Below are 115,343 nucleotides of genomic sequence, written 5' to 3' on the forward strand. Positions count from 1 at the left end.
TCTGATTTAAACGAAGCCTTTCAGAAAGACGGTAAGTTGGTGCAACTTTGGTACTACCGTACACAACATGTGAAAAGTGACAGCCGCACAACCAAAGATGAATGCACTCCGCTGGTCATTGTCGACGGTCAATTGGTTGGTTGGGGCGAAGCGGCGCTGCAAAGTCTATAGCGGCGGTTGCAATTCGTTAAATTTTTGTTAGCTTGAACCCTTGTCTGTCTATTTATTGAGCATGTGCATGATTCAAGCTAACACCACCTCGCCATTAACCGCTGCCTATTTAACGCCCGAGGAATTTCGAGTCGCGGCATCGCTGTTATTTGGTGCTTACCAAGATGATCCGATTTTTTTGCAAGCACTGGCCAGTGAAGACCGGCTTACTTACGAAAAACGGCTAAGGTTGGCGATTCGCGAAGAATTGGCGGAGTTGTGGGTGCAAAAGCAGCCATTGATTGGCCTGTTTCAGGACAACAAACTCATTGCCATTGCTGGCTTGGCTCAAGGCGATTTTCGTTTAGGCGACCAACGGTTTTGGAATTGGCGGTTAAAAATGATGTTGGTGGCGGGCTGGCAAAGTACACAGGCGCTGATTAACAAAGAGCAGCGCCTGTTTGAAAGCTTGCCACCAGGTGACTGCGTGATGCTGCAATTTATTGCTGTAGCAAAGCAACACCAAGGCGCTGGCGTAGGCAAGCATTTGCTGCGTGTTATTGAGCAGTGGCGCGTTGAACAAAGTCAGTCTTTACAACTGACCGTATACACAACAACCGACACTCAGCGTAAGTTGTTCAACGACAGCGGTTATCGATTTCATAAAAAGGTGCAAATTGGAAACGTTGAGGGTGAGTTGCTGGTGTGTGATAAGTTGGGAGAGTGAGGCGGTAATGAAAAACAGCTATGAGAGTTTTTGGCAGTTTTATCCTGATTATTTACAAGAGCATAAAGACAAACGCTGCCGTGCCTTGCATTATGTTGGCTCAACGTTAGTCTTGCTTGAACTATTGGCATGGATGGTCACGGGCCATATTAGCTATTTGATCGCAATGCCCCTTACCGGTTATGGATTTGCTTGGGTTGGCCATTTCGTATTTGAACGCAATAGGCCAGCGACTTTCCGTTATCCCTTTTACAGTTTAATGGGGGATTGGGTGATGTTTTTCCAAGCCGTTACCAATCGATTACGAGTACCTAAATAACCCTTGACTTTAGAGTGAAAGCTCTAGTTTTTGTAATCCGCGGATTACAAATCCCCTATATCGGCTAAATTTCTCGAAGAATACCTATATTTTTAAGTTATTGAAATTTATATATATTTTTTATCTTTATGTTTTTTTTGGTGATTGCCGGTTAATTCTTTGTTGATTTTACGTTTGAGGCTTGTTTTTTGTTTTATTCTGAAGGGGTCCCAAGGATAAATGGAGTGAAGGGGCAGGTAGGAGTAGAGCCACGGAGTTACCAAGGAGTCGGCCTTTTGGCTGAATAGGTAAAGAAGGTCATCGGAGATTAGGATTATCTCAGCAGGATGCATTAGGACAAGTTGTCAGGGATGGCGTGTCAATTGAATGACAGGATCTACTCAAATAAGGAAGCACCGCCTTAATGGACTAAAACAGCAAGTTAAATGGACAAAACAAGGTGTTGAGTAGTAAAGATGCAGGATGCAACTAACTCACGGACGATGCACGGAGCTAGACACATTAGTAGGAAGCTAACTAGCATTAGCGTACTATAAAAGTGAAGAGGCGACCTTAAGGTCGCCTCTTTTTATTAAGAACAGATTATTGATGCTGGCTAGATTGAACTAACGACAAGAGCTGCCACAGCCTGAACCGCAGCCACCAAATTTTCGTCCGGCCTGTGGCGCCGATTGCCATTCTGGCTCTGGAAAAATCGGCCAACTGATTTTAGTAATTCGCGTGCCATGCATGTTAATGGTGCCAACATAATTGTTAATGCCATCGGTGGAAAATTCAAACTGATAATCCGCTTTCCAACCGATACCTGTGGTGCCGCCAAGGGCGGGTCTTGCGTTCTCTTGAGCCACAGACACCATTTGCACGTTCTGACGAGCACACTCTCGAATCGCAAACTGTTTCGCTATCTCCGCCATTTGTCTCAGTTGCCAAAATAATGCCGCAACTGCGATCAGCGCCAGAATAATCAATAAATCAGCCATCATTTTTAGGCTCCTTTAAACAAATTTCCAATCGCGTTTGATAATTGTTCGCTGCGATTAGGGTTTCTCAACTCTGCTAACATAAGCGCCCGAATACTTGGAATGGCTACTAAGTCGGCAAACAGTTGCGAGAAAATAGACTGTGATTGATTCGCAATAGCTTCTAAGTAGGCGCGTCTAAAGTCATCATTGTGCATTAAAGGCCAATGTCTTGCTGCGATAATAATCAAACTATTGATATCGACATTTGGAGAAATAAGCACCTGTGTCGCTAACGCTGACGCGCAGTCAGCATTGCCGGCAAGTGCCCGAAGTACGCCGTGTAACTTATGTTGAGCTGACGCTTCGTCAAGATCGCTAGGTGCTATTGCTTGCAGTGCAGTAGCAAGCTGAGAGTCGAGTTGTTGGTGTTCTAAACAGCCCAGTAGCGGATCAAGCACAGCGTCAGGTAATTTCGGTAACGCGTTAAGCAGCAGTTGCTTGTTGCCATGCTGTTCCAGTCGTGCACAAAAGTCCGCCAGGCCTTGCATGCCCAGTTGTTGCCAATTGTCCTGTGGCATTTGTTCCGATAAGTACTGAACCACCATTTCGTACTGAGGCGACGCCCCTTGCCCAAGGCTTACTTTTACTTTGGCGTTGAATACAGCTAATTTTTGTTGGCTCGGTGTGAATATCAAGGGGTTATTGGCAAGCTTTTGCTGTTGCTCTTTGGAAAGCGCTTTGGTTGGATCTTCGCCTAAACCTTCCATAACTTGCTGCATAAACTGAGTTCGTGCAGCAGGTTGCAGCAATCCTTGCTCGTCTAACGGCAGTTTTAAAAACCACACAAAATGCGGCTCATTAGGTTTCCAGAAAACTAATGCCATCATGGCGTGCCCTTGAATAGGGTATGGATAAGGGCTGTTTAATGCTTCTATTTGCTGAAAAGCTAAGTAATCAATGGCCTGTATTCTGCGGCCCATATCGAACACTTGAAATTGTGTGGCCGCGGTTTCTAAAAAGTCCGATAGAGTATTGATTGCTTGCATGATAGACCAAAACATTAAGTGGATTTGTGAGGCGACATTATAGGGAGTTGTTGGCTAGGATGATATGATGACCACCTAAATTTTAGTCAAACAAGGGTGCCCATGACAAAAACAGCGCAATTGCAGCAGCTATTAGCCCAATTACAAGCTGAAATGCAGCAGTGTGGCATGTGGCAGTCACAACCACCAAGCCCCCAGGCGCTTGCCAGTGAACAACCGTTTTGTGTTGATACGCTTCGTTTTGAGCAATGGTTACAATTTATCTTTTTACCAAAGATGACATTGTTACTGAACTCTGGACGCCCTCTACCATCGTCTAGCGGTATCGCTGCAATGGCTCAGGTCGCGTGGCGACAACGTCTGGATGTGGGCAAACTGTTGGCCATAATCAATCAATTTGATGAGCAAATCACGCTTAAGTAATCCCATGCAACTGACCATTTTATTTGAAGACGACAGTTTAGTCGCTGTTCACAAACCAGCAGGACTGTTGGTGCATCGAACTTACCTTGCCCGCAAAGAACGTTATTTTGCCATGCAATTGGTACGAGATATGGTGGGTTGTCATGTATTCCCTGTTCACCGTTTGGATCGTCCCACTTCAGGCGTTCTGCTGTTTGCTAAATCGGCGTCAGTGGCTCATCAGATTAACCTGCAATTTCAGGCTCACACGGTAAAGAAAGACTATCTGTGCCTTTGTCGAGGCTGGATAGAGCAGGGCGATCGTTTAGACTATCCTTTGAAAGAAGAGCTGGACGCCATTGCCGATAAATTTGCTGATAAAGATAAAGCCGCACAAGATGCCATCACTTTATATCACCCGCTTGCCCATGTAGAGCTGGACATTGCCTGTGGGCGTTATCAAACCAGTCGCATTAGCTTACTCCAAATGCAGCCATTAACAGGTCGTAAGCACCAGTTACGACGTCATTTAAAGCATTTATTCCATCCAATTATTGGTGACACCAGTCATGGCGATGGCCGCTACAATCGTCTTTTTCGCGATAGTTTAGATTGTCATCGGATGATGCTAATTGCTAAACGGCTAGAGCTGATTCACCCTGTTACCGAGCAGAGAGTGGTAATTGAAACCGAGTTAGAGCAAGAATGGTTAACTCTGTTTGAACATTTTGGTTGGCCGAGCGAGCAGAAAGATTACGATTTGGACTTGGATTGGGATTCGATACTGGCCAGTTGAGATTGTGCCTGTTGTTCTTCTTCGAGAAATTTTATGTGCTTAAAGTAGGTTTGACGACGGAATCGAACTAATCTCTGATGATGTTTGGTGATCCGTTTGCGGCGGTTTGGACGCATTCCTATCGCTCTCCAATGAGTAAGTTATGCTAATAGCCAAGTGGGTTGGTTTAGTTTATCTTGGGCACTAGCTTGTCAAAATGGAGTATAACATGAATCGGGTTACCTTAGTCTACGGCACAGTTTACGGATCGGCAGAAAGTGTCGCAGAATCTCTTGAAGCGTATTTTATCGAGCAAGGGTTAACCACATCACTCATAGAAGAAGCAACGATAGATGATATTACTCAGCTATCCCCGCAGGAAGATCTACTGATAGTGATTACCTCTACCACAGGTCAGGGCGATCTGCCGGAGACTATATACCCGTTGCACCAACAATTATCGGAACAATTCCCACTGTTAAACGGCTTACCATTCAAAGTCGTGGCTTTAGGCGACTCGAGCTATACTGATAGTTATTGTGGGGCAGGGCAAAAAATGCAAACTTTGCTGGAGGAGTTACAAGGTAAACCGCTATCGTCGATGTTGGCGATAGATTCTCTGGAAACCATGGAGCCTGAGCAAGATGCACTTGCATGGGCACAATCGTTTATTGAGCAGCGACATGACGCTAGCGTAGCTTAGTGATTCTAAAAACAAAGCCCGCGGCGATATCATGCTGCGGGCTTTTAGTTTGTGTCAATTAACGTCCGGCTTATTCAGCGGATCGCAACAACTCGTTAATTCCCACTTTAGAACGGGTTTTCGCATCAACCTTTTTAACGATGATGGCAGCATATAGGCTGTACTTACCGCATTTTGATGGCAGATTTCCAGAAACAACCACAGAGCCTGCAGGAACACGACCATAATGAACTTCGCCGGTTTCGCGATCGTAAATGCGGGTGGATTGGCCGATGTAAACACCCATTGATATGACCGAGCCTTCCTCAACAATGACGCCTTCCACGACTTCGGAGCGGGCGCCGATAAAGCAGTTATCTTCGATGATTGTCGGGTTGGCTTGTAACGGTTCCAACACACCGCCAATACCAACGCCACCGCTTAGGTGCACGTTCTTTCCAATCTGTGCACAGGAACCAACGGTTGCCCATGTGTCAACCATTGTACCTGAGTCAACATAAGCGCCTAGGTTTACGTAAGATGGCATCAACACCACGTTGTTGGCAATGAAGCTGCCTTTGCGTACAGCGGCAGGAGGGACAACCCGCATGCCTTCTTTCTCAAATCGAGCTTGGTCATAGTCGGCAAACTTCATGGGTACTTTATCGAAGTAGCGAGTTTCTGAGCCTTCAATGACCTGATTGTCGTTCAATCTAAACGACAACAAAACCGCTTTTTTTAACCATTGATTAACTTGCCACTCACCATTAACTTTAGCGGCCACACGCATCTTACCGCTGTCTAGAAGCTCTAATGCTTGTTGAACGTCTTGTTTCAACTCTGCACTGGCATTGTTTGGGGTGATCTCGGCACGAGCTTCAAAAGCGGCTTCAATTCGTTGTTGCAAGTCTTGCATTAAGTTCTCCACTACGGGGTTACGGCTGAGCCAGTAGCTCAACCAAGGTTTGCTGTAATTCGGTTTGCTGCTGCTCTGTTAGCGGCTGACCTTGGCTATTTTTCAGCATAAAGAAATCCTCAGCACGCTCACCAATGGTGGTGATTTTAGCGGACTGTAGAGATATCTGACAGCGATAGAAAGCTTCTCCAACTTTAGCCAGTAATCCTGGTTTGTCTAACGCTATCAACTCTACCATGGTTGTACCATGACGATTACCCTCAAGAAAACTGACCTGGGTCACAACTTTAAAAGGTTTCATCTGTCGCGACAGGCGTCTTGCGTTCGGTAATTTGGGATTTTCCTTGGCGAGCGCTTTTTCTAATGCTTTACGAATGCTTTGGATGCGCGACAAATTGGTAACCTGTTCACCGTTAGGTTCCAAAATAATGAAGCTATCTATGGCATAGTTATCTTTTGTTCCCATGATTTTGGCGTCGTGCACGTTAACGTTTTTGGCATCGAGCACCGCCATAACCGTTGCAAACAATCTCGGTCGGTCTTTACAAAAGATAAAAAGCTCAGTGCCGCCACGGGTCGCGTGTTTAGAAAGGAGCACTAAGGGGGTGTCGTTTTTGTGTCGAAGGATCGCTTCAGCGTGCCAGCTTAATTGACTGGGTTGATAGCCAACAAAATAATCGGCATGGAAACGTGCCCACAATTGGTCGATCTCTTTTTCTGTAAATCCACTGCGGATAACGTCTTTCTTTGCTTTTGCTTGATGTTCTCGGACTCGAGCGCGAACGTCCATGGTTTTTTCTTTGCCGCGGGCCAAAACGCGTTGTGTGGAAAAGTATAGTTCTCGCAACAGCGAGTCTTTCCAGTTATTCCAAAGCTTGTTGTTGGTGGCGCAAATATCGGCAACGGTTAGGCAATATAAATAGCTTAAATGGGCTGCGTCTCGAACCTGAGTTGCAAATTCATTAACAACGTCCGGATCGTTAATATCTCGCCGTTGAGCAACGACGGACATAAGCAAGTGATTTTCGACTAACCAACTGACGGTGCGACCATCGTGCTCATTAAGGCCATGACGGCGACAAAACTCCAACGCATCAACCGCTCCAAGTTCGCTGTGATCGCCACCGCGGCCTTTGCCAATATCATGGAAAATGGCCGCTAATACGAGCAATCCTCTTTTAGGAAGTTGGTTGATTAGTACTGAGCCGAGAGGGAATTCAGCCTGACTTTCTGGGTGGCCAAATCGCTCGATATTAGCCAACAGTCTGTGGGTGTGCTCGTCGACGGTATAGGCATGAAATAGGTCGAACTGCATCTGTCCTTCGATGGCTTGCCATTGAGGTAAATAGGCGCTGAGCATATTGTGCTTATGCATTAAGGTGAGCGCCGCGATGCCTCGAGGATGTTTTAGCAGCTGCATCAGTACCTTGCGACATTCGCTGTGTTCAACTAAAGGGACCTTTTGTTGACGGCGATAGCGTCGCAGTAAACGCAGAGTCGGAGCGTAAATACCATTGATATTGGAGTCTTGCGCCACCAATAAAAACAGACGCAATAAGTTTTCTGGTTGCTCGAATAGCTCCGGCGTAAGCAATTCTATAAACCGTCCTCTGCGCTGAAAATGCTCATTAATTTTAACGACTTGCAGGGGCTTAATACGGCCAATACTGGCTCGTTTAAACAGCTGCAATAGCATTTCGTTAAGCTCAATAATTCGTCTGACCGTACGGTAATAACGCTTCATCATTTGCTCAACGGCCAGCTGGGTTTTATTTGTATAGCCCATCAGCTCTGCGACCAGTGGCTGCAGGTCAAACAGCAGACGGTTCTCAGCTCTTTTGGCGCTTAAATGCAAAGCAAACCGAACTCGCCACAAAAAGTGCAAACATTCGGTGAGCTCGGCGAGCTCTTCTGGCTCTAAAAAACCGTATTCTTCTAATTCATTCAAGCTTGAGGCATCAAAGTGGCGCATAGCGACCCAAGCCACCGTTTGGATGTCTCTCAATCCGCCAGGGCAGGTTTTGATGTTTGGTTCCAAATCAAACGCGGACGCTTTTTGATGGCGGTGAATTTGCTCATCTCGTTTCGCAACAAAATAATCTTCCGAGGGCCAAAAGTCCGGTTGACGAATGGTATCGTACAGTTGCTGATACAGCTCCTCTGAGCCGCATAAACGGCGAGACTCGAGCAAGTTGGTAGCAATGGTAATGTCACCTCGTCCTTGCTCTATAGTTTCAGATAAGCTTCGCACGCTGTGACCAACGTCCAGCTTACAATCCCAAAGAAAAGCGAGCAGTTGCCCAAGCTTGTCTTGGTCGACAGTACTGATGTGCTCGGTCGTTAGAATTAATAGATCAATGTCGGAATACGGATGCAATTCGCCACGCCCGTAACCGCCTACCGCCACTAAGCAATGACCACTGTCGCACAGCTGAAATTGTCTCCATAAGCGTTTTAATAGGTCATCGATTTGTTGGCTTCGGTCATACACCAACTGAACGATGGATTGGCCATTAATGAAAGCCTCCTTGCTGTTAACGAGCGCTTGTTGCAATTGCTCTTTTACGCTAACAAGCTCGAGTTGTTTGTGTTCCGTCACTGTGGCCATTAACGCTTATCCGTTGTTCATGAATCGAGGAATGGTGTCGTCTTGACGCAAAGTTAATACTTCGCAACCGTCTTTGGTCACCACTATGGTGTGTTCCCATTGCGCCGAATTCTTACCGTCGATGGTTTCCGCTGTCCAACCATCATCTTCATCAACAACGACCTGAAAGCGGCCAAGGTTAATCATGGGCTCAATGGTAAAGCACATGCCTTCTTGTAGCTTGGTTCTATCGCCGTTTTTGTAGTGTACGATTTGTGGCTCTTCATGAAATTCGCGACCGATGCCATGTCCGCAAAAATCTTTGACAATGGAGTAACGGCCAGATTTTTTGATGTATTTTTGAATGGTACTGCCTAACTCTCCCAAGGCAACGCCCGGTTTCACTTTGCGCATGGCCGCGTACAAAGACTCTTGGGTGACTCGGCACAGTCGTTTGTTTTCTGGAGATACATCGCCTACCAGAAACATTTTCGAGGTGTCTCCGTGAAATCCGTCTGTTGGACGAATCAATTGCCCTTGCTCATCCCGTTTAAGTTCGGCTGTGGTAATGACTGTAATGTCGATGTTAATGATATCGCCGTCTTTTAAAACGTGCTCGTCCGACGGAATACCGTGGCAAATAACTTGATTCACGGAGGTGCAGATGGACTTAGGAAAACCGTGGTAGTTCAGCGGAGCAGGGTAGCACTGTTGCTGTTCGACAATGTAGTCATGACAGAGACGGTCCAACTCACCGGTTGTGACTCCCGCCTTAACGTGCGGCTCTATCATTTCGAGTACGTCGGCGGCTAAGCGACCGGCGATTCGCATTTGTTCGATTTCTTGTTCGGTTTTTATAACGATGCTCATTAATCTCGTTTCTCAATTTAGGCAAAAATGTCCGACATTATTTGTACCACAATCTAGAATATGGTATAAAGCGCGCCGGCAACATTAGTCTGTAGTTTCTTAAATAGGATACTCAGGGTAATTGTTGGCGGCCATTATAATGGCATTTAACTTAAACATAAATCACACACGTTTCGTCACATTGCCTGGGGTGCCTGAAAAGGTCAGGAACAATGGGAAGCGTGGAGGTCTAACCCCACACACAGAGGAAATTTAACATGGCAAATGTTTCAATGCGCGACATGCTAAAAGCTGGCGTACACTTCGGTCACCAAACTCGCTACTGGAATCCAAAAATGAAACCTTGGATTTTCGGCGCGCGCAACAAGGTTCACATCATTAACCTTGAGCACACTGTACCGATGTTTAACGACGCACTTCAGCTAGTAAGCAACGTAGCCAGCAAGAAAGGTAAAGTACTTTTTGTTGGAACTAAGCGTGCAGCCAGCGACGCAATTAAAGATGCAGCGATCTCTTGTGACCAGTTCTACGTTAACCACCGCTGGTTAGGCGGTATGTTGACTAACTGGAAAACTGTTCGTCAATCTATCAAGCGTCTTAAAGAACTAGAAGCTCAAGCTCAAGACGGTACTTTTGAAAAGCTAACCAAGAAAGAGGCGCTAATGCGCACTCGTGAAATGGATAAGCTTGAAAAGTCTTTGGGCGGTATCAAGAACATGGCTGGTCTGCCTGACGTAATTTTCGTCGTTGGTGCTGACCACGAGCACATCGCTATCAAAGAAGCTAATAACCTGGGTATCCCAGTTATTGCTATCGTTGATACTAACTCTAGCCCAGACGGTGTTGATTACATCGTTCCTGGTAACGACGATGCGATTCGTGCAATTCAACTTTACACTAAAGCGGTAGCGCAAGCTGCTTCTGAAGGTCGCAACCAAGACCTAGTTGTACAAGCTGAACAAGACGGTTTCGTTGAAGCTGCAGAATAATAAGGTGTAATGGATCTCCATTGCCCTTATTAACCAATACCGAAATTGGTTAACAGGGGCCCATCGTGGCCCCTGTTTTATATATTTTTAAAGTTGAAGTGACAGAGGATTTAACAATGGCAATTACTGCTGCCCTAGTTAAAGAATTGCGTGAGCGCACTGGCGCCGGCATGATGGATTGTAAAAAAGCGCTAGTTGAAACCAATGGTGACATTGAACTGGCGATTGAAAACATGCGTAAGTCTGGCCAAGCTAAAGCGGCTAAAAAGGCTGGTCGTATCGCTGCAGAAGGTGTAATCCTTGCTAAAGTGAGCGACGGTGTTGCAGCGCTTGTAGAAGTTAACTGCGAAACTGACTTCGTTGCTCGCGACGAAAGTTTCCTAGCGTTTGCTAACAAGGTTGCTGAAGCAGCTCTTGCTGGCAAGATCACCGAAGTAGAAGCGTTAAACGCTGCTCTTATCGACGGTCTAAGCGTTGAAGAAACTCGCGCAAACCTAGTAGCTAAAATCGGCGAAAACATGAGCGTTCGTCGTTCTGTAATCGTTGAAGGTGAAAACCTAGGTACCTACATCCACGGCGGTCGCATTGGTGTTGTTGCTAACCTGACTGGCGGTGACGCTGAGTTGGCAAAAGACATCGCTATGCACGTTGCAGCTTCTCAACCACAATTCGTTAAGCCAGAAGACGTTCCTGCTGACGTAGTTGAAAAAGAGAAAGCGATTCAAATCGACATTGCAATGCAATCTGGTAAGCCAGCTGAAATTGCAGAGAAGATGGTTGTTGGTCGTATGGCTAAATTCACCGGTGAAATCAGCTTGACTGGTCAACCGTTCGTGAAAGACCCATCAATGAAAGTTGGCAAACTGCTTAGCCAAGCTAACGCAGACGTAGTTAACTTTGTTCGTCTAGAAGTAGGCGAAGGTATCGAGAAGAAAGAAGAAGATTTCGCTGCAGAAGTTGCTGCACAAATCGAAGCATCAAAGAAAGGTTAAATTGACCTTATCGTGATACCATTAAAAACCGCGGCAATTGCCGCGGTTTTGCTACCAACAGGATGATAATATGAGCACTAATCCAAAACCTACATTACGACGCATACTACTTAAGTTATCAGGGGAAGCCTTGATGGGTGAAGAAGGCTTTGGCATCGACCCAAAAGTTCTTGATCGCATGGCGCAAGAGATTAAAGAACTGGTTGAGCAAGGCGTGCAGGTTGGCCTGGTTATCGGAGGCGGTAACATCTTTCGTGGTGAAGGCTTAGCAAAGGCCGGTATGAATCGTGTGGTAGGCGATCACATGGGCATGCTAGCAACGGTTATTAATGGGTTAGCGATGCGGGATGCTTTACATCGAGCTTATGTAAATGCTCGCTTAATGTCAGCGTTCCCTCTTAACGGTGTGTGCGACAATTATAATTGGGCCGAAGCCATCAGTTTGCTGAAGTCAGGACGCGTAGTGATATTTTCAGCCGGTACCGGTAATCCATTTTTCACCACAGATTCAGCGGCCTGTTTGCGCGGTGTTGAAATTGAAGCGGATGCGGTATTAAAAGGCACCAAGGTCGACGGCGTTTATTCCGATGACCCAATGAAGAACCCTGATGCCGTTAAGCACGATCAATTGAGTTATCAAGACGTGCTGGAAAATGAGTTAAAAGTAATGGATTTAGCTGCATTTACCTTGGCGCGAGATCATAAACTGCCTATTATGGTCTTCAATATGAACAAACCCGGTGCTTTGCGACGTGTCATTATGGGCGAGTCGGAAGGTACTTTGATTAGTAATGCCGAATAAATTTCGGTGTAAGTAAGGATATTTAGCGTGATTAACGATATTAAACAAGACGCCAGCGCTCGTATGGACAAGTCGGTTGATGCGACTAAGAGTCAGTTTGCTAAAGTTCGGACAGGTAGAGCACACCCAAGTTTGCTTGATACCATTTCTGTAAACTACTACGGCGCTGAAACGCCTCTGAAGCAGCTGGCCAACATTGGTACTGAAGATTCCCGTACGCTTACCGTAACCGTTTTTGATAGCAGTGTTATCCAAGCAGTAGAAAAAGCCATCATGAGCTCAGACTTGGGTTTAAACCCAATGTCAGCCGGAGCCGTTATTCGCATTCCTCTGCCAGCGTTAACCGAAGAGCGCCGTAAAGATCTGATTAAAGTTGTGCGTGCAGAAGCGGAAAGCGGTCGAGTTGCGATTCGCAACATTCGTCGCGATGCTAACGGCGACATCGATGATTTGGAAAAAGAAAAAGAAATCGGTGAAGACGATGCTCGTAAGGGTAAAGACGAGGTGCAAAAGCTAACGGACGCTCATATTAAGAAGATCGACGAGATCTTAGCGGACAAAGAAAAAGAGCTGATGGAAATTTAGCCGTAAACAGCACCGACACTAGAGTTAAAGCGTCGTGTAGGGTATTCTACACGGCGTTTATTTTTAATAAGGATGGCTGTTAATGTCTGCGATACCGGCCCAGATTGCCCAGTTACCACAAGCCGCGATTCCAAAGCACGTAGCGATTATCATGGATGGTAATGGCCGATGGGCAGAGAATCGTGGAAAGAAGCGGGTATTTGGCCATCAAGCGGGTGTAAAATCGGTGCGTCGCAGTGTTAGTGCCGCTCGAGAATTGGGCGTTAAAAGTCTAACCTTATTCGCTTTTTCCAGTGAAAACTGGGGGCGACCTAGTACCGAAGTCAACTTGCTGATGGAGTTGTTCTTTAAGGTACTGACCAAAGAAGTAAAAGAATTAAGTAAAAATGGTATTCGCCTAAATGTGATTGGCGATACCAGCCGTTTCTCAGAACGACTGCAACTGCAAATAGCGAAAGCCGAACAACAAACTGAGCATAATGATGCCATGGTGCTGAATATTGCTGCTAATTACGGCGGTCGTTGGGACATTACTCAAGCCGCACAGCAATTGGCGTTAGAAGTCGCAGAAGGCCAACTTAATCCCAATCACATCAATGAAGAATTACTAGCATCGCGTCTATCTATGCAGCACCAGCAGCCAGTGGATTTGATGATCCGAACCGGTGGCGACTGCAGAATTAGCAATTTTATTCTTTGGCAAGCGGCCTATGCAGAGTTGGTATTTACCGACGTATTGTGGCCTGACTTTGAAAAGAGTAGCTTTTATGACGCAATAGAATGCTTCGCCAATCGACAGCGTCGATTCGGGTTAACCGGCGAACAAGTTGAAAACGGCCATTAGTGCTGGTTTCGTAAATTAGAGGTTTATTTTGTTAAAACAACGAGTAGCAACAGCTTTGGTGTTATTACCATTGGTTTTACTGGCCATTTTTTATGTGCCAACGGACTATATTATTTGGGGATTTTTTGCCGTCTTTATTTTAGCCGGTAGAGAATGGGGAAACATCATATCGCCCAATTGCAATGCAACTCGTTGGACCTTCGCTATTACCATAGGCCTTTTGATGTTTGCGGTGATGATGCTGGTTCCAGTAGAACAATACTGGTATTTAGACAGCCTTAACCCGATTTTATTGGCCATTCTTTTCGTAGGTGTGGCGTGGTGGTTAGTGGCGACCTTAATGGTCTTTATGTACCCGCAAGCCGCCAATTTTTGGCGTAAAAGCCCAATGTGGTTGTCGATGTTTGGCCAGCTCACCTTGTTACCAGCGTTTGTTTCTTTGTGTGTTCTTAAGTCTATGGTCTCGCAGCAAAACGACTATTACGGCGCGCTATTGCTATTGGCGGTATTCTTGATCGTATGGGGAGCCGATACGGGAGCCTATTTCGCAGGGAAACGCTTTGGCAAGACCAAGCTGATGCCAAACGTCAGTCCAGGTAAAACCATTGAAGGCTTTGTTGGAGGGTTGGCTTTGGTTGTGGTTTTGGCGAGCGTTTATCACTATTTAGTGCCAAGCAGTGAATGGATACCTATGATCATTATCGCGCTAATTACTGCGATTGCATCCGCGTTTGGAGACCTGACTGAAAGCATGTTTAAGCGTAACGCCAACATTAAAGACTCGGGTAGCATTCTTCCTGGGCATGGTGGTGTTTTGGACAGAATTGACAGCCTAACCGCTGCGTTACCCGTGTTTACATTACTCTTCTTAGTGTTGTGGAATTAGTTATGCAACAACTGGCCATTCTCGGTGCCACCGGCTCTATAGGCGGCAGTACCTTAGACGTTGTCCGTCGAAATCAAGGGCACTATCAAGTTGTGTTGCTGGTGGCTAATCGAAACAGTGAGAAAATGGCGAAACTTGTTGCTGAGTTTCGTCCTAAATACGTGGCGATGGTGGATTCACAAGCCAACCAACAACTGAAACAACTCATCGATGTAAGCCAGACTAAGGTTTTAGACACGTCTGAAGACGTTGAACAATTACTGGCAAGTGAACAGGTTTCAATGGTGATGGCCGCCATCGTCGGTGCTGCAGGACTCAAGTCGACGCTAGCGGCGGTGCATGCAGGAAAAACCGTGCTGTTAGCAAACAAAGAGTCGCTGGTTATGTCGGGCCAGTTGTTCATTGAAGCAGCCAATCGCAGCAATGCTCAGATTTTACCCGTCGATAGCGAACACAATGCCATTTACCAATGCATGCCGATGGCCGTTCAGGAAAATGTAGGCCGTGCGAAGTTATCAAGCCATGGCGTTGAGCGCATTTTATTAACCGGCAGTGGTGGTCCATTTTTGGATACGCCAATTGACCAATTGAGTCAAAAAACACCAGCGCAAGCGTGCAAGCACCCGAATTGGTCGATGGGCCGAAAGATTTCTGTAGACTCGGCCACCATGATGAACAAAGGGCTAGAGTACATCGAAGCCAAATGGCTCTTTAATGCATCAGAATCACAATTACAGGTCGTTATTCATCCTCAAAGCGTGATTCACTCCATGGTGCAATATAAAGACGGCTCCACCTTGGCGCAAATGGGTAACCCAGATATGCGCACCCCCATTGCTCATTGCATGGCATATCCGCAACGAATTGATGCTGGAGTTGAACCTTTAGACTTTTTCTCAGTCGGACAATTAAGCTTCTTAGAACCAGATTATCAACGTTATCCTGGATTAAAATTAGCCATAGACTGTTGCCATCGAGGCCAAGCAGCGACAACCGCACTGAACGCCGCTAACGAACAAGCGGTGAGTGCATTTTTAGAAGAACAAATAACCTTTACTGAGATTGCCGCCATTAACCGCGAGTGTGTCGAACGATTAGGCGACACACCATTAACGAGCATTGAGGCAGTTTTGGATTGGGATAGGCAAGCTCGAGCGCTGGCCAATCAATTGATTAAGCACAGAGGGTTTTAATGCTGGGTATTTTGTGGAACCTAGGGGCGTTTATCGTCGCACTGGGGATCTTAATTGCCATTCATGAATATGGCCACTTTTGGGTGGCTCGAAAATGTGGTGTTAAGGTGGAGCGATTTTCCATAGGATTCGGCAAAACCTTGTTTCGCAAAGTGGGCAACGACGGGTGTGAATACGTCATTGCAGCCATTCCTCTTGGTGGTTACGTTAAAATGCTCGATGAACGTGTCGAAGACGTTCCAGAATCATTAAAAAGCCAAGCCTTTAATCGAAAGTCCGTCTGGAAGCGCAGCGCAATTATTGCCGCTGGGCCGCTGGCCAACTTTGGTTTTGCGGTGTTGGCTTATTACGCCATGTTGGTGATCGGCGTACCGTCGATAAAGCCTGTCATTGTTAACGTAGAAGCGGATAGTCCCGCTCAAGTGATTCAAGTCGATGAGCCTAAGCAAATAACCGCGATCAGTGGTCGAAGCGTTAGAAACTGGGAAGAAGCTCAAATGGCCATCATTGGCCACATCGGCGACAGTTCAATAGAAGTGACGGTTGAACCAGTATCCGGAGGAGCGAGTGCTACTTATCAACTTGACAGCAGCACATGGAAATTTGACCCAGAAACGGAATCGCCCATCACAAGCTTAGGGTTGGTGCCATTTACACCTGAAATTTCAAACACCATTGCCTTTGTTGCTGAGGGCAGTGCTGCGGCTAAGGCTGGATTGCAAGTGGGTGATGAGCTCATTTTGCTGGGCGGTGAGCCGGTGAACAGCTGGCAGGGTTTTGTTGATGTTATTAAACGTTCTCCTGGGGTACCTTTGCCCTTAGAAATTAATCGTGAAGGCGAACGTCTGCAGGTGAGTTTAACCCCCGATTCAGAGACGGATCGCCAGGGTAATGTAAGTGGCCGAATTGGAATTGCGCCGGTAACGGCTCAGTGGCCAGAAGCCATGCAAATTGAATTAAGCTTTGGCCCCTTTGAAGCCATCGGCGCCGCCGCTGATAAAACTTGGCATATGATGGGCTTGACCCTTGGTATGCTGGGTAAGTTATTTACCGGAGATATTGCCCTAAACAACCTAAGCGGCCCAATTTCTATTGCTCAAGGTGCTGGCAGTAGTGCCGGTTATGGGTTAGTGTATTTTCTCGGATTTTTAGCATTAATTAGTGTTAACCTTGGTATCATCAACCTGTTGCCTTTACCGGTATTGGATGGTGGTCACTTATTGTACAACTTAGTTGAGATTGTGACCGGCAAACCGGTCCCTGAGAACGTTCAGGAAATAGGATTTAGAATCGGAGCGGCAACCCTACTGGTAGTAATGGGTTTTGCCATTTTCAACGACATAGCCCGACTCTAATCAGGTAAAAACAAAAAACATAATTAGAAGAGTTTTATGAGACTGAACAAAATTATGGCGGCCATGCTAATGCTCGGTGTTGGCGTATGCAATTCCGCTCAGGCTAAGAATTTCGAGCCGTTTGAAGTCAAAGACATTCAAATCGATGGTTTACAACGAGTAGCACTCGGTGCGGCGTTGCTGAACTTGCCCATTAAAGTTGGAGATAGGGTAGACCAAGCCAGAATCCAAGCGGCGATGAAGTCATTATATGCATCGGCGAACTTTGAGAATATTGAAATTGCTGAAAGCGATGGTGTCTTGCAAATATACGTTCGCGAGCGTCCAACCATTGCAGAGGTCACCTTCGAAGGCAATAAGGACATCAAAGATGAGCAGTTGCAAGAAAGTTTGAATGACTCTGGCGTAACCGTTGGTGAAGCGCTTGATAGAACCATGCTCAGTGGTATCGAGAAAGGTCTGCAAGATTTCTACTATGGTGTGGGTAAGTACGGTGCTCGTGTTGAAGCGCAAATTATTAACTTACCGCGGAACCGGGTTGAGCTGAAGTTCAACTTCACTGAAGGTGCGGCGGCTGAAATTCAGCAAATTAACATCGTTGGTAACCAAGCATTTTCCGACGCAGATCTTATTGCTCAAATTGAACTTACCGATTACGTCGCCTGGTGGGACTTTTTTGGCGAACGTCGCTACCAAAAGCAAAAATTGGAAGCCGACCTTGAAGCCATTACCGCCTATTACCAAGACCGCGGCTACGTTCGCTTTAATATTACCTCGACCCAAGTGGCAATGACGCCTGACCGAAAAGGCCTGTACGTCACCATCAACGTAGATGAGGGTGAGCAATATACGGTTAAGGAAACCAACCTAACCGGTGATTTGCTAGGGCGAGAAGAGATCATGAAGCTGCTGGTGCCGATTAAAGACGGCAGCCAGTACAACGCAGCGGAAGTCACCTATACCGAAGACATGTTCGCCAAGTATCTAGGGCGCTTTGGTTATGCTTACCCACAAGTGACGACGTATCCAGAAATCAACGATGATACCAAAGAAGTTACCCTCAACATTAACGTAGCGCCTGGTAAGCGGGTTTATGTGCGCAGCATTAACTTTACCGGCAACCAAGTGACCAAAGACGAAGTACTGCGTCGCGAATTACGCCAAATGGAAGGGGCTTGGTTGAATAACCGTCAAGTTGAGCACTCAAAAGATCGTTTGAACCGACTGGGTTTCTTCGAAACGGTTGAAGCGGATACGGTTCAAGTGCCCGGTACCGACGACTTGGTTGACGTTAATGTAGTGGTTAAAGAGCAACCTTCAGGCTCCTTTAACGGCGGTGTTGGCTATGGTACGGAAAGTGGTTTAAGTCTTCAGTTTGGCGTTCAACAAAGTAACTTTATGGGCACCGGTAACCAAGTTGGTGTAAACCTTAATACCAACAAATACTCGAAAAACGTAAACCTAAGTTACTCAGACCCGTACTTCACTAAAGACGGTATTAGTGCCGGTGGTAGCATTTACTGGCAGGAATACGATGCCGGTCAAGCAAACTTAGAAAAGTATAAAAACCGTTCTTATGGTGTTGGTTTCGATGTTGGCTTCCCAATTAACGAATACAACCGCCTGAACTTCGGTGTGGCTTATCGCCACAACACCATTTCTGAAATTTCGGCCTACGAGCAAGCCGTCCGCTTCTATAACATTTACCGTGACCCTAACAATCCAGATGCCGACTTGAGTTTCGATAACTTCGAAATCAACGCATCTTGGTATCGCAGTAACTTGAACCGAGGTACATTCCCAAGTGCTGGTTCGAGTCAGCAGCTTTACGGTAAAATGACCGTGCCAGGTTCGGATTTGAAATACTTCAAAACCAATTTTGAAACCCGCCATTACTTCCCAATCGATCGGGAACACAAATGGGTATTCATGGCCAAAGGTCGTCTAGGTTACGCCAACGGTTACGGTACCGTAGGTGAGAATGATCAAATTCTACCCTTCTGGGAAAACTTCTACGCCGGTGGTAGCCAAGCGCTGCGTGGCTTTAGAAGTAATACGGTAGGCCCTCGCTCATTCTATGTATACGGCAGTGGTGAGCCTTGTGCTCCGGATCCAAGCGGCAGTGGCTGTACGCTGCCTGGGCCACAAGATAAAGTGAGTGTAAACAATGGTAACTCCATTGGTGGTAATGCACTTGCTACGGCTACCGCCGAGTTGATTGTGCCGACGCCGTTTCTTGATGAAAGTTATCGCAACAGTGTCCGTACCAGTGTCTTTGTTGACGTGGGTAACGTATGGGATACGGAATTTGATTACGATTCCTATCGATTCCTACCCGCGGATCAGTTTGCGATGATTGATGATTTCTCTGACCCATCGCGAATTCGTGCATCCTACGGTATTAGTGTGCAATGGATTTCACCAATGGGTCCTATGGTGTTCAGTTTAGCAAGACCTTTGGTGACTCAAAACAACGACCGTACCGAAGTGTTCTCGTTTAATATTGGTCAAACATTCTAAATCGGATACACTTCTAAATTGGATGTATCCACATAATAAAAGTGATAGGAGCTAGTTTTGAAAAAAGCGTTAAATAGTGCGTTGTTAGTAATGAGCATGGTTTTGGTACCATTCACAGCCAACGCAGCTGCAGAAAAAATTGTCGTAGTCGATATGCAGCGAGTATTCCAGCAATTGCCTCAGCGTGAAGAAGTGGCTAAGAAAATTGAAGCTGAGTTTGGCGATCGCATGGCCGAAGTTCGCGGCATGCAAGAAAGCTTACGCAGCGATATGGAAAAGCAACAAAAAGATGCGGCTTTAATGAGCGCGCAACAAAAAACCGAACTAGCGCGTAAAATTGAAAGTGCTCAAGCGGATCTTCAATTGAAAGGTAAAGCCCTTGAAGAAGATCTTCGTGCGCGTCAAAACGAAGAGCAAAACAAGCTGCTAGGTGAAGTTGAAGCCGCACTAAAAGTCTTGGCTGATAAAGAGAAATACGACCTAATCATTCAACGCGGTGCGGTAGTATTTGCCAGTGAAAAAACAGACATCTCTGACAAGTTGGTTGAAGCGTTAAGCAAAGGTAACTAATTGAAAAGTTATACTCTTTTAGAGTTGTGCCAATACCTAGGTGGTGAGCTTCAAGGGGATGGCGAAATCGCCATCCACAGCGTAGCCACCTTGGAAAACGCACAATCCGGTCAAATTACCTTTTTGGCCAATAAAAAGTACCAATCACAACTGCAGTCTTCTAAGGCTGCAGCTGTGTTATTGAGCCCCCAAGATGCCAGCTTATATCAGGGTAACGCAATTGTGCTTCAAGACCCTTATGTCGGCTTCGCTCGCGTCGCTCAGCTGCTAGATACAACACCAGCAGCCGCGGTTGATATTCACCCCACGGCGGTAGTTGACGAGAGCGCATCTGTGGCGGAAGGCGTGGCTATTGGAGCCAATGCGGTTATTGGTGCCAATGTTCGATTAGAGCCCGGAGTACAAATTGGCCCAGGTTGTGTCATTGGGCAAGATTGTATTATTGGCGAAAACAGTCGCTTATGGCCAAATGTGACTCTGTATCACAACGTTCATATTGGTAAAGATTGTATAATTCACTCTGCGACGGTTCTTGGTGCCGATGGTTTTGGCTATGCTAATGAACGTGGGCATTGGATTAAGATTCCACAAACCGGTGGTGTTCGAATTGGTAATCAAGTAGAGATTGGTGCCAGTACCACGGTTGACCGTGGTGCCATAGATCATACGGTCATTAAAGACGGTGTTATCATTGATAATCAGGTGCAAATTGCCCACAACGACGTCATTGGCGAGCACACAGCCATTGCTGGCTGTACCACAGTAGCGGGCAGTACCACCATTGGTAAACACTGCATAATTGGTGGCATGGTTGCTATCAGTGGTCACATGGAAATCGCCGATCAGGTTCACTTAACCGGTCGAACCATGGTGATGAGCTCCATTAAAGAGTCTGGTGTTTATTCGTCAGGTACGCCTCATATGAGCAACCGAGACTGGCGAAAAAATGCTGCCCGGTTCCGTCAGCTGGATGGCTTATTTAGTCGCGTTAAGCAACTAGAAAAAGCTGGAAAATCTGAACAAAATAAATAGGACGAACTCTGTGTCTGAGCAAAATAAAGAAATGGATATTAACCAGGTGTTGGAGTACTTACCGCATCGTTATCCGTTTATGCTAATTGACCGTGTACTGGATTATACAGTGGGCGAAACCCTTACCGCTCTGAAAAACGTGACCTACAACGAACCGTTTTTTCAGGGTCACTTCCCTGTAAAACCGATTATGCCAGGTGTTCTCATTTTAGAAGCGATGGCCCAAGCCACTGGTATTTTGGCGTTTAAGACCATTGATCGCCCACCAACGGAAGTGCTGTATTACTTTGCCGGCATCGACAAAGTGCGTTTTAAGCGTCCAGTCGTGCCTGGGGATCAGTTGATTTTTGAAGTTCGCATGATCAAAGAACGCCGAGGCATTGGCGTATTCTATGGCGAAGCGAAAGTCGATGGACAAGTTGTTTGTTCGGCCGAATTAATGTGTGCAAGACGCGAGATTTAACTGTGATAAGTGAACAAGCTTTTATTCACCCTGAAGCCGTTATTGGCAAAGACGTTAGTATTGGACCGTTTTGCTACGTAGGTAAAGGCGTGACATTAGGTGATGGCTGTATTTTAGAATCTAATGTCGTGGTAAAAGGCCCTTCAACCATTGGTGCTAACAATCATTTTTACCAGTTCAGCTCCATCGGTGAAGATTGCCAAGACAAGAAGTACGCAGGTGAGACAACGCAACTGATTATGGGCGACAATAATATTGTTCGCGAAGGCGTTACCATTCACCGAGGTACCATTCAAGACGAAGGCATTACTCAAATTGGTAGCAATTGTTTGCTGATGGCAAACGTGCACGTTGCTCACGATTGTCGGGTCGGTGATAACGTTATTATGGCGAACAGCGCCTCGATTGCAGGACATTGCCATGTGGGCGATTGGGCCATTCTTGGTGGCATGACCGGTGTCCATCAGTTCGTCCACATTGGCGCGCACGCGTTCACCGCAGGTTGTTCATTGGTTCTGCAAGATGTACCGCCGTACGTTATGGCAGCGGGGCACGCAGCGGTTCCAAGAGGCATTAACTCAGAAGGCTTAAAGCGCAGAGGCTTTAGTAAAGAAGCCATCAGTGCCATTAAACGCAGTTATCGCACCGTATTTCGCTCTAAGTTGGTAAAGGAAGAAGCCTTGGCCAAAATGGCAGAAGACGCTGCGACTTTTCCCGAGGTTAAGAGCTTCAGTGATTTTGTAGAAAATTCAAGTCGAGGACTTATTCGCTAGTATGACCTCCAACTCGCCTTTGACTTTCGCATTGGTAGCGGGAGAAACGTCAGGAGACATTCTTGGCGAAGGTCTGATTAAATCCATCAAGGCGCGCCATCCTACGGCGCGCTTTGTTGGTATTGGCGGACCAAGAATGCAAGCCCAAGGGCTAGACTCTTGGTTTGCGATGGAAGAGCTATCAGTTATGGGCTTGGTAGAGGTGCTCGCAAGACTGCCTAGGCTGTTGTCTATTAAACGCCAGTTAGTCTCGAAAGTGATCAACGCAAAAGTTGATGCCTTTATCGGTATTGATGCACCGGATTTTAATTTACGAGTGGAAGCATCGCTTAAACAAGCCGGCGTAACCACGGTGCAGTATGTGAGCCCGTCGGTTTGGGCGTGGCGCCCCAAACGCATTTTCAAAATTGCCAAAGCCACCCACTTGGTTTTGTCGTTATTGCCCTTCGAAAAATCCTTCTATGACAAACATCAGGTACCCTGTACTTTTGTCGGACACACCTTAGCTGACGATATCGCAGTTGAGCATGATAAAAGTCAAGCTTGCCAATCCCTTGGATTGGATCCTAACAAACCCGTGCTCGCCATTATGCCGGGCAGTCGGGGCAGTGAATTAAAACTGTTGGCAGAGCCATTTTTGATTACCGCTCAGCGATTATTACAACGCCATCCGGATGTACAGCTAGTAACGCCTGTGGTTAATGACGCCAGACGCGAGCAATTGCTAACAATAAAAGCTGACGTTGCACCAGATCTGCCCCTGACCTTAGTGGATGGGCAATCAAGAACCGTGATGGCGGCGAGTGATGTTATTTTGCTTGCTTCAGGTACCGCAGCACTTGAAGCCATGTTGTTTAAAAAGCCTATGGTAGTGGGCTATAAGGTAAATCCGATAACCTATCGAATTGCTAAGCCGTTAATGCAAACCGATCGCTATTCGCTGCCCAATCTTTTATCCTCAAATCGCGATATTGTGCGCGAATTGATACAAGATGACTGCACCCCTGAGAACCTTTTTAATGCGGTTTCAGAGCTGCTTAGTGGCGATAACCAAGAGATTATTGAACACTTTACCGAGTTGCATTTAAGCATGCGCCTAAATGCTTCGGAAAAAGCGGCAGAGGCCGTATTAAATTTGATTGAACAAGGAACGTCATGAGTTCTCAATTGATAGCGGGCGTTGACGAAGTTGGCAGAGGGCCACTCGTTGGTGCGGTGGTCACGGCCGCGGTAATTTTGGATCCCAATCAACCCATTGAAGGATTGAATGATTCCAAGAAACTTTCAGAGAAAAAACGCATCGTCTTGGCGCAACAAATAAAAGAAAAAGCCCTGTGTTGGAGCCTCGGCAGAGCCGAGGTTGCAGAGATTGATGAACTCAATATATTGAACGCGACCATGTTGGCGATGCAGCGAGCGGTAGCAAATTTGCCCCAACGTCCTGAGCGTGTGTTAATTGACGGTAATCGTTGCCCACAACTGCCTATGCCGGCGCAAGCGGTCATTGGTGGAGACGGCAAAGAAGCCTGCATCAGCGCCGCCTCGATATTGGCTAAAGTTGCACGGGATCAAGAAATGCTTGAACTGCACCAACAATATCCACAATATGGGTTTGATAAGCATAAAGGATACCCCACCAAAGCGCATTTGGAAGCGTTGGCTCAACACGGAGTGTTAACCTGCCATCGCCAAAGCTTTGGACCGGTAAAGCGCGTACTAGGAATGGCATAAATCATGACCGAACCAAGGTTTGTTCACCTGAGGGTGCATTCAGATTTTTCCATGGTAGATGGGCTGGCGAAAGTTAAGCCTTTGGTGGCGGCTGTTAAAGAGCTTGGTATGCCCGCACTCGCCCTAACGGACCAAACTAACTTGTGTGGTTTGGTTAAGTTTTACGAGGGCTGTCATGCCGCCGGTATAAAACCCATTCTTGGTGCCGACTTTTATTTGCTGAGCGATGAAATTGGCGACGAGGTGTGCCGCCTAACCGTGCTGGCGATGAACAACACCGGATACCAGAATCTGACATTATTGATCAGTGAAGCCTATCAAAGAGGTCATGTTGAGGGGCGTCCGTGCATAGATAAACAATGGTTGGCTAAATACAATTCTGGCTTAATACTGCTATCTGGCGCGAAAGATGGCGATTTAGGACAAGCCTTGCTTAAGGGCAATCAAAGTTTGGCTGATGAGGTAGTAAGCTTTTATCAGCAACATTTCGCCGACCGCTACTATGTAGAATTGGTTCGCACAGGTCGCGCTCAAGAAGAGCAGTACCTGCACGAAGCGGTGGCGTTTGCCAGTCGCCATCAATTGCCAGTCGTGGCCACCAATGAAGTGGTGTTCTTAAACTCACAACAGTTTGATGCTCACGAAATACGAGTGGCGATTCATGATGGGTATACTCTAGCGGATCCTCGACGACCGAAGCGCTATTCGGAACAGCAGTACTTGCGTACTGAAGACGAAATGTGTGCCTTGTTTGACGACATTCCAGAAGCTTTGCAAAACAGCGTTGAAATTGCCAAGCGCTGCAATGCAACCGTTAGGCTGCACGAATACTTTCTACCTAATTTTCCCACCGGTGACCTCTCCACTGAAGACTTCCTCGTCAAAGTGTCGCAAGAGGGCTTGGAAGAACGCTTATCGTTCCTGTTCCCAGATCCAGAGCAGCGTCTTGAAAAGCGCCCAGAGTATGACAAACGCCTCGAAGTAGAACTGGAAGTGATTAACCAAATGGGTTTTCCAGGCTACTTCTTAATCGTTATGGAGTTCATTCAGTGGGCGAAAGATAACGATATTCCGGTAGGACCTGGGCGGGGCTCGGGTGCCGGTTCGTTAGTTGCCTACGCGCTGAAAATTACCGATTTGGACCCGTTGGAGTTCGATTTACTGTTCGAGCGATTCTTAAACCCTGAACGGGTATCTATGCCGGACTTTGATGTCGATTTTTGCATGGATCGCCGTGACGAAGTGATTGATCATACCGCAGAGTTGTATGGTCGGGATGCGGTGTCTCAAATCATTACCTTTGGCACCATGGCGGCAAAAGCCGTGATTCGCGACGTTGGCCGTGTCCTTGGTCATCCCTATGGATTTGTGGACCGCATCTCGAAGCTGGTGCCGCCGGATCCTGGCATGACATTGGCTAAGGCGTTTGAAGCTGAACCCGCGTTACCTGAACTTTATGATGGCGACGAGGAGGTGCGCGACCTTATCGATATGTGTCGTACCCTTGAAGGGGTGACGCGTAATGCCGGTAAGCACGCTGGTGGGGTTGTAATTGCACCGACTAAAATTACCGACTTTGCCCCCTTATATTGTGACGATAGCGGTGCCAATCCGGTTACTCAGTTTGATAAGAATGACGTAGAAACCGCAGGGCTGGTAAAGTTTGACTTCTTAGGCTTGAGAACGCTAACCATCATTCAATGGGCATTAAACATGCTCAACCCTGTGCTCGAAAAGCAAGGCAAAGCGCCCGTTGCCATTGAGTCGATTCCGCTGGAAGACAAAGCCTCTTTCGATTTATTAAAGCGCTACGAAACCACAGCGGTGTTTCAGCTCGAATCTCGAGGCATGAAGGACTTAATTAAACGTCTGCAGCCGGATTGTTTTGAAGACATCATCGCTTTGGTGGCCTTGTTTCGACCGGGCCCATTGCAATCAGGCATGGTGGATAACTTCATTGATCGCAAACACGGCCGTGAGGAAGTATCGTACCCTGATGCCCAATATCAGCACGACAGTCTTAAGCCCATTCTTGAACCGACCTACGGAATTATTCTATACCAAGAGCAGGTGATGCAGATTGCTCAGGAACTTTCTGGCTACACCCTCGGCGGCGCCGATATGCTGCGACGAGCCATGGGTAAGAAAAAACCGGAAGAAATGGAGAAGCAGCGGGGAACCTTCAAACAAGGCGCTATCGACAATGGGGTTGATGGCGAGTTGTCGATGAAAATTTTTGACTTGGTGGAGAAATTCGCCGGGTATGGCTTTAACAAATCGCACTCGGCAGCCTATGCACTGGTTTCTTATCAAACGCTGTGGCTTAAGACCCACTACCCGTCCTATTTTATGGCGGCGGTGATGTCGGCGGACATGGATAATACCGATAAGATTGTGACTCTGGTGGATGAGTGTGAACGGATGAAATTAAAACTCATCCCACCGGATGTGAACAAAGGCATGTACCACTTCACGGTCGACGATGAACAAAACATTGTGTACGGCATTGGTGCAATTAAAGGTGTGGGCGAGGGGCCGGTAGAAAACATCATCGAAGCCAGAGGTAATGAGCCCTTTAGAGATCTTTTCGATTTTTGTGCTCGAGTTGATTTGAAGAAGATTAACAAGCGCGTCATCGAAAAACTGGTGCTTGGTGGTGCCTTAGATCAAATGGGGGCGCATCGAGCTTCTTTGATGGCCACGTTACCCGATGCCATTGCTGCTGCAAGTCAACATGCTAAAGCACAAGAAAGCGGTCAAAACGACCTGTTTGGTTTGCTCAATGATGATCCACAAGACCAGCGACAGCAATTTGTAGCTTGCCCTAAATGGCCAGATAAAGTTTGGTTAGAAGGGGAGCGCGAAGCGCTTGGCCTATATTTAACGGGACACCCGATTAATCAATACCTGTCGGAATTAAAGCATTATACTTCTGGTCGATTAAAGGACATTTATCCGACAGAGCGGGGTAAAACCGTAAAGGCTGCCGGGTTGGTGGTGGCGACTCGGGTGATGCTCACCAAACGCGGCAGCAAAATGGGATTATTAACCATTGATGATAAGTCGGGTCGATTAGAGGTGATGTTATTCACCGAAGCGTATGAAAAGTTCCAAGAATTGCTAGAAAAAGATAAAGTATTAGTCATTGAGGGAGAGGTCAGCTTTGATGATTTCTCCGGTGGTAATAGAATGACCGCCAGAAACGTGGTTGATATCAGTCAGGCACGCTGTGAATTTGCGAAGTCGGTAGAAATAGATTTTGAACAAGCAACACTATCGGAATCCACTTTAGAAGCATTTGCACAATCGCTACAGCAACACAATGATGGTCCGATACCCGTTGTTATTAATTACAATAGTGAACAGGCCAGCGGGCAGTTGCGATTAGCGGACAAATGGACAATTAATCCAACCGATGATTGCTTATTAGCATTAGAGAAGTTAGTCGGTTCGGAACAAGTAAGAATTAGGTATTAAGGGCTATAAGCCCCAATAGAATAGGCATAATAATGAGCTTAGATTTTTTAGAATTTGAACAACCCATTGCTGATCTGGCCGAGAAAATAAACGAACTAAAACAAGTCTCTGCAGCAAACCCAGATGTAAAATTGGACAGTGAAATTGATCGTTTAGAACAAAAACGTCAAGAACTGACTAAGAAGATATTTGCCGATCTCAAGTCTTGGCAAGTATCTCAGTTAGCTCGTCACCCACAGCGCCCTTACACCGGTGACTACCTGCGACTTATCTTCGATGAGTTTGATGAAATGTGCGGCGACAGAGCCTATGCCAATGATGAAGCTATTGTTGGCGGCACAGCTCGTTTAGATGGTCGACCTGTTATGGTTATCGGCCATCAAAAAGGCCGCGACACTAAAGAAAAAATTCGTCGCAATTTTGGTATGCCTCGTCCGGAAGGGTATCGCAAAGCATTACGGTTAATGAAAATGGCCGAGCGTTTTAACATGCCCATTATTACCTTCATTGACACGCCGGGAGCTTATCCGGGTGTGGGTGCTGAAGAGCGTGGTCAAAGTGAAGCGATTGCTACTAACCTGAAAGAGATGGCGGGTCTTAAAGTGCCTGTTATTTGCTCCGTAGTTGGTGAAGGGGGCTCCGGTGGTGCCTTAGCAATTGGTGTTGGTGATACGGTTAATATGCTTCAATACTCCACGTATTCGGTGATTTCACCGGAAGGCTGCGCATCCATTTTATGGAAAAGTGCTGACAAAGCACCTCAGGCCGCGGAAGCGATGGGAATTACCGCAGACCGTATTTTAGAACTTGGATTGATCGATAACATCATCGATGAACCGTTTGGTGGTGCTCATCGAGACATGGAAGAGATGGCACAAAGCATGAAAAAGACCCTAATTAAACAACTTAACGAGCTGGATAATTTAGACGCTGACAGTTTACTTGACCGTCGTTACAAGCGTCTTATGGGGTATGGTTATTGCTAAATGGGCCCATTAACCTATGAGCAATTTGAAGCGGCGCTGCAACGGGAGTTGCAGCGCCGCTTTGGTGAGCGCTACCCCAGCGTTTCGATAGTGTTGGGCTATTCTGGTGGGCTGGATTCGGAAGTGCTTGCTCATTTGTTGGGGCGGTTTCAGCACGCGCACCCGAGCGTCAACAGTCAGCTGTTGCACGTTCACCATGGCTTAAGTCACTACGCCGACAACTGGGTTGAGCATTGCCAAGCTTCTGCCAAGCGAAATCAACTTAATCTCACCGTTGAACGTATACAGTTACCTGATAAAAGTCGCACCAGCATAGAGGCTCAGGCAAGAGAACAACGTTATAAACAATTGTTTGCCCATGCAAGCGCTCCGAGTTTGGTATTAACCGCACATCACCAAGATGATCAGCTTGAAAGTGTTTTGCTCGGTCTTAAGCGAGGTGGTGTTAATGGTCTTGCAGGCATTGCTCGCGCTTATAAGCACAGCGAAGGGCAATTTGTTTATAGACCGCTGCTGCCTTTTAGCAAAGAGCAATTGCACTTTTATGCCAAAAAGCACGGCTTGCAAAACATTGAGGACGACAGCAATAGCGATTGCCGTTTTGACCGCAATTTTTTGCGCCATCGCATCATACCCAGTTTAACCGAACGTTGGCCTCACATTGGCGCTACAGCCAGTCGCAGTGCTGAACTTATTGGCGAGCAGCGTCAATTAATTGAGGACATGTGTCAGGGACTTTGGCCGACCTTTTGCGGGCCCTATGACACCTTGTTGATTGAGCCTTGGGCAAAGCAATCGCAGCCGCTACAACGTCAGTTATTGCGCTATTGGCTAGGTGAGCGAGGCGCTGTTATGCCATCGCAGCAACAATTGCTGCAAATTCAGTCGCAACTGCTCAATGCCTCCATTGACGCTAATGTGTGCGTAGAGTTTAACCAATGGCAAGTGCGACGCTTTGCCCACAAAGCCTATGCTCTGCCTGTTCAAACTCAACCCACTCTAGCTGCGCAATCGCTAACGCTGGATAACGAAGTGAGCTATTGGGGTAAGCGATTGCGATTAACCGAGGCGAACCAAGGATTGCGTCTTATGCCAACCACAGAAGTGGTGCAACTGCGCTTTGGTGCCTCTGGTTCAACCGTGTGTCATCCTCATAATCGTCATCACAGTCGAACCTTGAAAAAACTGTGGCAAGAGCATCAAGTACCACCGTGGATGCGATCTAAGGTGCCGTTGATATACTACGGTGAGCGCTTGGTTGCTGCGGTGGGATACTGGATTGAAAAAAGCCTTGTTCAAAGTGACGATGAAAAGGGGTGGAAAATCATTCAATTGGATTGATTACTAGGCTGGGTTATTATTCGAAGTAGAGCACAAGCTGGATAAGGTGCATCGAAACGATGGAACACGGATTTCTGATTCAACTGATATTGATGCTGGTGGTGGCCATTATTGCCATTGCTGTCTTTAAACGTGCCGGCTTGCCACCTATTCTTGCCTACCTTGTTACCGGTGTGATTGCCGGCCCTATGGGATTTCACTGGTTTACACAACAACAAATGCACTCGGTCGCGGAGCTTGGCATTGTGTTGCTGATGTTTAGCTTAGGATTGGAGTTTTCCTGGCCGAGGCTTTGGGCGATGCGACGAATGGTGTTTGGTGTGGGCACCATGCAAGTTACCGTCACTGCCGGTATCAGTGGCCTTTTGTGCTTAGGCCTTGGCTTTGGCGGAGCGGAATCGGTGGTAATAGGCGGCGCTATTGCTTTGTCGTCGACGGCCATCGTATTGCAAATGCTAAATGATCAGGGATGGCTTAATAAGCGTCACGGCGAACTTTCAGTATCGGTGCTGTTGTTCCAAGACATTGCCGTTGTCCCTTTGTTGATTTTGCTGCCTTTGTTAAGCCCTCAAGCCGGTGAGTTTGAGCTGGTTCCAGCCAGTTTGGCGGTACTGCAAGGCAGCGCTGCGATGCTGGCCATCATGGTCGTCGGTAAATTTCTGCTGCCACTGGTATTTGATGAAGTGGCTCGTGCTAAAACCAATGAGCTGTTTGTGCTGTCCACCCTAGTGGTGGCGATTTTGACCGGTGTATTAACCCAATGGTTAGGTTTATCCATGGCACTGGGGGCCTTTGTTGCCGGTATGTTGTTAGGAGAGTCTCAGTATAAAGCCCAGCTGGAGGCGGATATTAGGCCCTTTAGGGACTTATTGATGGGATTGTTTTTTATTTCCATTGGTATGTTATTGGACTTACAACAGGTCTGGTTAAACCTAGGTTACATCTTACTGGCGTTAGCGTGCATTTTGATTTTAAAAATTGGCGTTGTGCTGTGCTTACTGAAATTGGCCGGCGAGAGTTGGCGAGACAGCTTAAGTGCAGCGTTTTGTTTGGCGCAAGTCGGCGAATTTAGTTTTGTGGTGTTAGCCTTGGCAGTGCAAGGGGACTTGCTGACCACCAACATCTCTACAGCGCTGGTAACCATTGCGGTAATATCGATGGCTTTAACCCCGTGGCTGGTAAAGCGAAGTGTATGGCTGGCCACCAAAATATTGGGTCAGGCCAGCAAGCGAGAACAAATTAGCGATGACTTTGACCACGTGGCGCTGATGAATAAACACGTTGTTATTTGTGGTTATGGGCGGGTAGGACAGGTTATCGCTCGATTTCTTAAAACCGAAGCGGTGGATTACGTCGCTTTGGATCTGGACCCCATTCGCGTCAGAGAAGCGACCGCCGGGGGGGACAACATTATCTATGGGGACGCGTGCAAACGAGCATTGCTTAAAAAAGCCGGCATCCAACAGGCACGCATGGTGGTGATTACTTTTTGTGACGGTCGAGGCATCGAGGACCTAATGGGCCTATGTCGTGCCATGGCTCCGAAGGTCAAAATCATTGTTCGAACTCGAGACGATGAAAATATGGATCTGCTCACCGAAAAAGGGGCTAATCAAGTGGTGCCGGAATCCCTTGAAGGTAGCTTAATGTTGGTGTCGCAGGTATTGCATCAATGCGGTGTCCCTATCTCACGTATTTTCAAGCGCTTAGAGAGAGAACGACGTGCGCATTACCGGCATCTGCACGGCTTCTTTTCTGGCGACGCTATGGATCTTACCTTGGACCACATGCATGCAACGGCTTTAAATTCCGGCTCTGCCGCCGTTGGTAAGAGCGTTTCAGAGCTCGATTTTCAGCAGTTTAGGGTTGAGCTAAGAGGCATTCGTCGCGGACGAACCGAGCATGAAGACGTCACCCCGGACTGGCGCTGTCAAAGCGGCGATATTTTACTGTTAGTCGGTAAACCTCGGCGAGTTGAACGGGCAGAGAAATACGTTCACCTGGGATAACTGAAATTGCATTATGGACGTTGAAAGAACGCTTTAAGTCGCCCTTTAAGCGCCATTGCATCGCGCTCGCCCAATTCGATAAGTTGTCGAGTGTAACTGCGCTCAAACAATACGTAAGAGATAAAACTCGAATTAGAGTGCTTGCTAATACCCGCCAATCGCATCACAAAACGCACCGCTAATGGCATGCTTTTATAGTGCTCTAATGCCATTTCAGATAAATCTCGACTGGGTTTTATCACCATGGTGTCGATATTCTTTAGGCCCTGGGTGGACTGACCGTTGGGTAACTGATTCAAGGTATGGTTTATTCGATGTAATCGCTCTAAATCGCTATTCAGTGTGTCAGAGAAAATGGTATCTAACAGATGCCCCAAAACATCAGCGGTGGCAGGAGCACCGTTAAACTGTTTCGCTTGCGGCTTATGCGGGCTGTCGAGATTTACGATTAATATCTTACTTGCGCCGAGGTGGATGGCACTGCTGATAGGAGAAAGTTGATGAATGGAGCCATCTCCATGGTAATCCTGATCAATTTTTACCGCGGGAAATACCAAAGGAATTGCGGTACTGGCCATAAGGTGCGCGTATCGCAATTGCGTTGCCTTGCCGCAACGACGAGCTCTATGCCAGTCCTGTTGGCTGGCGGATTGATAAAAACTATAGGAGTGGCTGTCACTGTAGCTAGAGGTATCGACGCACAGCGCCACTAACGCTTTGCGTTCAATATTGCGATCCAGGCGCTTGAAATCGACTACCCGCCCTAACAAATGCCTAAGTGGCTGATTATCGAAGAGGCTTGCGGGGGTTTTAATATTCGGTTGTCGTTGAAAGTTGCGCAGCCACATGCCGCCTAGGTGTTTAAACAGCGGCCACCAAGCACTGCGATAAATGTCGCTGGTTTGCATATTGCGCCAAACATACTCCAGCTTACGAACGCCAAGGTGAAAGCAACTGGCATAGCATCCTAACGAGGCGGCATTAATGGCTCCTGCTGATGTGCCGCAAAGCACTTGGAATGGAAGACCATGATTGCGTGGATACATGCTTGCTAAGGCTTTAAGAACCCCAATTTGGTAGGCTGCCCGAGCGCCACCACCCCCGAGCATAAGGGCCGTATTAGCTGCTTGAGGATTAAGTTGCAGTGATAATTTACGGCTGATTTTGTGCGTCATTGATGGCTCTCCCTAGCGTACACATGTGGTTATTGTTAAACCATGCCCAAGCAAAATCAAGATGGCATAGAGGCTTTTTCATACTACATTAGTTTTGTATTGTGGTATGTTATCGACATGTTAATCATGGTTGATAAGTCTGATGGGAAATCGAGTCGAGAGCATGCTTCAGCGTTGGCAAACGCAAAAGGATGAATTTCAGTGGGTGTTGGCAACGGTAATTGAGACCCAAGGCTCTAGCTATCGAAAACCTGGGGCCATGATGCTCATCAATAGCATGGGTCAGCACTTTGGCCTAATTAGTGGCGGCTGTTTAGAGTCTGATGTTATGCGCAACGCCCGTCGTTGCTGGGACACGGGACAAAGCATAATCGTCCAATACGACATGCGTCAAGAAGGGGACTTTGCTTGGCAGTTGGGCATAGGTTGTGGCGGTATGGTAAAACTGTTGCTGCAGCCCATAACTGCTGACAATAACTACCTAGACTTGACTCGGTTGCTAGATTGTTTAAGCGACAATGTGGCGGTCTTGTATCAACAGTCTTTAGTCTTAGAGCAGCCTCATAATAGCGTTCAACCCTTGTCTCAATATGACGACAACAACAAAAGTGCGTCGAATCAATTTCAACACCACATATTACCTGCGCCCTTATTGCTGATATTAGGTGCTGGACTAGACGCGGTTCCTTTGGCTCGAATGGCACTGGAATTAGGGTGGCGAGTTGTTATCAACGATACTCGAGTTAGCGCGTCAAGAACAAAGCAGTTTGCCAAAGCGCAACTGCTCAAGGTGCCCATGGCGCAGCTACCAGAGCAAAGCTGGTGGTCCCATGTTAACGCAGCGGTTGTTATGCATCATCATTTGCAGCTTGACGCAGATGCGCTGCAGCAACTCACTCGCTTTCAAGGCCAGTTTATTGGTCTATTAGGGCCTTCGCATCGAACCGAGCGTTTGGTTAACGAGTTCAATGTCGACTTGGCAGAATTACCCGTGGCGCTGAGTAACCCCGTTGGTCTTGATATTGGTGGGGACTTACCGGAAACCATTGCCTTGTCCATTCTGGCACAGGTGCAAGGGGTGCTGTCTGGCAAAACCGCTATAACGCCGTCCCTGAGACTTGCCCATGCGATGTGAAACCCTAGTGTTGGCCGCGGGCGCGAGTCGTCGCTTTAATGGTATTAAGCTGTTAGCGAAACATCCAAAGTACGATATGAGCCTAATAGAGCACTCAGTGGCGCAACTCGACGCAAGTCCGTTTTCTAATCTTAAAGTTGTGCTGGGTCATTACCATGAGGCCATTCGTCAGCATTTACACCAACGTTATGAAGTGATTATGAGTGAAAACTTTGCTCAGGGATTGTCGCATACCATAGCGGATGGTGTGGCTCAATTAGATCCAAGCAGCTCACATGTGATGTTGGTATTAGCGGACCAGCATCAACTCAATCTCAGGGATTATCGGCAATTATTTGATGCGCTACACCGTGCTCCAACAAGCATTCATTGCTGCAAATCGGAGCAAGGTATATCGCCACCAGTGATTTTTCCAAAGCGCTTTTTCTCTGAACTCATGAGCCTGCATGGCCGCAAGGGTGCTAAATCGCTATTGCAAAAATACGCTCAGTTAAGAGTGGATACTGACATTATTAACGCTGGGTTTGATGTCGATACTCGCCAGCAACTAGACAACTATTCTAATTTAGCCCGAGGAAATCTATGACTAAGTTAACCGTAAATAACAAGGTGCGAGACATTGATGTTGATGAAGACATGCCGTTGTTGTATGCCCTGAGAGATGAATTAAAATTGACTGGAACCAAGTTTGGTTGTGGCGCCGGACAATGCGGCGCATGTACAGTACATCTTGATGGTAAGCCGGTTCGTAGCTGCATTACCTCGGTGAAACTTGCTAAAGATAAGTCCATTACCACCATCGAAGGCTTGCACCCCGAGGCCGACCACGCGGTTCAAATTGCGTGGCGAACTTATAAAGTGCCTCAGTGCGGTTATTGCCAATCGGGCCAGATGATGTCCGCGGTGGCATTGCTGAATGACAATCCGAATCCATCAGAAACAGACATAGATAACGCCATGCAAGGTAACATTTGTCGCTGTGGAACTTATATTCGCATCAAAAAGGCAATTGGGCATGCAGCAACGCTCATCAAGGAGGGTAAGGCATGAGTTACTATCCCGAGCAAGTGTTGAATAAGCCATTGTCGGTGACAAATGTTTCTCGTCGACAATTTTTGAAAGGGCTAGGGCTTTCAAGCTCTGCACTGGTACTGGGCTGTACCATTCCTGGGTTTGCGACCTTAGCCAACGCTGCTGAGCGTTCAGATACTGAGCTGCATGAACTCAACGTGTTTGTGAGTATTAGCAAAGACGGCACCACAGAAATTGTTTGTCACAGAGCCGAGATGGGGCAAGGGATCCGTACCTCAGTACCGCAAATTATTGCAGAAGAATTGGAAGCAGACTGGCAACGGGTGACGATGCGCCAAGGGTTGGCAGATAAGCGTTATGGTGCACAGGGAACCGCTGGCTCCACCTCCATCCGCAGCCATTTTAATGAACTGCGACGGCTTGGTGCGGCTGCACGACTGATGCTAGAGCAAGCGGCGGCTCAGCGTTGGCAGGTGAGCACAGAGCAAGTGCGCGCCAGTGAGCACAAAATTCTTGGGCCCAATGGTTTGAGTGCAGATTTTGGCGAGCTGGCTCAAGCAGCGTCTTTGTTGGCTCAACCACAGCCTGAGCAAATTACCTTAAAGGCTGCTGCCGATTTTCGACTGATAGGTAAAGAAGTCAAGCTGTTTGATTTAGATGACATTGTTGCAGGCAAAGCAGTATATGCACAGGATATTTATCTTGATGATATGTTGATTGCCAGTATTGTGCGCCCACCGGTTGTGGGGGGAAAAGTAAAAGCAATCGACGATTCAGCGGCGCGAAAGGTGGCGGGTGTGGTCGATATCGTTACTCTAAAGCATCGTGGATATCCTGTAGCGACCAATCCGCTTGGTGGGGTGGCGGTGATTGCAACCAATACCTATGCTGCGCTTAAAGCTCGCTCTGTGCTGAAGGTTAAGTGGGACAACGACGACAATCAACAGCATCAATCCGACGAATACCTGCAACACCTAAAAACGTTAGTGAATCAAAAGGGCATCAATATCCGTAAGTTAGGTGAGGTGTATCAGCATGAATACGATCAAGAAAAAACCTTAGAAGCCACCTACAGCGTTCCCTACATCAATCATTCGCCCATGGAAACTCCCTGTGCTACCGCACGCATCAGCGGACAGGGCGCCGACATCCAAGCTGAGGTTTGGGCCGGTACTCAGCATCCACAATGGGCCCAACGTCAGGTGCTTGCAGAGCTTGGGTTAAGTGATGAGCAAGCCGGCCAAGTGCGCTTAACCATGACTCTGATGGGCGGGGCGTTTGGACGAAAATCAAAAGCCGATTTTATTCTCGAATCCGTTGAGCTCGCCATGAAGCTTAATAAACCGGTTAAAGTGGTTTGGAGTCGAGAAGACGATATGCAGCATGGCTTTTATCACTCTATTTCTGCCAACTACATGAAGGCGCAACTTACCGATGATAATGGCGCTGACTATTGGATTCAAAGGGTAGCCTATCCGCCGATTGGCTGGATTTTTAATGATAAAACCGATAGACCCAGTGCCGGTGATTTGTCCGTTGGCTTTGGTGATACGCCGTTTGCCTTTAACAATGCGAGCTTTGAAACCCATAAAGTGGACACTCACATTCGTACCGGTTGGGTTCGTTCCGTGGCTTGTATTAATAATGGCTTTGCGCTCGGAAGTTTTGTGGACGAGTTGGCGGTAAAAGCTAAGGTTACAACCACAGACATGTGGTTAAAGCTGCTGGGTGACGATCGGTTTGAAGATCCCCGTCCGCAAGGGTTTAAGTACAGTAATTACTCCATGCCGTGGGATACTCATCCCATTGATATTGCGCGCATGAAGCAGCTCATCAAATTGATTTCTGACAAAGCTCAGGTCAACGATAAATTGCCACAGGGGCAAGGATGGGGCATCGGCTTTTTAAGAAGTTTCGGATCCTACGTAGCCGCAGCAACCAAGGTGTCTGTGCAAGACGACAAAGTCACCGTGTTAGAAATGCACACTGCTGTTGATATTGGCGTTGCCGTTACACCGGATAGGGTTCGCGCGCAAATGGAGGGGGCAATGGTGTTTGGCCTTTCTATTACCTTAATGGGCGAAATTGACGTTAAGGACGGTGCCGTTGTACAAAGTAATTTCCATAATGGTCCGGTTACCCGCATGCATCAAGTGCCAAAAATGTTTGTCCATATCCTAGAGTCTGACCACGCCCCAGGCGGTGTTGGTGAGCCAGGGGTTCCACCGATAATACCATCAATCACTAACGCCATTTATCATGCCAGTGGGGTTCGCATTCGCGACTTACCGGTCAACAAACACCTTAAGGTGTAAATAAAATAAGGCCAATGACTGTGTCATTGGCCTTATTTTTAGTTTGTGATAAGGCTTAAACGAGGTGAGTTAGCCAATAAACTTAGCTATTACCTCATCGAGGCTCATCTCTACTTTATTACCGTCTTGACGGTTTTTGTATTCCACCACGCCTTTTTCTAGACTGCGGTCGCCAATAACAACCGTATGAGGAATACCGATTAATTCCATGTCGTTGAACATCACCCCTGGACGTTCCTTACGGTCGTCAAACAGCACTTCGACACCCGCTGCAGTTAGGCTGTCATAAAGATCGTTAGCGGCCTGTTGCACCCGCTCAGATTTATGCATGTTCATTGGAATGATAACAACAGAGAACGGCGCAATGGCTTGTGGCCAAATAATGCCGCGATCGTCGTGATTTTGCTCGATGGCTGCAGCTACAATGCGAGAGACACCGACACCGTAACACCCCATGGTCAGGGTTTGAGCCTTACCATTTTCATCTAGCACGGTGGCGTTCATTGCTTCTGAGTACTTGGTGCCTAATTGGAAAATATGACCCACTTCGATACCACGCGCCATGGCAATGGTACCGTTGCCGTCAGGAGATTGCTCACCTTCTAAAATGTTGCGCAGATCCATGGTTTCTGGAAGTGGCAAATCACGCTCCCAATTGATGCCAAAGAGATGCTGACCGTCTTCGTTGGCGCCGGCGGCAAAGTCAGACATTACCGCCACCCAGTGGTCAGCGATAACCGGTATTTCAAGAGCAACAGGCCCGAGAGAGCCAGGGTAAGCTCCGGTGACGGTTTTAATCTGCTCATCGGTTGCAAACTCTAAAGGCGCGGCCACGAGCGGGTGCTTCTCTGCTTTAACTTCGTTTAGCTCGTGATCGCCACGGACTAACAATGCAACAAACTCAGCATCGGCGTCGTCGCTGGCTTTAACGATTAAGGTTTTGATGGTGTGTTCAATAGCAACATCAAACTGGCTGACGAGCTCGTCGATGGTTTTAGCATTGGGTGTGGCTACTTTATGCATGTCAGCGGCTGCATTTGCACGAGTGTGAGTTGGCAAAGGTGCTTCAGCACGCTCAATGTTAGCGGCGTAGTCACCACCGTCGGCGTAAGCAATCAAATCTTCACCGCTTTGCGCCAATACGTGGAACTCATGGCTTAAACTGCCGCCAATGGAGCCGCTGTCGGCCAAGACTGGGCGGAATTCCAAATCCATGCGTTCAAAGATGCGGCAATAGGCATCGAACATGGTTTGATAGGTCTTGTCCATACAATCTTGGTTAATGTGAAACGAGTAGGCGTCTTTCATTAGGAATTCGCGAGCACGCATTACCCCAAAACGTGGGCGTACTTCATCACGGAATTTGGTTTGTACTTGATACAAATTAAGCGGCAACTGTTTGTAGGAGGCAATTTCTTTACGCGCAAGTTCGGTAATGACCTCTTCGTGAGTAGGTCCTAACACGAATTCGCGGTGATGACGGTCTTTGATGCGCAGTAACTCTGGACCGAATTGATCCCAACGTTCGGTTTCGTGCCATAAATCACCAGGTTGAACCAGTGGCATTAAGGTTTCCACCGCGCCCGCTCGGTTCATTTCTTCGCGAACAATGGCTTCTACTTTTCTCAGCACACGTAAGCCAGTGGGCAACCAAGTGTATAGGCCGGATGCTAAGCGGCGAACCATGCCAGCACGCAGCATGAGTTGGTGACTGACGATTTCTGCGTCAGATGGGGTTTCTTTTAACGTCGATAGTAGGTAGTGGCTAGTGCGCATTGCCCATTCCGTAATAATAAAAAGTATAAAAGGGAATATTGTAGCAGCAACTCTAAATCATCGGCTACTGCTATCTTGTGGTTTGTTGTGAAGCAGGAGTTATGTCGCCTTTTTTAATCCGGCTCTGGCTTTATCGCGTCGGTCACCGATAACTCGAGCGGGGTTACCAGCAACAATGGCATACTCGGGAACGTCGTGACACACCTGCGCGCCCATACCAACAATGGCATGATTGCCAATGTTAACGCCGTCTCTAATGCCAACGTTTGCTCCAATCCAAACATCGCTACCGATATGAATTCCTAAGCTTACGACCGGTTGTCGATAGATGTCATCATCAGGCGCCATGCCGTGATTAAAGGCGTAGATGTAACATCCTGCTGCGATTCGGGTTTTGTCACCAATGGTAACCCCTTGTCGCCCACCATCTATGGTGCAACCGTGGTTTATCGCCACCTCCGAGCCAATAGTAATGGGGCCATGCAACACGCAGTTAGCGGCAATAAAGCTACTGCTTTGAATAGCTATCGTGCGACCGGGCTCTGCAAACAGTTGCGCATCTGGCGCGATGAAGCAGTCGTTTTGAATGGTTACCGTTTCCAGTGCCATTAAGCGTTGTTGCAACTGCTGTTGCCAAGGGACAGCCCAAGCTTTAAGTTTTGGCTTTAACGAAAAGTAAAGCCAAGGCATGTAGCTTAAACGGCGCTTGTGCTGCGCTTGATAGTCTTGCTCAGTTAACTGCACTAAAAACTGTAACCTAAGGTTAAGCCAATAACGTCGTAAGCTACTTTGTTGGCCAGCTCACTCTTTTCATATTGATGTTGATAATAACCGTAGTTGAGTGCCGCATTCCACTGTGGGTTTATTTGATAATTCACGCGAGACATTACTTCACTGTAATCGTCACTGCCCAACTTTGAATAGCGACCGTTTACGCTCAAGCTAATATCGTCGTTAAAGCGATAGCCTAAGGTGGCGTTAACCACTGGCCACAGTAACCACTGTCCTTTAGAGGACAGTTTGCCACCTTCGTATTGGTCTAATTCAATGCGCTGGTACTGTACCAATGCACCCACACCGGCCTCGGTGATCCAGTCACTGTTTTTGTTAAAACGGTAGTTGTAATCAGCACTTAAGCCCCACAACCGATACGCCGAAATAACCTCGTCGCCGGCGTCGTAGCTGACATCACCAAATTGAATCGGTGCTGTTAACTTAGTGCTATCTCGTCCTTCAAACGGGGTCAGGTTAAACAGAAGCTGATGGCTTTCTTGAAGACCCATGGTAAACATTGCAGAAGCAAAGGTCGACGGCTCTTCTTTTTGATCAAACTGGTGCAAACCAAATTGCTGATTAGAATTGTAATTAACCCAATTGTGCTTAGTGCGGGCGCCGCCAAGCACTAACTCGTAGCGATAATCAAAGTCACTGGGTTGCGCCTGAGTGACCGTTGTTGCTGCCGTCGCCGCACCTAAAGCGTAACTGAAATTCACCGCCACTCGATCACTTGCAACGCTTGGGGTCACCACAACCTCGTTGCTTGCATAGGGACTGGTCCAGTACAAGGAACTAAATACGGCTATACTGGCGCCAGAAATGACGTCATCCAAATAATGGCGATTGGCATACAGTCGACTGGCACCAACAAACGACGCCGCGCCATAAGCTGGAATTGCCCAGGCATTGCCATAGCGATGATGCAAAAATGCGGCGCCAGAGAATGCGGCAGACGTGTGTCCCGATGGAAACGAGTTATGGGTACTGGCATCAGGCCGTAACTTACCAAAACCGAGTTTTAGGGAATGGGTTGCGACAACGGTGGTTGCCACGCCTTTAGTGAGCTGCCAAGCGCCTTCTTTATCGCCAATCCAGAGACTGCCAACCAAGGCGCCCGCAGGCAGGGCAATTTGAAGTACATCACCGACTTCGGTGATGGTGCCTTTTTGACCCTGAACAATTTCACTTTTTTGAGCGGTGGCCGGAAATACGCTCAGGCTGGCGGCAACGAGTAATGCACATTGAGATAGGCGCATGGGATCTTCCTATATCCAATAACTGTTACGATTTTGTAATTAATGTAACTTTCGCACATTCATTGTGATAGCGCCAACTTATCTCAAGGTCGAATAGGGTCATGGTGTAGATTTTTTGGTCAGTCTGACCTTTTTTATAAGCTGGTCGCGGATCTTGCTCAATAATTTGTTTGATAAGCAAAGGCAATTGCGGGTAATCACTGCTATTGAGCAAAGCCATTTGCTCGTTTACTTCAGAGCTAAACTCTACCTTAACGAGGGTTGGTTTTTGTTGGGCCATGCCCGCCGTAGCTGACGCAACTGCATCGGAATAGGGGATGTAGGGTTTTATATCAATAACCGGGGTTTGGTTGACTAAATCCATCCCTGATATGTGCAGTTTTACATTCGTGCCACTGATTTCGACCTTTTCTAGTTTGACCACTGACTGGCCAAGGCCATTGGGCCGAAAGGGAGAGCGACTGGCGAGCACTCCAATGCGCTGATTCCCCCCAAGTCGCGGAGGACGAATGGTTGGACGCCAGCCCTGTTCGAGGGTTTTATCAAAGACAAATGTGAGCCAGAGATGACTGTACTGTTCGATGCCTCGAACTAAATCTGGATTGTTATAACCTTCAAGCAACTCTATCACCCCGTTAGCGGCAGTCACTAACCCAGGTTGACGAGGCACAGCAAACTTTTGCGAATAAGGTGTGGTGCAAACCGCGATTGGCTCAATGGGGTAGGTCTGAGTCATCGTACTCACTGTATATGGCTTGACCGTAACAAATGGTTTCGGTGAGGCAGCTGTTGGAAGATTGTTGTATGCAGGTGTGACTGATAACGCCATTGGCATTTAAGTCAGCAGCAGCGCGCCGCATGTCGGTTCGAGCGTCGGCTTCGTTAGAAGGCGGCAAGTCATCATTGTCTTGACACGATGTCCCTTCTACCAAGCCTAGAACGACATGGTTCTTGGGCGCTTCGCTGTCGTCTTTATAGACTTGAACCTCTCCAGCTTTGTAATATTCCTTAAAGTTGTCGGCATCAAGATTGGTATTAAATGTATAACCCGCACAGCCGCTTAGGCTCAATAGGGCGAGTGCGCTGATGAGTTTTGGCACTGAAGTCATGGCTCAGTCCTTGCTATTTGTTATTGCTTCACAGTGTATCAGCAGTGCGTAAAAAATGCTTTGTGTGATTCTTAAAATAGTTTGTGTGTTTTAACGGGGTAACTCTCATTTTAATGGTTTGCCCTTCATTTGAGTATTGAATGGTGGCGCTGTTTTAGCTAGTTTCGTAGTTACTTTTGTTGAATACCTATGCAGTAACAGTCGGGAAAATACACTTTTTATGCCTTATCGTAACGTTATTAATTTTGCCAAAATGGTGTTATTGCTTAGCGCGGTTGCGCTGATGCAATTGGCCAGTGCGCAAGCGAATAACCAAGCGAGTATTGAAGGCGCTACAACCGAAGACGCCAAAGTTAATAGCGCCGAGAGTGTGATTGCCAACATGCCAAGCACAGCAAAGCTGGCTGAGCAAGTGGCTGACAATTCTGACTCGTTACCCTACGACAAGAGCTTGGAGTGGACTAAAGCCGGCCTGTTTGAAGAGAGTCAAGACATTGGTTCTAACTCATTATTTTTGTTAGTAAGCCTCTCGCTTATTCTAACCTTATGCATTCATTATGGTGGTCGAGTGTTTGCTCGCCTTCACCCAAATCAATCGCAAGCAGCGATTCATTCCATTCTCCTTAGCTGGATTAAGCCCATCAAAGGCTGCCCAAGCTAACGCCTATACTTAAAGGTTGTTAATCGCTGGTTATCAGTGTGTAATCGTGTTATTTGTTCTAAACACAAATCAAGCCACGAACAACACATATGCGTTAGCCGTTTTTAGCAATACTCTAACTATCAATAGATAACAATCATTGATTCAGCGTCAACGCTGTTCATGAAAAGCAATCAACAATTAATCAAAGGTGCCAATATGCCTTATTATAAGTCATCAAATGTAAGCGCAGCAGGTCGAGCTAAAGGCTACGCTAACATCGTTACCAAGCTGAGTGCGGTAGCGGTGGCATTGGCCTTGAGTGCACCGGCATTCGCAGTGAACGAGAACGTAGCAGACGCCATCGATCAAGCAGACACCACACCGTCACCATGGTCTGGATACTTAGGACTACAGGCGGCGAGCAATGCCTACAAACGCTCTGAGCCTAGTTCGTATCAGGCGGTGGCGTTAAATGGCCGTATCGGTTATAGCGATGATTGGGGTTCGGTTCGTTTGTCATTGGGCGGAGAAGTAGAAACGCATCATAATCAAAGTTACTACTACGATGCGCTACTTGAATACCGTACTCCGTACTACAAAATCAGTGACGATTGGAGTTATGTGGTTAGTGGTGGTGTTTTCTTGCCAACCAGCCACACCAGCCGTAAGAACAAGCTGTATGCAGCACCAAGGCTTGCTGGCTACTTGTTCTATCGTCCGAGCAATAGCTTAAGCTTTTATTTTTCACCGCGTTATCGTTACAACTTTTACAAATATGAAACGGGTCGTTACGGCGAACGTTTTACACAACATCAGGTGGACTTACTGGGTGATGGAACCTGGCAGTTTGCCAAAAACTGGTATCTCGACATCAACGGTTCATACCGCATGGCTAAGGAATACAACACTGGCCGCACTAAAAAGGTGTTTACCGTAGGTGAAGAAATTGGTTGGTCATTTGCACCGTCGTGGACGGTAGCGGTAGGCCACAACAACAGTGGACAGCTTTATAACCCAGAAGTGGGACCATCGAAAGGATTCGAATTTTTTGACGAGCGTAGCTCCGTCTTTTATGTGTCTTTGACCAAATATTTATAGAATCAACGTAACCAGAGGTAACTATGTTTAAACGAACTCTTTTAGTCGCAGCCGTCGGTACGTTTGTACTAGCGGGTTGTGGCGTCGACGAGCCGTATAAGGAAGTTAAGCGCGACGAGAAAATGATCTCTGTTGCGGACTTTCAAAGTGCGACTACTACCCCTGCAGATGCTTCTGCTACGGGTGTAACCACAACGACTACCGGGGAAATAGCAGTAAAAGATCCGGAGCGTAAATTCCTAATGATTCGCAGTGTTGGTGAGACACCTCGCTATGCCGCGGCACTTAAAGGCTTCTTACAAGGGAACGAGAAAGTCGTTACCCTTCGCATGACTCAAAACGGCATTCAAGTTCGTCAGCTTGATAGCGACAACATTGGTTTGAATCATGATTCTCGTTATGACAACGAGTACAACATGGCTCCAGTATTAACCATTCCAGGTCAATACGTTGATTATCAGTGTTCTAAAGATAACTGGGGTGAGTGTACTAACCGTGAAGAAGAAGTGAATGATCGCGACGTTACTTGGGATCAAAAAAGCTATTTCATTCCTCAGTTCGAGCAAACTAAAATCGCTGAAGAAAGCTTCACCGATTTAATTACCTTTATGCAGTGTACCTCTGAAACTGAAGCACCTCGCTTAGTTCAAGACGGTAACTGGAAAGGTTATGAAATGGATCTTGAAAAGGGTGTTATCAACTTTGAAATTGAGCACACTTATCAAGCCACGCCAAGCTGTTTCGGTAAGTTCTATAACGGTAGCGTTGACAACTTGTCGTTCACTACTACTGAATACATCTCAATAGTAGCGCTAGACCAATTGGCGTCTGACAACTACGTAGAAATTCCTTACTCAGAAGACGAAAACGGTACGTTTGGCTTCTTCCGTAAACAACACAGCTACCGCGATGGTAACAATGCTGCTGACAGTGATGGCTTTGTTCGTTCATACCTAGAGCGCTTTAATCCTAAGCAAGACAGCATTACTTATTACTTAAGTAATAACTTCTATGAAGCAAAGAACTTGCCTTTCTTAGATGCAGCTAAGCAAAGTGTAGCTTTGATTAATGCTCAAAATGAGTGGGCTCAAACCGGTTTACCAACCATTAAGCTTGAGCAAGCTAATGACAAGCGTCACGGTGACCTTCGTTACAGCAACATCACTTTATTTGATGAGCCTCTAGATAATGGTTTAGCAGGCTACGGCCCATCTGCAGCTAACCCGCTAACCGGTGAAATTGTATCTGGCCGTGTAGACCAATACAGCGCTAACCTTGAGCAAGGTGCGGTGCGTTACTACCGTCGAGTGCAATTAGACTACAACCGCGGCATGCTTGACCCACAATCGGTTGAAGCATTAACAGGTGTTCCTTACACTGCGTCGCCTGAAGCCGTTAAGCTTGCAGAAACTGCTGCACAAAACCGTCCAGCAACCGTTGCGGCAGCTAAAGCGCAAAATAACAATGGCGATGACATGCTTGCTCAACCAATGCAGAATGAAGGTAAAGAATTGCCAGCGGCGACCTTACCAAGCATGCTTGATGAAGACTCATCATCTCTCGAGAAGTTGTTTGCTGACAATGAGAAAATTCAAGAGTTCTTCCACGAGCATAACGTAATGACCGTTGATACTGCTTATGGCCTAGCCGGTGGAGCCTTGCGTGAATTACCTAAGGGTTTGCAAGATCACCAAATCGATTGGACTGATGCTAACTTCTGGGTAGACGGTGTAGTTGGTGGAAAACTTAAAGACATCAAAGAGATGCCTGTTGATTTCCAACAAGACTTAGTCACTAAGCTAGCGGCACAAGCCTTCAGTGGTACCTTGACTCACGAACTTGGTCATAACTTTGGTTTACGCCATAACTTTGCCGGTAGCCGTGATATGGACAACTTCTTTAACGAAGACGAGTTGGCTCAATTAGACAAAGCCTTTGCTGCAGCGGGTTACCCTGATGTAACAGCTAAAGCAGACTTCTCTAGCCAAATGGACTACAACCTAGACCGTTTTGCTACTACATTCGAAGCTTATGACTTAGCGGCATTACGTTTCGGTTACGCTCGTAAAGTTGAAACTCAAGACGGTCAGTTGGTGTCATTAAAAGACCAAGACCAAAAGCGTCGTCAAGAGCTTGCGGCGGGTATCTTAAACGGTGAAACTCAATTCGGTGCGTTATACAACGTAGCGCGAGATAACAACCTACGTCGCTTCGGTTACTGTACCGATGGTCACGTGAGCCTTAACTCTAACTGTAACCGTTTTGACGCCGGTGTTACTAACGAAGACATTGAGAAAACCTATGTAGATGCCTATAACGACAGCTACTACACTCAAAATACTCGTTATGGTCGTCAAACCCTGTTTGAAGATCACGTGTTTAACTACACTCTTAATCGTATGAGAACTTTTAACAACATTCGCCAGTTTGTTGAAGACACGAGCTCTGTTAGTAACTTGTTTGATTTGAGTCATGCTGAACTTTGGCAGATGTGCGACTCTCGTCCAGAGTATTGGTTCTGTGCATCAAAGCGTGCAGTTGACTTAGCAGCGGATACTTTCCTAAAAGCTGCTGGTTTAGGGGATGCATACATTACTGTTCGCTATACGACCAATGATCGTGTCGACTATAAAGATAATTTAGGTAATGATGTTCATGTGGACGCAGGCACCTACTTGTTTACTAATACCTACTCGCTGGAAGAAGTTATTAATAAGATGTATCGGTTAAATGGCTCGAACTTAGATAAAGGATTTGCGCCAGGAGAATTGGTAACAAACTTAGAGAGTGACTCACAAAAAGCGATATTAGCTGAACTCTTGGTAAAAAGTAATTTGAAAGCTGAGTTTGCAGATAAGACAGACGTTGACATGACGTTTAATAATGGTCGACTGTTAAACGGTGTGAAAGCTCCAGAGTCTAATCCAAATCATCCGTACGTGAACGAACGTGATGTTTTAGGTATGTGGCCAGATAAGTTGTTGGCGGTTCGTAACTTGGTTACGCGAACTACTAATCGTCGTACTACTAGTCGTACTAACTATGCATTGGTGGATGACCCTAAAGTGGCGTATCAATTTAAGAACATGCTTTGTCGAATGACTATGGGTGCAACTGCTCAATATGAGCTCGGTGAGAATATTGATACTCTTAACTTTGGTATTACTCATCCCCAATTGCAGTCTTTAGTTAATAGCACAGCATTCACAAGTCCTTGTGGCGATGTTAATAACAAGTACTACAAAGATGGTAGTAAGTACTTTAAAGCTGATGTTGATTATGCAGACCAAGAAATTGAAGCTTTACCTGATTATCAAACAGCATTGGGACGCTATTTTGGTTTCCCTGTAAATGCCTATGAAATGAAAGGTAAAACTAATCTGCTTAAAATGGTATTGAAGCAAGTTCAATTGGCATCAGTTGACAGTGATACTGTGGGTGAGGAAAAAGCTCGAGTATGGCGAGAATTCGTCGGAATCCACTTAGACAATTCATATGTTGATTCTGTTGCGACAGTACAAGTTAACGGTAAAGTATACGCAGCAACAGCGGAAAATACGCTTGCACTGAACTTGATCAACCAAATTAAACAATTGGAAGATTTGAAGCAAAACTCGCCAGGATTAATGACGTATACATTGAATCGAGTACCAGTTCCTCAGTTGATTGAGGACACTATTGCTAGAGACAAGAGAGTATTGAGTTATCTACCTGTGCTTGATTAGCCATCACAATGAGATAAGCCTATAAAAGGCCTCACATAAACCAACCTCAAAGACGCTCATTAACATAGGTTAATGAGCGTCTTTTTTAGATCAATGTTATTTTTGAACAAAGAGTTTTCTTTAGTAATGCTTAGATTAAAAAGTCGTCTAACGATTTACCGGCGTCCAGTTGCTCTTTAAATACGTTAGGAGTACGACCTTGGCCAGTCCAAGTTACGCGCTCGCCGTTAACCTCAATGGCGTATTTGGCGGGTCTTGGCGCTCTTTTCTTTTTAGGCGTGTTGGCAACGACTTTGCCTTCGAGATCTTCAACTGACAGACCAATTTCTTCCATTTGTTGACGTATCGCTTCTATTTTCGCCAAACGCTCTTTCTGAGCTTCTAAGTTAGCGGCTTCTTCGATTTCTCGATCCGCAATAATTTTTTCTAGCTTAGTGGCTACATCCTGTAACTCTGCAACAGATAACTCTTTTGTTTGCGCTTTTAAACGACGTCCATGTGTCAATATATCGATAAAATCGGTCATGATGATTTCTTCCAAATTTTATTATTTATTTAGCGTAGATATTAGACAAGTTAGTAGAGCCCAACCAATAATTGGCTGGGTACTAGGGCTATATATTAGAAGCTGTTTTGCGTTGAGGCAAATATTGGTTTAAATAATGACTTTATTTAATTAACCGTTTGAAAATTTAATTAGCATAAATAGTTTTTCAAATATTGGAGAATATATTGATTATAGTGCACCTTATTGACGGGTTTTATGTAGGTTAAACGCGCGTTAAAAGTTACAGTTGACGTAAAGGTAAAGCGTGGGTAGAGTGGCCATTGAATACAAGTGAGCAGCTCATAACAAGGAATCTGCATGAAAGTTTTAGTTCCGGTTAAACGCGTTGTTGATGCTAACGTCAAGGTACGCGTAAACGCCGATGAGTCGGCGGTGGATACAGCCAACCTTAAAATGGCCATCAATCCGTTTTGTGAAATCGCGGTAGAAGAAGCGGTTCGCTTAAAAGAGGCGGGTGTCGCTGATGAAGTGGTTGTGGTCAGCATTGGCAGCAAAAATAGCCAAGAGCAACTGAGAACCGCCATGGCCTTAGGTGCAGACAGAGGCATTTTGGTGGAAACCGATGAGTCATTGTCTCCGCTAACGATTGCCAAAGCTCTAAAGGCTGTGAACGATAAAGAACAAGCTCAGCTGGTCATTTTAGGTAAGCAATCCATTGACGGTGACAATAATCAAACCGGACAAATGCTAGCGGCGCTTGCTGGGCTTGCTCAAGCAACCTTCGCCTCTAAACTTGAAGTTAATGGCGACAGCATTACGGTGACTCGAGAAGTTGATTTAGGCAGCCAAACCGTCACCTTACCGCTACCAGCTGTGGTGACGACAGATTTGCGTTTAAATGAGCCTCGTTATGCCAAATTGCCGAACATCATGAAAGCTAAACGTAAGCCACTTGATACCACCACCCTTGATGAGTTGGGTGTGGCGATTAAGCAGCACCAACAAGTGATCAGCGTTAAAGCGCCTGGCCAGCGTCAAGCGGGCATTATGGTGGAGTCTGTGTCTGAGTTAGTGGAAAAATTACGTAACGAAGCGAAGGTGATTGCATGAAAACCTTAATTATTGCCGAACACGTTAACGGCGAACTTAAAGCCGATACCGCAAAAGCGATTGCAGCGGCGCAGCCTCTGGGTGAATGCCATGTGTTGGTAGCTGGCGCGAATGTGAGTGAGGTGGCGTCACAAGCGGCTGCCATCAGTGGTGTTAGTAAAGTATTAACGCTTGAAGATAGCCAATTAGAGCATCAACTCGTTGAAGCTTTGACCGACTCCATCGTTGCACTTGGGCAAGGCTATACTCATCTTGTTGGTCTTGCTTCCAGTTTCGGTAAAGATCTCATGCCTCGAGTGGCTGCCTTATTAGATGTCGCGCAAGTATCAGACGTTATCTCAATCGAATCTGATGATACTTTTGTGCATCCTATCTACGCCGGCAACGCCTTGGAAACCGTTAAGTCATTGGATGATATTAAGGTGCTGACACTGCGGGCAAGTGCGTTTGATGCAGCGGCTAAAGGTGGTTCAGCCGAGATTGAAGCCGTATCCTTTGTCACTCCTAGCGTTACGAGCCAATACGTTGGTGAGCAAGTGTCGGAGTCGGAGCGACCTGAGCTGGGCAACGCAGCGGTTGTGGTATCCGGTGGTCGCGGCCTGGGCAGCGCTGACAATTTCGCCATCATTGAAGCGCTTGCCGATAAACTTGGTGGTGCTGTAGGCGCTTCACGAGCGGCAGTTGATGCGGGCTTTGTGGCCAATGAATTGCAGGTGGGGCAAACGGGTAAAATAGTAGCTCCTGAGCTTTATATTGCCGTAGGCTTGTCGGGCGCTATTCAGCATTTGGCGGGCATGAAGGACTCTAAAGTGATTGTTGCAATTAATAAAGACCCGGAAGCTCCGATTTTTCAGGTAGCTGACTACGGTCTGGAAGCGGACCTATTTGATGCTGTGCCAGAGTTAACAAAATTGCTCAATTAAGTTGCTATTGAAACTAATTCAGTGATCTCGATCAACCTAGGCGCTAAACAGGGTAGTATCTGTATTAGCGCCTATGTTTTTATAACCGTCTCGCATTATGCGAGCAGAAGTAGAGGTTGCATTAACTAAGAGTAGCAAGCGTTAGGGTGAGACCGATGACCGTTTGCCAAAGGAGTTAATGCCGAAATATCACTGGCACTCAAACCTTGATGTTGGGGCTGCGTCCGAATAGGGGCAGCACTGCCATAGTAAACTCACTATGGAGCGCTACTTTAATCGGTCATACTGCCACATCTCTTGCCGATTTTAGTACGCTCTATAAGTACAAAATTTAACTAAGACAAGACGATGACATTAACTAGCTACGCCGATTCGGCGCTTTCTGTACTACCTCCCTTATTGGCTATCGCCATGGCCGTCATTACTCGCAAAGTACTGCTATCTCTCGGCGTTGGCATCATACTTGGTGTGGCATTACTGACCAATTTCCAACCGGTCAATGGTGCTGAACATTTGGCGAAATCGGTGACCGGGTTGTTTTGGGATGACGGAGCAGTAAACTCGGATAACCTCTACATTCTTGGTTTTCTTATTTTTCTGGGTATGACTACCGCGCTCATCACGGTATCTGGCTCTGCTAAAGCCTTTGCTGAGTGGGCTCGTCAACGCATTCGCAACAAGCGTGATGCGAAACTGATGACCATCGCCTTGGGCATCGTGGTATTTATTGACGACTACTTTAATTCATTGGTGGTGGGTAGCGTCAGTCGTCCGATTACGGATCGTTACTACGTATCACGGGCAAAGCTTGCCTATATCCTAGACTCTACCGCCGCCCCGGTTTGCGTAATTTCTCCGGTTTCCAGCTGGGGTGCCTACATTATCGCAGTCATTGGGGGCTTATTAACGGCCCGTGGGTTCACTGAAACCAGCCATTTAATGACCTTCGTTGAAATGATTCCGATGAACTTCTATGCCATTTTCTCATTAGCGCTGTTATTCGCTGTGGCTTGGTTCAGCTTGGATGTGGGCCCTATGCAACAGCATGAAATCAAAGCGCAGAGAGGGGAGCTGTTTGATGCAGAGCGTGGCGATCCACCGGGTGCTAACTCTGAACTGGAAGAAGCGCAAACGGGCTCGGTCGCCGGCTTATTTATACCGATTGTTTCTCTCGTTGCCGCCACATTAGGCTTTATGATATACAGCGGTGCCGCTGAGCTTGAACAATTTAGTATCTTAGGAGCGTTTGAAAACACCAACGTTGGCTTTTCTTTGTTTTGGGGCTCGATTGTCGGTTTGTTGGTCACCTTAGTACTGAGTCTTAAGCAATCTTTAGAAACGCGTTTATTAGTGCAAGCCATCGTTGTGGGCGGTCGCTCAATGCTGCCAGCCATCTATATTTTGCTGTTCGCTTGGACGATTGGTGGCATTATTAAAGAGCTGGAAACCGGTTTGTTTATGGTGCATTTGCTGGGGGATAGCATTTCACCGGAATACTTACCTATGCTGCTGTTTATCTTGGCCGGCATTACCGCCTTCTCCACAGGAACCAGCTGGGGAACATTCGGTATTATGCTACCCATTGCAGCGGATATGGCCATGGGCACCGACACCAGCTTAATGCTGCCAATGTTGGCCAGTGTGCTAGCCGGTGCGGTGTTTGGGGACCACTGCTCTCCTATTTCAGATACCACCATTTTGTCGTCTACCGGGGCTGGTTGTCATCACATTGACCACGTGCTTACCCAATTGCCGTATGCGTTGATCGTCGCGGCCATTAGTATGGTGGGGTATTTAGTCTTAGGGTTAGGGCATTCGGTTATTATTGCTTTGATTACCTGCAGCGTGCTGTTGACCGCAGTGATCGCATTGCTAAAATATCGACAAGCTCGCTAGAAAGCGTTCAATACTGTGACTCGACGAGGCCCTATTTGGGCCTCGTTTTGCTAAACTGACGCCAGAATTAGAATAAGGAGTGCCAGAGTTGGCTCAGCTGTATTTTTATTACGCGGCAATGAATGCCGGTAAATCAACGTCTCTTTTGCAATCGGCATACAATTATCGTGAGCGAGGAATGCGGCCTTTAGTAATAACGGCATCCATTGATGATCGTTATGGCGTGGGTAAAATATCGTCGCGAATTGGCATTGAGTCAGAAGCCCACATTTTCTCAAGCAAAGATAATTTGCTGCAAATGATCAATCAGCATCATCAACAAGAAAAACTGCATTGTGTGCTGGTGGATGAATCTCAATTCTTATCTAAACAACAAGTCAGTCAGTTGGCAGAGGTTGTCGATATACTTGGCATTCCTGTGCTTTGCTATGGCTTGCGAACCGACTTTCAAGGTGAGCTGTTTCCTGGCAGTCAGTATCTACTGGCCTGGGCCGATAAATTGATTGAGCTAAAGACCATTTGCCACTGTGGTCGTAAAGCCATTATGGTGGTTCGTATGAATGAAGACGGCCAAGCAATTGCTGAGGGCGAGCAGGTACAAATTGGCGGAAACGACAGTTACGTTTCTATGTGCCGTCGTCATTATCGTGATTTAGTTTGGGACCGCGGCGACTAACGGTAGCGATGGATTTTTCCCAGATTCGACACATCGACGATAAAGGTCAAGTAAAGCCACCCAGTTGGCTTTACTGGATGCTATTGTGGTGGTCGAAAGCATGGTTAGTTTGGATTCTATCGTTAACTTATCGTCGCGATACCAGTTTGTTCATCAGCATTGTTTATCCCAGCCAAGAGCAATGGCAACAGGCACTGTTTGTGGGAATTGGCGCCATGCTGATGCTGCTGTTAATTACGTTTGAACGCCGGCGTTCACCGGCGGTTTTAATTCCTTTTGTTCATAAAGGCGTCGTCTTATTGTGGTTAGTACTGGCAATTAACGCTGTTTTCTGGCTGATATCTGTTGTTAAGACTCATGGAGAGTTTCATCTTGGTGTGGGGGTGGATGGCTTAGCCCTGCTTTGGAGCACTTTGTACGTGTATCGTTCGCGCCACCTTCCATGGTACTTCAAAGATTGGAAAGCCGATTCATCTACAACCAAGGAGACAACTCATGACCGCTAAGCGCGTTTCGATCATCAGCTGCGGCTGGTATGGCAAGGCACTGGCTAGCCACCTGCTCAGTAAGGGCTATCATGTGCAGGGCACTCGAACTACGGCCGCAGGTGTTGAAGAGCTCAATGATTTAGGGATCACAGGCCATGAATTAACCTTAGGTGCTCAGGTTCATTGCCATCATTTAGATGCACTGGTGGATTGTGATGTCTTAATTATCAACGTACCGCCTCGATTACGTGCGGGCCAAAACGACTACCTACAGAAAATGAATGCTTTGCTTGACGCCTGCAAACATCGAGTGTTCGAGCGAGTAATTTTCATAAGCTCTACCGGCGTTTACCCTGACACCTTAGACACAGCAACAGAAAACGAAGCCAGTGCTCACTCGAAAAGTTCAGAAGTCATGCTTGCGGCAGAATCTCTTTGGAAAGCATTTCCAAGTGTTGTACTTAGATTCAGCGGACTGATAGGCAACAGTCGCCACCCAGGCCGATTTTTAGCCGGACGAACACAGCTAACAGGAGCTAATTCACCGGTGAATTTGGTTCACATCGATGATTGCATCAACGCCACTGAATTTGTGTTAAATCATGCAAGCCCAGCTCCTTGCTACAACTTAACTACGCCGCACCACCCAACTAAGCAAGTGTTTTACAGCGAAGCCGCCAAGCAACTGAATCTAGAGCCACCTCAATTTGACGAACAATCTGCTCAACACCGGGGCAAAAGGGTAAGTGGTGCTCAAATTACTAAAGACGGTTATCAATACATCCACAATGATTTGCTTCAGCTTTTAGCAAGCTGGCGTTAACAGTAAAAAGGACAGACTATGTTAAGAGTGCTACTCATTTCCGTGTTATTAATGGTAACTGGGACAGTACAAGCTCTTCCAGAGCGCTTTATCGAAGGCCAAGACTATCAAGTTATTGCGCCTTATAAAGAAGCCAGCCCTAAGTCGGTAAGAGTCTTTTTCTCATATAATTGCCCCCATTGTTATCGGCACCAGCCATTGCTGGATAAGGTAGAGGCGACCTTAGCCGATAAGGTAGATTTTATATTAAACCCAGTAGGTGTTGGGCGTAAAAGTTGGACATTGAGTCAAATGGCATTCGTCATCGCCGAGCAAAGCAATCGAGTCGCTTTGATCCATCACGACCTGTTTAAACGCATTCACGAGCAAAGAAAACCCTTTCAAAACCTTGCCGAAGTGGGCGCATTTCTAGCGGCCTATGGCATCGATAACTCCGAATTCACAACGCAAAGCAATAGCGAACAGACGAAGTCGCGCATGAGCGAGTTGGATAATATGGCGCGTAAAGCCTCCATAAAAGGCGTACCGAACCTGGTGGTAAACGGCCACTATTTGGTGAATGCCAGCGTCAACGACCCAGAAAAATTGAGTGAGCTACTTATCTACTTAATTGATCTGGATAGCTAATCAATCACATTAACGAGCAGTCAATTTAATGAATCTTATTGTAAAACTTTTAGCCGGTATTGGCTCTGGTATTTTAGTGGGGCTTTTTGCTCCTGATTTCCTTATTCGAATCTTATTAACCGCACAAACCTTAATTGGCCAGTTGATTGGTTTTACCATTCCACTGATCATCTTCTTCTTCATTGGAAGCGGCATTGCTTCAATGCCAGCCAACGGAAAAGGGCTGCTGAGTAAAACCGTTGCGGTGGCTTATAGCTCCACCATCTTTGCTGGGTTGGTGGCTTTCTTTGTGGCCATTACTGCGGTTCCGAGCTTGACCACGGAGTTAACGGTTAATGACGCGCAACCTCATCAGCTGTCCAGTTTCATTGAAATTGATGTACCCGCCATTTTTGGGGTAATGAGTGCATTGGCGTTAGCATTTGTGTTTGGTATTGGCGCCAGTATTCTCAAGAAAACGGTACTCATTGATGCCCTTGAATCCGGTAAAGACGTCATTGATTTGCTGTTGCGGCGGGTAATTGTACCAATCTTGCCGCTGTACATTAGTGGTGTCTTTGCCGATATGGCAGCCTCTGGAACCGTATTCGATACCTTGCAAACCTTTGGTGTGGTGTTAATCATCGCCCTGATTTTGCACTGGGCGTACATATCACTGCTATACCTTGTTACTGGTTTAGCCAATGGTAAATCACCATTATCATTATTAAAAACCATGATGCCGGCCTATGTGACCGCCTTGGGTACTATGTCCAGTGCCGCCACCATTCCAGTGAGCTTACGCCAAGTTAAAGCCAATGGCGTGACCCCAGAAGTGGCCAACGTAACCGTGCCACTTTGTGCCTCAATTCATTTAGCAGGCTCGACCATTACCATCGTTACTTGCGCGATGGCTGTGATGCATTTGTCGCCTGAATTGTCGCTGCCAAGCTTTGCCGATGCATTGCCATTTATCATGATGTTAGGGATCGTAATGATTGCTGCACCTGGTGCTCCAGGCGGGGCGGTGATGTCGGCACTTGGGCTACTCAGCGGTATGATGGGCTTTGGCGAAGCCGCAGTAGGGCTGATGATCGCCTTGTATCTTGCTCAAGACAGTTTCGGTACCGCTTGCAACGTCACTTGTGACGGTGCTTTGTCTGTGTGGGTAGACCGCTGGAATCAACCTAACTAAAAGCTGCACAGCGGCTTATAAAGCCCCGTTAGACCTTGGTCTAACGGGGCTTTTTCTTTTAACTTAAAAATACGCCTTAAGTTACTGAAATTATTCAGAAAATAAATTAGACAATAAAGCGCCAAAATTCCTGTTTAGACTAAAGTCGTGCTTTAGTATTAGCGAAGTCTTGCTAACTTAGCTTTGATTATTACAAAAACATAGCGGGGATTTGCACATGGCATTCCAAAGTGATGACAAGGCTAAAGCTTACTGGAGTGAGAACATTCGGTTAGTGCTCAGTTTGCTGGCCGTCTGGTTTATCGTGTCGTTTTTATTCGGCATTGTGCTGGTGGAACCACTTAATGAAATCCGTTTCTTTGGATTTAAATTAGGTTTCTGGTTCGCTCAGCAAGGTTCCATTTACGTGTTTGTAGCGCTCATTTTTGTGTACGTATCAAAAATGAATTCGATTGACAAAAAATACGACGTACATGAGGACTAAGTCATGGATTTACAACTACTCACATTCATTATCGTTGGACTAACGTTTGCACTTTACATTGGTATCGCGATTTGGGCTCGTGCTGGATCTACTAATGAATTCTACGTAGCGGGTGGCGGAGTTCATCCCGTTGCTAACGGTATGGCAACGGCTGCGGATTGGATGTCAGCGGCGTCCTTTATTTCTATGGCGGGCCTGATTTCTTTCATGGGTTACGACGGCGGTGTATACCTAATGGGTTGGACCGGCGGTTACGTGTTATTGGCGTTGTGTTTGGCACCTTATTTACGAAAGTTCGGTAAGTTTACAGTACCAGACTTCATTGGTGACCGTTACTATTCGCAAACGGCTCGTACGGTAGCGGTTATTTGCGCCATTTTTGTTTGTTTCACCTATTGTGCCGGGCAAATGCGCGGTGTTGGTGTGGTGTTCTCTCGTTTCTTAGAAGTGGATGTGACCACCGGGGTCATCATTGGTATGGGCATCGTATTCTTCTACGCCGTGTTGGGTGGGATGAAAGGGATTACCTACACTCAAGTGGCTCAGTATTGCGTATTGATTACGGCGTATTTGGTTCCAGCCGTGTTCATTTCTATCATGATGACCAACAATCCAATTCCTCAGCTTGGCTTTGGTAGCACGGTCGCCGATGGCACCTACTTGCTGGATAAATTGGATGGACTGTCCACAGAGCTCGGGTTTGCCGCCTATACCGACGGTACTAAGTCCACCATTGATGTGTTCTTCATTACTGCCGCTTTGATGGTGGGTACTGCCGGTTTACCACACGTTATCGTGCGCTTTTTCACGGTACCTAAGGTTTCAGATGCTCGTTTGTCTGCCGGTTGGGCATTGATCTTTATTTCATTGCTTTATACCACAGCGCCTGCGGTTGCATCGTTTGCTCGTGTGAACATGATTGAGACGATTAACGGACCGGACATGCAAGGTGTGAACTATGCTGACGCGCCAACTTGGATCAAGAACTGGGAAGAAACCGGCTTGATCAAGTTTGATGACAAAAACGGCGATGGCAAAATGTTCTACTCAGGCGATGAGCGCAATGAAATGCACATTGACCGAGACATCATGGTATTGGCCAACCCAGAAATCGCCAACCTACCAGCTTGGGTTATTGCACTGGTAGCAGCCGGCGGTGTAGCAGCGGCCTTGTCGACTTCGGCGGGTTTGCTATTGGTAATCTCCACATCGGTGTCCCATGATTTGCTTAAACGTAATCTGATGCCAAACATTACCGATAAACAGGAGTTGTTGTATGCTCGGGTAGCCGCTGCTATCGCCATTGCGATTGCGGGGTACTTAGGCATTAATCCACCAGGCTTTGTGGCGCAGGTGGTCGCCTTTGCCTTCGGCTTAGCGGCGTCGTCCTTCTTCCCTGCGATTATTATGGGTATTTTCATGAAGTCGATGAATAAAGAAGGCGCTGTGAGTGGTATGGTTGCAGGTATCTTGTTTACCGCAGCCTATATTGTTTACTTTAAATTTGTAAACCCTGCGGCCAACTCGCCTGAAAACTGGTGGTTCGGTATCTCTCCAGAAGGCATTGGTACCTTAGGTATGCTGCTTAACTTCGTTGTTGCTATGGTAGTAGCAAAAGTGACCAGCGAAACGCCTAAAGAGGTTCAGGATATGGTTGAAAGCATTCGTTACCCTAAAGGTGCGGGTGAGGCCACACACCACTAAGCGAATCAACTAACCACTAAAAAGGGAGCGAAAGCTCCCTTTTTTATTGATAACAACGAACGCTTAAGCGATGGCATTCTCTAGGATTTGGCGCGAGTGATTTAAGGTGATGGCTTGAGATTCACCTAACGCTTTCATGCCGTGCAGCTCCAGTTGCTGAACCACATCGTCGATGGCTTGCTCGCGGGTGCCGTTGTATTGCGTAAGCGACGTAGCCACTTCAAGGCTGTGATAAAAAGCTTCAATGGCTGCAACGGTGCGCTCGGCGAGATCGGCGCTGTGCTCTAAGCCAAATACCTCGATTCCCATTTGTTCAAGCTTCGCTTGCTTAGTGGCCATTTGATTGCGCAACAATGACGGTTGAATAATTGCCAGCGAACGAGCGTGATCCACGCCATACAAGGCTGTTAACTCATGACCGATGGCGTGAGTCGCCCAATCCTGTGCCACGCCGGAGCCAATCAGGCCATTAAGCGCCTGATTCGCTGTCCACATTAGGTTGGCTCGCCAATCGTCGCTGTCACGCTTGTCAAAGTCCTGCGCTAAGCTTTTTAGAGACTTTAGTAAGGCTTCTGCATAACCATCCTGCACATAGGCTTTGCTAGTGTGGGTTAGGTATTGTTCACAGACGTGTACCCAAGCGTCCACAATGCCATTGATAAGCTGCCGGTCTGGCAAGGTTTTCATTACATCTGGATCCATTACCGCAAATTTAGGTTGCACGTATGGGCTTAGAAAAGCCAGCTTAGCTTTGGTAGCGCGCTTAGTTACCACAGAGCCGGAATTTGATTCAGAGCCGGTTGCTGGTAAGGTCAACACCGCTCCTAATGGAATGGCTTCGGTAATGGTGTGTTTATGTTCTAAAATGTCCCAACCGTCACCGTCATAACAGGCAGCTGCGGCCACGTATTTCGCACCATCGATGACCGAGCCGCCGCCAACGGCGAGAATATAATCCAGTTGCTGTTCTTTAACTAGGGCGACTGCCTTGTCTAAGGTTTCTACTGTTGGGTTTGGCTCGACGCCGGCAAATTCAGTCCATTGATGCTCTTGCAAGGCCTGCTCAACTTGGTCATAAACGCCGTTTCGCTTAATAGAACCGCCGCCATAAATGACCAGTACCTTGTGATGTTTTGCAATGTGATTGGTAACGGACGCAATTTGGCGCTGGCCAAACTCTATTACCGTGGGATTAACGTAGGAAAACTTCATGCTGCACTCCAAAAAAAGCCGACCTATCTTAGGTCTATACAAACTTGATAGATTGTACGCCAGTTTTTAAGATTTGGTGCAGGTGTTTGTGCAACTCTCGTAAAAAAAACGAGCAAAAATCGAGCAAAAGTTGGCTGGATTTAACCGCCATACAGGGTCAAATTAACAATTTGAACCAGAATCCCTACGAATAAAAACACGATGCCTAAGCGGAACAGCTTAAACTCTTCGATTTTCAAATCATTTAGTTTATTTACAAACACTTGCCATACGGCATGATAATTATTAGTTCGTCTTATGTATTTGACTAAAGCATAAATGACGAGCACAAGCCCTATGGTTAATAATAAGGTTTCTAAGTAGGGTAGGTAAGCCATGAGCAATCCAAGTAATTATTATTGTAGTGGGTATTAAACCGATGGATAGTGGTCAATTACAAGAGTTAAATGAATTTTTTCTTCAAACCATTCCATTTAGCGAATTATCCCAACCGCAACGAGCGGATCTCATTCGCAACTTGTCCATTGAGTACGTGGCTAAACGTCAACAACAGGTGTCCATGAGCTCAGACGAGCCTCGCTTATTCATTGTAAGCAGCGGTGCCTTTGAAATTAGAAGTCCCCAAGGAGAGCTGGTGGATAGGCTTGATCGCGGCGGTGTTTTTGGTTACCCAACGCTACTCACCGGCGAAGCTGTGGTAAACAAGGCCGTGGTGCTCGAAGACGGTCTGTTAATGAGCATCGATGGCGACACCTTTAACCGTTTGCGTCAACAAAACCGCGCTTTCGATCGTTTTTTCGTGCAAGCTCATGCCAAACGCATTCGAGTTGAAAGCCGCTTTGTCAGTAAATCCGATAGCTCCCATTTCGTTGTAACGAGCGTCATGACAACGGATTTGATTCATGCTCGACTACAGGACACAGTTCAAGACTGCGCAAAACGCATGCGCGATCATCGCGTGTCCTCTTTATTGATAATGGAACAACAATGCATTAAAGGCATAGTGACCGATAAAGATCTGCGCAATCGTGTCTTAGCCGAAGGCCGTAGCAGTGATTCTGAAATACAAACGGTAATGACCCCGAATCCCGTGACGATATCGCTAAAATCATCGGTGTTTGAAGCAAGCCTGTTAATGAGTGAGCATAGAGTGCATCACTTGCCAGTGATGGACGACGGGCGTGTACTCGGGTTAATTAGCAGTACCGATATTATGCGCAATCAAAGCTCTCAACCTCTGTTGTTGGTTAATCGGATTAACCGGCAACACAGTATTGAAGAGCTGGTTAAAGTAAGCCAACAGATTCCAAAATTATTGCAGACGTTAATTAGTGCCGATACCCGAGCAGAAGAAATCGGTCGGTTACTGACCTTGATTACCGATGCATTAACTAAGCGATTATTACAAATCGGTGAAGCGCATTTAGGAGCTGCGCCCATGGCCTACGCTTGGCTCGCTTTTGGCAGTCAAGGTCGACAAGATCAAGTGGCAAAATCCGATCAAGATAATGGCTTGTTGCTCGCAAAAGAGCCAACTCAGGCTGAGCAAGATTACTTCTTAAGGCTCGCTAAACTGGTGTGTGACGGCCTTGATGCCTGTGGCTTTGTTCACTGCCCAGGCGACATTATGGCAATGAATCCAACATGGTGTCGCAGCATCGATTCTTGGCAACAGCAATTTTATAAATGGATCGACAGCCCCCAGCCTAAAGCCTTAATGCACGCCAGCATCTTTTTTGACATGCGAGCCATATACGGCGCCAGTCATTTGTGTGAACAGTTGCAGCATGCCATCTTAAAACGAACAAAAGGGAATAGTATTTTTTTGGCCGGAATGGCAGCCAATGCGGTTAAAGCAAAACCACCGTTAGGTTTTTTTAATAAGTTTGTTGTAGAGCGTGACGGTAAAGAAGTTAAAGGTATGGATCTGAAACACAAAGGGAATGCCCTAATTAACGACATTGTGCGTATTTACGCGTTGGCCGATGGCATCTGTGAAGTGAATACCTCGGCTCGCTTAAGCAAGCTGATGAACTCCAAATTGCTTAGCCCGAAAGATGCGCTTAACCTAACCGATGCGCAAGAGTTTATTGGTCACCTTCGGTTAGCTAATCAAGGCCGCCAGCATCGAAATGGGGAGCCTATTTCAAATTACTTACAGCCGCGAGACATATCGTCGTTAGCCCGACATCAATTGCGCGATGCGTTTGATGTGGTTCATAGAGCGCAACAAGGCATCGCTTTGAAATTTGCCCGAGGCATGGCTTGATGACCCGACTGTATTGGATGTGGCAACATTTTCAAGCACAGCGTCGTTGGCATAAAGCACTGATGCAAGGGCTAAAAGACAATTGGGATAAGCCCATTAATGAAGCACGGTTAGTGTGTTTTGATATGGAAATGACTGGGCTGAACCCCAAGTGCGATCAAATTGTATCCATCGGCTGTGTGGTGATCGAACATGGCGCTTTGCAAATGGGGCAAGCGGATCATATTTTTTTAAGAATAAACGGCAGTGTCGGCCAAAGTGCCGTCATTCATAAAATTCATGACCACCATTTAGATAACGCCTTATCGCCGCAGCAGGCTTTCGCTTGGTGGTGTCAAAAAATGGAAGGGAGTGTAGCCGTCGCTCATCATGGAAAATTGGATTTTTCATTTTTGAGTATGTTGGCTAAGGAACTTGATGGAGAAGGATTTAAACTGCCTTGGATAGATACCTTGTTACTGGAAAAGCACCGTCTTGATCGCAGCGAACGACCCATTATGAACGGTGATTTAACCTTAGCTGAAAGTCGACGACGTTATCATTTGCCCGAGTTTTCAGCGCACAGTGCGCTATCGGATGCACTGGCGTGCGGGGAGCTGTTATTGGCTCAAATTGCTTGCCAAGGCGCTCAGACGCATAAGGTACATCAATTTCTGCGGGGCTGAAATAGTACTAGTCTCTCACTGTAATCGTGGTTACTATATGATTGTTGTTATTCTGACACACCTTTTGTTTCGTCAACACCAAACCGAGGCGTATCGTGTCTGCTAAATCAAGTACTCATTCGAGTTTCGACAGTAGTTTGCTAGCCATTGCGTTAGACATATCTCAAGCATTACCACCCAGAGAGCTTTACCAGCGAATGATAGACAGTGTCGCTCGAGTTTTTCCCTGTGACGCTGCAAGCTTGCTGATATACGAGAATCAACATTTGGTACCGGTGGCGTTGCACGGGTTAGCGCCAGAATTGATTGGGCAAAAATTTGACCCAGCCAATCACCCTCGACTTTCCATTATTATGTCGCAACAACAGCCGACGCGATTTGACGTGGACAGCCATTTACCCGATCCGTTTGACGGGCATATGGCCCTCGATAATGAGCGGGTCCTTGATGTCCATGCCTGTGTTGGTTGCAGTTTGTTTGTGGAAAATGAATTGGTTGGGGTACTGACTTTGGATGCCATAGAGGTGGGCGCATTTGATAACATCAGTGATCAGCAAGTCAGTACTTTTAGTGCGCTCGCCGCGATAGCTTTGCGTAATGCAAACTTGGTTGAGGCGCTGAACAAAGCCCGTCGTCAGCAACAAGCGGTGGCTCGAGAACTGGTGCAAGAAGCGGCTAAGCGAGAAGGATTAATTGTGGGCTCAAGCCCGCTGATTGAATCGTTGCGACAAGACATTGCCACCGTCGCCGATTCGGATTTGTCGGTCTTAGTGGTGGGCGAAACTGGCACCGGCAAGGAGCTGGTTGTTCGTACCTTACACGCTCAATCGAAACGCTCAAAGCAACCCCTGGTACACGTTAATTGTGCTGCCTTACCAGAGAACTTGGCTGAAAGTGAACTCTTTGGCCATAAAAAAGGTGCCTTTACTGGAGCTGATAGCAATCGCCTGGGTAAGTTTGAACTGGCTGATGGTGGTACCTTGTTTCTCGATGAAATAGGCGAGTTGCCACTGGCCATTCAAGCAAAACTGTTGCGAGCGTTGCAACAAGGAGAAATACAACGGGTTGGCGAAGACAAATCACTTACGGTTAATGTACGAGTGGTGGCTGCTACCAATCGAAATCTACTTGAAGAAATCAGTGAAGGGCGTTTTCGAAGCGATTTGTATCATCGATTGGCAATGTACCCCATTGCGGTCCCGCCGTTGCGGCAACACAAACAAGATGTGGCCATTTTAGCGGGTTATTTTCTCGAACAAGCGCAACAAAAGCTAGGTATTAAGCGAATCGTAATTCTGCCTCAAGCGATGATTTTACTGCAGCAATACGATTGGCCTGGTAACGTACGCGAATTAGAACACTTGTTAATGCGCGCCAGTTTAAAAGCTCGAGATACAGACAGCTCGAACGTAAGGATTGATGTTAGCCATCTGCAATTGGAGCAACAATCGAAGGGTGATGAGCAAGGCGACAGCGCCTCTGAAGCAAGCTCATTTACCTTACCAGCACAGAATACCGGTCTTAGGGGTGCGGTAGATGCCTATCAACGACAATATATTACTGAAACCCTCAAACACACGAATAACAATTGGTCTAAGGCCGCGAGTAAATTGAAAGTGGATCGCGCCAATTTCTATCGATTGGCTAAGCGCCTAGGGCTTAAATAATACCGGAAACCCGTTATGACCTATGTATTGCGAACAACCCATGGTAACGACTGTAAGCTCTCTCCAACTAAAGTCGTCTGTGTCGGTCGAAATTATGCTGAGCACGCGAGAGAGCTGAATAACGAAGTGCCAACTGAGCCGCTGCTGTTTATTAAACCCACGACCGCCTTAGTGGATTTCGAGAGCACCATCGTTTTAGCTGAGCATCAGCACGCACTGCATTATGAAACCGAATTGGCTATCTTGATTGGTTCGCCGTTAAAGAACGCGGATACTGAAAGAGTAGAGCGAGCCATTGCTGGGGTTGCTTTAGCGCTCGACTTGACCTATCGAGACTTACAAACAGAACTGAAAACGGCGGGTCACCCGTGGGAAAAGGCGAAAGCATTTGATGGCAGTTGCCCAATAACGCCATTTGGTTCACCAACTTTGGTCAATTTGGAGCAGGTACAGTTTTGTTTAACCGTGACCGGTAAACTTCAACAATCCGGCGATAGCAGCAAAATGATAACGCCGATTCTGCCATTGATAGCCTACGTTAGTCGCCATTTTTCCTTATGTGCCGGAGACATAGTGTTAACCGGAACCCCGGCTGGAGTAGGGCAGCTCACTGCGGGTGATAAGTTGCACGTTGAAATGCCTAAGCTGGTTTCGGCAACTACATCTGTATACTAACTGTTGTTAAAATAACACGTGAAGTCATAATGACAGCAACTTGAGTGTGTCATTATGACACTCGTTTAGAGTTTGTTGTTTTAACTCATTGATATTTAATTGTAAATATTTTTGGCACATTCCCTGCTAAGAAGAGTTCAGTCTTGTATAGCCACTGTGGCTTTTCTTTATTAGGGAATCTAAATCCATGTTTTGTATTCAATGTGAACACACAATGCGCACACCGGTCGGTAACGGTTGCTCCTATGCTCAAGGAATGTGTGGTAAAACCTCCGAAATCTCCGATCTACAAGATGTTTTGGTATACGTGTTACAAGGCGTATCAGCCTATGCTTTAAAGGCCCGTGAATTTGATATCGTCGATACAGAAATCGACAGCTATGTAGCCAAGGCCTTTTTTGCCACCCTAACCAACGTAAACTTCGATGAAGCGCGCATCATCGAATTTATCGCCCAGGCGCAAAGTCATAGAGACAGTCTGCGCACTCGCTACCAAGCCGCTGCGACCTTAGCAGGTCAGCCGGTTGTTGCTATTGAAGGTGCTGCGGCGCTGGAATTAGACACCGAAAAAGCCGCCTTATTGGCTCAAGCACCTAACGCGGCAGTTAACCGCGGACTGGCGCAAATTAATGAAGACATTTTGGGATTACGCTTGTTGTGCCTATATGGCTTAAAAGGGGTAGCAGCCTATCTTGAACACGCACGAATTCTTGAGCAAACCGACGCCACCGTAGCCGCTGATTTTCATAAAATAATGGCGTTCTTAGGCTCTGATCCGGTAGACATGAATGCGTTGCTTGAATGCGCTATGGACATTGGCAAATTGAACTATCAAGTGATGCAAATGCTTGATTTAGGCGAAACCAACAAGTTTGGTCATCCCGCTCCCGTTAAAGTAAACATGAAACCAGTAGCCGGTAAAGCCATTCTGGTTTCTGGACATGATCTAGTGGATCTTGAGCACATTTTACAACAGACTGAAGGCAAGGGTATTAACGTCTATACCAATGGTGAAATGCTGCCAGCACACGGTTACCCAGAGCTCAACAAATACCCACACTTAGTCGGTAATTACGGCAGTGCATGGCAAAACCAGCAAACCGAATTTGCCAACTTCCCTGGCGCGATTGTGATGACCTCTAACTGTCTGATTGATCCAAACGTCGGCCAATATGCTGAGCGTATGTTTACCCGCAGCATTGTTGGCTGGCCAGGTGTTCAGCATGTTGAAGGCGATGATTTTAGCGTGGTTATTGAAAAAGCTTTGTCGCTTGATGGCTTTAGCCATACCGAAATTCCCCATTACACCACAACCGGTTTTGCTCGGAACGCATTGATGGCCGCAGCGCCTGCGGTCATCGAACAGGTGAAAGCCGGCAATATTAATCACTTCTTCCTAATTGGGGGCTGTGATGGCGATAAAGCGGAACGCAGCTACTACACTGAGTTGGCCAAATCCCTGCCAAAAGACAGCTTATTGCTCACCTTAGCGTGCGGTAAGTTTAAATTTAATGATTTAGACTTCGGTGACATTAACGGTGTGCCGCGTTTTCTGGACGTGGGGCAATGTAACGATACCTACTCGGCGATTCAGTTAGCACTGGCTCTAGCGGATGCGTTTGAGTGTGACGTGAATGAGTTGCCATTGTCATTGATTTTGTCTTGGTTTGAACAAAAAGCCATCGCCGTGTTGCTGACGCTATTGTCTTTGGGTATCAAAGACATTCGCGTTGGACCAACCGCTCCAGCGTTCTTAACCGACAACTTATTACAGGCGCTCAACGAAATGACTGGGCTCAAGCTCATTACTACGGTTGAGCAAGATCTCGCTGATTGTTTAAGCGCCTAAGTTACTAGTAGCTAGGTGTTGAGTATCTGAGTGTTTTAAATCAACTGCACCTTGCAAGGGTGCAGTTTGTTGTTGTGGAGCCTTGCTATGTTATCCCAATTATCTCCCAGAGAGTTGGTGTGTCTTGAACGCATTGAAGAAACTCATGATGTAGCGACTTTCGCCTTTGATGGTCGTGATTTTGACTATAAACCGGGTCAATTTACCACGGTAGAAACTGAAGTTAACGGTAAAGTGCTGCAGCGTGCTTATACCGTATCTTCCTCACCCTCACGTCCTGAGCGCTTAACCGTTACCATTAAGCGAGTTGAAGATGGTGTTGTTTCAAATCACCTGTTAGACACCTTATACAAAGGCGGCAGCTTGCGATTGTCTAACCCTGCTGGAAAATTCAATTTATTGGATTGCGCAGGCAGTGATGACTACCTGTTCGTAAGCGCCGGAAGTGGCATAACCCCTATGATGTCAATGACCCGATATCTACAGGATAATCGCTTGCCTGGTAACATTCACTTTATTCATTTTGCTCGCAGTGCTGACGATCTTATCTTTGCAGAAGAATTACAACAGCTTGCTAAACAACATCATGATTTTAAGCTGGATATTGTTCTCTCTCAAAAGGCGGACCCTCGCTATCATTTTGGACTGCTAGACCAGGCATTATTCGAGCAACTCGTGCCTAGCCTAGAACGCAAAGCGGTGTTTACCTGTGGTCCGGCGCCGTTTATGGCACTGTTAGAACACTGTTTACAACATCGTAATTTTGATATGAGTCTGTTTCACCAAGAAAGCTTCGGCTCGGTGCCAGCAGCGCCAGAGCAGCCGCTTAACAGTGAAGCAGTACACAGTGTTTCGGTTCCATCATTTAATAAATCAACCGAGGTAACACAAGGAACTACGGTCTTAGAAGCCGCTGAAGACATTGAAATTCCAATTCTCGCCGCTTGCCGCTCTGGGGTTTGTGGATCTTGTAAGTGTAAGGTTAAAGGCTCAGTGACCTCTACCAGTCAAGTAGGGCTCAGCGCTGAAGAAATTGAACAGGGGTTTGTACTGGCCTGCAGCTCAACCATTAATTCCGACATAGAACTCAGTTTAAAGTAATCTTTTTTAAGCCAATGCCATAAGCCATCGTAGCGTGCCATCTCACAGAGTTGTGATAGTCATCTGCGATGGCCGTTTCGCTCTTTTTAGCTCATTTTAGCGGCACTTATCATAGCCCGTGTTAGTTTGCTTAATGATTCAGAATCAATCACGTAAGGCGGCATGATATAGATTTGGCGACCAAAGGGTCGTATCCATACGCCTTGCTCCACAAAAAACTGTTGCAACTTGGCCATGTCGACAGGCTTGTGTAATTCGATGACCCCAATGCTACCCAGCACTCTCACCTCTTTTACCGATGGCAACTGCTGGGCCTCGAACAATTCTCTATTGAGTTGTGATTCGATGGCACGAACTTGGTCTTGCCATTCGTTGCGTTGCAATATTTCCAAACTTTTGTTGGCTACAGCACAGGCTAAAGGATTGCCCATATAGGTAGGGCCGTGCATGAAAACCCCTGCTTTTGAGTCGCATATACCTGTTGCTATATCGTCACTGCATAAGGTGGCCGCCAAGGTTATATAGCCGCCGGTTAAAGTTTTTCCTAGGGTAATAATGTCGGGGGTAATGTTGGCGTGATCCAAACCAAACCAGGTTCCGGTTCTGCCCAAGCCTGTGGCGATTTCATCGCAAATCAGCAGTACTTGGTACTGGCGACATAAGCGTTCAACGCCTGTTAAGTAGTCGGCACTGTAGAAGCGCATGCCTCCGGCCCCCTGCACAATGGGCTCTAAAATGACCGCCGCCAATTCGTCATGATGTTGCTTAATTAGCGATTCAAACGAATCTAAATCGCCTTCTAATAATGGCTGACCGTAGGGGCTTTGTGGGGCTTTAGCAAAAAATTGTTGGCTTAAGGTGTCGCTAAACAAACTGTGCATGCCGGTGATGGGATCACACACGCTCATGGCGCCAATGGTATCGCCATGGTAACCGCGCTCTAAACTTAAAAAACGCTGCTTGTGGGGACGTTGTTTACCGTGCCAATACTGTATCGCCATTTTCATGGCAACTTCTACGGCCACTGAGCCCGAATCGCTTAAGAACACCTTGGTCAAGTTAGGGGGCGTAAGATTCACCAAGGTTTTGCAAAGGTCGACGGCTGGCTGATGAGTCAAACCGCCGAACATTACGTGAGCAACTTTGTCGAGCTGTTGCTGCAAGGCAGTATTGAGCTCTGGGTGATTGTAGCCGTGCAGGACCGACCACCAACTGCTCATGCCATCGATGAGTGTTGTGCCATCTTCCAGTTTAATGTGCACGCCTTCTGCAGCAACCACAGGAAAGCAAGGCAAGGGATCGGTGGTGGAGGTGTAAGGGTGCCAAATATGATTGCGGTCGAATTCTAAATCAATGTTCATTTTTTAATCGTTAGTCAACTTGCTGTGGCTGGTCGGCGTTGACAGTTTACCCGTTGTCGGTATCCTAGCCAAGAATAAACCCGATCAACAATAAGAGAAAAAGCGCCCATGTCGCAAATCAGCATTCGCCACAATTGGACCGTAGAGCAAGTACAGCAATTGTTTGCGCTACCTATGAACGACCTTCTTTTTCAAGCTCAAACGATTCATCGACAAGTATTTGACCCCAATCAAGTTCAAATCAGTCGCTTGCTGTCCATTAAAACCGGCGCTTGTCCTGAAGATTGTAAGTATTGCCCTCAAAGCGCGCGCTATAACACGGGTTTAGAGAAAGAACGCTTGATGGAAGTGGAGCGAGTTTTAGAGGAGGCCTCAAAGGCTAAGGATGCAGGTGCGAGTCGCTTTTGTATGGGGGCTGCGTGGCGTAACCCTCATGAAAGAGACATGCCTTATATCTTGCAGATGATTAAAGGTGTGAAAGAGTTGGGCATGGAAACCTGCATGACTTTGGGTATGCTCGATGCGGACCAAGCCTCCCAGTTGGCCGATGCTGGTTTAGATTATTACAACCATAATTTAGATACTTCGCCAGAATTCTATAACGATATTATTACCACTCGCAGCTACCAAGACCGGTTAGATACTTTACAACACGTGCGAGATTCCGGCATGAAAGTATGCTCAGGCGGCATCGTCGGTTTGGGGGAACAGCCAAAAGACCGAGCCGGTCTATTGGTAGCGTTAGCTAATTTAGAGAAGCACCCGGATAGTGTTCCCATTAACATGCTGGTAAAAGTCGAAGGGACGCCACTGGCCGACACCGATGATTTAGACCCGTTAGAGTTTGTGCGTACCATTGCCGTTGCCCGAATCATGATGCCTGCATCAAGAGTTCGTTTATCGGCGGGTCGTGAGGGCATGACCGATGAGCTGCAGGCCATGTGCTTCTTTGCTGGAGCCAATTCAATATTTTATGGCTGTAAGTTGTTAACCACAGCCAACCCTGGTGAGTCCGAAGATCATCGTTTATTTGAACGGTTAGGTCTCAGTGCCTCGCAAGGTGATCCGGTAGCCTTTGATAAGGTGCTGCAGCAAAACGCTCAACTTGAATCAGCAACGTCTAGCCAGTTCTACGATGCCGCAGCCAACTGAGCCATTGAGTTTTCTAAGCGACGCCTTGCGACAGCGTCAACAGCAAGGCTTGCTTCGACAACGACGTGTGCTTGATGAGCCAAATGCCATCAACTTTGCGAGCAATGATTACTTAGGGTTAAGCCGACATGCCGACATGCAGCATGCGCTTTCAACAGCGACTGACTTAGCCATAGGTGCTAGCGCATCACCGTTAGTGAGCGGTTACCTAAACGTTCATCAACAACTGGAACAGCAGCTTTGCCACATGACCGGTTACCAGCAAGCCATGCTGTTTTGCAGTGGTTTTGCGGCCAATCATTGTTTGCTGCAAACCTTATCTGCGGCAGTGGATACGGTGGTGGCGGACAAGTTAGTTCATGCCTCTGTTATTGATGGCATTCGCGCCAGTGGCGTTAAGTTAATACGCTATCGGCACAATGATGTGGCACACGCACAACAGTGTTTGCAACGAGCCGAAGGACAAACATTGCTGGTCACCGAAAGTGTCTTCTCCATGGATGGCGATGTGGCTCCATTGACGCAGTTAAGTCAGTTAGCTCGAGCGCATGGCGCTTTGTTGATCGTGGATGATGCTCATGGGTTTGGGGTTGTCGGCAAAAACGGTTTGGGGGCGTCGGATTGGATTGAAGCCGATGCTTTGGTGGTCACCTTTGGAAAGGCCATGGGTTGTCAAGGCGCCGCTGTGTTGGGGTCGAACACGCTCATTGACTATCTGCAAAATTTTGGTCGTCATTACATCTACTCGACGGCACCGTCGCCGCTACTCGTTGAAGTGGCAAAAACCGCGTTATCGCTGATAAAAAACGGCGCTCAGAGAAACCGATTACTGAGCAACATCGAGTACTTTATTCGAACGGCGGACCGCCATAAGTTACCTCGATTGTCGTCGACTACCGCCATTCAGCCTATTTTGTGCCAGAGCCAATCTGTTTTGAAGGTGGCCAGCGGTTTGCGGGAAAAAGGGCTTTTGGTGGGGGCGATTAGACCGCCGACTGTACCCTCGGGCAGTCAGAGGCTAAGAGTAACCCTCAGCGCATGCCACACTCATGAGCAAATTGCGCAATTGGTCACCGCGTTGTCAGAGGAGTTGTCCATCGATGGATAAAGTCGCAGTAGCGCAGAGTTTTGATGACGCAGCATCAAATTATCAAAACCATTGCCAATTGCAGCAGCAGGTGGGCAGCAAATTGGTCGCAGACATAGAGGCGAACGGAATCATATTAGACCTAGGCTGTGGCCCAGGCTCTGTGGTAAGAGATGCGCTCATAGCACGAGGCGCCCATTGGTTTGGTGTGGATTTGTCGTTGTCCATGTTGCAACAAGCGCGAGGTCACCAGCAAGCGAACCCTGTTGTGCAGGGTGATGTTGAAGCGCTGCCATTTGCAAGTCAGAGTTTTGATGGAATTGTGTCCAATATGGTGCTGCAGTGGTGCGATCTTAACCGTGCAGTTGAAGAGTTGCTTCGGGTTTTAAAACCAAAGGGGCGATTCGATTTAGCGATTGTCATCAAAGGCAGCCTTCAACAACTTTGCAGCAATGATAGCGGGCTGTTGAGAGTGAATGACTTCCCAAGTCAAAGCTTGGTGGAGCAAGCGCTGTCACAGCATGTGATTGAATACCAGTTGGCGGTGCATACCGAAACCTATTGTTACCCCAATGCTCGGGCGTTATTTAGCAGCTTAAAAGGGGTCGGTGCCAATTGCAGTGACAAGCCGGTAACGGGTCTTAAAGGCAAGGGCTGGTGGCAACAAGTTAATGCCATGCTCGAAGCTCATCGCCTCGACGAGGGACTGCCTTTAAGTTATCAAATTCTATACGTGAGAGGACGCAAGTTATGATTTATTTCGTAACAGGAACCGATACCGATGCTGGCAAAACGTTAATCAGTGAGGCCATGTTGCGAGGGGCAACTGGCAGTACCTTAGGCTTAAAGCCTATTGCATCGGGGTGCGAGCAATCGAACGACGGCTTGAGAAACGCCGACGCACAAGCGCTCATGAGTGCCTCTAGCGTGGAACTGGACTATAAGCAGGTGAATCCGTTTGCCTTTGAACCGGCGATAGCACCTCATATTGCTGCAGAGCAAGCGGGCGTAGCCATAACGTGCCAAGCCCTTAATGACGCCATTCCGGTTGATGCGATGATGCAAACTGACTTTGTGTTGGTTGAAGGGGCGGGCGGCTGGTTATTGCCTATATCCCACGGGCAAACACTGGATCAATGGGTAGCAAAACAGCAATGGCCGGTAATTCTAGTGGTAGGCATTAAACTGGGTTGTTTGAATCACGCCATGCTCACCATTAAATCGATTGAAACGGCAGGCTTAACGGTTGCAGGTTGGGTGGGTAATCAATTGGATCCAGATATGGAATATGCGCCCGAAAATATCGCTTACCTAAAAGCCAATATAAAGGCACCTTGCTTGGGCGTGGTGCCTTATTTACAACGTGTCAACGCCCAAGCTGCGAGCGCGTACATCGATTTGTCTTTGCTTGATTAGTCTGCTAACAGATGGCTAAGATCGCAATCGACAGCGATGGTTTGCTGGTGAACGTCGCCTTTGAAAAAGAAAGCTTGTTTGTTGCCTACCAAGGTTAATTGGTTGTCTTTACGCCACAATGCACTGCCTTCTTGTATGCCAACAACCGCGGTTTCAGGATTCAAGCTGCAAAACTCTTGAAGGCGTTCAGCGCGGGTCTCACCATTATGTCCCGGTGGGTGATAGTTGCTGTAGTGTGGGTTGAGTTGAAACGGCAGGATGGCTAAAGCGTCGAAGCTGTGCGGCTCGACAATGGGCATGTCGTTGGTGGTTCTAATGGAAAGGCCGGTAATGTTGCTGCCAGCACTCCAGCCAATGTATCCCATTCCGGCCTCGATACGACCTTTCAGCGGCTCTATGAGCTGTTGGCGGTACAATTGATTGAGCAGTTCAAAGGTATTGCCTCCGCCCACCATGACTCCGTTTGCTTGCTCAATGGCTTTAATTGGGTCTGGGTGTTGGTGTATGCCGCTAATCGTAATATTCAGCGGTTTTAAAGCCGCCTGTACCTTGTCAAGGTATGCGTCATAGCTCATGGTCACACCTGCAAAAGGGATGAATAGCCAATGGCCCTTGCAGCTTTTATACATGGCATCAATATAAGGTAATGCGTGTTCTAGGTAGTCGGTATTATCGACACGGGATGCGCTGAGCATCAAAGCGTTAATTGCCATGACAAGTCCTTTATTTTTATGAGTCGCGGCTAGCCTGTCACTTGCCACAGAGTAAGTCAATCTTGGTTCAGGAAAACTTACTTATACTTTATAAGGTTGAGGTTGCGCCCTTGTAGAAATTCTGTGAACAGAAAACTTTTTAAGCCCGTTTAATGGCGTAAACCTTGAAATCTGTTTTTTCGGACATATTATGTCTTCAAGCAAATGGAAGTTCTCCGTAATAGAGGAAGAGTAATGAAACGTATTTTTTTGTTTTTAGCGACCAATATGGCAATTCTAGTGGTTGCCAGTATTGTAATGAGTTTACTTGGGGTGAATACCCAAACCATGGGAGGACTGCTGTTCTTCTGTGCCATGTTTGGTTTTGGTGGTTCAATTATCAGTTTAATGATATCGAAATGGATGGCCAAAAGAAGCACCGGTGCTCAGGTGATCACTCAGCCAAGGGACGCTGATGAAGCCTGGTTGTTAGAAACCGTTGCCCGCCAAGCACAAATGGCCGGCATCAAAATGCCAGAAGTTGCGGTATACGATGCTCCAGAGATGAATGCTTTTGCAACGGGTCCGAGTAAAGATAATTCCTTGGTAGCAGTGAGTACTGGGCTTATGTACAACATGAGTCGTGACCAAGTGGAGGCGGTGTTGGCCCATGAGGTGAGTCATGTTGCTAATGGCGATATGGTAACCCTGACTCTTATTCAAGGTGTGGTAAACACCTTTGTTATGTTCATTGCTCGACTGGTTGCCGGAGCGGTTGATACCTTTTTGCGTGGTAACGATGACGAAGGGGAAGGGCTAGGCTTTTTCGCTCACATTGCGGTGGTTATCGTAATGGAAATGCTGCTCGGTATTTTGGCGTCTATGATTGTGGCTTACTTCTCGCGTATTCGTGAATACCGCGCAGATGAAGGCGGTGCAAAACTGTCTTCACGTGAAAAAATGGCGTCGGCTTTGGAGCGTTTGAAAAACAATCATGAGAGCACCATGCCGTCGCAAATGGCCGCGTTTGGTATCTCCGGTAAAAAATCTATTAACGAGCTGTTAATGAGTCATCCGCCATTAGAAAAGCGCATTGCTCGTCTTCGTCAAGGTTAATCGTTCCTTTAATTGAGCGAGTGTGAGCAAAAAACAGCAAGGTAACCAGATGGTTACCTTGTTTTGTTTTTATCACACATAAAGTGTGAGCTGGCTCTGATTTAATTTGATTTACACGGGGTTATTAGTTAATTTGTTAACGAAGTTTAAAAATAGTCGGCTTTCAATTTAGCTAATATTAACTAGACTTCATTATCAGTATTGGAAGTTCAACCCTGCAGGATTGAATTACATTGGAGACGTAAAAGTGAGCAAAATAACTTTGGCTGCGGCCTTTAGCTTAGTACTAGGATTTATGGCATATGCGCCTGTTTCATATGCTGCGGATCAAACCATTGCCGACATGCACGCAGAAATGGCGGAGTGTGAAAGCTGCCACGCCGGCGGAGAGCCATCGGCAGACGGCAACCATGAAAACGGTGCATGTATTGACTGTCACGGCCCAATGGCTGAAATGGTTGAACCTCACCCAACCCACGAAGACGTGGTTCGTTGTATCGATTGTCACAAAGTGCACGATATGAATGTTGGTGAAATGCCAAATCATGAAAATCATGCCGACGATCCAAATTGCACCGATTGTCACGGTTAGGAAAAACTGAGTAATAACCACAGAATAACTGAGGAATTACCTTAGCGTTCAGTGAAGCAAAGCACAGTTTAATCAAACGCCTACAAGTACACTTGTGGGCGTTTTTTTTGTATCTAAGTAATGGAGAATTTACATGAGCAATAAATTACTTAGCGCTATTTTTGGTGCTGGTTTAGCCGCTCTAGCAATGTCGCCTGCCGCTTTGGCTGGTGATGTATTAGCAGATACTCACACTGATATGGGTGGCTGTGAAAGCTGTCACGTTGATGGTGACCCTTCTGCTGACGGTGCGCAAGAAAATGCTGCATGTGTTGAGTGTCATGGTGATATGGGCGATATGGGTGAACCTCATGACGTTCACGAAGGTATTCTAAATTGCTTAGATTGCCACATCATGCACGAGCAAACAGCTGCTGATAAGCCTCAATTAGACGCTGCCGACCCTAAGTGTGCTGATTGCCACGGCTAATTCTAGCCAGATGAAAAAACACCGCTTTAGCGGTGTTTTTTTTGCTCTTTTTTCGTTGCCAGTTTACGCAACAGTTCAATATTTCTGGCTGGAATCGACTCTAAATCATGGTGCAGTTGATGAGCTTGGGTAATGCTAGATTCTCGAATAATGTGTAACGTAGGCAATGGGCTACGGTTGGTGTGGTTAGCTGGATCGTCAAAATCACAACCGTCAAATTGATAACCCGGGTGAAAGTGAGCCAGTTGAAAGGCACCGCGCCATTGTTGCTGATCAATCAATGCATCTGAGAATTCAATAAGCTCCAAAAAATCATCAAAGTGTTTATAGCCTTTAGATAAGATAAACAGACTGGTTTCCACCGTGTCATTTTGCTCGAGGGCCACGATTTGTGATGCCAAACTCATCAGTGTATCGGCTAATTCGACGCTGTCGCAGTCGTAGTAGCCAATGCGACCGTCCTCCAAAGGTTGTTTGGCAAACGGACAAATGTTGAGTTTTACAATGAAACTTTCAAGCCATTGACGGGTTTGTTCAACTGCGTTCATGTTTTTTATCGTCCTGTGAATTGAAGTTGAAAGTGATTCTCCAGAAGCGACAAATCATGGTGATTGAGCAAATCAATAAAAGACTGCGCCATTGCAATATCAAGGCTGTGTTGTTGGGCGCGATTTAACAGCGCTTGGTAGCCTTCTTTGCCAGAAGCCGTATAGGCGGAAGAAACGCCCCAGTAGAGTTGTTCTGCGTTTACTTCTTCCCATTGCCCCTGCTCATTGTAGAGACGTAAATTGGTTATTCGCTGCCCTGAAGGCGCGCTGGCATCGTAGTGATAACCGATGCGATAGCCATAAGGAAAACTGCCAGTGCCTGTGCCGATAACGCCATTATTGATGGCCGAATCTATCGCAGATTCGAGCACCTGTGACAAGTAGTTGCCTTGTATTTGATAAACCACCAGGTTGATCATAAAGGGCAGCATGCGCCCCGCAATATCAGCTTGGCTTAAATCACCCGCGATAAGTGACGTGCGCACGCCGCCAGCGTTGTGCAGGCCAAAATCAACGCGATGACCTAAGTCACGGGCGCTTCGATAAAACCCTTGAGCCACTATGGGCGCTACTTCACTGCCTTGGGGTAAGCCAACGCTGGGCAGTCGAGTATGGTGTAAGGTTTTACTGGCAAACGCGACCTTAGTTTGCGCCATTTGAATAAGTTTAGGGCGGTATTTTTGTTCTAAAATAGCTTCAATGCTGGCGTCTGGCTGAACCTGCTGCAATCCGGGTAACGCCATTATTCGCTTGAGTATGGAGTTAGCCTGCGACGGCGGCAGCGGTTGATTGTTGACCGTAAGCTCGAAAGGCTCGGCAAGTGGAAACTGGTTTCCCCCAAAAACGTCAATTACTTTGCCATTGGCGTCCATGTTCAGTAGGCTCAGGCCAACGCATTCTGCAAACTTACCGGCGTGAAATATCGGAATATCATTGATTACCTCACCATAGGTTAAGCCTTGATCCATATTAATGTGGTTAAAATCTCCCTGTAACGAGTGGCTATGCCCCCCAACAATAAAACTAACGCCCTTAATAGCGCTTGCCAAGTCTCTATCGTGGGATAAGCCAAGATGAGAAAGCACCACAATGTGATTAATGCCGTCGCTTTTTAGTTGTTTTACGGTGTTATTAATGACCTTTGCAGCATGTAAAAAATTGCATTCAGGATCGGGCGTGGCGACCTTATGCATTTGCTCTATGGTCACGCCTACAATGGCCAACTCAGTATCGTAAAAAGGAATCCGTTTTATCAGTGCGACCTGCTCGTTGGGGTCATAGTGCAACAAATTCGGATGATTGTTGAGGGCGTAGGTTTTGCTTGGAGACTCTTGGCTGAGATCCAAATTACCCGCGACAACTGGAAAATTCAGCTCATCAAGAAAGGGCTTTAGGCCCTGATTTCCAGGGTCGATGTCGTGATTACCTATTGCCATTGCATCTAATTGCAGGGCGTTTAGCAGATGGGCATTGGCCAAACCACGATAAACACTGTAGTAAAGGGTGCCTTGAAAACAATCCCCTCCGTGAAGGAACAGGTTAGGGCAGGAGTGACCGTTAAAGTGTTGTTGTACCGCTGCGCTAATCGCCGCATAACCGCCCACATTGGTGTTTAATCGGTAGGAGGTATCATTGAGCGTAACCGCTAAGCTTTGTCGATTCGCATCGAAGTGTGAATGACAGTCGTTTATGTGAGCGAGAGCCAATTGATAGACGGGATTTTTAGCCATAAAGAGAGTTACACAGTATACTGTCCGCTTAGTTTATTACAGGAAGCGTTTAGGTGCAGCAATTTCAACTGACTGACGAGCAAGAGTTTATCGAATTGTTCAAATTATTGAAGGCAATCGACTGGGCCGCGAGCGGTGGTGAAGCCAAACAAATGATTGATGCGGGAATGGTGAGCGTGAATCAGCAGGTGGAAACCCGCAAACGTAACAAAATTAAAAGTGGTGATCTGGTGAGCTTTCAAGAGCATCAGGTTCAAGTGATATAGACAACAGCTTGTTAGGGAGTCAAACCTATGAATTTTCCAGACGACGATAATGGCAAAATGCTGCAGGCGATGGCCGATGCGGGCATGTCCTTAGATCAAAGTTTAGACATTGATTTCTTTATGATGTTTGAAGACCAAAGCGATGCTGAGTCGGCCATGGCTCAATTTGAAGATGACAACCCCGGTGCCTTTATAGAAGTTCATTTAGATGAAGAGCAAGGGCTTTGGGAGTTGATAGTGAGTAAGCACATGGTGCCTGACTATGACGCTATTGTGATTTCAGAAGAGCGTTTAGATGAGTTTGCCAAAGGCTTCAACGGTTACTCCGATGGCTGGGGTGTGATGCAACATCAAGAAGGCGACCCGGATTAAGTTGCCAAAAAATACCCACAAAAAAAGAGTCCAAGAGGACTCTTTTTTTACTAAGCACTAAACCTTATACAGGTTTAACGTTCTCAGCTTGAGGGCCTTTTTGGCCTTGGCCGATTTCGAAAGAAACCTGTTGGCCTTCTTCTAAGGTTTTGAAACCGTCAGAAACGATGTTACGGAAGTGAACGAAAACGTCAGGGCCGTTTTCTTGTTGAATGAAACCGTAACCTTTGTCAGCGTTAAACCATTTAACTACGCCAGTTGCAGACATAATAGTCTCCTAAATCTTTAATAAAACGTACTTTGTGATGCTCGCAATGAGCTGCCTTGCTAAAAAAAATATATCCTGGTTTTACACATTGCGAATAACACTACGTATCTTTAAGACTTCGTGGCGATTAGCACAGTAGAGCCAAACTTTTTTTTAACCCACCTAGGAGCAAGCTCTCAGGTGACGCCAATATGCACTATTAACGGGTGGGAGTCAACGATATCCAAAAACTTAGGCTGATTATTAGCAAACTCTTAGTTAAACTGGACCCTATTCGCTAGTTTGTGCAAAGTGTTTAAAGATTATTCAGAAGATGATAACAATAGTTCACAGCTCCGATTGGCACTTAGGCCGAAGTTTTCACAATGTCTCCTTACTCGACGATCAGGCCATTTGGCTTGAACAAATACTGCAGCAAGTCATAGAACAGCAAGCCGACGCACTGATTATTGCCGGCGATCTTTATGACCGGTCGGTGCCACCTGCCGCAGCAGTGGCCTTATTTGATCAATTTATTGAGCGCTTTCGATGCCAAAGTCAGGCTAAACTTATCGTGATTTCAGGCAATCATGATAGCGCTACCCGATTAGGGTTTGCCGCCAATCAGCTGAAGCATAAGGGCATACACTTTATAACCAGCTTTGATGACATGCTTGAACCAATCATTGTCAGCAACGCTTCAGGCGAGCAAGCGTTTGTCTACGGCATTCCTTACTGTGAACCATTACAAGTTCGCCATCACTATCAATGTCACGTGAGTCATCACGCTCAAGCCCATCAATTTTTGGTGGAACAAATAAAAGCTACTTTAGATGAGTCTCAGTCGAACGTATTAGTTAGCCACTGTTTTGTTGATGGCGCTAGCGGTTGCGACTCGGAGCGACCTTTGTCGATTGGTGGCAGTGATGCGGTTGCTTGGGAGCCCATGCAAAACTTTACATACGTCGCTTTGGGGCACTTACATGGCGCCCAGTATCGAGGAGCTAAACACATACGTTACAGCGGCTCTCCAATGGCCTACAGCTTCTCTGAGCAACACCATAAGAAAGGGTGTTGTTTGGTCTTGATAGATAACGAAGGCTTAGCAAACGTGGAGCAATTGCCGCTGCAACCCAAGCGCAGGATGCGGGTTGTTGAAGGAAGAATGGCTGAGTTAATCGAGCAGGCTAAGGAAGACCCGAATGCTGACGATTACCTCATGGTTAGATTAACCGACACCCATGCCATCATGGATGCTATGAATAAATTGCGCAGCGTATATCCCAACATTCTTCATCTTGAAAAGCCTGGGATGTTAGGGCAAATACCCAATCGTCCTCAGGCAAATGATCAAATTAAGCAAAGTGAGTTGTCGATGTTTGCGGATTTTTATCAACAGTCGCTGGGTCGAGAGCTTACTCACGAGCAGCGTTCGTTACTCACTGAACTGTTAACTGATCTGCACAAGCAAGACGTTTAAAAGGAATTATGGATGCGTCCTATTCGACTGATTGTCCAAGCGTTTGGGCCGTTTGCAACAAAGCAAACGATTGATTTTCAGAAGCTTGGCGACAACCCGTTATTCTTAATTGCGGGTAATACCGGCTCTGGTAAAAGCACGCTATTAGATGCCATTTGTTTTGCGTTGTATGGGCAAACGACCGGTGCTGAAAGAGAGGCGTCTCAAATGCGTTGTGATTACGCAGCAAATAGTGATTTAACGTTTGTAGAGTTTGAATTTGCCATCGCTGATAAACGCTATTGCATTAATAGAAGCCCGACTCAGTTTAAACCCAAAGCGCGTGGCGATGGCTTTACCGAACATAAAACGGAAGCCTGGTTGCAGCAATGCTTTGACGACACAGCCCCAAAATTACTGGAACCCAAGCGCTCCGCTACGGTTACTCGGCTAGTGGAGCAATTGACTGGACTCACGGTACAGCAATTTAGGCAAGTGATGGTATTACCCCAAGGTAAGTTTCGGGAACTGTTGCTGGCGGATTCTAAAGACAGAGAAAAAATTTTTTCGCAGCTGTTTCAAACCCAAATCTATCAACGCTTAGAAACGGCCCTAAAGGAGAAAGCTGCCACGGTTGTTCGAACTCGCTCCGAGCTTCTTAATCAAGAGCAGGGGCTGTTGGCCAGTGCAGAGCTTGAGAGCCGACAACAACTGACCGCTCAGATGCAGCAAGTGACTGATAATGTCGCCGCTGCACAGGCCCATCTAGAAAACAAAACAGCAGAGCTTAGCCGTGCTCAAGCAACTTTGGATGCGGCTACCACAACCCAAACAAAGTTTGAACAGTTACATGCGTTACAACAACAGCTCAGCAAGCTTCGACAGCAAGATGACACCATAACAAAGTTACAAAGTCGTTTAAGCTTGGCTCAAAGCGCTCAGTTGATGGATGCGGATTATAGCGCTTGGCAACAGGCCCTCTCTCAATTAAAGGAAACCAGTGATGAGCAGCAACAGCTGCAGAGCCGATTGCAACGCCAACAGCAAGATCATCAGATGGTGTTACAGGAGCGCGAGCAATGTGGAAATTTTGATCAAGCCATCGCTGACCAACGAAAACAGCTCGCGGGCTTAGAGCAGTCTCTAACCCTCAGGAAGCGTTGGCAGCAACTTGACCAGCAACTAATCCAAGCACAAAACGCCCACCAAACGGCAGTAAATAGAGCTTCACGAAGTCGCCAAGCCCACGAAACTCTCCGCCAGCAGTTGCATGACAGTGAGGCAGCGCTTAAAGCCCTCACGCCAATATTAGCCAAGAGCCAATCGATAGTAACCCAGTGGCATGACACTGGGGCGTTGGCAAAGGCATTTGATAAAAAGCAGCAATTAGTCACCGAGATTAGCTTGCTTTCGACGCAGTTAAATCAGCAACGGGTCGACTATATGGCCTCGCGAGAGCAGGTGACTCAATTGCAGCGTCAACAGCGCACTTTAGAGATGCGTTGGCACCAAAACCAAGCCGCCAGTATTGCCAAGCAATTGCAGCAAGATAGTCCGTGTCCTGTATGCGGCAGTTTAGATCACCCTAATCCAGCCCAAAATGACGAAGCGGTCTCTGAAGCCATGCTTGAGCACGCCAGTAATGAGCTTACTAAAGCCACCGAGCGCTTATTGGAACTGGAGGCGCGGGGAGGCTCTACCAAAGCGAAGCAACAAGCGTTACAAGAGCAATTACAAGGGCTCGAGCAGCAATGGCCGCAATTAGTGCAGCTACAACCACAGCAGTTGCAACAACTGGAGCAACAGCACCTTGGCTTATTCCAGCAGCTACAAAGCGCCGAAACACAGCAACAACAATTATCCAAGCAGCGGGATAACTTATTAGAGCAAGAAAAGCCGCTCGCGACCGAGCTGGAAAATAACACTAAGACAGCCTTAGAGAAAGAGAAAGCGGTTGCGGTCATCCAGCAACAGCGCTTAGACCTAGAACAGCATTTGCCGGAGTCGATGCCAGACTTAGACGACTTAACCCAGCAAATCAATCACTGCACATCGACGATAGAGTCATTACAAGCTCAGTCTCGAGTACTGGATGACAAACTGAAACAAAGTGAACAATCCATCGCCCACTTAAAGGGACAGATTGTGGTGAGCGCGAAACAACTGGAAAATCGCAACAAGGCTTGCGAACAAACCGAGCTTACCTGGCAATCAGCACTGCAACAAAGCGACTTCGCTACGGAAGCTGCATTCGTACAGGCACGACAACAGCAACAACAGATAGAGCAATGGAGTACTGCAATTGACGACTATCATAAGCGATTGCATACGCTGCAAGGACAGATTCAACAGTTGGCCAACGAGCTTCAGGAGAAACAGCCGCTTGCGCTTGAGCCATTGCAGTCAGCGCTACAAAATAGCCAACAAGCCCATCAACTGGCATTGGACGAGTATCACCAACATCAACAAGCTGAAAAGCAATTGGTTTCGTTGCAACAAAAACTTCAAGAAACCCAAGTTAAACTCTCGGCGCTGGAGCACCAATATGAACTGGTTGGCACTTTAGCCGATGTGGCTAGCGGTCACTCTAGTGACAAAGTCAGCATACAACGTTTTGTGTTAAGCGTATTGCTTGATGATGTGTTAATACAAGCCTCGCAGCGATTGTTAATTATGAGCCAAGGCCGTTATCAGCTGCTCAGAAAGTCTCAGCGGGCGAAGGGCAACAAAGCCTCGGGTTTAGAACTTGAAGTGGAAGACAGCTACACAGGTCGCACGCGCTCCGTTGCTACCTTGTCTGGGGGCGAATCATTTATGGCGGCCTTGTCACTGGCGCTAGGATTATCAGAAGTGGTGCAATCCTATGCCGGTGGTATTCGTTTAAATACCTTGTTTATTGACGAAGGCTTTGGCAGCTTAGACCCTGAATCGTTGGATCTTGCCATACGAACCTTAATTGATTTGCAGCACAGCGGCCGAACCATTGGAATCATTTCCCATGTCGCTGAATTGAAAGAGCAAATGACGATTCGGTTAGAAATAGATGAGCAACGCCAAGGCAGTCGAATTCGTATTGTCGGTGTTGATAATGCTTTATAAACACGTTGAGTAAAACCACGCAAAGGAACTGATATGAGAACGCCATTACTGGGTGCACAGATGTTACTGGTGGCTTTTGGTGCGACAACCTTAGTACCACTGTTAACTGGAATTAGCCCAAATCTAGCGCTGCTGGGGGCAGGGGTTGGAACCTTAATTTTTCAGATTTGCACCAAAGGACAAATTCCGATATTTCTAGGTAGCTCGTTTGCCTTTATTGGGCCGATTATTTTAGGGATCCAACAATTTGGCTTACCTGCCACACTTTCTGGGCTAATGGCCGCGGGCGCTGTATTTTTGGTGGTGAGCGCCTTGGTGAAAGCTCGCGGTGTGGGCATTATTGAACGGCTGCTGCCGCCTGTGGTAGTGGGTCCGGTTATTATGGTGATAGGACTGGCATTGGCGCCGGTTGCGGTTAACATGGCGTTGGGTAAAAGCGGTGATGGCTCAACCGTGTTAGTTGAGCAAAGCACCGCGCTATTCATTAGCTTTTTAGCGTTATCCACCACAGTTGCTGTGTCGCTATTTGGTAAGGGCTTGCTGCGGTTAATGCCGATTATTTGCGGTGTTGTGGTGGGGTATCTTGCCAGTTTGGCCTACGGGCTGGTTGATTTTACCCCCGTTGGCGAAGCAGCTTGGTTTGCGATGCCAGAGTTTGTGACGCCTGAGTTTAATTGGCAGGCGATATTGTTCATCGCTCCCATTGGTTTAATTGTCACCATTGAACACTTTGGCGATATCATGGCCATTTCTAATGTCACCGGTAAAAACTACGTAAAAGAGCCGGGCATTCATCGTTCGTTAATGGGGGATGGTTTCGCCACCATGACCGCCGCCAGTTTTGGTGGACCGCCGGTGGTCAGCTATGGCGAAGTAACCGGTGCGGTTTCTTTGCTCAAAACCTTTAATCCTAGAATCATGACCTGGGCGGCGGTGTTTGCCATTTTACTGGCCTTTATTGGCAAAACTGGGGCCTTGCTGTTGTCGATACCGGTACCGGTTATGGGCGGGATTATGTGCCTATTGTTTGGCGCGATTGCCAGCATTGGGTTAAACACTTTGATTCGTCATCAAGTGGATTTAAATGACTCGCGTAACCTTGTTATTGTCTCGGTCACTTTAGTGTTTGGTATCGGCGGCATGGCAATAGGCTTTGGCGAATTCAGCCTAAAAGGGGTCGGCTTGTGTGGCATTGTCGCCATTCTATTGAACCTCATACTGCCGCAATCTAAACAACCGCAATAACAAAAAAGCCCGCTGATTAAGCGGGCTTTTTTTAGTTATCTTGAGGCTCATTGTCGTCTTCAATCAGCTCGGAAGCCGGTTTTGGCTTTTTACGAAGCAATGGTGTATCGCCAACGTCGATTGCTGTGCTAAAGCTTTTGTCGCGAGCGCGGCGCGGTTTCGATTGCGCCGCTTTAGTCGCAGGCGCTTTGGTTGATTTTGACCATACTTGAGCGTTAACGACTTTTTTCGGTTTAAGGCCTTTGAATTTACCGGTTAGCCCCTCAAAGGTAATAAAGGCTTTGGGAAGGGCGACAAAGTCTTTAACCGCCAAGTAGCTGTTCCAATCTTTCGGACCTATCAAAGACAGGGCAACCCCTTTGGAGCCAGCGCGACCGGTTCGTCCAATGCGGTGCACGTACTCTTCAGCATGCTTGGGCATGTCAAAATTTATCACATGACTCACGTTAGTGATGTCCAAACCGCGAGAGGCTAAATCTGTGGTCACCAGGTATTGGTGTTGACCACGAGCAAACTCATCCATGATGCGGTTTCTAGCGCTTTGATTGAGCTCTCCGCTTAAAGCAACAGCCTTAAGACCTTTTTTCTGTAGGTGGTTCGCTAGGTTATTGGTGTCATCGCGAGTGGCGGTAAATATCATCGCCTGCTTAACCTTGGTGTCGCCTAGGTAACGGTCAAGCAGGGCCATTTTATGATCCAAATGGTCTGCCAACAGAAGCGATTGCTCAATATCGCCATGACTTTGTTGAGCCGAGCCAATGGCAACGCGCTCAGGCTCTCGCAGAAATGACTGAGTATACTGCTGCATTTCTGAGTGCTCGAGGGTGGCGCTAAACATTAAAGTTTGGCGACGGCGGTGATCTGCGGCTTGATGAATTTGCTTTAATTGCTCAGCAAACCCAAGGTCAAGCATTCGATCCGCTTCATCGAGAATTAACAGCTCAAGCCCATTTAGATACAGGTGACGTTTTTGCAGATGATCGGCGATGCGTCCTGGGGTGGCTACCACAAAATGCGGATCTTTTGCCAACGCCTTGGCTTGGTCATTAAAGTTTTCGCCACCTAATATCAAGGTTCCTTTGAGGCCGCTGGGGGATAAAAACAAACGCAGTTGAGCAAACACTTGCTTTGCCAGTTCTCGAGTCGGTGCCAATATCACAACTCTAGGATCGCGTTTAGACAGGGCTTTCGTTTTTAAACAGCGCTGCAATGCCGGTAACAAATAGGCTAAGGTTTTTCCAGAGCCGGTCTTAGAGGAGGCAAGCAAGTCTCGGCCACTCATCGCCACCGGGATCGCTTGTGCTTGGATTGCAGTGGCTTCACTGAATCCTAGATGGTCGATGGCTCGGTTTAATCGTTGGTCTAACCCTAAATCGGTTAATTGCACTGCGCGCTCCCCGGCGTCTTCTAAAATCGGCGGCTATTATAGAGACTTGTTTGCTAATTAGCTAACTATAGGATGATTAACGGGATTTGCCTATCATCTCGGTTCGGTTTAGGGTTAGTAACAAAGGGACAATAGGTAAAAATAAAGCTTGGAGTTGCAGCGATGCTAAAGCAAAAGTTACAACAAGGGGTCCATCAAGGGATAATCACACAGGAGCAGGCCGAATCATTACTGCCTATTCTCAGCGAACATCATGAAACCGTTTCTATTACGCGCGCTTTGATTTATTTAGGGGCCGCCATCGGGCTGTTCTCATTATGGTTGTTTATAGATTTAGGCTGGCAGCACTGGGGCGGTTTTGGGGTAGCGGGGCTGACGCTCGCCTATGCTGCGGTTGCTTTCGGTATTGATCGCTGGCTCATTCAACCAGAGCAAGGCTTAATTAAAGTGTTGGTAAGATTATTCCTAGCCGCTTGTGTCCCATTATTCTGGTTTGGGGTTTTTGTTGGTGTAGGCTGGTGGGAAGGCGACCACATTGCCACCTCTCAAGTCGACAGCGAAGTTTTGATTTTATTGGTGTTATTCGCGGTAAGTTGTGCCGCCTTAGCGTCTCGCGAGCCTCATGCGCTTTGGTGGACGCCATTAACCGTTGCCGTTTGGATATTGATTCTGGAAATCACTGATGCATTTCCCGGTCGGTTTGGTTGGGAAGAGTCGGCACAACTGACCATGGTCTACGGCTTGGTGTTAATGGTGATTGCCTATTGGCGCAGCGCTAAAGACAGTTTTCATTATTCGTTGTGGCAAACTTTGTTACTGCTAGGGGGGTACTTCTTCTGGCTTGGATTAACCTTGCAACACGCAAGCTCAGATACTAGTCGGTTGATTTACGCTGTGGTCAATATCGCATTCCTCGGCGTCGGGGTTTGGTTGTCCATTAGAAGCTTTATGGCCTTGGGCGTAATCGGAGTTTTGTTATACCTTGGTTATTTAGCTTATGAATTGTTTAAGGACAGTATTTGGCTACCGGTTTTGTTCGTAGCGGTGGGGCTATTGATAATCGCCAGCGCATTGATATGGCACCGCCGTAAGCAAACACCTAAAGGTTCGCCCCTGCAAGACTCTGTGAATGCAGCCAAAGGAGACCAACTATGAAATACGTAAGCCTATCTGCTGTTATTTTTTTCGCCTTGCTCATCGCGCCATCGGCTACTGCGACGAACTATGACCAGCAGTTGGCGAAATCCTTTGGAGCCGATGATTATGGTATGAAGCAATACGTAATGGCATTTTTATACAAAGGTCCCAACCGCGACTTGCCTGAGGAAGAAGCGATTGCGCTGCAGCGTGGGCACCTAAATACGATTCGCACGCTAGCGAAAGATGGCAAGCTCGTATTAGCAGGCCCCTTTTTAGAAGAAGGTGAACTGAGAGGTATTTATATCTTTGATGTCACCCACGTCGATGAGGCCAAAAAATTGGTGGCCGACGATCCAGCCATTCAACACGGCTCTCTGGTCGTCGAAATGAAGCCATGGTACGGCAGTGCGGCGTTGATGGACTTGTACCGAATCCATAAAAGCATCGCCAAGAAGGAACACTAATGGTATATCGTAAAACACCAATGATACTTTGGTTAATTGTCTTTTCGGCGGTTTTTTTGTGGTCGGCCATAGAGCCCTATGACCGCTTTACCTGGTTTTTAGAAGTGGTTCCTGCGCTCATTGTCTTAGTTATCATGATAGCTACGGCACGGCGGTTTCCGCTGACCCAATTACTGAGCATTGGCATTCTAGTACATGCGATTGTTTTAATGGTTGGTGGGCATTACACTTATGCCGAGGTGCCGGGGTTCGAGTGGTTGAGTTTAGATGGTCGAAATAACTACGATAAAATTGGCCATTTTATGCAAGGCTTTGTGCCGGCATTGGCGGCTCGAGAAATTTTGCTGCGTAACCGTGTTGTTCAAGGAGGCGCCTGGCTTAACTACATAGTGATCAGTATTTGTCTCGCCTTTAGCGCATTTTACGAGCTTATTGAATGGTGGGTTGCCGAGCTGAGTGGTCAGTCGGCAGAAGCCTTTTTGGGGACCCAAGGTTATCAGTGGGATACTCAGTCAGACATGGCTATGGCCTTAGTGGGGGCCATTTGCGCGTTGGTTTTACTGAGTCGGTGGCACGATAAACAATTAAGCCGCTTACATTAAGCGGCTTAGGCATGAGTTAATCAATTTCCAGCTCAATGTCGCTTTTTGGGTAACAGCAACAAGGTAAGCATTCATCTTGCTCAACATGAGAGATGGGCTCTTCAGGATAATGCACCTCACCGTTAAGTAACTTTAGTCGACAGGTGCCACAATAGCCATTGCGGCACTCACTATAACTGTCTACTTTGTTATCTTCTAAGGTCTCAAGCAAGGTTTTGCTGTCGTCTACGTAGAAAATAGGGCGCTTATCTTTTAGGTAAATCCAACTCATGGAGGTTAGAGTTTAAAGCCTTCTAGTGCGGCCATATCGATTTCGGAGTCGATCTGACCAACTAAGTAAGAAGACACTTCAACTTCTTGCGGTGCCACTTGAACAGCATCGCTTTCCAACCAATTCTTCATCCATGGTAGCGGATTCGATTTTGCTTCAAAGGCTGGCTCTAAGCCTACCGATTTCATGCGTTGATTAGTGATGTATTCGACATAGCTGCACAATATTTGCTCATTTAGACCAATCATCGAACCGTCTTTGAACAAGTAGCGGGCCCATTCTTTCTCTTGCTCGGCTGCGTCGATAAAGATTTGTCGAACTTTATCTTCGCACTCCATGGCGATTTGCACCATTTCCAAATCGTCACGTCCGTTACGCATGATGTTCAGCATGGCTTGAGTGCCATTTAGGTGGAGCGCTTCATCACGAGCAATTAATCGGATAATTTTGGCGTTACCTTCCATCAGCTCTCGCTCTGCAAACGCGAACGAGCAAGCGAAGCTCACATAAAAGCGGATGGCTTCAAGAACATTAACCGACGCGATGCATAAGTACAGAGCGGTTTTTATTTTATGGGGATTGACTTCGATGATTTCACCGTCGATTTCATGGCTACCTTCGCCATGAAGGTTATAAACTTGAGTCAGTTTAATCAAATCATCATAGTAGCCTGCGATATCGCCGGCACGCTCAACAATGTGTTCATTTACTACGATGTCATCGAATACTTCCGCTGGGTCGTTAACGATGTTGCGAATTATGTGAGTATAGGAGCGACTGTGAATGGTCTCACTAAACGCCCAAGTTTCAATCCAAGTTTCTAATTCCGGAATGGAAACCAATGGCAGCAAAGCTACGTTTGGCGAACGACCTTGAATGGAGTCCAACAGTGTCTGGTATTTAAGGTTAGACAAAAAGATGTGCTGCTCGTGAGCAGGCAACCGGTTAAAGTCGATTTTATCTTTAGAAACATCTACCTCTTCTGGACGCCAGAAAAACGACAGCTGTTTCTCAATCAGCTTTTCAAAAATCTCATGTTTTTGCTGGTCATAGCGCGCAACATTAACCGGTTGGCCCATAAACATAGGCTCACGCATTTGGTCGTTAGCGGTTTGGCTAAATGTGGTATAACTCATTGTTTAAGCTCCATTAAATTTTGCACCCACCGCCGGCGCAATCGTCATCTTCTTGAATTACGGTTTCCAGCGCTCGGCCTTGACCCTCTTTATCTTCACCACTGTTTTGATGCTGCTCTGAGGCACCATCGCGAGTGTTGTGGTAGTAAAGCGTTTTTAGGCCAAGCTTATAACTCATGAGTAGGTCTTGTAACAGAGCTTGCATGGGCACTTTCGAATTGGCAAAACGAGTCGGATCGTAGCTGGTATTCGCTGAAATTGCTTGGTCAACAAACTTCTGCATAATTCCGACTAGCTCCAAATAACCACGGTTCCCCGGCATGTCCCAAAGTAATTCATACTGGTCTTGTAAGGTTTCAAACTCTGGTACTACTTGCTTCAAAATGCCATCTTTAGACGCTTTCACTGAAATTAAGCCTCGGGGAGGCTCAATGCCGTTGGTGGCGTTGGACATTTGTGACGAAGTCTCAGAAGGCATTAACGCCGACAGCGTTGAATTGCGAAGACCATGGGCTTGGATTTGCTGGCGTAGCTCATCCCAGTTTAAATGTAGGGGTTCGTCGCAAATGTCATCAAGGGCCTGCTTGTAGGTATCAATGGGCATGATCCCTTTAGCATAATTGGTTTCATTAAATTTAGGGCAGGCGCCCAATTCTTTGGCCAAGTTGTTAGAAGCCTTCAACAAGTAATATTGAATCGCCTCGAAGGTTTTATGGGTTAAATTATTAGCGGAGCCGTCAGAGTATTTCTTGCCGTTTTTGGCCAAGTAATAAGCAAAGTTAATAACGCCCACGCCTAAGGTGCGTCTATCCATTGAGCCTTTGTGCGCGGCCGGAATAGGGTAGTCTTGATAGTCCAATAAGCTATCGAGCGCGCGTATCGCAAGATCCGCCAACTCTTCGAGTTCTTCAAGCTTGTCGATAGCGCCTAAGTTAAAGGCTGACAGCGTACATAGCGCGATTTCGCCACTTTCGTCATTGACGTTGCTAAGAGGATTAGTTGGTAGTGCAATTTCCAGACACAAGTTGGACTGTCGAACCGGTGCAACTTTACTGTCAAACGGGCTGTGGGTATTGCAATGATCCACATGCTGAATGTAAATACGACCGGTAGAAGCACGCTCTTGCATCATTAATGAGAACAGCTCAACCGCTTTAATGGACTCTTTACGAATGGAATCATCTTGCTCGTACTTAAGATACAATTCTTCGAATTTTGGCTGATCTTCAAAGAAGGCGTCGTACAGACCTGGTACATCCGATGGGCTGAATAGAGTAATGTCGCCGCCGCTAATAAGGCGTTGATACATGAGCTTGTTAATTTGAACGCCGTAATCGAGGTGGCGCACACGGTTTTCTTCCACGCCGCGATTGTTCTTAAGCACTAACAAGTTTTCAACTTCAAGGTGCCACATTGGGTAAAACAAGGTCGCCGCGCCACCGCGAACACCGCCCTGTGAGCAACTTTTAACCGCGGTTTGGAAGTATTTGTAAAACGGTAAACAGCCGGTATGAAACGCTTCACCACCGCGAATAGGGCTGCCTAAGGCGCGAATTCGTCCCGCATTCACACCGATGCCGGCGCGCTGACTCACGTATTTAACGATGCTCGATGCGGTGGCGTTAATCGAGTCTAAACTGTCGCCACACTCAATTAATACGCAAGAACTAAATTGGCGAGTAGGGGTTCTGACACCGGCCATAATAGGAGTGGGTAACGAAATCTTAAATAGCGATACCGCATCGTAGAAGCGTTTCACGTAATCTAAACGAGTCGCCTTTGGATAGTGGCTAAACAGGCATGCAGCAACCAACATATAAAGGAATTGAGCGCTTTCAAAGACTTCACCGGTTACGCGGTTTTGAACCAAGTACTTGCCTTCAAGTTGTTTTACGGCCGCATAGGAGAAGTTCATGTCACGCCAGTGATCAATATGCTCGTCTAGTTCATCTAACTCCGCTTTATCATAATCGGCAAGAATATGAGCGTCGTAGCGGTGCGTTTCCACCATTTGAGTGACGTGATCGTATAAACTTGGTGGTTCAAACTGACCGTAGGCTTTTTTACGAAGATGGAAAATGGCTAGGCGGGCAGCAAGGTATTGATAATCCGGGGTTTCAGCGCTTATTAAATCCGCAGCAGAGCGAATAATAGTTTCGTGAATCGCTTCGGTTTCGATGCCATCGAAGAACTGAATGTGGGAGCGGAGTTCCACTTCAGAGACGGAGACGTTATCGAGTCCTTCTGCTGCCCAGGTAATAACCTTATGCAGTTTTTCCAGATCCAAAGGTTCACGTTCACCACAGCGCTTGGTGACAGTCAACTTGTTGTTCATTGATATGATGCCCGTTGTATTTATGCCTTGAAAGTCTCAAGGGCTGGTTGTCTTTTTTGAGCCAATTAAGCCACATACGTCCCTATTAATGGTCTCAATCCTTGTGTTAAGACGATAATTTCCCGTTGTGTTGATACTTTGTTGATTACACAACATATGGGTGTTTAATACGCCTGAGGTACAAGATAATGAGGTTTTCGATCGTTTGCAAGGATCAATTGTCATGCCAATTAGGATATTTAAGCGGTTTTTTTAGCATGAATTTAACAAGGGTTAGTGACGACTAACCCTAACATCAAAATTTTATTAGGGATTCATTAAAATCAAGCGCTATTAAAAGATTTTTTTTGCCATAAACCGCTCCCTAATCAACTGGCGAAAGTTTGGCTACTTGATTAAGTCGAGCATGTCTAGCGGCGAATCAATTACTGTATGTTGTGGCCAAGAGGCAATGGGATCTTCAGCTTTGATATAGCCCCAACTTACCGCAACCGGGTGCATGCCAACCGCCAATGCCGCTTCGATGTCTCGGCGTGCATCGCCAAGGTACCAGGTGTTTTTACAATCGACTTGGGTTTGGTTGGCCGCTAAGCGCATTGGCATGCTTGATGGCTTCGCTTTAAGACAGGTGTCACCGCTAATGATGGTAGCGCAGCGTTTATCCAAGTTCAGCTGTTGAAGCAATGGTCGACTAAAGCGAGCCGGCTTATTAGTGATCACCCCATAAGCGATGCCTTTACTGTCGCAGATTTCCAGTAGTCGAGCTATGCCGGGATAGAGCTGGGCACTTCGGCCATTAGTTGATAAGTAGTGTTGAAACAAACTCTGCTGAACTTGCGTAAAGCGCTGCTCATCCAGCGCTCCCACGGCGGCGTTAATCAGACCGCGACTGCCATCGCTGGTGTATTGATGGACATCATCGAAATTCGCTTGAGGGAAGCCGTGCTGCTGCAGCGCTAAATTTAAGGCATCGACAATATCGACGGCGGTATCGACTAAGGTTCCGTCCATATCAAAAAGAATGGCTTGTGACATGGGGTTATCCTTGTTTTTCACAACAAATCATATAGTTGACATCTAACTTGCGGGTGTAACTGAACACCTTAGTTATTGGGTTGTACTGAATCCCCATGCTTCCTTTGGTAACAAAACCCGCGTTATCACAATAGCGTATGAGTTCTGAAGGCGTAATGAACTTGCTGTGGTCGTGGGTGCCAACCGGCAACAGCTTTAAAACGTACTCCGCCCCAACAATGGTTTGTATGTAGGAGAGGGCGTTTCTATTTATGGTTGAGAAAAAGGCGATGCCCCCTTCTTCTAACAAATCAAAACAGGCGCTAATCACAGATGCAGGCTCTGGAACGTGTTCGAGCATCTCCATGCAGGTTACTACTTGATAAAGGCCTGCGCTTTTAGCGGCCTTCTCTTCCGCGGTCATTTGCTGATAATCAACTTGTACTTGGCTTTCTAGAGCATGAAGTTTGGCGACTTCTAATGGCTCTCGCCCCATGTCGATGCCCTCAACTTGTGCACCTAGGCGCGCCATGCTTTCAGACAAAATGCCGCCACCGCAACCAATGTCGATGGTTCTCTTGCCAAACAAACCGCCGCATTCTCGATCAATATAATTGAGTCTTAGAGGGTTAAGTTGATGCAAAGGTTTAAAATCACCTTCTGGATCCCACCAAGAAGCCGCCATTTTCTCAAATTTGCTTATTTCTTCGGGATCAAAGTTCAAAGGTTGGGACATGAATTACAGCCTAAAATTGTTATTGTGAGAACTTTGCCCATTATAGCGAGATAACTGAGCTTTCATAGAGGGCTAAAGGTACTAGTCAAAGGATTTCTGTGTGGTATCATTCCATGTTAATCCGTCGACAAATGGAAAAAGAAGAGCGTCGATGGTTCTCAACTGGGGAATGAGTGATTTATGACAAATCTGGCTACTGAAATTACGCCGATTAATATCGAAGAAGAACTAAAAAGCTCCTATTTAGATTACGCCATGAGCGTAATCGTAGGTCGAGCACTACCGGATGTTAGAGATGGCTTAAAGCCTGTGCATCGTCGCGTGTTGTTCGCCATGAACGAATTAAAGAACGATTTTAACAAGCCGTATAAAAAATCGGCACGTGTCGTTGGTGATGTCATCGGTAAATATCACCCCCACGGTGATAGTGCCGTGTACGACACCATTGTACGGATGGCACAAGATTTCTCGATGCGCTACACCTTAGTGGATGGCCAAGGTAACTTTGGTTCCATTGATGGCGATGCCGCAGCTGCAATGCGTTATACCGAAATACGAATGGATAAACTGTCCCATTCGTTGCTGGCTGACTTAGATAAAGAAACCGTTGATTTCGTGCCCAACTATGATGGCACCGAGTTTATTCCGGAAGTATTGCCGACTCGTGTACCTAACCTGTTGGTTAACGGGTCTTCTGGTATCGCCGTTGGTATGGCCACTAATATTGCGCCGCACAACTTGCGAGAAGTCATTAGTGGATGTTTGGCGCTGATTGATAACCCAGAGTTAACCATTGCTGAGTTAATGGAATACATTCCTGGTCCTGATTTCCCGACGGCGGGTATCATCAGTGGCCGTAAAGGAATTATTGATGCCTATAATACCGGTCGCGGTAAAGTGTACATGCGTGCTCGCGCTGAAGTTGAAACCGACAGCAACAACAAAGAGCGCATTATTGTTACCGAGATCCCGTATCAGGTAAACAAAGCGCGCCTAATTGAGAAAATTGCGGAGCTGGTAAAAGATAAAAAGCTTGAGGGCATTTCAGGGCTGCGAGATGAGTCCGATAAAGACGGCCTTCGAGTAGTGATTGAGGTGAAGCGTGGCGAAGTGGGTGAGGTCGTACTGAACAACCTGTACTCGCAAACCCAAATGCAAACCGTTTTCGGCATCAACATGGTGGCGTTGGGTAATGGTCAGCCAAGACTCTTTAACCTTAAAGAAATGTTAGAAGAGTTCTTGCTACACCGTCGTGAAGTGGTTACTCGTCGTACCGTTTATGAATTGCGCAAAGCCAGAGATAGAGCCCACGTATTAGAAGCGTTGGCGATAGCGCTGGCAAACATCGATCCCATTATCGAGCTGATTCGAAATGCAGCCACTCCCGCTGAGGCAAAACTGCAGTTGCAACAACGTGGTTGGGATTTGGGCAACGTTAGAGCTATGCTGGAAAAAGCGGGCGATGATGCCGCTCGTCCTGAGTGGTTGGAACCTGAGTTCGGTATCCGTGATGAAAAGTACTTCTTAACCGAGCAACAAGCGCAAGCAATTTTGGATTTGCGTCTTCACAAATTGACCGGTTTGGAACATGAGAAAATTCTCAACGAATATGAGGAGTTGCTGCAATTAATTGCTGGCTTGATTCATATTCTGACAAGCCCTGAGCGTCTGTTGGAAGTGATTCGTGAAGAACTTGAAGTCATTGTTAATGATTTCGGTGATGAGCGTCGAACGGAAATTACCGATGCATCTCACGACATCAGTTTAGAAGACTTAATTAATGAAGAAGATGTTGTGGTTACCTTGTCTCACCTTGGCTATGTGAAGTATCAGCCGCTGACTGATTATCAAGCTCAGCGTCGTGGTGGTAAAGGAAAGGCGGCTACGAAAGTTAAAGATGAAGACTTTGTAGAACGCTTGTTGGTTGCCAACACCCACGATACGATTTTGTGCTTCTCGGATGCTGGCAAAATGTATTGGCTCAAAGTGTATCAATTGCCGTTGGCTAGCCGCACCGCTCGTGGACGACCGATTGTTAACTTGTTACCGCTTGGCGATGAAGAGCGAATTACTGCCATTCTTCCGGTACGAGAGTACGAGGACGATAAGTACATTATCATGGCTACTGCGCATGGTACGGTTAAGAAAACAGCACTAACAGCCTACAGCAACCCAAGAGCGAACGGTATTATTGCGGTGAATCTTAAAGACGGTGACCAGCTGATCGGTGTCGACATCACAGACGGTAGTAACGACATCATGCTGTTTTCTGATGCCGGTAAAGTGGTTCGCTTTAATGAAAAATTGCGAGATTCCGAAACTGGTTTGGTGAAAATTGATGAGGAAACCGGTGAAGAGTTGCTGTCGTTACGCCCGATGGGTAGAACGGCAACAGGTGTTCGCGGTATTCGCTTGGAAGATGGCCAAAAAGTAGTGTCATTAATTGTGCCAAATGGCGATGGTGAGATTCTAACGGTTACTGAGAATGGCTACGGTAAGCGTACCAAATTAGAAGACTATCCGGCGAAGAGTCGCGCGACCAAAGGTGTGGTATCCATTAAAGTCAGTGAGCGAAACGGTGCCGTTGTAGGTGCGGTTCAAGCCAATGATGCCGATGAGATCATGCTAATCAGTAATAAGGGTACGCTTGTACGTACACCGGTAGAAGGTGTTTCTTCGGTGGGCCGTAATACTCAAGGGGTAACCTTAATTCGCACTGCCGATGATGAGTTGGTAGTTGGTTTAGAAAGAATTGACGAAATCCAAGTGGATGAAGATATTGTCGACTCAGAAAACTCTGCAACTGACGACGCTGTTACGCCCTCGGAAGCACCTAACGAATAACTGTATGGCTTAAGTTACAGTAACCGTAAGGAAATTCATGCGAGCGCCTATTGGCGCTCGTTTTCTTTTGCACGGTTCTACAGTATTATTTTTACTTTCTGTTTTTCATTTTTTCCAATGATAAGGGATGTTCATGCAGGTGTTTAATTTTTGTGCAGGCCCGGCGATGCTGCCGGTAGAAGTCATGCAAAAAGCGCAAGCGGAAATGCTCGATTGGCAGCACCAAGGTGTTTCCGTGATGGAAGTCTCTCATCGAAGCGCTGAGTTTATTGAGCTGGCGCACAATGCTGAGACTAATTTACGGCAACTGTTAAATGTTCCTGATGATTATCACGTGCTCTTCATGCACGGCGGTGGTCGCGGTCAGTTTGCGGCTATTGCGATGAACCTCCTTGGCGAATCTGGTAAGGCTCTGTATTTAAATTCAGGGCAATGGTCTAAAGCCGCAGCAGTTGAAGCGCGGCGTTTTGCCCAAGTAGACGAACTTTCAATCGTAGAGTCCATGGAAGGCAAACAACAGGTCGTGCTTCCCGAGCTGAAATCCGATATGGGGGATTATCGATACCTGCATTATTGCCCTAATGAAACCGTCGATGGCATAGAAATTCACGAACCAATCAACAGCCCTTGGCCTGTGATTGCAGACATGTCTTCTTGCATTTTATCTCGACCCATCGATGTCAGCCAGTTTGGATTAATTTATGCTGGCGCCCAGAAAAACATTGGACCTTCTGGACTTAGCCTTGTCATCGTTAAAAAATCGCTTTTAGAGTTGCCGGCGCTGCCTATGCCCAGCATCATGGATTACCGCATTACCGCGGCTAATGAATCCATGTTCAATACACCGCCAACCTATGCTTTGTATTTGGCCGCTAATGTTTTTCAATGGTTGCAACAACAAGGCGGGATTGAAGCGATGGGGCTGAAGAATCAGCGTAAAGCAGACGAGCTGTATGCTTACATTGAACAATCACACTTTTATCGCAGCGGTGTTGCTGCGACAAACCGCTCCAGAATGAATGTCACTTTCCAATTAGCGGATGAGTCACTTAATGGAGAGTTTCTAGCGCAGGCGAAAGCGAGAGGCTTGTTGGCGTTGAAAGGACATCGTGCGGTTGGCGGCATGCGTGCAAGCATTTACAACGCTATGCCGCACCAAGGTGTCGTTGCACTGATAGCCTTTATGGATGAATTTGCACGAAACAATTAACAATAACAACATAAAAAAAGGATATAACTTAATGAGTCATGATTTTCTATCGCTGGCCAATCAAGGTGTGCAAGGGTTAAAACCCTATGAGCCAGGTAAACCAATAGAAGAATTAGAACGAGAGCTTGGTATAAAAGATATCGTTAAGTTAGCTTCGAATGAAAATCCACTAGGGCCTAGCCAACAAGTTAAAGCGGCGATTGCTGCAGCGGTTGCCGATTTGAGTCGCTACCCCGATGCTTCCGGTTTTACGCTAAAGCAAGCTTTGTCAGAAAAACTGTCGGTTACACCTGAGCAACTGGTTTTGGGTAATGGTTCTAACGAAGTGTTGGAATTGATTTTTCGGGCGTTTGTTCAAAGCGAACATGAAGTGATTTACTCACAATACGCTTTTATCGTATACGCTTTGCTGACTCAATCTTGTGGCGCTGTGCATCGAACCATTCCGGCTAAAAATTATGGCCACGATTTAGATGCCATGCTTGCAGCAATCAACGACAAAACCAAATTGATTTGTGTGGCGAACCCAAATAATCCCACTGGTAACTATATTAATCCTAGCGAGTTAAAAAAGTTTGTTGAACAGGTACCAACCCATGTCCTGATTGTGTTGGATGAAGCTTATTTCGAATACCTACAGGCGGATGAACAACCCCCTTCTTGTGACTGGATAGGGCAACACCCTAATTTGATAGTCAGTCGAACCTTTTCTAAAGCTTATGGCTTGGCCGGATTACGAGTCGGTTATTGTGCCTGTCATCCGGATATTGCGGATCTATTAAACAGGGTTCGAGAACCCTTTAATAACAATAGTCTTGCTTTGGTTGCCGCAGAAGCTGCATTGGCCGACGAAGCTTATTTGAATGAAAGCGTAACGCTGAATACACAAGAGTTAGGTCGAGTATGCCAATGGCTGGATACTAAAAACATCCAATACATTCCTACCAAAGGTAACTTTGTAACAGTCGACATGAAAGGGGATGCGATGCCGCATTACCAAGCATTGTTGACGCAAGGGGTTATTGTGCGCCCAATTGGTGGTTATGGAATGCCAAATCACTTAAGAATTAGTATCGGCACTAAAGCGGAGAACGATCGCTTTATGGCTGCATTTGAAACATTAGGACTTGCATGAAACAACTGGAATTAGCGCCCATTTCCCGCGTTGATGGTGAAATAAATATCCCGGGTTCAAAGAGTATTTCAAACCGAGCATTATTACTGGCGGCTATGGCTCAGGGGCAGACGACCTTGACCAACTTATTGGACTCAGATGACATTCGACACATGTTGACGGCCCTCAGTCAATTAGGGGTCAGCTATGAACTGAGCGCCGACAAAACCCGTTGTGTGGTTCAAGGGTTAGGCAAAGCGTTTAACGTAGCCGATGCTCAAACCATCTTTTTAGGGAACGCAGGTACGGCGATGAGGCCTTTGTGTGCGGCATTAGCTTTAAGCCAAGGCGAATTCGAATTAACCGGCGAACCGCGTATGGAAGAGCGACCCATTGGGGATTTGGTGGATGCGCTAAGACCATTGGGTGCCAATATCAGTTACCTCAAAAACGAAGGCTTTCCACCGGTGAAAATCCAAGGCATGGGATTACGCGGTGGCTCAGTAGAGATTGCCGGTGATCTGTCCAGTCAATTTTTGACCGCGTTGCTTATGGTTGCGCCAATGGCCGATGGCGACATTGTTATCAATATTAAAGGTGAACTGGTATCCAAGCCTTACATTGATATTACGTTGTCGATTATGAAGAAATTTGGGGTAGAAGTTACCCACAACCGCTATCAACGATTTGTGGTTAAGGGAGGGCAGCACTACGTATCTCCTGGTCGTTTTTTGGTTGAAGGTGACGCTTCATCCGCCTCTTATTTCTTAGCTGCGGCAGCCATTAAGGGCGGCTCAATAAAGGTTACCGGTGTGGGCACTGCCAGTATTCAAGGCGATGTTAAGTTTGCCGACGCCTTAAGTGCTATGGGTGCTGAGATAGAGTGGGGCGAAGACTATATCATTAGTCGCAAAGGTCAGTTAAAGGGTGTCAATATGGATATGAATCATATCCCGGATGCTGCTATGACCATTGCTGCAGCGGCGGTTTTTGCTCGCGGTACTACTCGTTTAAGCAATATCTATAATTGGCGAATTAAAGAAACCGACCGATTAGCCGCCATGGCAACTGAGTTGACAAAAGTAGGTGCTCACGTAAAAGAAGGTCACGATTATATTGAGATATCGCCGCCTGAAGCGCTAAAGAAGGCAGCGATAGATACTTATAATGACCATCGTATGGCGATGTGCTTTTCGTTAATGGCGCTGGGTGATGCGGGCGTTATCATTAATGATCCGGATTGCACATCAAAGACGTTTCCCAATTATTTTGAAGCGTTTTCGAGCATTTGTCATTAAAGCATAACCTTTAGCTGATGAGGTGTAGTCGTTTGTACGACTACACCTTTTTTATTTTTAGAAAAACCAGCATATGGTTGTGGTTTCTTGTATACTATGCGCGCATTTTTTAAGGCCGGTATGGTAGCCGGTTTTATACGATTCGGAGAATATTATGATGGATAGGGCGCCTGTTATTACGGTGGATGGCCCCGGTGGTGCAGGAAAGGGCACCGTATGTCAGTTATTAGCAGCTAAATTAGGTTGGCACTTGTTGGATTCAGGTGCGCTTTATCGTGTTTCAGCATTAGCTGCGTTGCACCATAATGTTGATCTGGAAAATGAAGAAGCCTTAGGCCTTTTAGCGGCGCATTTAGATGTCCAGTTTATCGGTAGCGAAGACGGTATTAAGGTGATTTTGGAAGGCGAAGATGTCTCCAAAGCGATTCGTTCTTCCGAATGCGCTAATGCCGCTTCTAAAGTGGCTGCATTTCCTTGCGTACGAGAAGCGTTATTGCGCCGCCAACGCCTGTTTCGCGCCGCCCCAGGACTCGTCGCCGATGGCAGAGACATGGGAACGGTCGTTTTTAACGATGCAGAAGTTAAAATTTTCCTTACTGCGTCAGCAGAAGAGCGCGCCCAACGACGTTATAATCAGTTGATAGAAAAGGGCTTCGATGTTAATATTGACCGCCTTTTGGCCGAGATAAAAGAGCGTGACGCCCGAGATATGGGTCGTAAAGTAGCACCTTTAGTAGCGGCCGAAGACGCATTAATCCTTGATACCACTGGGTTAGACATTAACCAAGTGATGGCAAGAGTGACTGAATATGTCTCCGACGTCTTGTCGATAGAGATGAATTAGTTGTTCCAAAAATTTTACCTAGTATGCCTCACGGACGAAGCATAATTATTAATTGCCTCCATGTTCAGGACGACCATGGTTGAATATAAGTTGAAGTATTAAAATGACTGAATCATTTGCTGAACTGTTTGAACAATCCCTTCAAGAAATTGAAACCCGCCCTGGCGCCATCGTAAAAGGCCTAGTTGTTAAGATCGAAAATGGCAACGTTATCGTTGACGCTGGTCTTAAGTCAGAAGCTGTTATTTCTGTGGATCAGTTCAAAAACGCCCAAGGCGAACTAGAAGTTGAAGTTGGTAGCGAAGTTGATGTTGCGCTTGACGCAGTAGAAGACGGCTTCGGTGAAACTCAGCTTTCTCGTGAAAAAGCTAAGCGCCACGAAGCTTGGATCCGTTTGGAAAAAGCTTACGAAGACGCTGAAACTGTTATGGGTGTTATCAACGGCAAAGTTAAAGGCGGCTTCACTGTCGATCTAGACGGAATCCGTGCTTTCCTACCTGGTTCATTGGTAGACGTACGTCCAGTACGCGATACCTTGCACCTTGAAGGCAAAGAACTTGAATTTAAAGTTATCAAGCTTGACCAGAAGCGCAACAACGTTGTTGTTTCTCGCCGTGCTGTTATCGAATCAGAAAGCAGCCAAGAGCGTGATGAATTGCTTGAGAACTTGCAGGAAGGTCAAGAAGTTAAAGGTATCGTTAAGAACCTTACCGATTACGGTGCTTTCGTTGACTTGGGCGGCGTAGACGGCCTACTGCACATCACCGATATGGCTTGGAAACGCGTTAAGCACCCAAGTGAAATCGTAAACGTTGGTGACGAAATCAACGTTAAAGTTCTTAAGTTCGATCGTGAGCGCACTCGTGTATCACTAGGTCTTAAGCAACTTGGTGAAGATCCATGGTTGGAAATCAGCAAGCGCTATCCAGAAGGTGCTCGCTTGACTGGTCGCGTTACTAACCTAACTGATTACGGTTGCTTCGTTGAAATCGAAGAGGGCGTTGAAGGTCTAGTACACGTTTCTGAAATGGATTGGACCAACAAGAATATCCACCCATCTAAAGTGGTTAACTTGGGTGATTCTGTTGAAGTTATGGTTCTTGACATCGACGAAGAACGTCGTCGTATTTCTTTGGGTCTTAAGCAGTGTAAAGCTAACCCATGGGATGAGTTTGCTTCTAAGTTCAACAAGAACGACAAAGTTACCGGTAAGATCAAGTCTATCACTGACTTCGGTATCTTCATCGGTCTAGACGGCGGCATCGACGGTCTAGTTCACCTGTCTGACATTTCTTGGAACGCGACTGGTGAAGAAGCGGTTCGTGAATACAAGAAAGGCGAAGAAATCGAAGCAGTTGTTCTTTCTGTTGACCCAGAGCGTGAGCGTATCTCTCTAGGCGTTAAGCAAATTGAAGAAGATCCGTTCAATTCTTATCTTGCTGATAAGAAAAAAGGCGCTATTGTTAATGGTACAGTTGCTGCTGTTGACGCAAAAGGTGCAACCATTGAGTTGGCCGATAGCGTTGAAGGTTACATCCGTGTAGCTGACATTGCTCGTGAACGCATTGAAGACGCATCAAGCGTATTGAGTGTTGGCGATGCAGTTGAAGCTAAGTACATGGGCGTTGACCGTAAGAACCGCACCATCAGCTTGTCAATCCGCGCGAAAGACGAAGCTGACGAGAAAGAAGCAATGGCTTCTTTGAACAAGCAAGAAGATGCTGGCATGTCTAATGCAATGGCAGAAGCGTTCAAAGCGGCTCGCAGCGAATAATTTCTGTTAAGACGGGAGCCTAGGCTCCCGGTTAATGACAGCTATTTGGCTTGAAAATAAAAGGTGAAAGGATGACTAAATCTGAATTGATTGAACTGTTAACCACCAAACAACCGCAGCTATCAGCTAAAGAAGTTGATGCGGCGATTAAGGAAATGTTGGAGCAAATGGCAGCAACATTGGAGTCCGGTGATCGAATTGAAATCCGTGGCTTCGGTAGTTTTTCACTTCACTTTAGAGCGCCACGAAGTGGTCGAAACCCTAAAACGGGCGAAACCGTTAAGTTGGAAGGAAAATCCGTTCCCCACTTCAAGCCGGGTAAAGAGTTACGCGAAAGAGTAAACTCTAGCATCGCTTAATAAAAAGCCTCCTAACGGAGGCTTTTTTGATTGTCACTAGCTAAGCCTCGAAAATTAAAGGATAATCAAGGAAAGACTTATTGGCTAAGGAAAGAGGCTGTGAAAACTCTACTAGTGGCGGTAATCGTTATATTGCTTTTTCTTATAGCACTGGCTTTCGGTGCTCAAAATGAGCAGTTAGTGTCTATCAATTACTTTGTAGCTCAGGGTGAGTTTCGTCTACCTGTAGTGCTTTCTGTCACTTTCATAGCCGGCTTTGCAAGTTGCTGGCTGATATCTATAGTCTTCGTGGTGAAGTTAAAACTGGCGCTTCGAAAAGCCACTCGATTGTTGCATAAACAGCAAAAGCCGAATCACAATACTAAGCCTGTAACGACTGATAATGCTTGAGTTACTGTTTCTTCTCCTACCAATTGCTGCAGCCTATGGTTGGTACATGGGGAGAAGAAGTGTCCGCCAAGGGCAACAACAACGCCAACAAAAAATTTCAAGAGACTACTTCACCGGCCTTAATTACCTGCTTTCCAACGATTCCGATAAAGCTGTGGATTTGTTCATAAACTTGTTGGAAGTGGATGATGAAACCATCGATACCCATATGGCTTTAGGCAGCCTGTTTCGTCGCCGTGGAGAAGTAGACCGTTCCATTAGAATTCACCAAAACCTTATCGCTCGACCCAGTCTAACGATTGAGCAACGAGATTTTGCCATGATGGAGTTAGGCAAAGACTATCATGCGGCTGGATTTTACGACCGAGCTGAAGAGATATTTTTAAATCTAGTAAGTCAAGATGAGCATACCGAAGAAGTCGAGCAACAGCTGCTTGATATCTATCAAATCACTAAAGAGTGGCAAAAAGCCATTGACGTGGTGGGACGCTTTAAGCGCAGGGCGCAAAAGCGTTTTAAACCACTGATAGCCCATTTCTACTGTCAGTTGGCGCAAGAGGCTACATCGCAGCCGGATCAATTAGGGCTCATTAATAAAGCGCTCAAGCAGGATCCAAATTGTGGTCGAGCGTGGTTGCAAAAAGCAAAGCTGGAATTGGCTTTAGGGCACATTGCAGATTGCCAAAATACTTTAGAGCAATTGTTAAAAAGAGATATTGAACTGTTTTCTGAAGCACTTGGCACCGCTAAGCAATGCTTTCAGGCAGCGGATAATCATGAAGCTTATAAGCAACTTCTGCAAAACGCTGTGACTCACAATGGTGGTGTTAGTATCGTACTGGCGTTGGCACAGGAGTTAGCCGACGAAAACAGCGATTCCGATGCCGAGCGTTTGATTTTACAGCACCTAATGACACACCCCACCTTAAAAGGCTTCCATCGATTAATGGAGTTCCATATCACCCAAGCGGAAGATGGAAAGGCCAAAGACAGTTTAAGTATGTTAGAAAAACTGGTTCAACAGCAAATACGAGTCAGACCCAGCTACCGCTGCAAGGAATGTGGATTTCCGGGGCATAGTTTGCACTGGCAATGTCCGTCTTGTAAGCAATGGGGCTCGATGAAGCCTGTAGTTGGGTTGGACGGAGAATAGAGCGGAGAATAAATGTTAGAAAAACGAATTGTTGTCGCCTTAGATTTTGAGAATCAAAGCAACGCATTAGCTTTGGTAAAGCAACTTGATCCCAATGCTTGCCGCTTAAAGGTAGGTAAAGAGATGTTTACCTTATTTGGGCCTGAGTTCGTTAAGCAATTGCACCAACTGGGTTTCGACGTGTTTTTGGATCTTAAGTTTCACGACATTCCCAATACGGTTGCCAAAGCCGTTCGTGCTGCCGCTGAGTTAGGAGTATGGATGGTAAACGTACACGCAAGCGGCGGTGAAAAAATGATGCAGGCGGCTAAAGACGCCTTAGTAGAGTATGGCGACGATGCGCCGCTGCTCATTGCGGTTACCGTACTTACCAGCATGGATGAAGCGCAACTCCAAGGCATTGGAATTAGCGTGTCTCCTCAACAACAGGTCTTGCGATTAGCGCAACTGGCTAAAGATTGTGGGCTTGATGGCGTGGTGTGTTCGGCTCAAGAAGCCAGTATGCTTAAAAGCCAGTTAGGGGACGAATTCCAGTTAGTGACGCCAGGTATACGGCCTGTCGGTGCCGATGTTGGTGACCAACATCGAGTGATGACACCAGCTAAAGCCATTGCTGCTGGGGCTGATCACTTAGTGATTGGTCGACCGATAACTAAGGCCAGTGAGCCGCTCGCTGCACTGGCTGATATCAATCAGTCATTAGTTTAACAACCAAACGTTCGAGTATTGTTATGTCACTTCAAGATCAACTGCTTAAAGCGGGATTAATCAATAAACAAAAAGCCAAACAAGTGCGCACCGATAAGCGCCGCAAACGCAAACAAAACAAAGTGGACGAAAGCGAACTGATTAAGCAACAAGCGGCGGAAAAACTAAAGCAGACCGCAGAAAAAGATAAAGCCTTAAACAGTGAACGGGACGCTAAGGCTCAAGCAATAGGACGGGAGCGAGGTTTTGCTACTGAAATTGCACGAGCAGGAATTAGCATCGATAGCCAGGCTGATATAGGCTTCAATTTTACCTTCAACAATAAAGTACTTACTTTGTACGTGACATCAGCGCTTCAAAGTCAGCTGTTATCAGGCAAGCTAGGCATTGTTAGGCTTCAAGAAAAGAGTTATCTACTGCCCAATAAATTGGTCGAGCGCATTCAGCAATTTAAACCTGAGTGGGTCGCTTATCTATGGGATGGCTCTACTGAAGAGGTTGTTGATGAAGACGACCCTTACGCTGATTACGAAATTCCTGACGATCTCATGTGGTAGTCGATTGTTTTTGAGTTATTGCTCCAATTGGTGTAATTTAAACGAGTGTTTGAATTGGCCTAGGCCGCAATAACAAAGAGATAACCCATGAACGGATATAAAGCCCCACTAGCGGACATGCGATTCCTGTTGGATGATGTCTTTAACGCCCATAGCTACTGGCAAACAATGCCTGCGTTTGAAGAGGCCGTGGATTTGGATACGGCGCTTGCCATTCTAGAAGAATCGGCCAAGCTCAATGAGCAAGAAGTGGCGCCATTGGATCGTAATGCCGATGAACAGGGCGTGGGCTTTGAAAACGGTTTGGTAACGACACCCGATGGCTTTAAACAAGCTTATCAGTCTTTTGTGGAAGGCGGATGGGTAGGACTTTGTGGTAATCCTGACTTTGGTGGGATGGGTATGCCCAAAATGCTTGGCGTACTGACCGATGAAATCGGCTATGGAGCGTCAAATGCGTTACAACTATATTCTTCGTTAACCGCGGGGGCGAGTCTGTGCATTAACGCTCATGCCAGTGAAGCGCTCAAACAACGCTTCCTTCCTAATTTATACGCCGGTACCTGGACGGGTGCTATGGATATGACAGAGCCTCAAGCCGGCTCCGACCTTAGAGGTATACGCACTAAAGCGGAACTGCAAGCTGATGGCAGTTATCAAATCTCGGGTAGCAAAATTTTTATTACCTCTGGTGATAACGATCTCGGTGAAAACGTCATCCATTTAGTGCTAGCGAAAGTCGCCAGTGAACGAGGCTTATCAAAGAACATCTCTCTGTTTCTTGTTCCGAAAATCAATGTGAATGACGATGGCTCATTAGGGGCTCCTAATGGGGTGACGGTTGGCTCGATTGAGCACAAAATGGGCTTAAAAGGCTCTGCAACTTGCGTTATGAATTATGACAATGCGCAAGGTTATCTTGTTGGTCAAGAAGGTCGAGGCTTGGCTTGTATGTTCACTATGATGAATTACGAACGGTTATCTATTGGCCTGCAAGGGCTTGGGGCCAGTGAAATGGCTTATCAATTAGCCAGTAATTACGCTAAAGAACGCAAACAAGGTGTTGCCGCCGACAAGTCTTTGCGCAGTGGTGAGTTTAGCGACAGTTTGTTGGTGCATGCCGATGTTCGTCGTATGCTGCTCAACATGCGCGCATTTAACGAAGCAGGTCGAGCCTTATCGATGTACGTAGGCTTGCAGTTGGATTTGGCCAATTATGCTCAAGGCGACGTGGCTATAAGCGCCAGTGCAAAAGTTGGACTACTAACCCCATTAGCGAAAGCGTTTCTGACGGATCGTGGCTTTGACAACACGGTCCATGGCCAACAAGTATTAGGCGGTCACGGGTTCATTAGAGAGTGGGGCGCAGAGCAACTGGTTAGAGACAGTCGTATTGCCCAAATATACGAAGGCACTAATGGTATTCAAGCGCTGGATTTATTGGGGCGTAAGGTTTGCGCCAATGGTGGCCGAGACTTAACCGAGTTCGTTGACGAGCTCACTGCTGATATTGCAAAGCTTGAGCACCTTGATGATGAGTTTAGGTCGCAAACATTGGAAGCATTCGCTCGATTGCTGACGGTTTCCAATGAAGTCATAGAGGGTGCTAAGCAGGAGCCCAATTTAGTTAATGGTGTTGCCGTGGATTACCTTAATGGCTTTGGCTACTGCTTACTGGCCTATTTTTGGCTGAAAATGATGGCGGCAGCAAATAAACAAGACGATGCCAAGTTCGCAACCAAGAAGCATCAGGTCGGTCACTATTTTTTTATTAAGATGTTGCCCCTTGCTCATCATCATTTAGGGCAAGTTGTTTCCGGTAGCAACAGCATTATGGCGTTAAGTATTGACGATTTTTAAGCGATTATGTTTTACAACAAAGCCAACCTTAGCGGGTTGGCTTTGTTGTTAATCCGTTTGATTAATTAAGGCTTTAAGAAGAATGGGCTCACTGCTGACTTCGAGTTTGCCGCCATTTTGTAAATAAACAAACGCGTAGGCAGGCTTGCCTTCAGTGTTCAAGGTGTATCCAGCCAAACCATTAACCCCGCGCATGGTTCCTGTTTTAGCGACTACCCGCTGCTTTAGCGGCGCTTGCCCAAAGCCTGTTTTTCTTCTCAAAGTACCGGATTCACCGGCAATAGCAAGCGCCTGAGTTAACTCAGTAAACTTCGGGTTAGCTTGTATCAATTGCAGTGTTTGTAATAACTGTTGGGCACTGATTAAGTTATATCTTGACAGTCCTGAGCCATCGACAATGACTGCATCAGACATATCGATACCCAAACCTGTTAAGGTTTGAATTACCGCGACAGAGCCACTGGTAAAACTTCCTTGATGAGCAAAATAGTGACTGCCCATTTGCTTAAAGGTGGTATCTGCTATTAGGTTATCCGAATCGGTGAGCATGGTGACCATTAACTCATGCAAAGGCGCTGATTGATGTTGAGCGAGCACTCGTCCATAACTTGCCTGTTTACTGTAAGATATGGGGGTCGACAGACTAATGCCGGCGTCTTTTAGAAGGCGCTCTATGGTTTGATTTACAAAGTCCCTAGGGTCGCTTAAGGCAATCTCAAGATTGAGTCGATTACGCTGGGTTAAACAACCGATGACGTTAAATCGATTACCTGGGAAGCTTTCAATGTGAAGGTCGCAAAAGTCGTGAGGTTGTGCTTGATAAGATGCGTCTGTGCTCACTGAGATGGGCAGAAAACTGGGGTGAGAGACACGAGTTTCATTGCCGAAACTGGTGAGTTGAGCTGAAATGCAATTTCGATCGAGTATGTAGCCAGAAATTGGTGCTGCGAAGCATATTCCTAAATCGTCCCAAACCCATCCAGGAGCGTGGTATTGGCTTGACTGGCTGCTGTATAAGCTTAGAGAATCAATACGCCGCACACCTTGCTTTTGCAGTGCTCTAATTAGGGCACGTAGATCCGTCGTGGTTAAACCGGGATCACCGCTAAATTGTATTTGTAAATTAGCTAGATGTTGTGGGTTGGCGGTTGTTTGTGCCACTAACTTGGTATCGAAGCGATAATTTCGTCCTAAAATTTGATACGCAGCAACGGCGGTTAACAATTTTTGGGTACTTGCTGGGGTCATCAATCCATGACGATTTTCGTTGAGCAGATAGTTGTTTTTGCCTACTGGCTGGACGATTGCTGCTACTTGAGCATGATCCGGTTTCACTAAGTCAAACAGCGGCTTTAACTCGAGGTCGGCTGCGAAACTAGAAGAAAAAGGGATGCAAAGAAGCGCTAAAGCAAAAGTTCGATTAATAACTGTCGTCGTCATCTTTTTCCATCAACCGATAAAAACGAAACGTTACAAAACCCACCAGTATTAAAAATAACGGTAACAGTAAGGGGCCTAATTGAGTCTTAAATTGAAACATTAACAGGCCCGCAAGCAATGCAAGCAGAATGACAGTGATATTGGATTTCATGGTTACCTCGTAAAACAGCCGTTAGTATATCGCAACCTTCATCACATAAAACAGTTATCCTTAAGCGCTTTGAGAGCTTTGCTTACATTTCCCTCATAAAAGGCTTGATTCGACAGGACATTGCGCGGTATTTTTGCAGGTTAAATTTAGATTATTAAGCAAAAGTCGTCACTCGTAAATGGTACGTTCCAACTCACAACTAATTGCAGCCACTACCGGTTTCGCTATGGAAAAGGGGCAATTGACAAGCATCCATAGCGCTAAGTCTTTTCGTAAACAACTGCTGAATGAAATTGAGCAGGCGAATCAGCGTATCCTATTATGCGCTTTGTATTTGCAAGATGACGAAGCAGGGCGCGAAATCTTTGATGCGCTGATTGCTGCAAAACAAGCTAAGCCTCACCTCAATATCAAAGTGTTGGTTGATTTTCATCGAGCTCAACGCGGTCTGATTGGTGCAAAAGAGCAGGGCGGCAATGATCGCATGTATCAAACCAAGCTCAAACAAGCTGGCGTTTGTTTTGATGTGTTTGGTGTGCCGGTCAAGAAACGTGAATTGTTAGGCGTACTTCACCTAAAGGGCTTCGTTTTTGACGATAAAGTCATCTATTCCGGTGCAAGTTTAAACGACGTCTATTTACACAAACACGAACGCTATCGAAGTGACCGTTACTATATTATTCAACAGCCTCAATTAGCCGATAGCATGGCTCAGTTTATAGAGCATCAATTAATCGTAGACGCTGATATACAAAGCTTGATAGACCCTAAGTCTTATTCTAAAAACGAACTCAATCGCTTTGTTCGTCGCTATAAAAAACGTCTTAGTAGTGCTGAATATATGAATGGCCGTCGTGCAGAAGGCGCCAGAATCACACCGTTAGTGGGGTTAGGGCGCCGCGCTAACAAGCTGAATCGCATAGCCTTGCAGTTAATTAAAGATACTGAGCACTCGTTATTCATTTGCACGCCCTATTTCAACCCTCCCAGAGCTGTTGAAAAAGCGTTAGGTACTTTGTTGCGCAATGGTAAGCAGATGACCATTGTTGTTGGGGATAAAACCGCTAACGATTTTTTCATTCCAGAAGGGGAGCCGTTTAATCTTATCGGAACGGTGCCTTACCTGTATGAGATTGCGCTGCGAAAATTCGCCAAGCGCTTTCAATGGGCTATTGATGCGGGCCTACTAAATCTTCACCTGTGGCAAGACGGTAACAACAGCTACCACTTAAAAGGGATTTCGGCGGACAATTGTCGCCATTTAATAACCGGTAGCAATTTAAACCCAAGAGCGTGGGGCTTGGATTTAGAAAACGGATTACTGTTACAAGATCCGAAAGGGATATGGCAACAAGACTTCAACGAGCAACAGCAACTGATTCTTGACAAAGCATCGAGGCTGGAGAGCTATCGTTCGTTGGCAAAAGCGGAAAGCTATCCCGACGAAGTCAAACGCATTCTAACGCGTATATCGCGCCTAAAGGCCGGTTTTTTGCTGCGACAGGTTCTGTAGAAATTGGCCAGTCGCCTTAACAGACGACTGGCATAACTCGTTAGCCAAGAGCCGATTCTGCTTGGCGGCGCTCGATAAGCTCAATTTTATAACCGTCAGGATCTTCTACGAAGGCTATTACTGTTGTGCCGCCAGCCACAGGACCAGCAGGTCGAACGACCTTGCCGCCACCGGCACTGATTTGCTCGCAAGTTGCTGCAACGTCGTGAACGCCAATGGCTAAGTGGCCAAAACCTGTACCTAAGTCGTAGCGGTCGGTATCCCAGTTAAAGGTCAGTTCAATAACTGCCGCGCCTTCAGACTCAGTGCCATATCCTACAAATGCTAGGGTATAACGATACTCGGGGTTTTCACTCTTACGAAGTAACTTCATTCCCATTGTTTCAGTATAGAATTTTATACTGGCATCTAGGTCACCGACGCGAATCATAGTATGTAGCAATTGAGGCATGAAATACTCCTGAAATTTAGTCAAATAAAGTAACAGCCAATACCTTACCAAAAAGCACTAATAAAAGCGTGATCTAAGTCAATTGGCTATGCTGCCATTGCAGACTCTTAAGGGCTTAGTTGTTACTCTTGCTTAAAATAATCACTAGTTAAGCTCGGAGTTTCTGAATATGTCGTTAAACTTAAAAGTTGCTTTAGGAACCGCATCTTGTATCGCCGTGGTATTGGCGTTTTTCGGTTATTGCATTTTTATGTAAACTAAAATCTACCAAAAGGGGCGCAGTGAGCGCCCTTTTTTGTCGCAAATCGGGGATTAGACATGCATGTGAAGATTGGGATAGCGCTAGGAAGTGGAGCAGCAAAGGGCTGGGCTCATATTGGTGTCATCAAAGCCTTAGAGGAGTTGAACTATCAACCTAGCTTTATTGCGGGCTGTTCTATTGGCGCGCTTGTTGGCGCCGCGCATGCTAACCAAAATCTCGCGAAGTTGGAAGATTGGGTACTCGGATTTTCGAGTTGGGATGTGCTGTCATTGATGGATTTTTCACTGCGGCGCAGTGGGTTAATCAGTGGTGAGAAAGTATTTGATGCGCTGCATAAGCAAATCGGAAATGTGCGCATTGAAACATTAGCCATTCCGTTTACCGCGGTTACCACGGATCTCTACCGTGGCCAAGAAATCTGGTTTAGCAAAGGTGATTTACGACAAGCGGTTCGAGCCTCGTGCTCGATGCCCGGTATTCTAGCCCCAGTAGAGCTGGACGGAAGATGGCTGGTGGACGGCGCAGTTGTAAACCCGGTTCCAGTTTCGACCTGCCGAGCAATGGGCGCTGACGTGGTTATCGCCGTTGACTTGCACGGTGACCGGCGACACCGTGCTGTAAACGAGGCGGTGCAATTAGAGTCTCACGCTGCAGAGGTTGCTAGTGATACAAATTCCACAGATGAAGTTGCAGAGTCGCCCACTAATAAGCCATCGTTTGTCGATTTATTAGCCAAAGGCAAAGACTACGTCGCCAAGTTAACTCACCAATTGGATCATAAACACAACCCGGATCCCAATATGATGGCGGTAATGAGTCGTTCTATGGATATCTTGGAGCAGCGCCATAAACGCGCTAGGCTGATGGGCGACCCGCCTGAAGTCATCATTTCTCCGAGGGTATCCGACATTGGTACCATGGAGTTTCATAGAGCGAAAGAAGCTATCGACGCGGGCTATCAAGCAACGATGGCGGTTAGACACCTAATCGAAACTGAAATCGACAGCTATCGAGCCTCTTGCCAAAACCATTAATCTTCAGGTTTATTGTTTTGCAGTTGCGTTAAGCCGCCGCCATTATACGCGTTGTTATAACCCAATTCAGTTAATGCAGTGGTTGCTTTACCGCTGCGATTGCCGCTGCGACAATAAAGAACTATATCGGTATCTTTACTCAAATTTTGCTGTTGAGCCCATTGCGCGACCTGTTCATAGGGCACGTTAACGGCACCTTGCAAGTGACTTTGAGCAAATTCTTCAGGGGTACGCACATCGAGAATGATTGCGCCGCTTTTTATCTGTTGCCAGGCGTAGTTTGCATCTTTAGGTTCAGGGGCAGCGGCCCAGGCGCTACTCCATATCACGAGTAGTAACGCACCAATCAGTTGTTTCATGTCTTGAGCTCCTATATTAGTTGTCGGTTAGATAATAGGTAATAGTAGATACTACCCGTATTTTTTTTATGTGTGGCGTATTGCTGTCTCGAGCATTTATGGAAAATTGACCTTGGCTGGCCGTTTTTATTTTACCCAGTTGAGAGTCGCTATCTGACGCAAATTTCAGAGCGACTTGGCGAGCGTTCTTGGTGGCTTGCTCAATCATGGCAGGTTTGATTGAATTAAGATCGGTAAACAAATACTCAAGTTTATTGCGATAATCATTTTCACCACTAATAGCGATGCCTTTAGCACCCAATTCTAGAAGTCGATTACGATTTTTTAAGAGTAGGTTAACTTGGCTCGTATAAAGCGTGACAGAAGCGAGCGCACTATAACGAAACTTCAAATTTGGATCGACGTATCCTTGTGCTTGGTTATCTTGGATGGTTGGCAGTGATAAGCTAATTTCGCTGGGTTCGAAACCAATCTCTAACAATAAGTTTTGGATAATTTGATTGTTTCTCTCGGTTCGCAGCACCAATTGCTCTAAATCATTACCTGCTTCAGTGTAACTGATAGGCCAAATAGCAGTATCAGCAAGCACTTCGCGCTCAGCGAGCCCTTTAACCGTTACTTGTCGTTGCAAGTTTTGAATATCCAGAAGGCCATTGCTGACGATAAAGGCGGCACCTAATAATCCGATTGCGATGGCGCCCCCCAGCAGAAAGGCACCTATTTTAGACGACGTCATGAATTGTTCTCCTACTGCTATTGGTTAGCTTTATTTTAGTTGAGCTTGGTACTCATCAAACCCTTTCAAGCTGTGCTCGTTGTTATTGGGGCTAAGTTTAGAGACTAACCAGCCAGCTAAAGTAGCAAAGACGAATCCCGGCAAAATTTCATACAAGTCGAATAGGCCACCATGTAATTGTTTCCAAATGACGACAGTGATAGCGCCTACGATTAAGGTTGCCAAAGCTCCGTTACGACTATAATTACGCCAGAATAAGCTAAGAAGTACAACGGGGCCAAAGGCCGCGCCAAAACCAGCCCAAGCGTAGCTCACCAATCCCAGCACATTAGAATCAGGATTAAGCGCAATGAGTGCGGCCACTATCGCAATTAACAAGACCCCAAAGCGGCCAACGCGCATTAATTCGTTATCCTTTGCGTTAGGGCGAATCCACTTTTTGTAAACGTCTTCTGTGATGACACTTGAGCAAACCAATAGTTGGGAATCAATGGTGCTCATAATGGCCGATAAGATGGCAGCGATTAAAATACCGGCAACCCAAGGGTTAAACGCTACTTGCGTTAAGTGAATGAATACGGTTTCCGGGTTTTCTAAGGGTTCATTTGCGAAGAAAATAGCACCTACTAAACCGGTCACTAAAGCGCCAATTAGGGCGAAGGTCATCCAACCCATTGCAATATGACGAGATAGAGCAATGTCTTTTATAGAGCGAATGGCCATAAAGCGGGACAGAATATGAGGTTGTCCGAAGTAACCCAGTCCCCATGCCAGAAGCGATACTAATCCGATGACGGTTGTATCGGAATTAATCAGGCTGTACATGTCCTCAGGCAATTGTGCAGTTGCCGTGCTCCAGCCTCCCAGTTCTGATATAAGACTAATGGGAACAAAAATTAACGCCAATAACATTAAGCAACCTTGGAAGAAGTCTGTCCAACTGACCGCAAAAAATCCGCCAACAAAGGTATAGGTAACGATAACTGCGGAGCCAATAAGTAATGCTGTGGTGTAATCTAAACCAAATACTTTCTCGAATAAAATGGCACCACCTACCAGCCCTGATGACGCATAGAAGGTAAAAAAGAGTAAAATCACGATAGCGGCAACCGTTCGCAGACTGCCGCCTTTATCTTGAAAGCGGCTTTCTAAGAACTCGGGAATGGTTAGAGCATCATCTGCACTTTGGGTATACACACGCAGTCGCTTGGCAACGATGAGCCAATTTAACCATGCGCCGAAAATTAACCCAAAACCAATCCATGCTTCGCTTAATCCACCGAGGTATACAGCACCGGGAAGGCCGAGAAGCAACCAACCGGACATGTCGGAGGCACCAACACTGAGCGCAGTTACCGCGGGCCCCATCTTACGCCCCCCTAGAATGTAGTCACCGACGTTGTTTGTGTTGCGATAGGCGATGAAGCCTACCAAAATCATGAGCGCAAGGTAGCCTACAAAGGTTATTAGGATT

At 46.6% G+C, this 115,343-nt stretch carries 108 protein-coding genes and 1 riboswitch (2 of these 109 cut by a window edge); of the genes, 77 read left to right on the forward strand and 31 right to left on the reverse strand.

The annotated features are described in order from the left end of the window. The 3 genes from CLC91_RS11145 to CLC91_RS11155 all read left to right on the forward strand — a co-directional run. On the forward strand, nucleotides 1–171 hold the 3' end of the coding sequence (locus CLC91_RS11145) for a DUF3192 domain-containing protein (RefSeq protein WP_095498846.1). The gene continues 195 nt to the left of window position 1, outside the view; only the last 171 of its 366 coding nucleotides appear in the window; the start codon falls outside the window, past its left edge; its stop codon occupies nucleotides 169–171. Between the two features lie 67 nt (nucleotides 172–238). Further along, on the forward strand, nucleotides 239–877 hold the full coding sequence (locus tag CLC91_RS11150) for a GNAT family N-acetyltransferase (protein WP_158220734.1): 639 nt from the start codon (nucleotides 239–241) through the stop codon (nucleotides 875–877). A gap of 7 nt (nucleotides 878–884) precedes the next feature. Continuing rightward, entirely contained in the window at nucleotides 885–1,196 is a 312-nt protein-coding gene (locus CLC91_RS11155) for an Mpo1-like protein (RefSeq protein WP_095498848.1), read from the forward strand. Between the two features lie 605 nt (nucleotides 1,197–1,801). On the opposite strand, the gene CLC91_RS11165 is transcribed toward CLC91_RS11155, so the two are convergent. Together CLC91_RS11165 and CLC91_RS11170 are read right to left on the reverse strand one after the other, a co-directional pair. Continuing rightward, entirely contained in the window at nucleotides 1,802–2,179 is a 378-nt protein-coding gene (locus CLC91_RS11165; protein WP_095498850.1) for a DUF3301 domain-containing protein, read from the reverse strand. A gap of 2 nt (nucleotides 2,180–2,181) precedes the next feature. Further along, complete coding sequence (locus tag CLC91_RS11170; RefSeq protein ID WP_095498999.1) at nucleotides 2,182–3,204, reverse strand: DUF3549 family protein; 1,023 nt, start codon at nucleotides 3,202–3,204, stop codon at nucleotides 2,182–2,184. 102 nt (nucleotides 3,205–3,306) lie between these two features. Here CLC91_RS11170 and CLC91_RS11175 point away from each other — a divergent pair, with 102 nt between their 5' ends. The 3 genes from CLC91_RS11175 (at nucleotide 3,307) to CLC91_RS11185 (ending at nucleotide 5,084) form a co-directional block, all read left to right on the forward strand. After that, nucleotides 3,307–3,627, forward strand: a complete 321-nt coding sequence (locus CLC91_RS11175; RefSeq protein ID WP_095498851.1) for a YqcC family protein — start codon at nucleotides 3,307–3,309, stop codon at nucleotides 3,625–3,627. Between the two features lie 4 nt (nucleotides 3,628–3,631). Then, nucleotides 3,632–4,402 carry a tRNA pseudouridine(65) synthase TruC gene (gene truC, locus CLC91_RS11180; protein ID WP_233132618.1) on the forward strand — a complete coding sequence of 257 codons (771 nt, stop codon included), beginning with the start codon at nucleotides 3,632–3,634 and terminating at the stop codon, nucleotides 4,400–4,402. 208 nt (nucleotides 4,403–4,610) lie between these two features. Next, nucleotides 4,611–5,084, forward strand: coding sequence for a flavodoxin (locus CLC91_RS11185; protein ID WP_095498853.1), 474 nt, complete (start codon nucleotides 4,611–4,613; stop codon nucleotides 5,082–5,084). A 70-nt stretch (nucleotides 5,085–5,154) separates the two neighbouring features. Here CLC91_RS11185 and dapD read toward each other — a convergent pair whose 3' ends face one another. From dapD to map, 3 genes are read right to left on the reverse strand one after another with little or no spacing between them, the layout of a single operon-like run. Then, nucleotides 5,155–5,979 carry a 2,3,4,5-tetrahydropyridine-2,6-dicarboxylate N-succinyltransferase gene (gene dapD, locus CLC91_RS11190; protein ID WP_095498854.1) on the reverse strand — a complete coding sequence of 275 codons (825 nt, stop codon included), beginning with the start codon at nucleotides 5,977–5,979 and terminating at the stop codon, nucleotides 5,155–5,157. Nucleotides 5,980–5,998: 19 nt separating this feature from the next. Continuing rightward, nucleotides 5,999–8,587 carry a bifunctional uridylyltransferase/uridylyl-removing protein GlnD gene (gene glnD, locus CLC91_RS11195; RefSeq protein ID WP_095498855.1) on the reverse strand — a complete coding sequence of 863 codons (2,589 nt, stop codon included), beginning with the start codon at nucleotides 8,585–8,587 and terminating at the stop codon, nucleotides 5,999–6,001. Nucleotides 8,588–8,593: 6 nt separating this feature from the next. Beyond that, nucleotides 8,594–9,436, reverse strand: a complete 843-nt coding sequence (map, locus tag CLC91_RS11200; protein WP_095498856.1) for a type I methionyl aminopeptidase — start codon at nucleotides 9,434–9,436, stop codon at nucleotides 8,594–8,596. A 257-nt stretch (nucleotides 9,437–9,693) separates the two neighbouring features. On the opposite strand from map, the gene rpsB reads away from it, so the two are divergent. The 19 genes from rpsB (at nucleotide 9,694) to CLC91_RS11295 (ending at nucleotide 31,984) form a co-directional block, all read left to right on the forward strand. Then, entirely contained in the window at nucleotides 9,694–10,425 is a 732-nt protein-coding gene (gene rpsB, locus CLC91_RS11205) for a 30S ribosomal protein S2 (RefSeq protein WP_095498857.1), read from the forward strand. Between the two features lie 116 nt (nucleotides 10,426–10,541). Continuing rightward, on the forward strand, nucleotides 10,542–11,417 hold the full coding sequence (tsf, locus tag CLC91_RS11210; protein ID WP_095498858.1) for a translation elongation factor Ts: 876 nt from the start codon (nucleotides 10,542–10,544) through the stop codon (nucleotides 11,415–11,417). A gap of 70 nt (nucleotides 11,418–11,487) precedes the next feature. After that, the gene (gene pyrH, locus CLC91_RS11215; RefSeq protein WP_095498859.1) at nucleotides 11,488–12,219 is read left to right on the forward strand and encodes a UMP kinase; all 732 of its coding nucleotides are present in this window, start codon (nucleotides 11,488–11,490) and stop codon (nucleotides 12,217–12,219) included. 27 nt (nucleotides 12,220–12,246) lie between these two features. After that, the gene (frr, locus tag CLC91_RS11220) at nucleotides 12,247–12,804 is read left to right on the forward strand and encodes a ribosome recycling factor (RefSeq protein ID WP_095498860.1); all 558 of its coding nucleotides are present in this window, start codon (nucleotides 12,247–12,249) and stop codon (nucleotides 12,802–12,804) included. Between the two features lie 82 nt (nucleotides 12,805–12,886). Beyond that, entirely contained in the window at nucleotides 12,887–13,648 is a 762-nt protein-coding gene (locus CLC91_RS11225; RefSeq protein WP_095498861.1) for an isoprenyl transferase, read from the forward strand. A gap of 28 nt (nucleotides 13,649–13,676) precedes the next feature. Further along, nucleotides 13,677–14,534 (forward strand): phosphatidate cytidylyltransferase, encoded by an 858-nt coding sequence (locus CLC91_RS11230; protein ID WP_095498862.1) that lies wholly within the window; start codon nucleotides 13,677–13,679, stop codon nucleotides 14,532–14,534. 2 nt (nucleotides 14,535–14,536) lie between these two features. Next, nucleotides 14,537–15,727 (forward strand): 1-deoxy-D-xylulose-5-phosphate reductoisomerase, encoded by a 1,191-nt coding sequence (ispC, locus tag CLC91_RS11235; RefSeq protein ID WP_095498863.1) that lies wholly within the window; start codon nucleotides 14,537–14,539, stop codon nucleotides 15,725–15,727. After that, the gene (gene rseP, locus CLC91_RS11240; RefSeq protein ID WP_095498864.1) at nucleotides 15,727–17,082 is read left to right on the forward strand and encodes a sigma E protease regulator RseP; all 1,356 of its coding nucleotides are present in this window, start codon (nucleotides 15,727–15,729) and stop codon (nucleotides 17,080–17,082) included. Before ispC ends, rseP begins: the two co-directional genes overlap by 1 nt. Nucleotides 17,083–17,118: 36 nt before the next feature. Beyond that, complete coding sequence (bamA, locus tag CLC91_RS11245; protein ID WP_095498865.1) at nucleotides 17,119–19,602, forward strand: outer membrane protein assembly factor BamA; 2,484 nt, start codon at nucleotides 17,119–17,121, stop codon at nucleotides 19,600–19,602. Nucleotides 19,603–19,659: 57 nt separating this feature from the next. Next, nucleotides 19,660–20,172: an OmpH family outer membrane protein gene (locus CLC91_RS11250; RefSeq protein ID WP_233132619.1), complete on the forward strand. Its 513-nt coding sequence runs from the start codon at nucleotides 19,660–19,662 to the stop codon at nucleotides 20,170–20,172. Further along, on the forward strand, nucleotides 20,173–21,204 hold the full coding sequence (lpxD, locus tag CLC91_RS11255; protein WP_095498866.1) for a UDP-3-O-(3-hydroxymyristoyl)glucosamine N-acyltransferase: 1,032 nt from the start codon (nucleotides 20,173–20,175) through the stop codon (nucleotides 21,202–21,204). Nucleotides 21,205–21,235: 31 nt separating this feature from the next. Beyond that, the gene (fabZ, locus tag CLC91_RS11260; protein WP_095499001.1) at nucleotides 21,236–21,667 is read left to right on the forward strand and encodes a 3-hydroxyacyl-ACP dehydratase FabZ; all 432 of its coding nucleotides are present in this window, start codon (nucleotides 21,236–21,238) and stop codon (nucleotides 21,665–21,667) included. Nucleotides 21,668–21,669: 2 nt separating this feature from the next. Beyond that, the gene (gene lpxA, locus CLC91_RS11265; protein WP_095498867.1) at nucleotides 21,670–22,440 is read left to right on the forward strand and encodes an acyl-ACP--UDP-N-acetylglucosamine O-acyltransferase; all 771 of its coding nucleotides are present in this window, start codon (nucleotides 21,670–21,672) and stop codon (nucleotides 22,438–22,440) included. A 1-nt stretch (nucleotide 22,441) separates the two neighbouring features. Next, nucleotides 22,442–23,599 (forward strand): lipid-A-disaccharide synthase, encoded by a 1,158-nt coding sequence (gene lpxB, locus CLC91_RS11270; RefSeq protein WP_095498868.1) that lies wholly within the window; start codon nucleotides 22,442–22,444, stop codon nucleotides 23,597–23,599. Continuing rightward, nucleotides 23,596–24,171: a ribonuclease HII gene (gene rnhB / locus CLC91_RS11275; RefSeq protein WP_095498869.1), complete on the forward strand. Its 576-nt coding sequence runs from the start codon at nucleotides 23,596–23,598 to the stop codon at nucleotides 24,169–24,171. Before lpxB ends, rnhB begins: the two co-directional genes overlap by 4 nt. 3 nt (nucleotides 24,172–24,174) lie before the next feature. Continuing rightward, complete coding sequence (gene dnaE / locus CLC91_RS11280) at nucleotides 24,175–27,648, forward strand: DNA polymerase III subunit alpha (RefSeq protein ID WP_095498870.1); 3,474 nt, start codon at nucleotides 24,175–24,177, stop codon at nucleotides 27,646–27,648. Between the two features lie 32 nt (nucleotides 27,649–27,680). Beyond that, the gene (gene accA / locus CLC91_RS11285; protein ID WP_095498871.1) at nucleotides 27,681–28,634 is read left to right on the forward strand and encodes an acetyl-CoA carboxylase carboxyl transferase subunit alpha; all 954 of its coding nucleotides are present in this window, start codon (nucleotides 27,681–27,683) and stop codon (nucleotides 28,632–28,634) included. Continuing rightward, nucleotides 28,635–29,975: a tRNA lysidine(34) synthetase TilS gene (tilS, locus tag CLC91_RS11290; protein ID WP_095498872.1), complete on the forward strand. Its 1,341-nt coding sequence runs from the start codon at nucleotides 28,635–28,637 to the stop codon at nucleotides 29,973–29,975. 59 nt (nucleotides 29,976–30,034) lie between these two features. After that, complete coding sequence (locus CLC91_RS11295) at nucleotides 30,035–31,984, forward strand: monovalent cation:proton antiporter family protein (RefSeq protein ID WP_095500443.1); 1,950 nt, start codon at nucleotides 30,035–30,037, stop codon at nucleotides 31,982–31,984. A gap of 11 nt (nucleotides 31,985–31,995) precedes the next feature. On the opposite strand, the gene CLC91_RS11300 is transcribed toward CLC91_RS11295, so the two are convergent. Then, nucleotides 31,996–33,159 (reverse strand): patatin-like phospholipase family protein, encoded by a 1,164-nt coding sequence (locus CLC91_RS11300; RefSeq protein ID WP_095498874.1) that lies wholly within the window; start codon nucleotides 33,157–33,159, stop codon nucleotides 31,996–31,998. Between the two features lie 142 nt (nucleotides 33,160–33,301). On the opposite strand from CLC91_RS11300, the gene CLC91_RS11305 reads away from it, so the two are divergent. The 4 genes from CLC91_RS11305 to CLC91_RS11320 are packed head-to-tail and all read left to right on the forward strand — an operon-like array spanning nucleotide 33,302 to nucleotide 37,641. Then, on the forward strand, nucleotides 33,302–34,294 hold the full coding sequence (locus tag CLC91_RS11305; RefSeq protein WP_095500444.1) for an XdhC family protein: 993 nt from the start codon (nucleotides 33,302–33,304) through the stop codon (nucleotides 34,292–34,294). After that, nucleotides 34,284–34,880, forward strand: a complete 597-nt coding sequence (locus tag CLC91_RS11310; protein WP_095498876.1) for a nucleotidyltransferase family protein — start codon at nucleotides 34,284–34,286, stop codon at nucleotides 34,878–34,880. The genes CLC91_RS11305 and CLC91_RS11310 overlap by 11 nt, the downstream gene beginning before the upstream one ends. Further along, the gene (locus tag CLC91_RS11315) at nucleotides 34,877–35,344 is read left to right on the forward strand and encodes a (2Fe-2S)-binding protein (RefSeq protein WP_095498877.1); all 468 of its coding nucleotides are present in this window, start codon (nucleotides 34,877–34,879) and stop codon (nucleotides 35,342–35,344) included. The genes CLC91_RS11310 and CLC91_RS11315 overlap by 4 nt, the downstream gene beginning before the upstream one ends. Then, complete coding sequence (locus CLC91_RS11320; RefSeq protein WP_095500445.1) at nucleotides 35,341–37,641, forward strand: xanthine dehydrogenase family protein molybdopterin-binding subunit; 2,301 nt, start codon at nucleotides 35,341–35,343, stop codon at nucleotides 37,639–37,641. Before CLC91_RS11315 ends, CLC91_RS11320 begins: the two co-directional genes overlap by 4 nt. 69 nt (nucleotides 37,642–37,710) lie before the next feature. Here the strand turns inward: CLC91_RS11320 and CLC91_RS11325 are convergent, their stop codons facing one another. From CLC91_RS11325 to rcsF, 5 genes are all read right to left on the reverse strand, one after another. Beyond that, nucleotides 37,711–39,417 carry a proline--tRNA ligase gene (locus CLC91_RS11325; protein WP_095498879.1) on the reverse strand — a complete coding sequence of 569 codons (1,707 nt, stop codon included), beginning with the start codon at nucleotides 39,415–39,417 and terminating at the stop codon, nucleotides 37,711–37,713. A gap of 99 nt (nucleotides 39,418–39,516) precedes the next feature. Continuing rightward, nucleotides 39,517–40,107 carry an acyltransferase gene (locus CLC91_RS11330; RefSeq protein ID WP_095499002.1) on the reverse strand — a complete coding sequence of 197 codons (591 nt, stop codon included), beginning with the start codon at nucleotides 40,105–40,107 and terminating at the stop codon, nucleotides 39,517–39,519. A gap of 53 nt (nucleotides 40,108–40,160) precedes the next feature. Beyond that, nucleotides 40,161–41,450, reverse strand: a complete 1,290-nt coding sequence (locus CLC91_RS11335; RefSeq protein WP_095498880.1) for a phosphatase PAP2 family protein — start codon at nucleotides 41,448–41,450, stop codon at nucleotides 40,161–40,163. Between the two features lie 25 nt (nucleotides 41,451–41,475). Further along, entirely contained in the window at nucleotides 41,476–42,186 is a 711-nt protein-coding gene (tsaA, locus tag CLC91_RS11340) for a tRNA (N6-threonylcarbamoyladenosine(37)-N6)-methyltransferase TrmO (RefSeq protein WP_095498881.1), read from the reverse strand. Further along, the gene (rcsF, locus tag CLC91_RS11345) at nucleotides 42,164–42,559 is read right to left on the reverse strand and encodes an Rcs stress response system protein RcsF (RefSeq protein ID WP_095498882.1); all 396 of its coding nucleotides are present in this window, start codon (nucleotides 42,557–42,559) and stop codon (nucleotides 42,164–42,166) included. Before rcsF ends, tsaA begins: the two co-directional genes overlap by 23 nt. Before the next feature lie 220 nt (nucleotides 42,560–42,779). Between rcsF and CLC91_RS11350 the strand changes: the two genes are divergently transcribed. The 3 genes from CLC91_RS11350 to CLC91_RS11360 all read left to right on the forward strand — a co-directional run bounded on the left by CLC91_RS11350 (nucleotide 42,780) and on the right by CLC91_RS11360 (nucleotide 48,025). Then, on the forward strand, nucleotides 42,780–43,220 hold the full coding sequence (locus CLC91_RS11350; RefSeq protein WP_095498883.1) for a hypothetical protein: 441 nt from the start codon (nucleotides 42,780–42,782) through the stop codon (nucleotides 43,218–43,220). A gap of 198 nt (nucleotides 43,221–43,418) precedes the next feature. Next, entirely contained in the window at nucleotides 43,419–44,300 is an 882-nt protein-coding gene (locus tag CLC91_RS11355; protein ID WP_125828491.1) for a hypothetical protein, read from the forward strand. Between the two features lie 23 nt (nucleotides 44,301–44,323). Continuing rightward, a complete protein-coding gene (locus CLC91_RS11360; RefSeq protein ID WP_095498885.1) occupies nucleotides 44,324–48,025 on the forward strand; it encodes a zinc-dependent metalloprotease in 3,702 nt (1,233 codons plus the stop codon). Between the two features lie 130 nt (nucleotides 48,026–48,155). Here the strand turns inward: CLC91_RS11360 and CLC91_RS11365 are convergent, their stop codons facing one another. Then, a complete protein-coding gene (locus CLC91_RS11365) occupies nucleotides 48,156–48,551 on the reverse strand; it encodes an H-NS histone family protein (protein WP_095498886.1) in 396 nt (131 codons plus the stop codon). A gap of 339 nt (nucleotides 48,552–48,890) precedes the next feature. Between CLC91_RS11365 and CLC91_RS11370 the strand changes: the two genes are divergently transcribed. From CLC91_RS11370 to CLC91_RS11415, 10 genes are all read left to right on the forward strand, one after another. Then, nucleotides 48,891–49,643, forward strand: coding sequence for an electron transfer flavoprotein subunit beta/FixA family protein (locus tag CLC91_RS11370; RefSeq protein WP_095498887.1), 753 nt, complete (start codon nucleotides 48,891–48,893; stop codon nucleotides 49,641–49,643). Then, the gene (locus tag CLC91_RS11375; protein WP_095500446.1) at nucleotides 49,640–50,566 is read left to right on the forward strand and encodes an electron transfer flavoprotein subunit alpha/FixB family protein; all 927 of its coding nucleotides are present in this window, start codon (nucleotides 49,640–49,642) and stop codon (nucleotides 50,564–50,566) included. The genes CLC91_RS11370 and CLC91_RS11375 overlap by 4 nt, the downstream gene beginning before the upstream one ends. A 102-nt stretch (nucleotides 50,567–50,668) precedes the next feature. Then, nucleotides 50,669–50,844, forward strand: a riboswitch (Lysine riboswitch). Nucleotides 50,845–50,914: 70 nt separating this feature from the next. Further along, the gene (locus CLC91_RS11380; protein WP_095500447.1) at nucleotides 50,915–52,462 is read left to right on the forward strand and encodes a Na+/H+ antiporter NhaC family protein; all 1,548 of its coding nucleotides are present in this window, start codon (nucleotides 50,915–50,917) and stop codon (nucleotides 52,460–52,462) included. 88 nt (nucleotides 52,463–52,550) lie between these two features. Further along, nucleotides 52,551–53,138: a thymidine kinase gene (locus CLC91_RS11385; RefSeq protein ID WP_095498890.1), complete on the forward strand. Its 588-nt coding sequence runs from the start codon at nucleotides 52,551–52,553 to the stop codon at nucleotides 53,136–53,138. A gap of 8 nt (nucleotides 53,139–53,146) precedes the next feature. After that, on the forward strand, nucleotides 53,147–53,644 hold the full coding sequence (locus CLC91_RS11390) for a DUF2919 family protein (RefSeq protein ID WP_095498891.1): 498 nt from the start codon (nucleotides 53,147–53,149) through the stop codon (nucleotides 53,642–53,644). After that, entirely contained in the window at nucleotides 53,634–54,449 is an 816-nt protein-coding gene (locus CLC91_RS11395) for an SDR family oxidoreductase (protein WP_095500448.1), read from the forward strand. The genes CLC91_RS11390 and CLC91_RS11395 overlap by 11 nt, the downstream gene beginning before the upstream one ends. Nucleotides 54,450–54,467: 18 nt before the next feature. Then, complete coding sequence (locus CLC91_RS11400; protein WP_095498893.1) at nucleotides 54,468–55,076, forward strand: thiol:disulfide interchange protein DsbA/DsbL; 609 nt, start codon at nucleotides 54,468–54,470, stop codon at nucleotides 55,074–55,076. A 28-nt stretch (nucleotides 55,077–55,104) separates the two neighbouring features. Continuing rightward, nucleotides 55,105–56,250, forward strand: coding sequence for a dicarboxylate/amino acid:cation symporter (locus tag CLC91_RS11405; protein ID WP_095498894.1), 1,146 nt, complete (start codon nucleotides 55,105–55,107; stop codon nucleotides 56,248–56,250). 217 nt (nucleotides 56,251–56,467) lie between these two features. Next, nucleotides 56,468–56,734: a DUF4212 domain-containing protein gene (locus tag CLC91_RS11410; RefSeq protein ID WP_095498895.1), complete on the forward strand. Its 267-nt coding sequence runs from the start codon at nucleotides 56,468–56,470 to the stop codon at nucleotides 56,732–56,734. Between the two features lie 3 nt (nucleotides 56,735–56,737). After that, the gene (locus tag CLC91_RS11415) at nucleotides 56,738–58,438 is read left to right on the forward strand and encodes a sodium:solute symporter family protein (RefSeq protein WP_095498896.1); all 1,701 of its coding nucleotides are present in this window, start codon (nucleotides 56,738–56,740) and stop codon (nucleotides 58,436–58,438) included. Nucleotides 58,439–58,501: 63 nt separating this feature from the next. Here the strand turns inward: CLC91_RS11415 and CLC91_RS11420 are convergent, their stop codons facing one another. Both CLC91_RS11420 and CLC91_RS11425 read right to left on the reverse strand, forming a co-directional pair. Then, complete coding sequence (locus tag CLC91_RS11420) at nucleotides 58,502–59,650, reverse strand: iron-containing alcohol dehydrogenase (protein ID WP_095498897.1); 1,149 nt, start codon at nucleotides 59,648–59,650, stop codon at nucleotides 58,502–58,504. A 140-nt stretch (nucleotides 59,651–59,790) separates the two neighbouring features. Continuing rightward, complete coding sequence (locus tag CLC91_RS11425; RefSeq protein WP_095498898.1) at nucleotides 59,791–60,027, reverse strand: hypothetical protein; 237 nt, start codon at nucleotides 60,025–60,027, stop codon at nucleotides 59,791–59,793. A gap of 41 nt (nucleotides 60,028–60,068) precedes the next feature. Between CLC91_RS11425 and CLC91_RS11430 the strand changes: the two genes are divergently transcribed. From CLC91_RS11430 to CLC91_RS11455, 6 genes are all read left to right on the forward strand, one after another. Next, complete coding sequence (locus CLC91_RS11430; protein WP_095498899.1) at nucleotides 60,069–61,919, forward strand: DUF294 nucleotidyltransferase-like domain-containing protein; 1,851 nt, start codon at nucleotides 60,069–60,071, stop codon at nucleotides 61,917–61,919. Further along, entirely contained in the window at nucleotides 61,919–62,584 is a 666-nt protein-coding gene (locus CLC91_RS11435; RefSeq protein ID WP_095498900.1) for an exonuclease domain-containing protein, read from the forward strand. Before CLC91_RS11430 ends, CLC91_RS11435 begins: the two co-directional genes overlap by 1 nt. Before the next feature lie 95 nt (nucleotides 62,585–62,679). Then, nucleotides 62,680–64,251: a nitric oxide reductase transcriptional regulator NorR gene (gene norR / locus CLC91_RS11440; RefSeq protein WP_095498901.1), complete on the forward strand. Its 1,572-nt coding sequence runs from the start codon at nucleotides 62,680–62,682 to the stop codon at nucleotides 64,249–64,251. A gap of 15 nt (nucleotides 64,252–64,266) precedes the next feature. Then, the gene (locus tag CLC91_RS11445; protein WP_095500449.1) at nucleotides 64,267–64,926 is read left to right on the forward strand and encodes a fumarylacetoacetate hydrolase family protein; all 660 of its coding nucleotides are present in this window, start codon (nucleotides 64,267–64,269) and stop codon (nucleotides 64,924–64,926) included. A 187-nt stretch (nucleotides 64,927–65,113) separates the two neighbouring features. Further along, nucleotides 65,114–66,775: a hydroxylamine reductase gene (gene hcp, locus CLC91_RS11450; RefSeq protein WP_095498903.1), complete on the forward strand. Its 1,662-nt coding sequence runs from the start codon at nucleotides 65,114–65,116 to the stop codon at nucleotides 66,773–66,775. An 87-nt stretch (nucleotides 66,776–66,862) separates the two neighbouring features. After that, nucleotides 66,863–67,876 (forward strand): hybrid-cluster NAD(P)-dependent oxidoreductase, encoded by a 1,014-nt coding sequence (locus tag CLC91_RS11455; protein ID WP_095498904.1) that lies wholly within the window; start codon nucleotides 66,863–66,865, stop codon nucleotides 67,874–67,876. An 86-nt stretch (nucleotides 67,877–67,962) separates the two neighbouring features. Here CLC91_RS11455 and bioA read toward each other — a convergent pair whose 3' ends face one another. Next, nucleotides 67,963–69,237 (reverse strand): adenosylmethionine--8-amino-7-oxononanoate transaminase, encoded by a 1,275-nt coding sequence (gene bioA / locus CLC91_RS11460; RefSeq protein ID WP_095500450.1) that lies wholly within the window; start codon nucleotides 69,235–69,237, stop codon nucleotides 67,963–67,965. A 108-nt stretch (nucleotides 69,238–69,345) separates the two neighbouring features. Here bioA and bioB point away from each other — a divergent pair, with 108 nt between their 5' ends. Genes bioB through bioD form a run of 4 tightly spaced genes read left to right on the forward strand, consistent with a single transcriptional unit; the run spans nucleotide 69,346 to nucleotide 72,892 of the window. After that, on the forward strand, nucleotides 69,346–70,389 hold the full coding sequence (bioB, locus tag CLC91_RS11465; protein ID WP_095500451.1) for a biotin synthase BioB: 1,044 nt from the start codon (nucleotides 69,346–69,348) through the stop codon (nucleotides 70,387–70,389). Then, nucleotides 70,373–71,497 (forward strand): aminotransferase class I/II-fold pyridoxal phosphate-dependent enzyme, encoded by a 1,125-nt coding sequence (locus CLC91_RS11470; protein ID WP_095498907.1) that lies wholly within the window; start codon nucleotides 70,373–70,375, stop codon nucleotides 71,495–71,497. The genes bioB and CLC91_RS11470 overlap by 17 nt, the downstream gene beginning before the upstream one ends. Then, complete coding sequence (locus tag CLC91_RS11475; protein WP_158220735.1) at nucleotides 71,490–72,230, forward strand: methyltransferase domain-containing protein; 741 nt, start codon at nucleotides 71,490–71,492, stop codon at nucleotides 72,228–72,230. Before CLC91_RS11470 ends, CLC91_RS11475 begins: the two co-directional genes overlap by 8 nt. Continuing rightward, on the forward strand, nucleotides 72,230–72,892 hold the full coding sequence (gene bioD, locus CLC91_RS11480) for a dethiobiotin synthase (RefSeq protein ID WP_198950930.1): 663 nt from the start codon (nucleotides 72,230–72,232) through the stop codon (nucleotides 72,890–72,892). The genes CLC91_RS11475 and bioD overlap by 1 nt, the downstream gene beginning before the upstream one ends. On the opposite strand, the gene pepE is transcribed toward bioD, so the two are convergent. Next, the gene (pepE, locus tag CLC91_RS11485) at nucleotides 72,889–73,605 is read right to left on the reverse strand and encodes a dipeptidase PepE (RefSeq protein WP_095498909.1); all 717 of its coding nucleotides are present in this window, start codon (nucleotides 73,603–73,605) and stop codon (nucleotides 72,889–72,891) included. The genes bioD and pepE overlap by 4 nt on opposite strands. 234 nt (nucleotides 73,606–73,839) lie before the next feature. Between pepE and htpX the strand changes: the two genes are divergently transcribed. From htpX to CLC91_RS11500, 3 genes are all read left to right on the forward strand, one after another. Continuing rightward, a complete protein-coding gene (gene htpX / locus CLC91_RS11490) occupies nucleotides 73,840–74,700 on the forward strand; it encodes a protease HtpX (protein WP_095498910.1) in 861 nt (286 codons plus the stop codon). 247 nt (nucleotides 74,701–74,947) lie between these two features. Continuing rightward, complete coding sequence (locus CLC91_RS11495) at nucleotides 74,948–75,292, forward strand: cytochrome c3 family protein (protein ID WP_095498911.1); 345 nt, start codon at nucleotides 74,948–74,950, stop codon at nucleotides 75,290–75,292. A gap of 133 nt (nucleotides 75,293–75,425) precedes the next feature. Beyond that, nucleotides 75,426–75,761 carry a cytochrome c3 family protein gene (locus CLC91_RS11500; RefSeq protein WP_095498912.1) on the forward strand — a complete coding sequence of 112 codons (336 nt, stop codon included), beginning with the start codon at nucleotides 75,426–75,428 and terminating at the stop codon, nucleotides 75,759–75,761. Between the two features lie 26 nt (nucleotides 75,762–75,787). Here CLC91_RS11500 and CLC91_RS11505 read toward each other — a convergent pair whose 3' ends face one another. Together CLC91_RS11505 and CLC91_RS11510 are read right to left on the reverse strand one after the other, a co-directional pair. Next, the gene (locus CLC91_RS11505) at nucleotides 75,788–76,309 is read right to left on the reverse strand and encodes a DUF1415 family protein (protein ID WP_095498913.1); all 522 of its coding nucleotides are present in this window, start codon (nucleotides 76,307–76,309) and stop codon (nucleotides 75,788–75,790) included. Nucleotides 76,310–76,314: 5 nt separating this feature from the next. Beyond that, nucleotides 76,315–78,039, reverse strand: coding sequence for a bifunctional metallophosphatase/5'-nucleotidase (locus tag CLC91_RS11510; protein WP_095500453.1), 1,725 nt, complete (start codon nucleotides 78,037–78,039; stop codon nucleotides 76,315–76,317). A gap of 53 nt (nucleotides 78,040–78,092) precedes the next feature. Here CLC91_RS11510 and CLC91_RS11515 point away from each other — a divergent pair, with 53 nt between their 5' ends. Both CLC91_RS11515 and CLC91_RS11520 read left to right on the forward strand, forming a co-directional pair. Beyond that, complete coding sequence (locus CLC91_RS11515; protein WP_095498915.1) at nucleotides 78,093–78,305, forward strand: RNA-binding S4 domain-containing protein; 213 nt, start codon at nucleotides 78,093–78,095, stop codon at nucleotides 78,303–78,305. Nucleotides 78,306–78,332: 27 nt separating this feature from the next. Next, complete coding sequence (locus CLC91_RS11520) at nucleotides 78,333–78,677, forward strand: ribonuclease E inhibitor RraB (RefSeq protein ID WP_095498916.1); 345 nt, start codon at nucleotides 78,333–78,335, stop codon at nucleotides 78,675–78,677. Between the two features lie 64 nt (nucleotides 78,678–78,741). Here CLC91_RS11520 and CLC91_RS11525 read toward each other — a convergent pair whose 3' ends face one another. Next, the gene (locus CLC91_RS11525) at nucleotides 78,742–78,948 is read right to left on the reverse strand and encodes a cold-shock protein (RefSeq protein ID WP_095498917.1); all 207 of its coding nucleotides are present in this window, start codon (nucleotides 78,946–78,948) and stop codon (nucleotides 78,742–78,744) included. 310 nt (nucleotides 78,949–79,258) lie between these two features. Here CLC91_RS11525 and CLC91_RS11530 point away from each other — a divergent pair, with 310 nt between their 5' ends. The 3 genes from CLC91_RS11530 to CLC91_RS11540 are packed head-to-tail and all read left to right on the forward strand — an operon-like array spanning nucleotide 79,259 to nucleotide 84,727. Further along, nucleotides 79,259–80,404, forward strand: a complete 1,146-nt coding sequence (locus CLC91_RS11530) for an exonuclease SbcCD subunit D (RefSeq protein WP_233132620.1) — start codon at nucleotides 79,259–79,261, stop codon at nucleotides 80,402–80,404. Nucleotides 80,405–80,416: 12 nt separating this feature from the next. Next, entirely contained in the window at nucleotides 80,417–83,482 is a 3,066-nt protein-coding gene (locus tag CLC91_RS11535; RefSeq protein ID WP_095498918.1) for an AAA family ATPase, read from the forward strand. 33 nt (nucleotides 83,483–83,515) lie between these two features. Then, nucleotides 83,516–84,727, forward strand: coding sequence for a uracil-xanthine permease family protein (locus tag CLC91_RS11540; RefSeq protein WP_095498919.1), 1,212 nt, complete (start codon nucleotides 83,516–83,518; stop codon nucleotides 84,725–84,727). Nucleotides 84,728–84,758: 31 nt separating this feature from the next. Here the strand turns inward: CLC91_RS11540 and CLC91_RS11545 are convergent, their stop codons facing one another. Then, nucleotides 84,759–86,114, reverse strand: a complete 1,356-nt coding sequence (locus CLC91_RS11545) for a DEAD/DEAH box helicase (protein ID WP_095498920.1) — start codon at nucleotides 86,112–86,114, stop codon at nucleotides 84,759–84,761. A 162-nt stretch (nucleotides 86,115–86,276) separates the two neighbouring features. On the opposite strand from CLC91_RS11545, the gene CLC91_RS11550 reads away from it, so the two are divergent. Genes CLC91_RS11550 through CLC91_RS11560 form a run of 3 tightly spaced genes read left to right on the forward strand, consistent with a single transcriptional unit; the run spans nucleotide 86,277 to nucleotide 88,320 of the window. Continuing rightward, the gene (locus tag CLC91_RS11550; protein WP_095498921.1) at nucleotides 86,277–87,269 is read left to right on the forward strand and encodes a hypothetical protein; all 993 of its coding nucleotides are present in this window, start codon (nucleotides 86,277–86,279) and stop codon (nucleotides 87,267–87,269) included. Beyond that, entirely contained in the window at nucleotides 87,266–87,718 is a 453-nt protein-coding gene (locus CLC91_RS11555) for a YciI family protein (RefSeq protein ID WP_095498922.1), read from the forward strand. The genes CLC91_RS11550 and CLC91_RS11555 overlap by 4 nt, the downstream gene beginning before the upstream one ends. Then, nucleotides 87,718–88,320 (forward strand): DUF2238 domain-containing protein, encoded by a 603-nt coding sequence (locus tag CLC91_RS11560; protein WP_233132621.1) that lies wholly within the window; start codon nucleotides 87,718–87,720, stop codon nucleotides 88,318–88,320. Before CLC91_RS11555 ends, CLC91_RS11560 begins: the two co-directional genes overlap by 1 nt. 16 nt (nucleotides 88,321–88,336) lie before the next feature. Here CLC91_RS11560 and yfaE read toward each other — a convergent pair whose 3' ends face one another. The 5 genes from yfaE to ubiG all read right to left on the reverse strand — a co-directional run bounded on the left by yfaE (nucleotide 88,337) and on the right by ubiG (nucleotide 93,812). Continuing rightward, nucleotides 88,337–88,591: a class I ribonucleotide reductase maintenance protein YfaE gene (gene yfaE, locus CLC91_RS11565; RefSeq protein ID WP_095498923.1), complete on the reverse strand. Its 255-nt coding sequence runs from the start codon at nucleotides 88,589–88,591 to the stop codon at nucleotides 88,337–88,339. Between the two features lie 5 nt (nucleotides 88,592–88,596). Continuing rightward, complete coding sequence (gene nrdB, locus CLC91_RS11570; protein ID WP_095498924.1) at nucleotides 88,597–89,727, reverse strand: class Ia ribonucleoside-diphosphate reductase subunit beta; 1,131 nt, start codon at nucleotides 89,725–89,727, stop codon at nucleotides 88,597–88,599. 13 nt (nucleotides 89,728–89,740) lie between these two features. Then, nucleotides 89,741–92,062 carry a class 1a ribonucleoside-diphosphate reductase subunit alpha gene (gene nrdA, locus CLC91_RS11575; protein WP_095498925.1) on the reverse strand — a complete coding sequence of 774 codons (2,322 nt, stop codon included), beginning with the start codon at nucleotides 92,060–92,062 and terminating at the stop codon, nucleotides 89,741–89,743. Nucleotides 92,063–92,449: 387 nt separating this feature from the next. Beyond that, nucleotides 92,450–93,097 (reverse strand): HAD family hydrolase, encoded by a 648-nt coding sequence (locus CLC91_RS11580; RefSeq protein WP_095498926.1) that lies wholly within the window; start codon nucleotides 93,095–93,097, stop codon nucleotides 92,450–92,452. A 4-nt stretch (nucleotides 93,098–93,101) separates the two neighbouring features. Further along, nucleotides 93,102–93,812 (reverse strand): bifunctional 2-polyprenyl-6-hydroxyphenol methylase/3-demethylubiquinol 3-O-methyltransferase UbiG, encoded by a 711-nt coding sequence (ubiG, locus tag CLC91_RS11585; protein WP_095498927.1) that lies wholly within the window; start codon nucleotides 93,810–93,812, stop codon nucleotides 93,102–93,104. 180 nt (nucleotides 93,813–93,992) lie between these two features. On the opposite strand from ubiG, the gene gyrA reads away from it, so the two are divergent. The 12 genes from gyrA to CLC91_RS11645 all read left to right on the forward strand — a co-directional run bounded on the left by gyrA (nucleotide 93,993) and on the right by CLC91_RS11645 (nucleotide 107,923). Beyond that, a complete protein-coding gene (gyrA, locus tag CLC91_RS11590; protein WP_095498928.1) occupies nucleotides 93,993–96,656 on the forward strand; it encodes a DNA topoisomerase (ATP-hydrolyzing) subunit A in 2,664 nt (887 codons plus the stop codon). A 133-nt stretch (nucleotides 96,657–96,789) separates the two neighbouring features. Beyond that, a complete protein-coding gene (serC, locus tag CLC91_RS11595; protein WP_095498929.1) occupies nucleotides 96,790–97,866 on the forward strand; it encodes a 3-phosphoserine/phosphohydroxythreonine transaminase in 1,077 nt (358 codons plus the stop codon). A gap of 31 nt (nucleotides 97,867–97,897) precedes the next feature. Then, nucleotides 97,898–99,001 (forward strand): histidinol-phosphate transaminase, encoded by a 1,104-nt coding sequence (hisC, locus tag CLC91_RS11600; RefSeq protein WP_095499006.1) that lies wholly within the window; start codon nucleotides 97,898–97,900, stop codon nucleotides 98,999–99,001. Continuing rightward, nucleotides 98,998–100,278 carry a 3-phosphoshikimate 1-carboxyvinyltransferase gene (aroA, locus tag CLC91_RS11605; protein WP_095498930.1) on the forward strand — a complete coding sequence of 427 codons (1,281 nt, stop codon included), beginning with the start codon at nucleotides 98,998–99,000 and terminating at the stop codon, nucleotides 100,276–100,278. Before hisC ends, aroA begins: the two co-directional genes overlap by 4 nt. 154 nt (nucleotides 100,279–100,432) lie before the next feature. Then, nucleotides 100,433–101,122: a (d)CMP kinase gene (cmk, locus tag CLC91_RS11610; protein ID WP_095498931.1), complete on the forward strand. Its 690-nt coding sequence runs from the start codon at nucleotides 100,433–100,435 to the stop codon at nucleotides 101,120–101,122. A gap of 103 nt (nucleotides 101,123–101,225) precedes the next feature. Beyond that, entirely contained in the window at nucleotides 101,226–102,896 is a 1,671-nt protein-coding gene (gene rpsA / locus CLC91_RS11615) for a 30S ribosomal protein S1 (protein ID WP_095498932.1), read from the forward strand. A gap of 71 nt (nucleotides 102,897–102,967) precedes the next feature. Continuing rightward, complete coding sequence (locus CLC91_RS11620; RefSeq protein WP_095498933.1) at nucleotides 102,968–103,255, forward strand: integration host factor subunit beta; 288 nt, start codon at nucleotides 102,968–102,970, stop codon at nucleotides 103,253–103,255. Nucleotides 103,256–103,354: 99 nt separating this feature from the next. Next, entirely contained in the window at nucleotides 103,355–103,645 is a 291-nt protein-coding gene (locus CLC91_RS11625; RefSeq protein ID WP_095499007.1) for a LapA family protein, read from the forward strand. Next, on the forward strand, nucleotides 103,638–104,798 hold the full coding sequence (lapB, locus tag CLC91_RS11630) for a lipopolysaccharide assembly protein LapB (protein ID WP_095498934.1): 1,161 nt from the start codon (nucleotides 103,638–103,640) through the stop codon (nucleotides 104,796–104,798). The genes CLC91_RS11625 and lapB overlap by 8 nt, the downstream gene beginning before the upstream one ends. A gap of 12 nt (nucleotides 104,799–104,810) precedes the next feature. Further along, a complete protein-coding gene (gene pyrF, locus CLC91_RS11635) occupies nucleotides 104,811–105,506 on the forward strand; it encodes an orotidine-5'-phosphate decarboxylase (protein WP_095498935.1) in 696 nt (231 codons plus the stop codon). Between the two features lie 17 nt (nucleotides 105,507–105,523). Continuing rightward, the gene (locus CLC91_RS11640) at nucleotides 105,524–106,063 is read left to right on the forward strand and encodes a DUF2058 domain-containing protein (RefSeq protein WP_179287563.1); all 540 of its coding nucleotides are present in this window, start codon (nucleotides 105,524–105,526) and stop codon (nucleotides 106,061–106,063) included. 87 nt (nucleotides 106,064–106,150) lie between these two features. Beyond that, nucleotides 106,151–107,923 carry an acyl-CoA dehydrogenase C-terminal domain-containing protein gene (locus tag CLC91_RS11645; RefSeq protein ID WP_095500454.1) on the forward strand — a complete coding sequence of 591 codons (1,773 nt, stop codon included), beginning with the start codon at nucleotides 106,151–106,153 and terminating at the stop codon, nucleotides 107,921–107,923. Nucleotides 107,924–107,971: 48 nt separating this feature from the next. On the opposite strand, the gene dacB is transcribed toward CLC91_RS11645, so the two are convergent. After that, entirely contained in the window at nucleotides 107,972–109,363 is a 1,392-nt protein-coding gene (dacB, locus tag CLC91_RS11650; RefSeq protein ID WP_095498938.1) for a D-alanyl-D-alanine carboxypeptidase/D-alanyl-D-alanine endopeptidase, read from the reverse strand. Beyond that, the gene (locus CLC91_RS15045) at nucleotides 109,344–109,514 is read right to left on the reverse strand and encodes a hypothetical protein (RefSeq protein ID WP_095498939.1); all 171 of its coding nucleotides are present in this window, start codon (nucleotides 109,512–109,514) and stop codon (nucleotides 109,344–109,346) included. The genes dacB and CLC91_RS15045 overlap by 20 nt, the downstream gene beginning before the upstream one ends. A gap of 178 nt (nucleotides 109,515–109,692) precedes the next feature. Between CLC91_RS15045 and pssA the strand changes: the two genes are divergently transcribed. Then, nucleotides 109,693–111,027, forward strand: coding sequence for a CDP-diacylglycerol--serine O-phosphatidyltransferase (pssA, locus tag CLC91_RS11660; RefSeq protein WP_095498940.1), 1,335 nt, complete (start codon nucleotides 109,693–109,695; stop codon nucleotides 111,025–111,027). A 40-nt stretch (nucleotides 111,028–111,067) separates the two neighbouring features. On the opposite strand, the gene gloA is transcribed toward pssA, so the two are convergent. Then, entirely contained in the window at nucleotides 111,068–111,478 is a 411-nt protein-coding gene (gloA, locus tag CLC91_RS11665; RefSeq protein WP_095498941.1) for a lactoylglutathione lyase, read from the reverse strand. A 318-nt stretch (nucleotides 111,479–111,796) separates the two neighbouring features. Between gloA and rssA the strand changes: the two genes are divergently transcribed. Continuing rightward, entirely contained in the window at nucleotides 111,797–112,774 is a 978-nt protein-coding gene (gene rssA / locus CLC91_RS11670; protein WP_095498942.1) for a patatin-like phospholipase RssA, read from the forward strand. Here rssA and CLC91_RS11675 read toward each other — a convergent pair. The 3 genes in view from CLC91_RS11675 to putP are tightly spaced (at most 30 nt apart) and all read right to left on the reverse strand, a layout consistent with a single transcriptional unit that may run on beyond the window. Then, nucleotides 112,771–113,133: a rhodanese-like domain-containing protein gene (locus CLC91_RS11675; protein WP_095498943.1), complete on the reverse strand. Its 363-nt coding sequence runs from the start codon at nucleotides 113,131–113,133 to the stop codon at nucleotides 112,771–112,773. The two genes, rssA and CLC91_RS11675, sit on opposite strands and share 4 nt — an antisense overlap. Before the next feature lie 16 nt (nucleotides 113,134–113,149). Next, nucleotides 113,150–113,869: an SIMPL domain-containing protein gene (locus CLC91_RS11680; RefSeq protein ID WP_095498944.1), complete on the reverse strand. Its 720-nt coding sequence runs from the start codon at nucleotides 113,867–113,869 to the stop codon at nucleotides 113,150–113,152. A 30-nt stretch (nucleotides 113,870–113,899) separates the two neighbouring features. Next, nucleotides 113,900–115,343 carry the 3' portion of a sodium/proline symporter PutP gene (gene putP / locus CLC91_RS11685; RefSeq protein WP_095498945.1) on the reverse strand. Its footprint extends 17 nt past the window's final position, so the window shows 1,444 of its 1,461 coding nt (coding positions 18–1,461); its start codon lies off the right edge, out of view — the gene reads right to left on this strand; the stop codon is at nucleotides 113,900–113,902.

This window comes from Paraferrimonas haliotis (genome assembly GCF_002282895.1).
GTDB lineage: Bacteria > Pseudomonadota > Gammaproteobacteria > Enterobacterales > Shewanellaceae > Paraferrimonas > Paraferrimonas haliotis.

Excerpts from the sequence above, each read along its gene's own strand:
- CLC91_RS11150 (WP_158220734.1), top strand. The coding sequence starts at position 239 with ATGATTCAAGCTAACACCACCTCGCCATTAACCGCTGCCTATTTAACG.
- CLC91_RS11155 (WP_095498848.1), top strand. The coding sequence starts at position 885 with ATGAAAAACAGCTATGAGAGTTTTTGGCAGTTTTATCCTGATTATTTA.
- CLC91_RS11165 (WP_095498850.1), bottom strand. The coding sequence starts at position 2,179 with ATGATGGCTGATTTATTGATTATTCTGGCGCTGATCGCAGTTGCGGCA.
- CLC91_RS11170 (WP_095498999.1), bottom strand. The coding sequence starts at position 3,204 with ATGCAAGCAATCAATACTCTATCGGACTTTTTAGAAACCGCGGCCACA.
- CLC91_RS11175 (WP_095498851.1), top strand. The coding sequence starts at position 3,307 with ATGACAAAAACAGCGCAATTGCAGCAGCTATTAGCCCAATTACAAGCT.
- truC (WP_233132618.1), top strand. The coding sequence starts at position 3,632 with ATGCAACTGACCATTTTATTTGAAGACGACAGTTTAGTCGCTGTTCAC.
- CLC91_RS11185 (WP_095498853.1), top strand. The coding sequence starts at position 4,611 with ATGAATCGGGTTACCTTAGTCTACGGCACAGTTTACGGATCGGCAGAA.
- dapD (WP_095498854.1), bottom strand. The coding sequence starts at position 5,979 with ATGCAAGACTTGCAACAACGAATTGAAGCCGCTTTTGAAGCTCGTGCC.
- glnD (WP_095498855.1), bottom strand. The coding sequence starts at position 8,587 with ATGGCCACAGTGACGGAACACAAACAACTCGAGCTTGTTAGCGTAAAA.
- map (WP_095498856.1), bottom strand. The coding sequence starts at position 9,436 with ATGAGCATCGTTATAAAAACCGAACAAGAAATCGAACAAATGCGAATC.
- rpsB (WP_095498857.1), top strand. The coding sequence starts at position 9,694 with ATGGCAAATGTTTCAATGCGCGACATGCTAAAAGCTGGCGTACACTTC.
- tsf (WP_095498858.1), top strand. The coding sequence starts at position 10,542 with ATGGCAATTACTGCTGCCCTAGTTAAAGAATTGCGTGAGCGCACTGGC.
- pyrH (WP_095498859.1), top strand. The coding sequence starts at position 11,488 with ATGAGCACTAATCCAAAACCTACATTACGACGCATACTACTTAAGTTA.
- CLC91_RS11225 (WP_095498861.1), top strand. The coding sequence starts at position 12,887 with ATGTCTGCGATACCGGCCCAGATTGCCCAGTTACCACAAGCCGCGATT.
- ispC (WP_095498863.1), top strand. The coding sequence starts at position 14,537 with ATGCAACAACTGGCCATTCTCGGTGCCACCGGCTCTATAGGCGGCAGT.
- rseP (WP_095498864.1), top strand. The coding sequence starts at position 15,727 with ATGCTGGGTATTTTGTGGAACCTAGGGGCGTTTATCGTCGCACTGGGG.
- bamA (WP_095498865.1), top strand. The coding sequence starts at position 17,119 with ATGAGACTGAACAAAATTATGGCGGCCATGCTAATGCTCGGTGTTGGC.
- fabZ (WP_095499001.1), top strand. The coding sequence starts at position 21,236 with ATGGATATTAACCAGGTGTTGGAGTACTTACCGCATCGTTATCCGTTT.
- lpxB (WP_095498868.1), top strand. The coding sequence starts at position 22,442 with ATGACCTCCAACTCGCCTTTGACTTTCGCATTGGTAGCGGGAGAAACG.
- rnhB (WP_095498869.1), top strand. The coding sequence starts at position 23,596 with ATGAGTTCTCAATTGATAGCGGGCGTTGACGAAGTTGGCAGAGGGCCA.
- dnaE (WP_095498870.1), top strand. The coding sequence starts at position 24,175 with ATGACCGAACCAAGGTTTGTTCACCTGAGGGTGCATTCAGATTTTTCC.
- accA (WP_095498871.1), top strand. The coding sequence starts at position 27,681 with ATGAGCTTAGATTTTTTAGAATTTGAACAACCCATTGCTGATCTGGCC.
- tilS (WP_095498872.1), top strand. The coding sequence starts at position 28,635 with ATGGGCCCATTAACCTATGAGCAATTTGAAGCGGCGCTGCAACGGGAG.
- CLC91_RS11295 (WP_095500443.1), top strand. The coding sequence starts at position 30,035 with ATGGAACACGGATTTCTGATTCAACTGATATTGATGCTGGTGGTGGCC.
- CLC91_RS11300 (WP_095498874.1), bottom strand. The coding sequence starts at position 33,159 with ATGACGCACAAAATCAGCCGTAAATTATCACTGCAACTTAATCCTCAA.
- CLC91_RS11305 (WP_095500444.1), top strand. The coding sequence starts at position 33,302 with ATGGGAAATCGAGTCGAGAGCATGCTTCAGCGTTGGCAAACGCAAAAG.
- CLC91_RS11310 (WP_095498876.1), top strand. The coding sequence starts at position 34,284 with ATGCGATGTGAAACCCTAGTGTTGGCCGCGGGCGCGAGTCGTCGCTTT.
- CLC91_RS11315 (WP_095498877.1), top strand. The coding sequence starts at position 34,877 with ATGACTAAGTTAACCGTAAATAACAAGGTGCGAGACATTGATGTTGAT.
- CLC91_RS11320 (WP_095500445.1), top strand. The coding sequence starts at position 35,341 with ATGAGTTACTATCCCGAGCAAGTGTTGAATAAGCCATTGTCGGTGACA.
- CLC91_RS11325 (WP_095498879.1), bottom strand. The coding sequence starts at position 39,417 with ATGCGCACTAGCCACTACCTACTATCGACGTTAAAAGAAACCCCATCT.
- CLC91_RS11330 (WP_095499002.1), bottom strand. The coding sequence starts at position 40,107 with ATGCCTTGGCTTTACTTTTCGTTAAAGCCAAAACTTAAAGCTTGGGCT.
- CLC91_RS11335 (WP_095498880.1), bottom strand. The coding sequence starts at position 41,450 with ATGCGCCTATCTCAATGTGCATTACTCGTTGCCGCCAGCCTGAGCGTA.
- tsaA (WP_095498881.1), bottom strand. The coding sequence starts at position 42,186 with ATGACTCAGACCTACCCCATTGAGCCAATCGCGGTTTGCACCACACCT.
- rcsF (WP_095498882.1), bottom strand. The coding sequence starts at position 42,559 with ATGACTTCAGTGCCAAAACTCATCAGCGCACTCGCCCTATTGAGCCTA.
- CLC91_RS11350 (WP_095498883.1), top strand. The coding sequence starts at position 42,780 with ATGCCTTATCGTAACGTTATTAATTTTGCCAAAATGGTGTTATTGCTT.
- CLC91_RS11355 (WP_125828491.1), top strand. The coding sequence starts at position 43,419 with ATGCCTTATTATAAGTCATCAAATGTAAGCGCAGCAGGTCGAGCTAAA.
- CLC91_RS11360 (WP_095498885.1), top strand. The coding sequence starts at position 44,324 with ATGTTTAAACGAACTCTTTTAGTCGCAGCCGTCGGTACGTTTGTACTA.
- CLC91_RS11365 (WP_095498886.1), bottom strand. The coding sequence starts at position 48,551 with ATGACCGATTTTATCGATATATTGACACATGGACGTCGTTTAAAAGCG.
- CLC91_RS11370 (WP_095498887.1), top strand. The coding sequence starts at position 48,891 with ATGAAAGTTTTAGTTCCGGTTAAACGCGTTGTTGATGCTAACGTCAAG.
- CLC91_RS11375 (WP_095500446.1), top strand. The coding sequence starts at position 49,640 with ATGAAAACCTTAATTATTGCCGAACACGTTAACGGCGAACTTAAAGCC.
- CLC91_RS11380 (WP_095500447.1), top strand. The coding sequence starts at position 50,915 with ATGACATTAACTAGCTACGCCGATTCGGCGCTTTCTGTACTACCTCCC.
- CLC91_RS11390 (WP_095498891.1), top strand. The coding sequence starts at position 53,147 with ATGGATTTTTCCCAGATTCGACACATCGACGATAAAGGTCAAGTAAAG.
- CLC91_RS11395 (WP_095500448.1), top strand. The coding sequence starts at position 53,634 with ATGACCGCTAAGCGCGTTTCGATCATCAGCTGCGGCTGGTATGGCAAG.
- CLC91_RS11400 (WP_095498893.1), top strand. The coding sequence starts at position 54,468 with ATGTTAAGAGTGCTACTCATTTCCGTGTTATTAATGGTAACTGGGACA.
- CLC91_RS11405 (WP_095498894.1), top strand. The coding sequence starts at position 55,105 with ATGAATCTTATTGTAAAACTTTTAGCCGGTATTGGCTCTGGTATTTTA.
- CLC91_RS11410 (WP_095498895.1), top strand. The coding sequence starts at position 56,468 with ATGGCATTCCAAAGTGATGACAAGGCTAAAGCTTACTGGAGTGAGAAC.
- CLC91_RS11415 (WP_095498896.1), top strand. The coding sequence starts at position 56,738 with ATGGATTTACAACTACTCACATTCATTATCGTTGGACTAACGTTTGCA.
- CLC91_RS11420 (WP_095498897.1), bottom strand. The coding sequence starts at position 59,650 with ATGAAGTTTTCCTACGTTAATCCCACGGTAATAGAGTTTGGCCAGCGC.
- CLC91_RS11425 (WP_095498898.1), bottom strand. The coding sequence starts at position 60,027 with ATGGCTTACCTACCCTACTTAGAAACCTTATTATTAACCATAGGGCTT.
- CLC91_RS11430 (WP_095498899.1), top strand. The coding sequence starts at position 60,069 with ATGGATAGTGGTCAATTACAAGAGTTAAATGAATTTTTTCTTCAAACC.
- CLC91_RS11435 (WP_095498900.1), top strand. The coding sequence starts at position 61,919 with ATGACCCGACTGTATTGGATGTGGCAACATTTTCAAGCACAGCGTCGT.
- CLC91_RS11445 (WP_095500449.1), top strand. The coding sequence starts at position 64,267 with ATGACCTATGTATTGCGAACAACCCATGGTAACGACTGTAAGCTCTCT.
- hcp (WP_095498903.1), top strand. The coding sequence starts at position 65,114 with ATGTTTTGTATTCAATGTGAACACACAATGCGCACACCGGTCGGTAAC.
- CLC91_RS11455 (WP_095498904.1), top strand. The coding sequence starts at position 66,863 with ATGTTATCCCAATTATCTCCCAGAGAGTTGGTGTGTCTTGAACGCATT.
- bioA (WP_095500450.1), bottom strand. The coding sequence starts at position 69,237 with ATGAACATTGATTTAGAATTCGACCGCAATCATATTTGGCACCCTTAC.
- bioB (WP_095500451.1), top strand. The coding sequence starts at position 69,346 with ATGTCGCAAATCAGCATTCGCCACAATTGGACCGTAGAGCAAGTACAG.
- CLC91_RS11470 (WP_095498907.1), top strand. The coding sequence starts at position 70,373 with ATGCCGCAGCCAACTGAGCCATTGAGTTTTCTAAGCGACGCCTTGCGA.
- CLC91_RS11475 (WP_158220735.1), top strand. The coding sequence starts at position 71,490 with ATGGATAAAGTCGCAGTAGCGCAGAGTTTTGATGACGCAGCATCAAAT.
- pepE (WP_095498909.1), bottom strand. The coding sequence starts at position 73,605 with ATGGCAATTAACGCTTTGATGCTCAGCGCATCCCGTGTCGATAATACC.
- htpX (WP_095498910.1), top strand. The coding sequence starts at position 73,840 with ATGAAACGTATTTTTTTGTTTTTAGCGACCAATATGGCAATTCTAGTG.
- CLC91_RS11500 (WP_095498912.1), top strand. The coding sequence starts at position 75,426 with ATGAGCAATAAATTACTTAGCGCTATTTTTGGTGCTGGTTTAGCCGCT.
- CLC91_RS11505 (WP_095498913.1), bottom strand. The coding sequence starts at position 76,309 with ATGAACGCAGTTGAACAAACCCGTCAATGGCTTGAAAGTTTCATTGTA.
- CLC91_RS11510 (WP_095500453.1), bottom strand. The coding sequence starts at position 78,039 with ATGGCTAAAAATCCCGTCTATCAATTGGCTCTCGCTCACATAAACGAC.
- CLC91_RS11520 (WP_095498916.1), top strand. The coding sequence starts at position 78,333 with ATGAATTTTCCAGACGACGATAATGGCAAAATGCTGCAGGCGATGGCC.
- CLC91_RS11530 (WP_233132620.1), top strand. The coding sequence starts at position 79,259 with ATGATAACAATAGTTCACAGCTCCGATTGGCACTTAGGCCGAAGTTTT.
- CLC91_RS11535 (WP_095498918.1), top strand. The coding sequence starts at position 80,417 with ATGCGTCCTATTCGACTGATTGTCCAAGCGTTTGGGCCGTTTGCAACA.
- CLC91_RS11540 (WP_095498919.1), top strand. The coding sequence starts at position 83,516 with ATGAGAACGCCATTACTGGGTGCACAGATGTTACTGGTGGCTTTTGGT.
- CLC91_RS11550 (WP_095498921.1), top strand. The coding sequence starts at position 86,277 with ATGCTAAAGCAAAAGTTACAACAAGGGGTCCATCAAGGGATAATCACA.
- CLC91_RS11555 (WP_095498922.1), top strand. The coding sequence starts at position 87,266 with ATGAAATACGTAAGCCTATCTGCTGTTATTTTTTTCGCCTTGCTCATC.
- CLC91_RS11560 (WP_233132621.1), top strand. The coding sequence starts at position 87,718 with ATGGTATATCGTAAAACACCAATGATACTTTGGTTAATTGTCTTTTCG.
- yfaE (WP_095498923.1), bottom strand. The coding sequence starts at position 88,591 with ATGAGTTGGATTTACCTAAAAGATAAGCGCCCTATTTTCTACGTAGAC.
- nrdB (WP_095498924.1), bottom strand. The coding sequence starts at position 89,727 with ATGAGTTATACCACATTTAGCCAAACCGCTAACGACCAAATGCGTGAG.
- nrdA (WP_095498925.1), bottom strand. The coding sequence starts at position 92,062 with ATGAACAACAAGTTGACTGTCACCAAGCGCTGTGGTGAACGTGAACCT.
- CLC91_RS11580 (WP_095498926.1), bottom strand. The coding sequence starts at position 93,097 with ATGTCACAAGCCATTCTTTTTGATATGGACGGAACCTTAGTCGATACC.
- ubiG (WP_095498927.1), bottom strand. The coding sequence starts at position 93,812 with ATGTCCCAACCTTTGAACTTTGATCCCGAAGAAATAAGCAAATTTGAG.
- gyrA (WP_095498928.1), top strand. The coding sequence starts at position 93,993 with ATGACAAATCTGGCTACTGAAATTACGCCGATTAATATCGAAGAAGAA.
- serC (WP_095498929.1), top strand. The coding sequence starts at position 96,790 with ATGCAGGTGTTTAATTTTTGTGCAGGCCCGGCGATGCTGCCGGTAGAA.
- hisC (WP_095499006.1), top strand. The coding sequence starts at position 97,898 with ATGAGTCATGATTTTCTATCGCTGGCCAATCAAGGTGTGCAAGGGTTA.
- aroA (WP_095498930.1), top strand. The coding sequence starts at position 98,998 with ATGAAACAACTGGAATTAGCGCCCATTTCCCGCGTTGATGGTGAAATA.
- cmk (WP_095498931.1), top strand. The coding sequence starts at position 100,433 with ATGATGGATAGGGCGCCTGTTATTACGGTGGATGGCCCCGGTGGTGCA.
- rpsA (WP_095498932.1), top strand. The coding sequence starts at position 101,226 with ATGACTGAATCATTTGCTGAACTGTTTGAACAATCCCTTCAAGAAATT.
- CLC91_RS11620 (WP_095498933.1), top strand. The coding sequence starts at position 102,968 with ATGACTAAATCTGAATTGATTGAACTGTTAACCACCAAACAACCGCAG.
- lapB (WP_095498934.1), top strand. The coding sequence starts at position 103,638 with ATGCTTGAGTTACTGTTTCTTCTCCTACCAATTGCTGCAGCCTATGGT.
- pyrF (WP_095498935.1), top strand. The coding sequence starts at position 104,811 with ATGTTAGAAAAACGAATTGTTGTCGCCTTAGATTTTGAGAATCAAAGC.
- CLC91_RS11645 (WP_095500454.1), top strand. The coding sequence starts at position 106,151 with ATGAACGGATATAAAGCCCCACTAGCGGACATGCGATTCCTGTTGGAT.
- dacB (WP_095498938.1), bottom strand. The coding sequence starts at position 109,363 with ATGACGACGACAGTTATTAATCGAACTTTTGCTTTAGCGCTTCTTTGC.
- CLC91_RS15045 (WP_095498939.1), bottom strand. The coding sequence starts at position 109,514 with ATGAAATCCAATATCACTGTCATTCTGCTTGCATTGCTTGCGGGCCTG.
- pssA (WP_095498940.1), top strand. The coding sequence starts at position 109,693 with ATGGTACGTTCCAACTCACAACTAATTGCAGCCACTACCGGTTTCGCT.
- gloA (WP_095498941.1), bottom strand. The coding sequence starts at position 111,478 with ATGCCTCAATTGCTACATACTATGATTCGCGTCGGTGACCTAGATGCC.
- rssA (WP_095498942.1), top strand. The coding sequence starts at position 111,797 with ATGCATGTGAAGATTGGGATAGCGCTAGGAAGTGGAGCAGCAAAGGGC.
- CLC91_RS11675 (WP_095498943.1), bottom strand. The coding sequence starts at position 113,133 with ATGAAACAACTGATTGGTGCGTTACTACTCGTGATATGGAGTAGCGCC.
- CLC91_RS11680 (WP_095498944.1), bottom strand. The coding sequence starts at position 113,869 with ATGACGTCGTCTAAAATAGGTGCCTTTCTGCTGGGGGGCGCCATCGCA.